Genomic DNA, 115,343 nt, shown 5'->3' with positions numbered 1-115,343 from the left:
GATGACCGAACCAACGGTGGCGCCGAGCCCGAGGTGGGCATCCGGCATCAGCGCGACGTGCGGGTGGATGAACGGCATGGTCGCCGTGGTCACTGCCTGCTCCCGAGTGTTGTCCTCGAGTAGCGAGGCCCAGTTGAACAGCTTGCTGTTGATCTTCTCCATGATGAAATCCCTTGAAGTCTGTGGTGAATCGGCACAAGAGGACCGAACGAGCCGCTGGCACACATGAAAATGCGGCGCCGGTCAAGGACCGACGCCGCAGGTGATGCGTGAGGTCGGTCAGGTGGTCAGCAACTCCGGGCGCGGCTTGCTGAGGTGAGCCATCGGCTGTTCGCCCGGGCAAGGTTTCGGGCCACCGGGCAGCACGAAATTCGTGTCGCGCAGGAGGGCGGCGACACGCGGATTGCTCACGACGTGATGCGATGCGCACTGGGTGTTCATGTCACCAGGATCTGCGCAAACCGCAAGCGGCGCAACTGGTTTCCCGGAGAACCCGTTGCCGATCACTGCTTGACCGCCTGCAGGGTGTAGCTCGCCGCGAGGCGCTCGGGCCGGTCGGTCAGCCGCCACTCGCCTCGGTCGTCCGCGGACATCAAGCCCGGCAGCGCACACCACGGAACGCTGTCGTGCTCCACGAGTCCCGTGAGCTGCATCCCGTGGCGCAGCAGCGCTGTCACCGTTTCGCCGAGACCGTGGTTCCACTCGACGGTCGTGTTGGCGGTGAACTTGTGATCGGTCTCGACATACGTCCCCGGCTCGGTCCACGTGATGCCTTCGGGCTGTTCGAAATAGGGGAACTCCGGGCGGATGTCCTCGTCGAAGGTCCACAGCATGGGGTGGCCTTCCCGGAGGAAGAGGCGCCCGCCCGGCCGGAGCACGGCGGTCACCACCTGCGCCCACCTGTCGATCGACGGCAGCCAGCAGAGGGCGCCGATGCCGGTGTAGACCATGTCGAAGGTGCGTTCGCCGAGAGCCGCGGGCACTCCGTAGACATCCGATTCGACGTAGTCGATCGCAGCGCCGGCGCGCTCCGCGATCGCCCTCGCCTGCGCCAGGGACACGGGCGACAGGTCGACGCCAGTGACCCGGGCGCCGAGGCGGTGCAGGGAAAGGGTGTCGGTGCCGATGTGGCATTGCAGGTGCAGGACGTCGAGGCCGTGCAGGTCACCGAGGCGGTCCTTGTCGAACTCGACGACTCCGCTGAGTTCCGTTGCGTCGCTGACGAGTTCGTCGACGGCGTAATCGGGGCTGGCAGCGTGCGCGGCGGCGCGTTCGTCCCAGTTGGCGCGGTTGAGTGCGAGGTAGTCGGTCACCCGCCAAGCCTGGGGCACCGTCGCGGCCCGGGCAAGGGGTTTGCCTGCCGAGTCGGGGGCGGTGCAGTCGTCAGCTCAGGTCCGTGTGCGCGGCGACCAGCTCGGCGGTGATGACGATGTTGTCGACCGACGGGCCGCCACCGGGCCGCTGCAGACAGGTGATGATCACCAGGCGGCCGGGAGTGTCTCGCCATACCGACCGAGCGCCCGGCAGCTCGGCCTTGCCGATCGCGCGCGTCCCGGTCACGGCATAGGTCGCCGGTCCGACCTCGATCCGTGCACCCTTCGCGACGCGCGCGGTCCCCGCGTCGACGTCGATCAAGTAGTTGCCCGGTCCGACAGCTCCGTCGCGCAGCGAGTGCATGACGACGAAAACCGTTCCACGAGCAGGAGTTTCCGGGGATGCGCCGAGGTTGCGCACCAGATATGCCGAGGTGAACCCGGGTGGCGTGATCGCACGGTCGGCCATCGTCAGGGCGCCGAGTGGGACGTCGAGGTGCACGGACGGCACCCGGAACCGCCGCCCGGTGTCCTCCGTCGCGTGCATCCGGGTGCGCGCCGAGGCGTCAGGCGTCGTCCCCGGATCGAGGGCGACCCGACGGCCGTGCAGGTCGAACGGGGCGGTGGACTGCTTCGCGCGGGCGACCAGGGTGACGCCCGAGGTCACCAGTGCGATCGCGACGAGCGCGAGTGCACTGCGAGCGAAGGTACTCCGCACCCTCCGACTGGCACTTTTCATAAGGTAAGGCTACCCTCGCATAGGTTAGGTTTACCTAAACCATACCCCGTCAGAACACATCCCGCACAACTCACCTAGCTGAAGGAGAACAATCGTGGAGAGCCGCCCTACCGGGTGGTGGAGGAATGTAGCCTGCTGGCTGACGGTCGTCACGCTGTCGGTCGCCGGAGTCGTCCTCTCATCACCACCTGCCCACGCCGCATCGACATCGACGAGTGTGTCGGTGACCGGTGCGAGTGCGCAGGACGGTTTGTCCGTGACCGTGAAAGGCACTGGTTATACGAAGGATTCGGTGCCGGCGCCGTCGATCGGTGGTCAGCCTGCTGGCGTGTATGTCGCGTTGCGTGACACGAAGACCAGTGATGCGCAGATCAATGCCGATCAGAGCCTGGCGCCGGCGGTGGCGTTCCTGCCGTTCGGCTACGGGATTGCTGCGGATGGTTCGTTCTCCAAGGTGCTGAGCGCGCCGGTGAGCAAGCTGAACTCGGACGCATCCTACGAAGTGGTGGTGTGGTCTGCGCACGGCCTGATCCAGGACAGCACCAAGGTCGCGACCGAGCAGGTCACGATCACCGCCGATGAGCACGACAAGCTCTTCCCGGACCCCACGCCCACCCCGACTCCCACACCCACGCCGACTCCGACACCCACGCCGACTCCGACACCCACGCCGACTCCGACACCCACGCCGACTCCGACGCCCACGCCGACTCCCACACCCACGCCGACTCCGACGCCCACGCCGACTCCGACTCCGAGCGCCAAGCAGCAGACCACGGTGTCCGTCGCCTCGGCGAACGCCGCGCACGGGCTGACGCTGCAGGTGCGCGGCACCGGCTACACCAAGACGGCGCTGCCGAAGCCGTCCACCGGCGGCGCGGTCGCCGGTGTGTATGTCGCACTGCGTGACCCGAAGACAATGACGGATGCGCAGATCAACGCCGACCAGGGGCTGCCGCCGGCGGTGACCTTCGTGCCGTTCGGTGGCGGGATCGCCGCGGATGGCACGCTGACGATGACGCTGACCGCACCGGTGTCGAAGCTGAAGGCCACGGCGTCATACGAGGTGATCGTGTGGTCCGCCCACGGCCTGATCCAGGACAGCACCAAGGTTGCGACCGAGAAGGTCACGCTGACCGCGGCGCAGCACGAGGCGCTCTTCGGCGGCGCGAGCAGTGCTCCCGGCGACGGTGGAGACCCCGGCAACAACGGTGGCTCCGGCGACACCGGCTCGGGTGGCTCCGACAACGGTGGCGGTTCGGGTGCCACGAAACCGACGAACGGCGGTTCCGGCAACCCGGGGACCGGTACGTCGTCGGTCATCTGCACTGTGCAGCGGATCCCTGGCACGGCCGGCAGCGTGCAGTTGTCCTGGGGCGTCAAGTCGTCCTTCGTCAGCTACGTCCAAGGAGGGATCGCCAAGGGTTCGGTGAGCACCTCCCACGGGGCGACCCGCACCGGCAACGGTTTCCAGTGGGGTGCCGGGTCGGGGTCCCTGACCGGCGGACAGCTTTCCTTCCCTGGGGCCGTTCACTTCACCGGCCACGGCGGTCTGCTGGACCTCACCATCTCGCAGCTGCGAATCAAGACGACCGGGTCGAATTCCGGTGTGCTCGTTGCGGATGTGGCGTCGCAGGACATGCAGGGCAACACGACGGGTGGTCGGGGGATCGCCGTTGCCAACCTGCGGTTCTCCTCGCTCGGAGCCTCCGGTGGCAGCGCCTCGGTGGCGCTGACGGCGGCCGGTGCGAAGGCCTTCGCCGGCTTCTACAGCGCGGGTCAGAGCATGGATCCGGCGACGGTGTCGATCTCCGGCGGCACCGGTGGGTCGAGCCAGCAGGTGTGCCACGACGCGCAGGGCAACCGGGTCAACGCGGACGGCAGTAGCTACGCCGGCGGAGCCAGCGTCAACACCGGCGGTCACCCGGTGGCGGGCGGCGCCGGTAGCACCACCGGCTGGGCGCTGATCGGCATCGGTTCGCTGCTGGTGCTGCTGCTGACTGTGCGCCGCTTCGCCCGCGAGCGCGACTGACACCGGAGCCCTGACCGGTCCGGCGCTTCGCAGCCCGCACAGATCCGGGGTGGGTCACCTGCTCCCGCAGGTGACCCGCTCCGGATCGGCAGGTGCCGAGGTCTCCCGGCGCGCAGCGCGCAAACCCCGAAAGGCATTGCATGAGAACGTATTCCCTGACCGCGGTGGCCGCCGCGGTTGCCATACTGCTCAGTGGCTGCGCGGCAGCCGGCTCCGGCGGAGCGGCCGGACCGTCCGCGACGGGCAGCACCGTCGGCGCCGCGAGGGCGACCGCGCCGGCGAGTGGCGCCGCACCGACCGCCTCGGCGGCAACTGCGGCCTCCGCCGAGAACGCGCTGACCCTCACCGGTGCCGCAACGGCGCACACGATCCCGGACATGGTGCCCGTCGTCCGTGACGCCCGGCCGGTGCTACCGGCCAGGGTCAAGGATTCGACGGGCAGGACGATCACCGTCAGCAGTGCGAAGCGGATCCTCGCCCTCGACCTCTACGGCACGCTGACCGACACCGTCATCGGGCTGGGGCTGCAACAACGACTCGTCGGGCGGTCCAACTCCGACACCCAGCGGGTGCTGCACGACCGGCCGGTGGTGACCAGCGACGGTCACGACCTGAACGTCGAAGCGGTGCTCAACCTGCGCCCGGACGTGGTGCTGACCAATACCACCATCGGCAACGCGGCCGAATACCGGCGGCTGGAGGCGGCGGGCGTCACTGTCGTCCGCTTCGCCCAGGTGCCGCACCTGTCGGGAATCCGGCCGGCCATCGAGCAGGTCGGCCGGGCGCTGGGTATGTCGCAGGCGGCCGCCCAGCTGGCCGCGCACACCGACGACGAACTGCGCGCGGCGCGTCGGACGATCGCCGCGCTCCGGGCGAAGACGCCGCGCAAGCCTCGCGCTGCCGTGCTCTACGTGCGCGGGACAGCGGGCGTCTTCTTCATCCTCGGCGCGGACTACGGAGCCGGCGACGTGATCGACACGCTCGGGCTGGACGACGTCGCCGCGAAGCACGGCATCACCACCTTGAAGCCGGCGAGCGCCGAGGGCCTGGTGTCCCTCGATCCCGAGATCCTGCTCGCGATGAGCCAGGGCGTCGCCTCGACCGGCGGCGTGAGCGGGCTGCTGAAGCGCCCGGGTGTGTCGGCGACCACCGCGGGCGAGCACCGCCGCATCGTGATGGCTGCCGACAGCCAGCTGCTGTCCTACGGTCCCCGGACTCCTGCGATCCTGGTCGCCCTCGCGCGCGCGATCTACACCGATAACTCGTGACGCAATCGACGATGGACAGCACGGTGTCACCGACGAAGGCGTCCGGGAGAGCACCGCTGCCTGCGCCGGCCGGCCGGCGGGGGCCGTCGCGTGCGTCTCGGGTCGCGCTGGTGACGGTGGTGCTGGTGGTCGCGGTCGTGGTGGTTGCCGTGCTGTCCGCGTCGGTCGGACAGTTCGACGCGACTCCCCGTCAGGTGGTGTCCTCCTTCGGGCGCGGCCTGTTCCACAGTCTCGACGGCCAGCGTTCGCAGGTGGATACGGTCCTGTGGAACATCCGCTTCCCACGGGTGGCCCTCGGCCTGGTCGCGGGCGCGGCCCTCGCCGTCGCCGGTGCCGTCATGCAGGGCGTCTTTGCCAACCCCCTCGCCGAGCCGAGCATCATCGGCGTCAATTCGGGGGCGTCGGTGGGCGCGACTCTCGTTATTGTGACCGGCGCCGCGGTGGACACCCCGTGGCTGCTGCCGGCAGCAGCATTCGCGAGTGCGCTGCTGGTCACGCTCGTGGTCTGGGCGCTGGCCCAGGGTGGCGGCAAGGCGGCGGTGCTCACCCTCGTCCTGACCGGCATCGCCGTCAACGCGATCACCGCGTCCGCGACCAGCTTCCTGATCTTCCTCGGCGACACCTCCGCGCGGGAGGAAGTCATCTTCTGGCAGCTCGGGAGCCTCGCCGACGCGTCCTGGTCAGGAGTCGTGTGGATGTCGGCCGTCTTCGCGGCCGGTTTCGCCGGGTGTATGGCGATCCGGCGCCGCCTGGACGCGCTCGCGCTCGGTGACGCATCCGCCACCGCCAGCGGGGTGAACGTCGAACGCCTGCGCATCGTCGCGATCCTGCTGGCCTGCCTGCTGACCGGTGCCGCCGTCGCGTTCGGCGGGGTCATCGCCTTCGTCGGGCTGATCGTGCCGCACGCGATCCGGCTGCTCGTCGGGCCGTCGCACCGACATCTGGTGCCGCTGTCCGCGCTGGGCGGTGCGGTCCTCCTGGAGGCGGCGGACATCGCGGCGCGCACCGTCATACCGTTCGCGGACATGCCGATCGGGATCTTCACCGCACTGGCCGGCGGACCGGTCTTCCTGTTGTTGCTGCGCCGCACGCTGCGCGGGCACGGGGTGGGGGCGCGATGACGACCGGTCTGACCCTCGCCGCTGTGAGTGTGAGCCGCGGGCATCGCACGATCGTCGACGACGCCTCGGTGTCGTTCGAGGCGGGCACGGTCACGTCCGTGATCGGCCCGAACGGTGCGGGCAAGAGCACCCTGCTCGGCATCGCGGCCGGCACGGTGCGGCCGACCTCCGGCACTGCCCGGCTCGGCGGCCACGACCTGCGGCGGTTGTCGGTCAAGCACGCGGCTCGGCGCCGCGCCGTGATGCCACAGGATGCGACAGTCGCGTTCGCATTCACGGTGCGCGAGGTGGTCGCCATGGGCCGAATCCCTTGGCGCGACTTGAAATCCGACGTCGATCGCGTCGTGTCCGACGCGCTCGCGACCACCGGGCTGACGCACCTGCAGGACCGTGAGGTCACCACGTTGTCCGGTGGGGAGCGGCAGCTGACCGCGTTCGCACGCGTCGTCGCGCAGGCAACACCGGTGACGGAAGAAAGCGTGATCCTGCTGGACGAGCCGACCGCCGCGATGGACATCGCGCACGCCGAGGCCACGCTGGCGCTGGTGCGTGCGCTCGCCCGGCGGGGTGCCGCGGTCGGGCTGGTGCTGCACGACATCGATGCGGCGGCAGCGTATGCCGATCGGGTGGTCCTGCTGCAGCACGGACGGGTGCGGGCCAGCGGTCCGGTCCCGGAGGTCTGCGCGTCCGCCACCCTCTCGGACGTCTACGGCACTCCCATCGAGGTTTTCGATCGCGATGGCCGCTTGCATGTCGGTCCGGTCCGTCGCGACCCGGTCTGCACCGGGTCGTGACGGCTGGCGTCATACGGCCGCCGGGGTCTTCGCGGCTTGCAGATCCTCGAACACCTCGATGTTGAAGCGGTATGCCGAGAGCACCTCGTCGATGACACGTTCGCGCTCGTCCTCGCTCCATGCTGCGGCATCCAGGCGCTCGCGGTAGCCGGCCTTGAAGGCCGCCGGGTCCGGGATCTGGTCGAAGACGTAGAACCGGACGCCGTCCAGGTCGAAGCCGAAGAGCTTGCGCATCCGGCGGTGGATCGCCCGGCCGCCGGACAGGTCCCCGAGGTAGCGCGTGTAGTGGTGCGCGACGAACCCGCCGGGCCAGCCGGTAGCCAGTTCGCGGATGCGCTCGGTGTAGCGGACCGTCGCCGGCAGCGGGCGCACCTGCGATCGCCAGTCCGGCCCGATCAGAAACTCCAGGTCGGCGGTCAGCGGTGGCATGCGGGTCAGCCGGTCGGTCAGAAACTCGCGGGCGATCGGGTCGTTCGCCACGCGGTCGATGTCGTGTTCGAGCGCGTCATAGACGAAATAGTGCTGTGCGGCGAGGGCGACGTAGTCCTCGCGGGTGCCTTCGCCGGTCATCAGGTCGCGCATGAAGCCGGCGCCCTCGCTGTCGCCGTGGCTCGCCCACGTGCGAGCCCGCAAGGACTCCGAGAATGATGGCGCTGCCATGACGCTCCTCCTGGTTAGAAAGGTACGCCTAACCTTATTTGGAAGGAGGGTGTGTCGCAACCGGACGCGGCCCGGGAGCGGGCTCAGTGCTCGCTTGGCAGCCCGAGCTTCGAGCAGGCCTGCTGGTAGAGATCGACGACCGCAGTGCGGATCCGGGGCCGCTCCGTGACGGGTTGCGGCCAGCTGATCCGGACGGGCACGTCGGCGCCCGCGACCGTTGCGGCCCAGTCGCCGCCGCCGGAATCGAGCCCGGTCATCCGGGCCGCCTCGGCGTCCGGAGCGCCGAAGGCCCGGACGATCACCAGGTTGTCGCCGGCGTGATCGGTGTTCATGTGGTGGAGGACGGCGTCGACCACGTCCTGGGGAAACGTCTGCACGGCAGCAGTGTCGCATCGCCCGCCCCGCACCGGCCGGTGCGGGGCGGTCCGTCAGCCGGCCAGCGCGTCGCCCTGCCGGGTCTGCGCGGCCAGGCGTTCGTATGCCGTGAGACACGCGGCGCACGCACAGGTCTGCGATGCGTGCATGGTCCCGGCATTGCGCACGGTGCCCGGCGCAACGAGCGGCTCAACGTGCCACCCCGGGAACGAAAACGTAGGCAGCACAACGGGTTCCGTCGTCGGCTCGCACTGGTCGGTGCGACAGCAGTGGCACGAGGTGTAGCCGGCGCAGCGCGGCGAGTGCCAAGCCTGCTGGTGCCCGCAGGCGCGGCAGAGATGAACCAGGACGGTCATGCACATCCCTCCTTCGTCGGGGTGTGCATTCGCCCTGAGCCGTCTGGTCGCTCGCTGCGCTCGCTCATGACTCAGCGGTGGGGGTCGTCATACCGGCAACTCTGGACCTTCGACCCGCAGGAAGGTCAAGGCCCGGATACGACACAGATCCGCCGGGTGGCGCGAGGCCACCCGGCGGATCCGGTGCGGTGCGGGTTGTTCCGAAGAGGCCTCAGTGTGAGGCCGACTCGGTCGAGGTCACCAGTTCCACTTCAGGTCGGTGATGAGCTGTCCGAGGTTCGGGGTGCCCAGACCTGTCGCGGGGTTGTACTTCGTGCCCGGTGTGCCGGTGTAGTAGAGGTTGTCGTTCGTCGTGCCCGCGCGGTTCAGCGGGAGCATCGGCGACGCGATGCCGGCGGCCAGGCGGTAGAGCGCCGGGTTGAGGAACCCGACCCGGTGCCCGAGCGCGGAGTCGATCACCGCGGCACTACCGTTGAGCTGGGGCGCGACGTAGCTCGTGCCACCCCAGCCGGCCTGCAGTGCGGGCTTGCCCGACGGTGCACTCGGCTCGTAGAGCAGGTAACCGGTGTACGGGTCGGCGTCTGCCGACACGTCCGGCTCGGCGCGGCCGCTGCTGGTGGCCCGGGAAATGACCTTCGGAGAGCCGTTGAAGCGCCAGGTGGTCGGCTCGGTGATGCCGCTGACGGTCTGGTAGCCGGTGGGCGTCAGGTAGGGGACCGCGGACCAGCGGCCTACGAGTGCGCGCTGGTAGGACGGGCGCGGCTCCACCGTGCTGAAGCCGCCGCCGCCACCGGTGTCCAGCTTGTTGGCCGCTGCGGCTTCGGTCGTGCCGTTGATGGTCGCCACGGGCTTCCACAAGTAGTCCCAGGCCCAGGCGCGCTCGTTCGTGACGTCGAACGAGGCCTTGGCCCCGGTCTTCTTGTTGGTCAGTGTCTCCGAGATCGGCAGGGTCGTGCCGCCGGCCGAGGTGATGTACGGGCTGTCGGCCGGCGAGTCGACGGCCAGGTTGGTGGTCTTGAGGTCGGCGGTGGCGTCATACGCACCCTCGTCCCCGGCGGAGGCAAACGCTGACTGCCCCTGGGCGGCCATCTCCAGGAATGCCTCGTCGAATGCCGCCTGGTACGTCGGGGTTTCGACGCCGGTGGCCACCGATGCGTGAATGACCGTCTCGGATTCGCCCCAGCTGCTGGACACCGAGTCGGCCTTGTTCTGGGTTGCCGCGGTGAAGAAGGCGTCGGCGAAGCCGTTGTCGGTGTTGGCGGCCTGGTAGACCACGACGTTCGCGCCGGAGGCGACGCCACCGGACTGCTCGACGTCGAGATCGGTCTCCCCGGTGCCCGCGGCGTCGCTCGGCGCACCCGGGCCGCCGTCGATGTTCTGCACGGTGACCTTCCGCTTCGTCTTCAGGCCCATCACGTGGGACCAGAAGTATTGCGGCGCGCCCTTGTCGAGCGCGGCCAGCGTCACGATGCCGACCGTGCGGCCCTTGCCGATGTCGCCGGCCTTCTCGGCCCTGGCCAGGCCGTAGCGCGCGACGAAGTCGGACGGGGTGTTGCAGCCGTACGGCGACCCACTGAGCTGGACGCAGTTGATGCCCTTGCTGGTCGGGTTCCCCGAGATCCGCGAGCGCGTGCCGGCGATCCCGGACACGTGCGTCGCGTCCGACGTGAACGGGCTGTAGGTCGACAGGCCGAGCACCGCGAGCACGTTGTCGGCGACCTTGGTGGGCAGCTGCGGCCGCTGGGATGTGCCGCGGACGACCTGGGCCGGGATGCGGCCGCTGCCGGCGCGGCCGGCCTGGGCGGGGACGGTGTAGTTCTCCTGGTGCACGCCCAGCGCCTTGTTGAACTCCCCGACCGTGCCGCGGGCGGTGACATCGACATGGTCGCGGTAGACCGAGGTCTTGATGCCGAACGTGGCCAGGTAGTGGGTCAGCTGGTGGATCGACGCGGTGCTCTGGCCGTACCTCGCGGCGAACTTCGCCACGCCGATGTGGTGGTTGAAGCCGCGCTCGACCTGTGCCGCGAGGGAGGCCTTGTTGCGCTCCTTGAGGATGAACGAAACCTGTTCCGGGGCGCGGGAAGCGGCGGTCCCGACCACGCGGGCGCCGGGGATCGCGGCGACATTCGTGCCCGACCCGACGGCGACCCGTCGGTTGGTGTTGCCGGCCGCGTGGGCGGTGCCGGTGCCGAGGCTCGCGGCAAATGCGAGGGCGAGGACGCCCGCACCGGCCACTGTGGCCGCGCGTGCAGAGGAACGGGATCTGGGCATGTGGATGCTCCTAGGGCTCTCAAGAGTGACGTCGGATAGGACGCCGCAGTGAACCTATGACCGGGAGCGACTGTGGCGGTCCCATGCGCCAAAACTCACACGGAACTGCCGGGTAACTGCCAGCCAAAAGGGAGCATCGTTTCGCCTCTGTCAGGACGGCTGCGCACTAAGATCCGTCGCGCTCGGCCGGCTCGTCGATCGGCTGGTTCGCGTCGTCCCGTCCGGGTGGCAGCGGCATGCCTTCCTCGGTCGCCACTTCTTCTTCCTCGAGGTCGTAATCGTCGGGCTGGTTACTCATACCTTCCACTGTCGCGCACTCTCCTGCGCGACGGAACCTCAGCTCGGCAGTTTCAGCCAGCCGCAGCGCTGCCGCAGGTGGCCGCCGCTGCGCCAGTGGTCCAGGACCGCGCGCTCCAGACGGGTCGTGCTCGTGAGATCCGCCGGGTCGGCATACGGCCTCCGGAAGACGAAGTTGCGCACCGACTCGTCACCGTCGGTGGGCTCACCGATCGGGCGCCACCGGGCGCAGAAGCGCGCGATGTTGCTGTCCGGGACCAGGTCGGTCAATTGCTCGTCGAGCAACCAGCTGTGGCACACGGCGGTGGAGGGCGGCGGCAACTCAGGGAAGTGCCGCTCGTAGAACGGGCGGATGCGCGCGAGCGAGTCGTCGACCTCGGCGGGGGCGAGCGGTCCGCGTGCCGGGATGTGTATGCCAGCAACTACTGACCCGCTCACCACCGGCACCCCGGCAGCGCGCACGAATGTCGCTGGAGCGTCGAGCTTTTCGAGATCGGCCTGCAGTCTGCCGAAGTCGTAGATCATGCCGCGCAGGTGCAGCGTGAACCAGTTCTGCACGTGCAGTCCGGTGTGGCCGAACGTCTGCTCGAAGATGCGCAGGTGGGCACCGAGGTCCGCCAGGATCGCGTGGGATGCGCTGTCCGGAATGGCTCGCGAACGGTGGAAGGCGAGGGTGTCCGGCAGGGTCGCGGCGAACGCCACCGGGTAGAAGAACCGTGCCTCGAGCGGCTCGGCCGGGTCCTGCGGGTCGAACGCCGACGGCAGCAGGGCCTGCCGCATGGTGAGGAACCTGCCCATGCCGGCACGCAGCCGGTCCGCCGTGCGGGCCACGCGGGCCAGCCAGATTGTGTCGTGGGCGATTTTCGTTGCGGCGGAAGCGAAGTCGTCGACATCCGGCTGCTGCACCGCGAAGTAGTCGAAGGCGCGGTGCAGCGCCGCCCCGGTGAGACGGGCGCGCACCTGGTCGGTGCCGAGCGCGGAAGTCATCGGCCCATCGTAGGAGTGGGCGGCGCTACTTTGTCACACTGAGCGGTATGCCGAGTCAGCTGCCGATCGTCGCCGTCGTGGGAGCGACCGCGACCGGCAAGTCGGATCTCGGCATCGCCCTCGCGCTGGCACTCGGCGGAGAGATCGTCAACGCCGACGCGTCCCAGTTCTACCGTGGGATGGACATCGGCACTGCCAAGCTGACCGTCGAGGAGCGCCGTGGTGTGCCGCATCACCTGCTTGACGTGCTGGATGTGCGTGATGAGGCGAATGTCGCGGCATACCAACGGGATGCGCGGGAGACGATCGCGCAGATTCGCAGCCGCGGCACCGTGCCGATCCTGGTCGGCGGCAGCGGACTCTACGTGCGCGCCGCACTGGACGATTTGCGGATCCCGCCGACCGACCCGGGCACCCGCGCCCGATGGGAAGCACGCCTGGGCGAGGCCGGCGCAGCGGCGCTGCACGCGCAGCTCGTCGCCGCGGATCCGGCCGCAGCGCAGCAGATCCCGGCGACCAACGGCCGGCGCATCGTGCGAGCGCTCGAGGTGATCGAGCTGACCGGCGAGCCGTTCAGCGCAACTCTGCCGAAACGCGAATTCCTCGAGCCTGCAGTCATGCTCGGGCTGCGCATCGACCGGCCGGTGCTGCACGAGCGCATCGGGATGCGGATCGAGCGGATGTGGCGCGCCGGTTTCCTCGACGAAGTGCGCGAACTCGACCGGCACGGGTTGCGCGAGGGACGCACGGCGAGCCGCGCGATCGGCTACGCACAGGCGCTCCGGCAGCTGGACGGCGAACTTGCCGAGGGTGAAGCGAAAGCCGAAACAGCAACCTTGACAAGGAAGTTCGCTCGCCGACAGGAGTCGTGGTTCGGCCCGGACGAGCGCATCCGCTGGCTGTCGTATGACGCCCCGGACCTGCTCGACCGGGCGCTCGCGGCAGTGCGGACCGCGGACACGCCGTCCGGCGCCTGACACCGGACGGCCCGGGCACGTCCCGATGGTCTTCAATGTCCTGGTGAGGACGATCGAATTCGCCAAAGGACATGGCACCAGGAACGACTTCGTGCTGGTGCCTGCGCTCGACGGTGCGCCGGAGCTGACCGCGGACGAGGTGGTCTTCCTGGCCGACCGGCGCGGCGGCATCGGCGGCGACGGCGTCATCCGCGTCGTGCCGGTGGAGCATGCACCCGAGGAGGTCCGTGCCGGTGCCGGGGATGCGCGCTGGTTCATGGACTACCGCAACCAGGACGGCTCGATCGGCGAGATGTGCGGCAACGGCACCCGGGTCTTTGCTCAGTACCTCGTCGAGCACGGACTGGAGAGTGGCGCCGAATTCGACATCGCCACCCGCGACGGCGTCAAGCGGATGACGGCGGGTGCCGACGGGTTCGAGGTCGACCTGGGCGCCTGGCGCCTCTCCCGCGAGGACGTGGCCGACGAACGCGGCAGCGACAGTGTCGTGCAGGCCGTGGGTGCACCTGAGCCGCTGCCGGCCCTGAGCGTCGACATGGGCAACCCGCACACCGTGGTTGCACTGCCGCCCGAATTCGACCTGAGCACAATCGATCTCACGCTTCCTCCCCGCGTCGACCCGCATCCCGAGCTCGGCTCCAACGTGGAGTTCGTGCGAGCCGTCGGCCCGGGGCACATTGCGATGCGAGTGCACGAGCGCGGCGTCGGTGAGACCCAGAGCTGCGGCACCGGTGCGGCTGCAGCCGTCGTAGCGACCTGGTGGTGGGCCGGTGCGCCCGTCGACCAGCTCGACTGGCGGGTCGACGTCCCGGGAGGTCGCCTCGGCATACGGCTGCACGGCGGCCACGTGCTGCTGTCCGGACCGGCGGAGATCATCGCCCGCGGCCGGGTGGCGCTGCCGGATAGCTGACCGGGCGCCGGCCTCGTCCCGTGCTCGCGACCGTCGCGCCTTCGGGACGCGCAGAGTACGGCTCGCCGCTCAGCCCGGGTTCTCGACGCGCAGGATCCGGAAACCCTTCACGCTCGTGAACCGCGTTGCGGCATAACCCTGTTCGGTCATCCAGCGCTGCAGGGAGTCCGAGCCGAGGTGGCGCTGCACCACCAGGTAGGCGACGCCGTCGGCAGCCAGCCGCGGGAGCCAGGTCAGCAGCAACTCGTGCAGGACCTGTTTGCCGACCCGGATCGGCGGGTTGGACCAGATCAGGTCGAACCGCAGATCTGCCGGCACGGCCTGAGCGCTCACCGCGTGCACGTTCGGCAGGCCGAGCGATCGCGCGTTGTCGCGGGCGAGGCCGAGCGCCCGCTCGTTGACGTCAACACCCCACACCGCTGCGGCGGGCGAGCGCAACCCGAGGGTCAGCGCGATCGGGCCCCACCCGCAGCCCAGGTCCAGGAAGGTGCCGGTATCCGGCGGTGCCGGCGCGTGCTGCAGCAGCACACTCGTCCCCTCGTCGATGCGATCGGCCGAGAAGACACCCGGAGCCACCCGGACCGCGCGAGTGCGCCCGGCCAGCGGCACGTTGATCGTGCGCCGTTCGTCGGCGCTCGCCGGAGCCGCGGAGAAGTAGTGGTCGCTCACCGTCCGGGAGGTTACCCCAGCGCCATACGGCAGGGTGGTGGGCATCGGGATCTTCTGCATCTTCCGCCGCTTGCGCGAGCGGCGCCGTGGATTAATGCGTTCGCCCCGCGTGTTGAACCCTGAGACGATATGGGGAACATGACTGAACGCAACATCGATGGAGGCGCGATGACCGCCCGCTCACACGTGCTCGAGGGTCGCGCCGAAGCTCTCGCCGACGAGGCCGACCTCGGCCCGCGGTATGACGCCGACGGCTTTCTGGTCGAGCAGTCCTATGACGGTGACCAGTTCGACCGTGAGGACCGCGCCGCGCTGTGCCGGGTCGGTGGACTGTCGACCGAACTGCAGGACGTCACCGAGGTCGAATACCGCCAGCTGCGCCTGGAGCGTGTCGTGCTCGCCGGAGTCTGGGGCGAGGGCACGACGCAGGACGCGGAGAACTCGCTGCGTGAACTGTCCGCGCTTGCCGAGACCGCCGGCTCGACGGTGCTCGCCGGAGTGCTGCAGCGCCGGATGAAGCCGGACCCCGGCACCTGGATGGGTTCGGGCAAGGCCGCCCAGTTGCGCGACATCGTCATCGAGGAAGGCGCCGACACGGTCGTGGCCGACACGGAGCTGACCCCCAGTCAGCGCCGCGGGCTGGAGGACGTCGTGAAGGTCAAGGTGATCGATCGCACCGCGCTGATCCTGGACATCTTCGCCCAGCACGCAAAGTCCAAGGAGGGCAAGGCGCAGGTCGAACTCGCCCAGCTGCAATACCTGCTGCCGCGGCTGCGTGGCTGGGGTGAGTCGATGTCCCGGCAGGCCGGTGGCCAGGCCGCCGGCGGTCAGGGCATGGGCTCGCGCGGTCCCGGTGAGACCAAGATCGAGCTCGACCGCCGCCGCATCAACTCGCGCATTGCCAAGTTGCGTCGCGAGCTCGCGGGGATGAAGACGATGCGCGACACCAAACGTGGCTCGCGCCGCGCCGGGCAGGTGCCCTCGGTCGCGATTGCCGGCTACACCAACGCCGGGAAGTCCTCGATCCTCAACCGGCTCACCGGTGCCGGCGTGCTGGTGCAGAACCAGCTGTTCGCGACGCTGGATCCGACCGTGCGCCGTGCCGAGACCACGGACGGGCGCGGCTACACGCTGGTCGACACCGTCGGGTTCGTCCGCGAGCTGCCACATCAATTGGTCGAAGCGTTCCGGTCCACCCTCGAAGAGGTCGGTGACGCCGACCTGGTGCTGCACGTCGTCGACGGATCGCACCCCGATCCGGAGTCGCAGATCACCGCCGTGCGCGCGGTTCTCGCTGACGTCGGGGCGGACGACGTCAAGGAGGTCGTGGTCGTCAACAAGGCCGACCTGGCCGACCCGGAGGTCGTCGAACGCATCCTGCGCGCCGAGAAGCACGCCATCGCGGTCTCGGCGCGCACCGGCGAGGGATTCGAGGCGCTCCTGGAGCTGATTGACCGGGAGCTGCCGCGTCCGCAGATCCGGATGGAGCTGCTGCTGCCCTACAGCCGTGGCGACCTGCTCTCGCGCATCCACGACGACGGCGAGGTGCTCTCCAGCGAGCACACCGCCGACGGCACGCACGTGCATGCGAAGGTCACCCCGACGCTGGAGGCGGAGCTCGCCGACTTCACCGTCACCCCACGAAGTTTCTCCTCCGCTTCGCTCCCCCGAATACTTCGCGGGGACCCCGACCTCAGGTGACGGCACCTGATCCCAGTCGGACCTGGCACCATCGAACCCGTGAGCTCTCGACCGGACGCCGCCGCCACCGCCGAACACGCACGACTCGCCTCGTCGCCCGGAGCCGACGGCCCGTGGCGGCTGTGGGGTCCCTACGTCTCCGCGCGCCAGTGGGGAACTGTGCGCGAGGACTACTCCGCTGACGGAAACGCTTGGGACTACTTGCCGTTCGATGATGCGCACCGCCGCGCCTACCGCTGGGGCGAGGACGGTATGGCGGGGGTATGCGACCGTTTCGGCTTCCTCAACCTCGGCGTCGCGCTCTGGAACCGCGCCGACGACCGCCTCAAGGAGCGGCTCTTCGGGCTGACCAACGCGCAGGGCAACCATGGCGAGGACGTCAAGGAGGTGTGGTGGCCGACCGACGCCACGCCGACGCACTCCTTCGCGACCTGGCTCTACCGCTACCCCCAGGCGGCCTTCCCGTATGACGAACTGCGCCAGGCGAATGCGGCGCGCACCCGCAACGACCCGGAGTTCGAACTGACCGACACGGGCGTGCTCGCCGATGACCGGTTCTTCGACGTCGCGGTCACCTACGCGAAGGCATCACCGACCGACTTGCTGATGTCGGTCGACGTCACCAATCACGGCCCCGACCCGGCGTCGCTCGATCTGATCCCGCAGGCATGGTTCCACAACACCTGGGCCTGGGGCCGTGACGACCGCACCCCCGAGATGCGGCTCGCCGACGGGGTGGTGCAGTTGCGGCACGCCTGGCTCGGCATCTACCGGCTCGAAGCCGACGGAACCCCACGGATTCTCTTCTGCGACAACGAATCCGACAGCAGAACGCTCTGGGGCGTCTCCGACGGGCCGGAGTGCCCGAAGGACGGCCTCGACCGGGCGATCGTGCATGGCGACACCTCGGCAGTGCGCGACGATCATGGGACGAAAGTCGGATTCCATTGGCAATTGGACGATCTCGCGCCGGGGGAGACCCGCACGGTGCGGCTGCGGCTCACCGCGATCGAGCCCGGCAGTGTGCCTGCCTCGGCATACTTCGAAGCGCCGGGGAGCAGCGGGTTCGGCGACTTCGACGCCGTCGTGCAGCAGCGCGGCCAGGAGGCGGACGACTTCTATCGTGAGGTGCTGCCGGTCGGCGTCGACGACGTCGACGCGCACATCGCCCGCCGGGCGTTCGCCGGACTGCTGTGGGGCAAGCAGCTCTTCCGGTATGCCGTGGGCGAATGGCTGGAAGGCGATCCGGCGCAACCCACCCCGCCCGCGTCCCGGCAGCAACGCGGCGCCCGCAACGCCGGCTGGACGCACCTGGACCTGGCCGACGTCATCTCGATGCCGGACGAGTGGGAATATCCGTGGTTCGCGTCCTGGGACCTCGCGTTCCACACGGTGCCGCTGGCACTGATCGACCCGGCGTTCGCCAAGGACCAGATCGACCTGATGATCCGGGAGTGGGCGCAGCGCCCGAACGGCCAGCTGCCGGCATACGAATGGAACTTCGACGACGTCAACCCGCCCGTGCATGCCTGGGCGGCCTGGCTGGTGTATTCCGTTGCGGGAGACGAGGACCGGGAGTTCCTGACGCAGGTTTTCACGAAGCTGCTGCTGAACTTCTCTTGGTGGGTCAACCGCAAGGACGCCGATGGCTCCTATCTCTTCGAGGGCGGCTTCCTCGGCATGGACAACATCGGGCTCTTCGACCGATCCCAGCCGCTGCCGGACGGCCTGCGCCTGGAGCAGTCCGACGCGACCAGCTGGATGGCCTTCTACTCGCTGTCGATGCTGCGCATCGCCGTCGAGTTGTCGCGGCACGACAACAGCTGGGGCGGCACGACGCGGACGTTCTTCGAATACTTCCTGCGGCTGGCGCAGGCAATGGACGACTTCGGCAGCCGCGGCATCTCGCTGTGGGACGAGCAGGACGGCTTCTTCTACGACAGTGTCGTGCGTCCGGACGGCGGCGGCCAGCAGTTGCCGGTGCGTTCGCTGGTAGGCCTCTTGCCTTTGATCGCAGTCGAATCCGTGCATCCGCTGGTCGTCGCGCAACTGCCCGGACTGCTCGATGAGGTGCACTGGCTGGAACGCCGGGACACCACGCTCGCCGAAGTGCTGCGCCATCACGAGCGGCATGACGACCAGCGCATCACCATGGGTCTGGTGCCGCACGACCGGCGTACGCGGCTGTTCACCCGCATGTTCGACAAGGCGGAGTTCTTGTCGCCGCACGGCATACGGTCGCTGTCCGCGGCATACCGGGAGCAGTTCAGCATGGCGGTCGACGGGACGGAGTTCGCCATCCGCTACAACCCGGCCGAGTCCGACAGCGCCCTCTTCGGCGGCAACTCCAACTGGCGCGGCCCGGTGTGGTTCCCGGTCAACTTCCTGCTGGTCGATGCTCTCGGTGTGTATGCCGAGGCCTATCCGGAGTTCCGCGTGGAATATCCGACCGGGTCAGGGCAGCAGCACAGTCTCGCGGAGGTGACGAACGACCTGATGGACCGGATGGTGCAGCTCTTCCGGCCCGCCGCCGGCGGGCGACGCCCCGGGACGCCGAAGTGGTATCCGAGCGGGCCGCTGTGGGACCCGCACCCGACGTTCAGCGAATACTTCGACGGCGACGACGGATCCGGGCTCGGTGCGACCCACCAGACCGGCTGGACCGCCCTCGTCGCCTACCTGATCTGCCGCGGCCTCGCGACCGACTGAGTGCTCCGACCACCCGCGCCCGCTGATCGAGAGGACCCCTTCCGTCACGAGCGGACCCGAAAAATAGTGGTCACAAGGGGTCCGCTCGGTGCATAAGGGGTCCTCTCGATCACGAGGGCTGTGGACGGTGACCACGCCGGGCGCGGACCGCATACGCTGAGGGGATGCCAGCCGACCTCGACGCACTGATGGACGCTGCCGTCGGAGGAGTCGGCGGCACCGACCGGCCCGGGCAGCAGAAGATGGCGCGGGCGGTTGACCAGGCCGCGCGCAGCGGGACCCACCTGCTCGTCCAGGCCGGCACCGGCACCGGCAAGTCGCTCGCCTATCTGGTCCCCGCGATCCGGCACGCGGTCGAGACGCGGCAGCCGGCGATCGTGGCCACCGCGACGCTCGCGCTGCAGGCACAAATCGTCGACCGCGACCTGCCCCGGATCGCCGACGCGGTTGCGCCGCTCATCGGGCGTCGGCCGACCTTCGGCCTGGTCAAGGGCCGCCGGAACTACCTGTGCCTGCACAAGATCGAAGGCGGCTACCCCGACGAGGAAGACGCGCTCCTCGACGTCGGTGAGGTCGACCGGGCAGCGGGCCGGATCGGTGAGGAGGTCGTGCGGCTGCGCGAGTGGGCACAGGAGACCGACACCGGCGAACGCGACGAGCTGGTGCCCGGCGTCAGCGAGCGGGCCTGGCGGCAGGTGTCGGTGTCGGCGCAGGAGTGTCTCGGCTCGAAGTGCCCGATGGTCCAGCAATGCTTCGTCGAGCGCTCGCGTGCCGCCGCCAAGGAGGTCGACGTCGTCGTCACGAACCACAGTTTCATGGCGATCGACTCCTTCGAGGGCCGGCAGATGCTGCCCGAGCACGACTTGCTCATCGTCGACGAGGCGCACGAGCTGGTCGACCGGGTCACGTCGACCATCACCGACGAGGTGACCGGCGGGATGATCTCGACCGCCGCCCGCCGCTGTGGCCGGATGGCGGACGCGTCGGCGATGCGTGAGGCGGGGGAGCTGCTGCAGGAGCTGCTCGGCGGTATGGCGGAGGGGCGCCTGCTCGGGCTCCCGGACAACCTGGCGCTGGCGCTGACCCGGGTCCGCGACGCCGCACGCTCGGTGCAGAGCGAGCTCAAACCGGCGTCGCCCACCGACAACGACGCCTCCCGTCAGGTTGCCCGCGCCGCGATCGACGAGATCTTCGACAACTGCGACCGGATCCTGGAAGGCCGGGAGCTCGACGTCGTGTGGGTGTCCCAGGACCCGCGTCGCGGCGCCGTGCTGCGCGTTGCGCCGATGAGTGTCGCAATGTTGTTGCGGGACAAGGTGTTCGGCGATCGCACGGTGATCATGACATCGGCGACGTTGGAGCTGGGCGGCTCCTTCGACTCAGTGGCCGGCACCCTCGGACTGCGCGGTGAGGGTGGTCCGCAGTGGACCGGCCTGGACGTCGGGTCACCCTTCGACTACCCCCGGCAGGCCATCGCGTACGTCGCCTCTCAACTCCCGCCGCCCGGCCGGGACGGCACCTCGCCGGCGGCGCTGGACGAGATCGAGACCCTGGTGCGCGCTGCCGGCGGCCGCACTCTCGGGTTGTTCTCCTCGACCCGGGCAGCGCGGTCCGCGGCCGAGGAGATGCGGCAGCGCTTCGGGGACGACATACCCGTCCTGTGCCAGGGAGACGACCAGATCCGCACTCTGGTGGGCCAATTCGCTGCTGACCCGCGCACCTGTCTCTTCGGCACGCTGACTCTCTGGCAGGGCGTCGACGTCCCCGGGCCGGCCTGCCAGCTGGTGATCATCGACCGCATCCCGTTCCCGCGACCCGACGACCCGCTCGCTTCCGCGCGCTCGCAGGAGATCGCCCGGCGTGGCGGAAACGGGTTCATGGCGGTGTCGGCGACCCACGCGGCGCTGCGGCTCGCCCAAGGCGCGGGCCGGCTGGTGCGCAGCAGCGCCGACCGGGGCGTGGTGGCGTTCCTCGACACCCGGATGGTTACCGCGCGCTACGCCGGCTTCCTGCAGAAGTCGTTGCCGCCGTTCTGGCCGACCACCGACCGGGCACTCGTGCTGAAGGCGCTCACCCGCCTGGACGAGCTCGCCAGGCAGCAGCCGACTCCGCAGGCCGAGGTCGAGCAGGCCGCCGACGAGGCGCAGCAGGTCGATGACGATGAGCCGTATCACGAGCCGGCCGACGCCACCCCGGAACTCCCGGACACGCCGGTCGCCCCGCGCGCCGTCGATGCGGCCCCGCCTGCCTCCGACGGCTGGAGCGCCGAGGACGACGAGGAACTGCGCGACGGGGCCGACCTCGGGCTGGACCTCGCCGAGCTCGCCGAGCATCTGGACCGGCCGGCGGACGACATACGAAAACGGTTGGTGCAGCTGGGGATCGGCTGATCGTCGGTCGCGGAGAATGAGCCGGGCTCGCATCTCGTATTTGGTAAGGCTAACCTTGCCTGCGGAATCTCGGTGGCCGACCCGGTCGCCGGCGAGTCGGCAATGGAGACCGTGTGACCATCCTGGACAAGGCTGATCCGGCGAATCCGCCATCAGCACAGGCGAGTTCGTCAGTGCCGGGGGTGCGCACGGGCTCGTGGCGCGTCGTCGGCATTTTGGTCGTCGGCGTGCTGGTGTGCGCAGTGCTGAGTCTGATGATCGGCAATGTCGGCATCTCACCGACGACGAGCGTCCGCGCACTGTTCGCTCCGGACAACTCGCAGGCGGCGGCGATCATTCAGCAGCTGCGGCTGCCACGCACCGCGTTGCTGATCGTCGTCGGGCTCGCGCTCGGCCTCTCCGGTGCGCTCATGCAGGGGCAGTCGCGCAACCCGCTGGCCGACCCCGGCCTGCTCGGCATCTCCGAGGGAGCTTCGCTCGCCGTCGTACTCGCCATCTTCTGGCTGCACATCAGCTCGCCGGTCGCCTACGGCTGGTTCGCGTTGCTCGGCGCCGGCCTGACCGCGTGGCTGGTCTTCTCGATCAGCGCGCTGCGCGGCGGCCCATCGCCGCTCACTCTGGTGCTCACCGGCGCTGCGGTCAGCGCGCTCGCGTCGGCGATCATCACCTCGATCATCACGTCGAACGTCTCGACACTGGACCAATACCGTTTCTGGGTGGTCGGTTCCGCGGCCGGCCGTGGTTTGGACGTCTTCTGGCAGGTGCTGCCGTTCCTCGCGCTCGGGGTCGTGCTCACGGTGGTGTGCACCCCGGCGATCAACCTGCTGCAACTCGGCGACGACGCCGCGCGGGCGCTGGGGGTGCGGCCCGGCCTGCACAAGTTCCTCGGCATCTGCGCGGTCATGCTGCTCACCGGCGGCGCCGTCGCCGCGTGCGGGCCGATCGGGTTTCTCGGCCTGGTCGCCCCCCACGTGGCGCGCCTGGTCTGTGGACCCGACTACCGCTGGGTCGTGCCCTATTCGGGCCTGATCGGCGCGATCGTGCTCACCCTCGCCGACATCCTCGGCCGCGTGATCGCCGGTGGCGCCGAGGTGCAGGTCGGCATCGTCATGGCGCTCGTCGGCGGGCCGGTCTTCGTGCTGCTGGTCCGTCGTGCCCGATTGGTTCAGCTATGAGCTACCCCTCGAAGTTCTCCCCCGCTTCGCTCCTCCGATACTTCGAGGGGACCCCGGTATGAGTAGCGCTACCACCACAACCCGGCTGCGACCGGCCCTGCGCGTCGGCCGCGCGTCCTGGCGGGTCCACCCGCGTGCGGTCTGGTGTGCGGCAGTCACGACACTGCTGATGGCCGCGCTGCTCGTCGTCGACCTCGCGTATGGCGACCTGAACATCCCGTTCACCGATGTGGTCCGCGCGCTGCTCGGCGACACCTCCGGGGTGAATGCCTTCATCGTCCGGGATGTCCGGCTGCCCGAGGCGTCGGTCGCGCTGCTCGCCGGTCTGGCACTCGGACTGTCCGGAGCGCTGATCCAGACGATCGCCCGCAACCCGCTCGCGAGCCCCGACGTGATCGGCGTCAACGCCGGCGCTGCCGCCGGCGCGGTCGGCTACATCGTGCTGTTCGCCGCGGCGGACACCGGTGCGCCGTCGGGAGTGGGCGCCGATCTCGCCATACCTCTGGCAGCGTTCGGCGGGGCGCTCGCCGCGACCGCACTGCTGTATGCCGCCGGGTGGCGGGGCGGTCTCGACGGGCGCCGGCTGGTGCTGGTCGGCATCGGGATCGCGGCGGCACTCACGGCATGCACGTCCTGGCTGCTGGTCGCGGCGCGGCTGCAGACCGCGGCGTCCGCGCAGGTCTGGTTGTCCGGGTCGCTGAGCGGGGTCACCAGCGGCAACGCGTGGTGGCTGCTCCTCGTCGTCGCTGTGGTGGCTCCCTGCGCCCTCTGGCAGGGGTCGGCCCTCAACATCGTCGAACTCGGCGACGACACGGCACACGCGCTCGGGGTGCGGCCGAGCCGCGCCCAGGCGATCGCGCTGCTGTGCGCCGTGCTGCTTGCCGCAGTCGCCGTATCCGCTGTAGGGCCAATCGGATTCGTCGCCTTCGTGTGCCCGCAGATCGCCCGGCGCCTGGTCGGCACGTCGCGTCCGCCGTTGCTGACCTCGGCGCTCGCCGGTGCCGTGCTGGTGCTCGCGGCCGACGTCATCACGCGCCTGTGGCTGACCGGTCTGGCGGTTGGCGTCGTCACCTCACTGGTCGGCGCGCCCTACTTCATCTATCTGCTGATCCGCACCCGAAGGACTCAATCATGAGAACCCCACGAAGTTCTCCGCCGCTTCGCTTCCCCGATAGTTCGCGAGGACCCCAATGAGCCAGACGACGACCACGAAGACCGCTCCGGCCACCGACGTGGCAGCCCGCCTCGTCGCCGACGCCGTCACCGTCGGGTATGGCGAGCAGCCCGTCGTTCACGACGTGTCACTGCGCATCCCGGACGGCAAGGTCACGTCCGTCATCGGGCCCAACGGGTGCGGCAAGTCGACCCTGCTGCGCACGCTGTCCCGGCTGCTCACCCCCACCTCGGGCACGGTGCGGCTCGACGATGCCCCGATCGGTGCGCTGTCGGCCAAACAGCTGGCCCGGACGCTGGCGCTGCTGCCACAGAGTCCGATCGCGCCGGAAGGTCTGCTGGTGCGCGACCTGGTCGGCCGGGGGCGGCACCCGCACCAGCGGTGGTTCCAGCAGTGGTCGCACGGCGACGAGGAGGTCGTGACCGACGCGATGCGCTGGACCGGCATCCTCGGCCTCGCCGACCGGCCGGTCGACGCCCTCTCCGGCGGTCAGCGGCAGCGCGTCTGGATCGCGATGACGCTCGCGCAGGACACCGATCTGGTGCTGCTGGACGAGCCGACGACCTATCTCGACCTCGCCCACCAGGTGGACGTGCTGGAGCTGGTATGCCGCCTCAACCGGGAACGCGGCGCAACCGTCGCGATGGTGCTGCACGACCTGAACCTCGCCGTCCGGTTCAGCGACCACCTGGTCGTGATGCGGCAGGGACGCGTTGTGGCGCAAGGGGATCCAGTCGACGTGCTCGACGCGGAGCTGCTGCACGAAGTGTTCGGGCTCACTGCCGACCTGGTCGCAGACCCGCGCACCGGCATACCGCTGGTGGTGCCGCGCGGCCGCAAGAGTGGGAGCGTCCAGGACTGACCCGCTGCGCATCACACCGGGGTCGCCTGGTGGCGTGTCGTGTCCGGCCGAGGTGCCGACCGGCGCAGTGGCCGCACCAGCAGCGTCGTGGCGACGATCGACAGCGCCGCGACCGTGCCCATCGCCGGTCCGGGTGCGCCGAGTTGCCCGAGGACACCGGCCGCCAGCGCACCGAGTGACTGGCCGACCATCAGGCCGGCGCTGAGCAGCCCGAACGCCTGACCTCGGCTGTCGGCGCGGACATGCTGGACCAGCCGGCTCTGCAGCGGCAGCGACGCGGTGTAGCCGAAGGCGCCGATCCCGCCCGCGAGCGCGGCCAGCACGACCGGCGGGTGCGCGAACATGACGAGGAACGGCACCGCCAGGAGCAGCCGCAGCGGCACGACAAGTCGCTGGCGCACGGCTTCGGGGACGAATCTGCCGACCACGACGTCGCCGGCGAGCATGCCAGCCGCGGTCGACGCGAAGAGATATCCCGCGTGCTGCCGGGCATACGGGATGTAGAGCGCTTCGCACCCGACGATCAGGCCGTTCGGGATCCAGCCCATCAGCAGGACCGGGCGCACGACTCGCGAGCCGAGCAGTGCCTTGTTGACGGTGCGCGTGCGGGCCACGACCGGCCCGGTCGCTCGCGGCGGGTGGTCGGCCACTCCGAGCCGGGCGATGACTGCAGCGAACACGGCGGCTGCCGCGGAGACCGCGAAGAGGTGGACCGGCGCGAACGCCAGCAGCAGCACCGCACCCAGGGCGTTGCCCAGCACCTGGATCCCACCCACCGTGAGATTCATCGTGGCTCGCGCGAGCACGAACGATTCCGCCGGCACGATGTCGGCGAGCAGCGACATCACCGTGCCGCTGGTCGCCGAGGTGATGACGTATTCCATTGCCAGCAGAGCAAATCGGACTCCCCACGGCAGATGCGGGATGAGCTGGAGGAGGTCGTCGCCGGCAGCAGCGGCGCCAGTGACCACAAGCGCGGTGCGTGGGCGCAGCAGATCGCTCGAGGCGAGCAGGAAGTGACTGGTGACGAGCGAAACCAGCGGTCCGCCGAACATCGACAGCGCCGTGAGGACGGTGGAGTCGGTGGCGTCATACATCACGGTGCCCAGGGCCAGGGCCCCGACGACGACGCCGACCATGGTGAACAGTCGCGCGACGAACAGCACCCGGAACTCGCGGATGGCGAACAGACTGCGGTAGGTGGTCACGGCGTTCACTGTGCGATGCTGCAAGCCGGCGTTCAAATGATTCGCGAGGAGGCGAAACATGGGCCTCTGGGCGATTCCGAGCGACGTGCTGGCGCGGCTGCGATTTGCGACGTCACCGATGGCGGAAGTCGTGGGTGCGCTGGGAAACTTCACACCGGGTCGCCGCAACGTCGACCAGGTCTTTGCGCTTCGCCACCAGGCGGCATTCCGCGAGATGCTGGCCGAATACCCAGGCCGCCGTGCGGTGTTCGAGCACAGCTCGCGTCCGGGGTGGCTCGCCGACTTCCTGTCGATCCCGCCGCCCGGCACCGCGCCGACGATGGACGAGGAACTGCATCAGCTCAGCGGCTTCGACGAGTCGGAGCTGGTCCGCCAGCTTCGCGAGTCGACGCCCGGGCGCTTGCCGCCGATCTTGCTCGGCGGAGCAGTCCGCACGCACATTCTGGGGTTGCTGGAGTGGACCTGGATCCACACCGTCGCCACCGACTGGCCGCGCCGGGAGCGGATCCTGCGAGCGGACATCGTGACGCGCACCCACCGGCTGGCGGAGCACGGATTCGCCGGCGTGCTGCAGGACCTCGGCAGGCGGCGTGAGTGGTCCGAGGGTCATCTGCGGGTCAACGACCACGACCGCCCGACGCGCCAGCTGGGCGGCTCTGCGCAGTTGCTGCTCGTCCCGGTGCACGCGAACGGAAGCTGGGTGGGGTGGGACGAGCCGCACCGGTATGCCGTCTACTACCCCGTGTCCGGGGCGCTGGCCGACACCGGTCGACGCCGTCCTGGCGGCGTCGACCGGCTCATCGGCACCAATCGGGCCCGGCTGCTGGCCGCGCTCGACGCACCGCAGACGACCTCGAATCTGGCCGCGACCAGTGGGCTGCCGATCGGCGCGGTCGGCAACCATCTCAAGGTGCTGCTCGAGGCGGGAGTCGTCCTGAAGCGCCGATCGGGACGCGAGGTGCTGTATTGGCGTACGGCGGTCGGAGACGAACTGCTCGCCGCATCCCGATGAGGGCTACCGCAACACCACCGTGCTCGACCCGTTGAGGAAGACCCGGTGCTCGGCGTGCCAGGTGACCGCCCGGGCCAGCACCTGCGCCTCCACGTCGCGGCCCGCGACGACCATGTCGGCGGGGGAGAAGCCGTGGTCGATGCGCGCCACGTCCTGCTCGATGATCGGTCCCTCGTCCAGGTCGGCAGTCACGTAATGCGCGGTGGCGCCGATCAGTTTCACGCCGCGCGCGTGCGCCTGGTGGTAGGGCCGCGCGCCGCGGAAGCTGGGCAGGAACGAGTGGTGGATGTTGATCGCGCGACCGGCGAGCCGCTGGCACAACTGCGGCGAGAGCACCTGCATGTAGCGGGCGAGCACCACCAGATCCGCTCCGGTCTGGTCGATCAGCTCCAGCAGCCTGGCCTCGGCGGCCTGCTTGTCCGCGTGGGTCACCGGAATGTGGTGGAACGGGATGTCCTGGCTGCTGACCAGCTTCTGATACTTCAGGTGGTTGGAGCCGACGGCCACGATGTCGATCGGCAGCGCCCCGACCTGCTGGCGGTAGAGCAGGTCGTTGAGACAATGCCCCAGCTTCGAGACCAGCACCAGCGCCCGCGTGCGCTGCCCGGTCGGGAAGAGGCCCCACGTCATACCGAACCGGTCGGCGACCGGAGCCAGCGCCGCGCGCAGGGTGTCCTCGGCTACCGGGCCGTGCACGCGGGCCCGGATGAAGAAGCGTCCGGTCAGCGCGTCGCCGAACTGCTGGCACTCGTCGATGTTCGCGTCATGGCGCACGATCTCGGCGCTGATCGCGGCGATGATGCCCGGGCGATCGTCGCACGAGGCGGTGAAGACGAAGGACGCGCTGTCATCGGTCATAGGCGCACCCTACGGTGAGGGGTATGACGGACGTGCCGCCTCTCGTGCTGATCAGCGGACCCGAGCAGATTCTGGCCGAGCGCGCGGCGGCCAGCACGATCGCGCTGCTGCGCGAGAGCGATCCGGAGGCCGAGCTGATCCGGCTGGAGGCTGCGACCTACGAAGCCGGTGAGTTGCAGCTGCACACCAGCCCGAGCCTGTTCGGCGGCAGCAAGATCCTGCTGGTGCGAGACCTCGACGAGGGCCGCGAGGATCTCATCGCGGACCTGGTCGGGGTGGTGGGTGCCGGCCTCTCCGATGCGACGCTGATCGTCCTGCACAAGGGCGGCGTGCGTGGCAAGAAGGCGCTCGACGCGCTGAAGAAGGCGGGCGCCCGGGTCATCGACGCGCCGGCGATCAAGAGCGATCGCGACAAGTCGGCGTTCGTCACGAACGAGTTCCGCGTCGCCGGGCGCAAGGTCGCACCCGACGCGGTGCGCGCGTTGCTGGAGGCAGTGGGCAAGGACCTGCGTGAGCTTGCAGCGGCCTGCAAGCAGCTCGTCGATGACACCGAGGGACTGGTCACCGCCGAGGTGGTGGCGCGCTATCACGGCGGGAAGGTCGAGGCGACCGGCTTCCGTGTTGCCGACGCAGCCATCGGCGGCAACCTGCCTGAAGCGCTGCGGCTGACACGGCACGCCCTTGCCTCCGGGCTCGACCCGGTGCCGATCGTCGCCGTCCTGGCCAGTCAGTTGCGGCAGATCGCGCGGGTCGCCACCGCCGGTCGTGGCGGGTCTGGCCAGCTGGCCAAGCAACTGGGTATGGCGCCCTGGCAGGTCGATCGCGCGCGCCGTGACGCGCAGGGCTGGAACGGCGAGCGGCTGGGGCGCGCAATACAGGCCGTGGCGGCAGCCGACTTCGAGGTCAAGGGGGGCGGGCGCGATCCGGTCTACGCGCTCGAACGCGCGATCATGACGATCACCGCCGAGCGCAACGGCTGATTCGGCGGCGGATGGGGCTGGCCTACCTCGGCTTGCCGGGCGCGTGCGGCGCGTCCCGAAAGCTCGACGGTCGAGGGTTAGGGACCGAAACCGCAGAGATCCCGTCCCGAAAGCTCGACGGTCGAGGGTTAGGGACCGTAACCGCAGGGATCCCGTCCCGAAAGCTCGACGGTCGAGGGTTAGGGACCGAAACCGCGGGCGAACCCGTCCCGAAAGCTCGACGGTCGAGGGTTAGGGACCGAAACCGCAGAGATCCCGTCCCGAAAGCTCGACGGTCGAGGGTTAGGGACCGAAACCGCAGAGATCCCGTCCCGAAAGCTCGACGGTCGCGAGAACGGGACGGGTGCCGTGCCCGACGGACGCCGATTTGGGCGGAATCCCGCGCCGCTGGTACCTTTAGCCCTTGCGTGCGCGCTTTGGTCGTGCGCGTATGCGAGCACCATCACGCAGGCGGCATCGCCCGGGTGTCCCCACGCCCCATCCGCCCCCTGCGTGCGTCAACCCTCATTGACATCAGACCAATTGACTCGACCAAGGAAGAAACACGTGGCAAACATCAAGTCGCAGATGAAGCGGATCAAGACCAACGCGATCCGCACTGAGCGCAACAAGGCCTACAAGTCGGAGCTGCGCACGTGGATCCGGCACACCCGCGAGGCCGTTGCGGCCGGCGACAAGGCCAAGGCCACCGAGATGCTGGCGACCGCGTCCAAGAAGCTGGACAAGGCCGTGAGCAAGGGCGTCATCCACAAGAACCAGGCCGCCAACAAGAAGTCGGCGCTGGCCAAGGCTGTGAACGGCATCGACGCCTGATTTCGACAGGCCCGCACGACACGAGGTCCGGTTTCGCCCAGCGGGGCGACACCGGACCTTTGTCGTCCCCGGAGTCGCGTGCGGTAACCTGTGCGCCGTGCGGCAGCAGCTTCTTCTTCTTCTTCTTAGTGGGCCGCGTTGAGCCGAGCGGACTTCAACGCGGCTGACCCCTCGATGCGTTCGGAGGGGTTTTTTCATGCGGGTCCGCCGCACCACCTCAGCTTCCCGAAGGACGAACGATGACCGACGAGCAACCCGCGCACCGCTACACGCCTGCCCTGGCGAATCAGATCGAGCGCTCCTGGCAGGACCGCTGGGAAGAGCACGGCACCTTCGAGGCTCCGAACCCGGCCGGTCCATGGGCGGATCCGGCCGCAGACGGTCGCGAGAAGCTGATGGTGCAGGACATGTTCTCCTACCCGAGCGGCGCCGGCCTGCACGTCGGGCATCCGCTTCCCTACATCGCCACCGACGTCTATGCGCGCTTCCAGCGGACGACCGGCAAGAACGTGCTCTTCACGCAGGGCTTCGATGCCTTCGGCCTGCCGGCCGAGCAGTATGCCGTCAAGACCGGTCAGCATCCGCGCAAGACCACCGAGGACAACATCATGGTCTTCAAGCGTCAGCTGCGGCAGCTGGGCCTGTCCTACGACCAGCGGCGCCGGGTGGCGACGATCGATCCCGAGTACTACCGCTGGACCCAGTGGATCTTCCTGCAGATCTACAACGCCTGGTATGACGAACGCGCCGGCAGGGCGCGGCCGGTTGCCGAGCTGGTGGCGGCGTTCGAGAGCGGCGAGGTGCCGACCGCGGACGGTCGCGACTGGGCCGACCTGACCGGCGCCGAGCGACGCGAGGAGATCGACGGGCGGCGACTGGCCTACAAGCGCGAGGTCCCGGTCAACTGGGCGCCCGGCCTGGGCACCGTCGTCGCGAACGAAGAGGTCACCAACGAGGGCCTGACCGAGCGTGGCGACATGCCGGTCTTCCGGCGCAACCTGTCGCAGTGGATGATGCGGATCACCGCCTACGCCGACCGGCTCGCCGACGACCTGGATCACGTGGAGTGGCCGGAGTCGATCAAGCTGATGCAGCGCAACTGGATCGGCCGCTCGCACGGTGCGGCCATCAAGTTCCCCACGGAGATGGGGGCGATCGAGGTCTTCACGACCCGGCCGGACACCATCTTCGGCGCGACCTTCATGGTGCTCGCTCCCGAGCACCCGCTGGTCGACTCCCTGATGCCGGCAGCCTGGCCCGAGGGCACCAAGGACTCGTGGATCAACGGTGCGGCTACCCCGGCGGAAGCGGTTGCGGCATACCGGATCGTGGCGTCGCGCAAGTCAGACCGCGAGCGGCAGGCGGAGGACGCGAAGGCCAAGACCGGCGTCTTCACCGGTGCCTTCGCCACCAATCCCGTCTCGGGAGAACGGGTTCCGGTGTTCATCGCCGACTACGTGCTGATGGGCTATGGCACCGGCGCGATCATGGCCGTGCCGGCCGAGGACCCTCGTGACTGGGACTTCGCCAAGAAGTACGACCTCCCCTACGTTCGCACCGTGCAGCCGTCCGAGGGACACGACGAGGACGCAGCATTCACCGGCCATGGTCCGATGATCAACTCGTCCAACGACCGGATCTCGTTGAACGGCAGGGAGACCGAGGACGCGAAGCAGGTCGTCATCGCGTTCCTCGAAGAGCACGGCGCCGGTCGCGGCACGATCACCTACAAGCTGCGCGACTGGCTCTTCAGCCGGCAGCGCTACTGGGGCGAGCCGTTCCCGATCGTGTATGACGAGGAGGGAGTCGCCCACTCGGTCCCTGACTCGATGCTGCCGGTCGAGCTGCCCGAGGTCGCCGACTACTCCCCGAAGACCTACGATCCCCAGGACGCTGATTCGATGCCGGAGTCGCCGCTGTCCCGGGCAGAGGAGTGGGTCAACGTCGAGCTCGATCTGGGCGACGGCCCGAAGCAATACCGCCGCGAGACCGACACCATGCCCAACTGGGCCGGGTCCTGTTGGTACGAGCTGCGATACACCGATCCGGGCAACCAGGACGCGTTCGTCGACCCGGAGGTCGAGCGCTACTGGATGGGTCCGGGTCGCGGCGACGGAGAGGGCAAGGCCGGCGACCTGGGCGGCGTAGACCTCTACATCGGTGGTGCCGAGCACGCAGTGCTGCACCTGCTCTACTCGCGCTTCTGGCACAAGGTCCTGCACGACCTGGGGCACATCTCCTCGGACGAGCCATTCCGGCGCCTGTTCATCCATGGCTACATCCAGGCTTACGCCTATCGCGATCACCGCGGGCAACCGGTGCCTGCCGCCGAGGTCGAGGAGCGCACGGTCGACGGCGTCACGTCATACAGCTGGAACGGCGGAGCCGTCACCCGCGAGTACGGCAAGATGGGCAAGTCGCTGAAGAACGTCGTGACCCCGGACGAAATGTGCGAGCTGTACGGCGCAGACACCTTCCGCATCTACGAGATGTCCGGCGGGCCGCTGGACCAGTCTCGTGCCTGGGAGACGCGTGCCGTCGTCGGTGCGCAACGATTCCTGCAACGTCTGTGGCGCAACGTGATCGACGAGGAGAGCGGTGCGCTACGCGTGAGCGACACGCGGCCGTCGCGGGAACTGAGCCGTGCGTTGGCCAAGACGATTGACGGTGTGTCGAAGGACTACCACGCACTGCAGTTCAACACCGCGATCGCCAAGCTGATCGAGCTGAACAACGTGCTGACCAAAGAGGCCGCTGAGGCGTCGACGCCGCGTCCGGTGGCCGAGGCGCTGGTGCTGATGACGGCTCCGCTCGCGCCACACATCGCCGAGGAACTGTGGTCGCGGCTCGGCCACGAGGCATCGCTGACCCACGAACCGTTCCCGGTCGCGGACGAGGCACTACTCGTCGAGGAGACGGTCACTTGCGTGGTGCAGGTGCAAGGCAAGGTGCGCGACCGCCTGCAGGTGCCACCCGGCATCAGTGACTCCGACTTGGAGACGTTGGCGCGAGAGAGTGAGAAGATCCGGGCTGCGGTGGGGGACAAACAGATTCGCAAGGTGATCGTCCGCGCACCCAAGCTGGTCAACATCGTCGCGGGCTGACAAATGAGCGTCGCGGTGGTGACCGACTCGACGGCATACCTGCCGCCGGAGGTCGCCGCCGCACATGGCGTCTCGGTGGTGCCGATGCGGCTGGCCGTCGGCGGGGTGTCGTATGACGAGGGCCGTGGCATCACTGCCGACGAAGTCGCCCAGGCACTGCGCGACTTCGTCCCGGTGACGACGTCCCGGCCGTCGCCCGCAGTCTTCGCCGATCTGTATGCCGCGCTCGCCGAGGCCGGATACGACGCGATCGTGTCGGTGCACATATCGTCGTCCATGTCCGCGACCATGTCGTCCGCACAGCTCGCGGCTCGGGACGCGCCGATCCCGGTAGAGGTCATCGACAGCGAAACCATCGGCATGGCAATGGGTTTCGGTGTCATCGCAGCCGCCGAAACTGCTGCCGCCGGTGGTGACACCGAGCAGGTGGCGGACGCCGCGAGGCGCCATACCGGCGCCTCGACCACGGTCTTCTATGTCGACACCCTCGAGCACCTGCGCCGGGGTGGGCGCATCGGACGTGCATCCGCGCTCATGGGGTCGGCACTGGCGATCAAGCCGCTGCTGACGGTCCGCGACGGGCACATCGAGCCGCTCGAACGCGTCCGCACCACGGGGAAAGCGCTCGCGCGGCTCGCGCAACTGGCCGTCGGCACAGTCGAGGCGATGGGTGCGGAGGACGAACTGGACGGCGTCGATATCGCGGTGCACCATCTGGATTCGCGAGAGCGGGCCGAGCGGCTGATCGAACAGCTGGCGGAGCAGATCCCCGAGGCGCGCCGGATACTGCTGGTCGAGCTGGGAGCGGCGGTCGGCGCCCACGTGGGGCCCGGCACCCTCGCAGTCGCCATCGCGCCGCGCTTCGGCGGCCGCATCCGCGTCGTCGGAGCCTCCGATTGAGCGACGACCGTCGTCCACATCCCCGCTGACTTGCCTGGTCGTCCACAGGTGGGGCGTCTGAGGCGCGCACCGATCACGTTGTCGCGCCTAACGTTTCGGGCATGGGACGCTCACGTGGGGAGGAAGGTACACCCGACCGGCTCGCAGCTGTCCTCGAGGAACTCGAGGCGGTCCGCCGCACGCCGGGTTGGATGCCGACCGAGGACAGCGTGCTCGACGAGCCGCGGTCCAAGGTGGCCGATCTGCCCCGGAGGGTCGCTGCGACCCGACGAAGCGAGCGCGATGCGCAGACCCGGCGAGAGGCGCGGCATGCGGCCACGGGCCGCACCGAGGAACTGCGTCCCCGGGAGCCGCTGCTGCGTCCGCCCGAGCCGCTCATCGGGGCGCAGGTCGCGCCGAGCCGGCTGGCGGTCATCGGGGCAGTCGTCCTCGTGCTGGTGGCAGCCCTGGTCTTCGGCGGGCGGGTGCTCTGGGCACGTGCCGCAGCCTCGCCCCAACCGGTCGACAGCGGCCGCGGTAGTGCCGCCTCGAGCCCGCAGAGCACGGTCGGCGGTTCAGGCACGCCGGGTGCGCAGGCCCGGGCGGGTTTCGGCACGGCCGCGTCCACCACTCCCGCAGCGCCGGCGACGCTAGTGGTGCAGGTCGTCGGACAGGTGCACAAACCCGGCGTCGTGCACGTGCGCGCCGGGTCTCGTGTCGAAGACGCTGTCGCGGCCGCGGGCGGATCCCTGCCCGGCGCGGACCTGGCCGCGATCAACTTGGCCCGCGTGCTCACCGACGGCGAGCAGATTGTGGTGCCGAAGCCGGGGGAGCAGCCGACCACCGCACCCGGTCCGGTCGTGAACGCTGCACCCGGAGCGGGCGGCGGCGCAACCGGCGCTGGGTCGACGCAAGCCGTCGTCGATCTCAACACTGCGACCGCCGACCAGCTCGACGGGCTGCCCGGAGTCGGGCCGGTGATGGCGCAGCGCATCCTGCAGTGGCGCACCGAGAACGGCCGGTTCAGCAGTGTCGACGAGCTCGGGGAGGTGAGTGGCATCGGCGACAAAGTGCTCGCCCGGTTGCGTCCGCTCGTGACAGTCAGCTGACCGGCGGTGGACCTGCGCCTGCTGACGGCGGCCGCGGTCGCCTGGTCGGTCACTCTGGTAGCGCTGCGAATTCCGCCGATGTGGTGCTGGGTGCTCGCCGCGGCCGGTCTGCTGGCAGCAGGTGCGCTGGTCACCGAGCGCGTGCGCTCCGGCGAGCGTATGACGCAGGCCCGGTTGCCGGCCACCAGCCGCCGCCGGGTCCTCGACACCGTTGCGCTCGCTGCGGCGGCGGTGTCCCTGGTGGGCGCCGCGACGGGAGGGCACCTGATGAGCCGACAGGCCGGCACGGTCGACCGGTTGGCCGCCCAGCGCGCGACCGTCCGGGTCGAGGCGGTCGTCACCACGGACCCCCGCGTGGTCAGAGCCGGGCTCGCCGGCCGGCAGAGCCTGGTGATCGTCAAGGTGTCCGTGCGGGATATCACCGGGCGCGGCACGCGCAGCACTCCGAGAACGCCGGTGCTCGTCCTGGGCGACGAACGCTGGCTGCAGACACGGTGGCATCAGCGGGTGGCGTTCTCCGGGCGGTTGCAGCCGGCCGAGGCCGGCGACGACGTCGAGGCCGTGCTGATGACACGCGGAGCGCCGCGCGTCATCGGTGACGCCGGACCGCTCTTCGACGCCGTGGAAGTGTTCCGGCGGGACACCCGGGCCGCCACCGACGGACTGCCCGCCGACGCCCGCGGTCTCGTGCCGGCCCTGGTGATGGGCGACACCTCGCGGCTCCCGCAGGACCTCAACGACGACATGCGGGCAACCGGAATGACCCATTTGAACGCGGTATCCGGCTCGAACGTGACTCTCGTCCTGTTGTCGGCGATGTGGCTCGCCGGCTGGCTGCGGATCCGCGGCCGATGGCGCTATGCGGTGGCCGCAGCCGTGCTGGGACTGTTCGTGATGCTGTGCCGGCCGGAGCCGTCGGTGATCCGCGCCGCCGTGATGGGCCTGATCGGCCTGGTCGGCATGTCGGTGTCGCGCCGCACAGCGGGTTCACCGGTGCTCGCGGCCGCGGTGTTGGTGCTGCTCGTCTACGACCCGTGGCTGGCCGCGTCATACGGTTTTGCACTGTCGACGCTGGCGACGGCGGGACTGCTCTTCTTCGCGCGCCCGTGGGCCGACCGGATCGCGCGCCGGCTGCCCCGCTGGGGCAAACCGCTGGGCGAGGCGATCGCAATCCCGATGGCGGCCCAGGCGATGTGTGCTCCGGTCATCGTGTTGTTGCAGGGCTCGGTCAGCCTCATCGGCATACCCGCGAATGTGCTGGCGGCGCCGCTCGTCGCGCCGGCGACGATGTGCGGCGTGCTCACGGTGCTGGTCGCACCGGTGAGCACCTCATGGGCACGAGCTCCGGCCTGGCTGGCGGCGCTGCCCACCGAGGGGATCGCCTGGGTCGCGCACTCGTGCGCGCGGGTGCCGCTCGGCACGCTGCCGTGGCTGCCCGGCGCGGCGGGTGCGCTGCTGCTCGCCGGGCTCACCCTGATCGCGCTGTTCTGCGGGGTGTGGGTGGTGCGGCACCTCTGGGTGCGTCCCTACCTGGCCGGTGCCGGTGCGGTGCTTGCGGCCGCTGCGTGGGCGCCGACGCCGGCCGGTGGCTGGCCTGCGGCCGGCTGGGTCTACGTCGCGTGCGATGTCGGTCAGGGCGACGGCGGGGTGCTCGCGACGTCGCCGGGACATGCACTCGTGGTCGACACCGGCCCCGACCCGGGCCTGATGGACGCATGCCTCGATCGGCTCGGCATCGGTGTCGTCGACGCCGTCGTGCTCACGCACTACCACGCCGATCACGTCGGCGGCCTCGCCGGAGTGCTCGACGGGCGGCGGGTCGGTCCGATCTACGTGACTCCGGTGTCCGGGACGACGTCGTCCGATTCCGACGGCGAGGCGTCTGAAGAGCCGTTGGTGCGCGCACTCGCGGCGCAGCACCGGCTCGAGCTCCGTCCGCTGGTGACCGGAGACGTGCTCGACATCGGTGCGGTGCACGCGCTGGTGGTCGGGCCGACGCGGCTGATCCGGGCCGGCTCGGTCCAGAACAACGCCAGCGTCGTGCTCGACGTGCGCAGCCACGGCATGCGGCTGCTGCTGACCGGCGACATCGAAAGCCAAGCCGCCGCAGCGGTGCTCGGCCAGTTGCGGGCGCTCACGGATGCGCCACCGGTCGACGTGCTGAAGGTGCCGCACCACGGTTCGGCCAACCAGGACCCGCAACTGGAGAAGTTCGTGCGTGCCCCGATCGCGGTGATCAGCGTCGGTGCGCACAACGACTACGGCCACCCGTCGCCGCGCACGCTCGATCTGCTGCGGGAGAGCAATTCGACGGTCGAACGCACCGACCGGGGAGGCGATGTCGCGATCGTTGCGCGAGACGGCACGCTGCTCGTCGCCCGGCCGTGAAGGGGTATGCCGGTGCGGTATGTCGCAGGGTCAGCCGGTGCAGACGCCCTTCGCCGTGGCCGCCTCACACAGCGCGTCCAGCGTGGCGGCCACTGCCGGGACACGCTGCAGGTCCGGGGTGGTGACGGCATACACGGTGCGGCGCGAGGCGGGATCGATCGGCAGGGTGACGACTCCCGGGTTGCCGGCCGACCGTCGGATCAGATCCGGCACCAACGCCACGCCGAGGCCTTCGGCAACCAGCCCGAGGACGGCGACGTAGTCCTCGGTCTCGAACGCCACGTCGGGGTTGAAGCCGGCGCGGTCGGCGAGTGACAGCAGGTGCCCGCGACATCGCGGACATCCGGCGATCCAGGGTTCGTCGGCCATGTCGCTCAGCTTGATCTTCGTGGCCTTCGCACGTGGGTGATTCAGTGGCAGCGCCAGCCGCACCTCGTCCTCCAGCAGCGGGCGGGTCACGAAGGAGTCGAGATCTTCTTCCCCGCGGGCCAGATCGGTGCCCTCGTAGGCGAACGCCACGGCGACATCGCATTCGCCGGAACGCAATGCCGCGAGTGACTCCGGCGGCTCCGCTTCGCTGAACGTCACGTGCACATCGGGGAAGCGCTGCTTGACCAGGGCGAGCGCACGCGGCACGAGCGTGGACGACGACGACGGGAACGCCATCAGCCGGACCCGTCCCGCGCGCAGACCGGCGATCGCGGCGACCTCGGCCTCCGCGGCGTCCAATGCCGCCAGCACCGGGTTGGCGTGTCGGGCGAGAACCTGTCCCGCCTCCGTCAGTCGCACACTGCGGCCAAGGCGCTCGACCAGCACCGTGCCGGTGCGGTCTTCCAGCCGCCGGACCATCTGGGAGATCGCCGGCTGCGAATAGCCGAGAGACGCCGCTGCCGCGGTGAAACTGCCGTGGTCGCTGATGGCCTTGATCACCCGGAGTCCGGCGGCGTCAATCATGGTTGAATTGTAACAATTTGTTATCAAAAATCAACTCGCCATATAGATCGTCAATCGTTCTGACTCACGGTCGGTATGCCGGGCGCACGTGTCCCGGAGTCGCGACGGTCGAGCTTTCGGGACGGGAAACCGCGCTGGGGGTGTCCCGGAGTCGCGACGGTCGAGCTTTCGGGACGGGAATCCGGGGTGGGGGCGTCCCGGAGGCGCGACGGTCGAGCTTTCGGGACGGGAATCCGCGCGGAAGGTGTCCCCAAGGCGCGACGGTCGGGCCTTGGGGACGCTCCAGGAGCAAGCTCCCGTACGGAAGTGGCAACGGTCGCTAGTTGGCGCCGAGGTCGGGTATGCCGAGAGCCCGGCGCGAGAACTCGCTGATCTCGGTCACGGCACGAAGCCCGGGAGGCCGCTGCACGTAGCATCGGGAAATGCTGATCTGCGAGGAGTTGTTGCTCGTCCTGACCAGTCCGGCGGGGAAGGTGCTCGGCGGAAGCACGGAGCGCGGCCTGGCGCTCGCCGGTGCCGCCCTGTGCGAACTGACGGCGGCGGGTCGCGTCACGATCAAGAGCGACCGGCTGGTCGTGCTCGACACGCGTCCCAGCGGTGACGCCCCGATGGATCACGCGCTGGAGATTTTCGCGCGTAAGGCAGGCAAGAAGCCCGAACGGGTGCTCCCGGCGGTCGCGCGCGGAATGACCGGCCGGACCTACCAGAGTCTCGTCGCGCAGGGAGCGGTGCGCGTCGAGCCGGGTGGCTTCCTGCGGTTCACGCGGCATCCGGTGGTGGACGTGACGTCGCGTGACGCGATCATCGCGGCAGGTGCACGGGTGCTTTTCGGCACCGCCGCCCCGGATCTGCACACGCGGGTGATCGTCGGCCTGCTGGGCGCGAGCGATCTGGTGACCAAGGCGTACCGGCCGGCCGATTTCGGCACGTCCGGCCGTCGGCTGAGAAAGCAGGCGAGGGCGATCGGCGCGCAGGACTGGGCCGCCGGCGCCACTGCGGCGGCGATCGAAAGCACCCAGCTCGCGACGAAGGCAGCCATGATCGCCGCGACGACGGCTGCGGCCACCGCTGCCTCGAACAGCAGCTGAGGTGTGAGAGCTTTGGACCGTGGCTGAGAACCTGAGCGCGCTTGCTGACCTCGTCGCCGCGGGAGGGGTGCTCGCGCTCACTGGTGCAGGCCTGTCGACCGAGTCCGGCATACCCGACTATCGCGGCGCCGACGGACTCCGCCGGTTCCAGCCGATGACCGCCCAGGAGTTGCTGGCCGACCGCGAGGCGCGCAGGCGCTACTGGGCGCGGTCGTATGTCGGCTGGCCGCGCTTTGCGGCAGCGTGCCCCAACGCGGGCCACGATGCCGTTGCCACGCTCCAGGCGGCGGGCTTCGTCGGGCCGATCGTGACCCAGAACGTCGACGGGTTGCACCAGCGCGCCGGTGCCGTCGGCGTGACCGAACTGCACGGCAGCCTGGAACTCGTGGTGTGCATGCAGTGCGGCGAACGCTACGCGCGCGACACTGTCGACGAGTGGTTGCAGTTGGCGAACCCGGACTTCGACCGCTCTGCGGACGGGCCGCTGCGTCCGGACGGCGATGTCGCGATCGCCGAGTCGCTGATCACACAGTTCCGGTTGGTCCACTGCGTGGTGTGCGGCTCGGACCTGCTCAAGCCCGACGTGGTGATGTTCGGGGAGTCGGTGCCGAAAACCGTTGTCGCACAGTGCTTCTCCGCCGTGGAGGCTGCTCGGTCGGTGCTGGTGCTCGGCTCGTCGCTCGCGGTCATGTCGGGCTACCGCTTCGTGCGGCGGGCCGCACGCGAGAACATCCCGGTCGCCGTCGTCACCCGCGGCTGGACGCGCGCGACCGACGAGGAGGTGTCGGTGCGCGTCGACGCTCCGCTGGGGACGACACTGACGGCGCTGGTGGACTCGCTCACCGGCTGACGAGTCCGTTCCAGGTATGCCGAGCGCGGAATGTGTGCGCCGGGCATACTGCGGACTAGCAGCCCGTGGCGCGCCGCTAGACCCGGCGCAGGACGGCGGTCACCTTGCCGAGGATGGTCGCGTCGTCACCGTCGATCGGGTCGTAGGCCTCGTTGTGGGGGAGCAGCCAGACCTTGCCGCGGGTGCGCTTGAAGGTCTTGACCGTCGCCTCGTTGTCGAGCATCGCGGCGACGATGTCACCGTTGGTGGCCGTCGGCTGCTGCCGGACGACGACCCAGTCGCCGTCGCAGATCGCCGCGTCGACCATCGAGTCACCGACCACCTTCAGCAGGAAGAGGTCGCCCTCGCCGACGATCTGCCGCGGCAGCGGGAACACGTCCTCGACCGCCTGCTCGGCGAGGATCGGACCGCCTGCTGCGATGCGCCCCACGACCGGGATGTATGACGGCGCAGGCCGCTCGTCGCCCAGGCCGGTCTCGTCGATGCCGGAGTCTTCGGCACCGCGCACACTCGAACCGCCGCGATAGCCGCGCGTGTCGGTGGCGTCGGGATCGATGACTTCCATCGCGCGCGGCCGGTTGGGATCGCGGCGCAGGTAGCCCTTGCGCTCGAGCATGGTCAGCTGATGCGCCACCGAGCTCGGGCTGGTGAGCCCGACGGCCTCGCCGATCTCACGCAGGCTCGGCGGATAGCCCCGCCGGTCCACGGAATTGCGGATCACCTGCAGCACCCTGCGTTGCCGGGTGGTGAGGCTCTCGCCGGCCCGGTCGGGCATTTCGTGCACCTGTGCCATCGCTGTTCTCCTCCTCGCCGGATGTCCTCGGCAGCGCCGGCGACAGGAGTTGCGGACTGTTGTCCGAACGGCTGTCGGTGGTCGGTGCTTGCCTTGGTTTCGTGAAAACAGCCTATGTGTTTCGGACACAAGTTCCAAACATCTGTACGACGCGTGTCTCGACTAGGTCGAACATTCGTGCTATACATCAAACAGGCGTCCGATCGCACACGCGTTCGGCCACAACCCACCGTCTGGGTGGTGCGGCCCTGGCCGCACCGCAGCTTCAGGAGGAAGACATGACTGCCGTCACTCAGTGGGACACCCCGAGCGAACACCGTCCGACCCGCAGGCACCTGCGCGCCGTCCCCACCGGCCATGACGCCATCGGCGGCGGGCGTGCCGTCGGAGTGCGTGTGGAGGCCGCCGGTCTCCGGCTGACCGGCCGTGGCCGCCGGGTGCTCGGGGCCTTGCTCGCCGGTGTGGTGCTGGCGGGCGGGGGAGCTGCAGCACGAGCCTGGGCCGGCACGCCGGCCGCCGCTCCCGCCGTCGTCACTGTTGAGCCGGGGCAGACTCTTTCCGACGTCGCGCACCGTGCCTATCCGTCGATGCCCGTCTCCGATGCCGTCACCAAGGTGGCGCTCGCCAACGACCTGAATGGTCTCTTCGTGACCGCGGGCGAGCGGCTGCAGCTGCCTCGCTGACGGTCGACGTGGCCGCTGCTATGCCGGCCGCTGCGCGCGCCGACTCGCCGGTCGCGAGCGTGTGACCAGGGCATTTCCGTGCTGTGCGGCGTGCCCTTGCGCTGAGGATCGGATCGGCCTAACATCCCTACATCTAGTAGTTACATCGATGGGATTTATCCACATCTAGTCCACATCCACCACGCGGTCATCCCCACTTGGTCCACCGTTTTCCCACAGCTTCATCCACAGGTGGGAGAGGAGTCGCACATGCATTGCCCGTTCTGCCGCCACGACGACAGCCGCGTGGTCGACAGCCGCACCAGCGAGGACGGCACGTGCATCAAGCGGCGGCGTCAGTGCCCCAGTTGCGGCAAGCGGTTCTCGACCATGGAGACCGCGAGCCTGACGGTGGTCAAGCGGTCCGGGGCGAGCGAGCCGTTCAGTCGCCAGAAGGTGCTGATCGGTGTTCGCAAAGCCTGCCAGGGGCGGCCGGTGACCGAGGACCAGCTGGCGCTGCTCGCGCAGGAGGTTGAGGAGTCCATCCGGGCGCAAGGCACGGCCGAGATCGATGCCCACGATGTCGGCCTCGCGATCCTCGGTCCGCTGCGCAGCCTCGACGAGGTCGCCTACCTGCGGTTCGCGAGCGTCTACCAGGCGTTCGAAGGGCTGGAGGATTTCGAGGCCGCCATCGCGCTGCTGCGCGCTGAACGCCCGCCGACCGGAGTGGAGCCCCAGCCGCAGCACACCGGCGACTGAGCGGGACGGCATCGCACCGCGCGCACAACACCACAAGCACGACTCGCTCTCGGCGCCACCAGTCGCGAGCACGCCACGACATACAGCAGCAGAGACCACCTCGGTGGAAAGGAAGTTGGACATGACCGACACGGCAGACGCCGCCCCGCGGGCGCAGCGCGGCAGCACCGCCCACAAGGGGCTGACCGTCGAGCGCATCTTCACCACTCCCGGCGTGCACCCCTACGACGAGGTGACCTGGGAACGCCGCGATGTCGTCCAGCAGAACTGGAAGACCGGAGAGACGATCTTCGAGCAGCGGGGCGTCGAATTCCCCGACAGCTGGTCGCTCAACGCCTCCACCATCGTCACCACCAAGTACTTCCGCGGTGCGCTCGGCACCCCCGAGCGGGAGAACAGCCTGAAACAGCTCATCGACCGTGTGGTGCTCACCTATGCGCGCGCCGGCCGGGAGCACGGCTACTTCGCGACCGACGAGGACGCCGAGATCTTCGAGCACGAGCTGACCTGGTCACTGCTGCACCAGGTGTTCAGCTTCAACTCACCGGTCTGGTTCAACGTGGGCACCAAGTCGCCGCAGCAGGTTTCGGCCTGCTTCATCCTGTCGGTCGACGACTCGATGGACTCGATTCTCAACTGGTACAAGGAAGAGGGTTTCATCTTCAAGGGCGGCTCGGGCGCCGGTCTCAACCTCTCCCGCATCCGTTCCTCCAAGGAGCTGCTGTCCTCCGGGGGCACGGCGTCCGGTCCGGTGTCGTTCATGCGCGGCGCGGACGCATCGGCCGGCACCATCAAGTCCGGTGGTGCAACCCGTCGCGCGGCCAAGATGGTCGTCCTCGACGTCGACCACCCCGACATCGAGGAGTTCGTCGAGACGAAGGCGCGCGAGGAGGACAAGATCCGCGCGCTGCGTGACGCAGGCTTCGACATGGACCTCGGCGGCAAGGACATCACCTCGGTCCAGTACCAGAACGCCAACAACTCGGTGCGGGTGACCGACGCGTTCATGCGCGCGGTCGAGGAGGGCGCCTCGTTCGGGTTGCGGGCTCGTCATACCGGCGAAGTCATCGAAGAGGTCGACGCGCGCACGCTCTTCGACAAGATCAACAAGGCTGCCTGGGAGTGCGCCGACCCCGGCCTGCAGTATGACGACACGATCAACGCCTGGCACACCAACCCGGAGAGCGGCCGCATCACCGCGTCCAACCCGTGCTCCGAATACATGTCGCTGGACAACAGCTCGTGCAACCTGGCGAGCCTCAACCTGCTGAAGTTCCTGCGCGAGGACGACACCTTCGACGCCGCGACCTTCCAAAAGGTGACCGAGCTGGTCATCACCGCGATGGACATCTCGATCTGCTTCGCCGACTTCCCGACCGAGGCGATCGGCCGGACCACGCGTGACTACCGTCAGCTCGGCATCGGCTACGCCAACCTCGGCGCGCTGCTGATGGCGACCGGCCACGGCTACGACTCCGAGGGTGGTCGCGCGCTCGCCGCAGCGATCACCTCGCTGCTGACCGGTGCGGCATACAAGCGCTCCGCCGAGCTCGCCGGCATCGTCGGCCCCTACGCCGGTTACGCCCGCAACTCCGACGCGCACCAGCGCGTCATGCGCAAGCACCAGGCCGCCAACGACGCCGTGCGGACGCTGGATGCGATGGACTCCGAGATTCACCGCTACGCCACCAGGGCCTGGGCCGACGTCGTGGAGACCGGCGCCAAGAACGGCTTCCGCAACGCGCAGGCCTCGGTGCTCGCCCCGACCGGCACCATCGGCTTCATGATGGACTGCGACACCACCGGCATCGAGCCGGACTTCTCCCTGGTGAAGTTCAAGAAGCTCGTCGGTGGCGGCTCGATGCAGATCGTCAACCAGACGATCCCGCGGGCGCTGGCCAAGCTCGGCTACCAGAACGAGCAGATCGAGGCGATCGTCGAGCACATCGCCGAGCACGGTCACGTGATCGACGCACCCGGGCTCAAGCCCGAGCACTACGAGGTCTTCGACTGCGCCATGGGCGAGCGGGCCATCGCACCGATGGGCCACGTGCGGATGATGGCGGCCACCCAGCCGTTCCTGTCCGGTGCGATCTCCAAGACCGTCAACCTGCCCGAGACGGCGACCGTGGAGGACATCGCCGAAGTCCACCTGGAGGGCTGGAAGCTCGGCCTGAAGGCGCTGGCCGTCTATCGCGACAATTGCAAGGTCGGCCAGCCGCTGTCCGACGGCAAGAAGGCGGACAAGGGCACCGATGCTGCCGCAGCGCCAGAGAAGGTCGTCGAATACCGCCCGGTCCGGCGCCGTCTGCCCAAGCGCCGCAAGAGCGAGACGACCTCGTTCGCGGTGGCCGGAGCCGAGGGCTACCTCACCGCCGGCACCTACGAGGACGGCAAGCTGGGCGAGCTCTTCCTGAAGCTGGGCAAGCAGGGTTCGACGCTCGCCGGGATGATGGACGCCTTCTCGATCGCTGTCTCGGTCGGCCTGCAGTATGGCGTGCCGCTCGAGACGTATGTCGAGAAGTTCACCAACTTGCGCTTCGACCCGGCGGGCATGACCGACGACCCGGACGTGCGGATGGCGCAGTCGATCATGGACTACGTCTTCCGCCGGCTGGCGCTGGACCACCTCGACTTCGAGACCCGCTCCTACCTCGGCATCCACACGGCCGCCGAGCGGGCGCGTCAGCTCGAAACCGGTTCCTACGCCGAGGAATCCGACGCGGACGCCGACGAGGTGGCCGAGGAGCTGGAGTCCTACTCGCAGTCGATCGGCACGACGACCAAGCTGGAGGAAAAAGTCGACGGCGCCGCGGATGCACGCGCGGTCTCGGGTGAGATCCACTCATCCCAGGACCTGCTCGAGCGTTTCCAGGGCAAGGCGGCCGACGCGCCGATGTGCATGACCTGTGGCACCAAGATGCGCCCGGCCGGTTCCTGCTATGTGTGCGAGGGTTGCGGCTCGACCAGCGGCTGCAGCTGAAAGCGCACGAGGTGGCGGGGCGGGCCTTCGGAGGCCCGTCCCGCCTCGACCCGGAAATGGACCAGCCAATGAGTGCTCCCGAGACCGCGCACATCGACAGCCTGACAATCGATTGCGCCGACCCGGAGCGCCTCGCGGGGTTCTGGTGCGCGTTACTCGGGTATGAACGGAAGCGAAACTTCACCGCTTCATACCGGATCGGGCCTTCCGAGGACGATCATGGTCCGACTCTGGTGCTCACGCCCCAGGATCCGGGAAGGAAGACAGGCAAGAACCGGCTCCATCTCGATCTGCGTCCTCAGGACCGTGATGCATTCGTGGCCCGCGCTCTGTGCCTTGGGGCATCCCGGGTTGCGTGGGCCGCCGAGATCGAGAAGTGGACCGTGCTTGCCGACCCGGAGGGAAATGAGTTCTGCGTGCTGCAGTCCGCGAAGGACTATGTGGCATTCGTTGCCCAGCGCGACGCCGAGCAGGAGTTCAGAGTCGAGTCCAACGAGGAACCGCACGACTAGGAGGCGGTCAGGATCGGGTGGTCGGCCTGCGCTGCGGCGTACTCAAGACAGGCCCCGAGGTTCATCGCGGCCGTCGTGCGGCGGCCTCAACCGGGGGAATTGCCACAGTATCGAACACGTGCTCTCCGCATGACAGTCAACACGGTGGCTGAGCCTGCCCGAACCCGTTACTGAAGTGGCTCGATCGTGATCGAGTCCGAAAATCTGGCGAAGTGTCGAGTGTTGTCCGTAACGATGGTCCGCGCGCCGTGGGCCAGCGCCACGGCCACGACATTGGCGTCGTGGATCTGCTCGCCGGTCGCAACGTTCTGACCCACCAGTCCGATCACCGTGCGAGAGGTCGCAATGTTCTCCGGGAGAATGTCCATGTCGGCCGCGAACTGCTCCATGTTCGACGCGGCGCCCTCTCCCGGCATACCCAGGCCGTTCGCTTCGACAGGTCTGGTAGCGACCACGAGGTATTCCCGGACGATTTGCGGCGTGAGGGCGAGTCTGCGCTGGTCGTCATTGATAAAATCGAGCGCACGCTGATGGGACGCGCGGCTCCGGTCCGTCGCTGCAAGGAGCACGTTCGTGTCAACGACCACCAGGTCCGGCGGATCAGCGCTCGTCATCGTCATAGAACGTCGCCCGGTCGAAAGGCTCAGCACGCCCGGTCTCCACCGTCATCAGCTGCAGACTGTGTGGGCGAGAACCTTCGACGGGCTCCTCGGCGAGCCGCGCCAATGCCGCACGCAACTCCTGCTGCACCGAGACACCATGCCGCGCGGCGCGGCGCTTGATGGCGGCCACCGTCTCATCCGGGACGTCTCGAATGTGCAGAGCGGGCATAGCGGAACGGTATCACTGTGTGCTAGCTCGGCTCTGGCTCGATGTGCGTCATCTTCCCTGGGTCTAGGGTGACGTCGTGACGGACTCGGCTGCGACAGGTGCCGGGTCGAACCCGGTTGGGCAAGCGGTTCTGGCTGACCTGGAGCGTGGCGAGCGTCTCGTATGCCGGAGGCGGGCCCACCGTGGGTGCGTTGCCGCTGCTGGCCGCATCGATCACCCGCGACCCCCGCCTCGTCTCGCTCAGCGACGCCGTGACGTTCCTCGGCTGGGTGCTGCTCGCGGCAGGGTTCCTGCGGGGGACTGGCAGCAAGCGTTGGTTGGACCTGGTGGATTGAGCAGCTTCAGTTCACGTCGGCGGGATCATCACGATCGGCGGGCCCGAGTTCGGTCGGCAGGTGAAGGGTGCGACTCCAGGCGCTCCAACTGCCCGGATAGAGAGCGCCTCGGCCGAGACCGGCGTACTCCATCGCCAGCAGGTTATGGCAGGCGGTCACGCCCGCTCCGCAGTAGCTGATGACGTTCGTCGCGTCCTGGATGCCGGCGGCGGCGAAGGTCTGGCGTACATGCTCGCGGGGGGCGATCATGCCGCTTTTCTCCAGGTGGTCGCGGCAGGGGACGTTGACCGCTTCGGGGATGTGCCCGCGCCGAGGATCGGCCTCGGGAACCTTTCCAAGCCGGGAGTCGACTTCGGGTTCGTCGCCGCGGAACCGGTTTGCCGGACGGGCATCGACAAGAGTGCCTGCGGTGCGTGTCGCGACGTCGGTCGTGGACCACAACGCCCCGGAGGGCCACGGACGCGGCGTGAAACGGGCCGGCTCCGGCCGGATCACCCTGGTCTCCAGGGCGCCCGGGTACTGGCCGATGCCACCGGAGAGCACGGCGGCAGGAACGTCGAGCAGACGCAGCATCCACACCAGGCGGGCGGCGATGACTCCGCCGGCATCGTCGTAGGCCACCACCGGGCGTGTCCCGTCGATGCCCGAGTCGCTCATCGCGGCGGCGAACTGTTCCGGTTCGGGAAAGGGTTGGCGCCCGGTCGCCTCACCGACGTCTCCGGTCAGATCGGCGTCGAGATCGATGAAGACGGCGCCAGGAATATGACCGGCTCGGTAGGCGTCCGCCCCGGGGCGGTCCCAATACCATCGCGCATCAGCGATAGAGATGCTCGCGCGATGAGTCTCGCACCATCGCCACGTCACAAAGGGGTCCAACTGCGGCACAGCGTCTCCGTTCGTGCGTGCGTGTCCTGGTGGTGTGCAGGCTAGCCTGCGTGTGCCGTCGTGTCCTCGTGCTCGCGTAGCAGTCGGGCTAGCGCCGGCGGCGACTGGGTGTCGACGAGCAAACGCACGGCTATGAGGCGGTCAGGATCGCATGGTCGGCCTGCGCCGCGGCATATTCGCGACAGGCATTGATGTCGTCCGCCGTGAGATATGGGTAGTCCGAGACGATTTCGGCCTCGTCGGCACCTGCGGCGAGCAGGGTGAGCACATCGCCGACGCGCATCCGGGTGCCACGCACCGTCGGCGCTCGTGAGCGATCTCCGGGTTGATGGCGATGCGATCAAGGTGCGGCATGCATCGAGAATGGCCGGATCGGCACCATGTACGCCGTGGCGACCGTCACGCGGGCACTGGTCCCGCGGCACCGCAAGATCGAAAGCGTTCCCCACAATGTCGCCGCAGTGCAATCGCGTGCGGCTGTTCCACCACGATCACCAGACCCGGCCCGGAGCCTACGTTGAGAGAAATCGATTTCTCCCGGTAACCTCCCCTCAGGATGACGTGACCGAGCCGGTCGCATCACGCTCGACCCTGGAGGAGGCTCTGCCATCGTCACCATCAAGGACGTCGCAGCACGTGCCGGTGTCTCGGTGGCGACGGTGTCCAGGACCCTCAACAATCAGGCGACTGTCGACGAGCAGCTCGCCGACCGGGTGCGCGTCGCGGCCGCCGAGCTCGGCTATCGCCGCAATGGCATCGCGCGCAGCCTGCGGCTGCAGCGAGCCGATGTCTGGGCGCTGATCATCTCCGACATCGCCAACCCCTTCTTCACCGCCATCGCCCGTGGCCTGGAGGACCTGGCGCAACGGCAAGGCTTCTCGGTCGTGCTCTGCAACTCCGACGAGGACCCGGCCAAGGAGGCCAACTACCTGGAGGTCGCCGAGCGCGAGCAAGTCAGCGGGGTTGTGCTGTCTCCCAACAGGATCGGCAGCGATATCTCGCCATTGACCCGCCTTGGCGTGCCTGTGGTCGCCGTCGACCGGCCGCTGCGCGCTCCGGTGGACACGGTGCTGGTTCGGTCGGCAGCCGGTGCGCAGGAGGCCACCGAGCACCTGCTGGACGTTGGCTGGCGGCGGCCGGCGTGCATCACCGGCCCGGAGAGTGCGCAGACCGCCATCCAGCGTCTCGCCGGTTATCGCCGCGGTTTGCTCGCGCGCAAGCGCCGCCCCGCCGCCAGCCTCGTGCGGCACGCGGACTATCGCGCGGACCGTGCGGCACTGGCGACGGCCGAGTTGCTGGATGGCCGCAACCCGCCCGACTCCTTCTTCGTCGCCAACTCCGAAATGGCGCTGGGCGTGCTGCAGGAGCTGCGCAGCCGTGGCCTGACGGTCGGGGAAGATGTCGGGCTCGTGGCGTTCGACAACGCGCCGTGGACGGCCTTCACCGACCGGCCGCTGTCGGTGGTTGACCAGCCGGCATACGAAATGGGTGTGCTGGCAGGCAATTTGCTGCTCTCCCGGCTCGGTGTGCCGTTGAGCGATCGACCCGCGCCGCGCGTGCGGCGGCTGCGCACCGAACTCATCGTCCGGGAGAGTTCCCTTCACGGCTGAGGCTGCCGACTGCCCCTCGCTGCGGGTCGCCCATGGGGTCGATCATCCGAGAAATCGATTACCAAAATTCGGTCGACGGTACCCGAAAGGCGGCAACACGCGTGGCCCGGATCACACGAAACGGTTGACGAGAGCACTCCGGCTGGTCAATGCTGTCCGGGTGAGAAATCGTTTTCTCATCCGCGAGTCGGACTCGACGAGCGCTCTGCGACCTCAAAACGGAGATGTCATGACCGAAAACCAGTCCGTGCCGTCGGGCCGTCCCAGCCGACGGTCTGTGCTGCAGTTGCTCGGTGCCGGAGCCGTCGTGCCGGCGCTGTCGTCGCTGGCCGCCTGCAGCAGCGGTTCAAGTGGCGGCCCCTCGAACGCAGCGAAGGGCACCGGCGCCGCCGGAGCGAGCAGCGGCCAGCTCACGCTGGTCTACATGGGCGACGCGACCCAGCAGACGGCGTTCAACCAGTTGTTCGCCGCGTTCAACAAGGTTCACCCGGAGATTAAGATCAAGGCAAACGGCATCGCTGCCGGGGACTGGGGCACCTTCGCCAACACGGTGTCCACCCAGATCGCCGGCGGCAAGATCCCGGACATCGTGGACATCGCGACCGAGGGCCAGCAGCTGTTCGCCTCCAAGGGTCTGCTGGAACCGCTCGACGACTACATCAAGAAGGACAAGGCCGTCACCGACCCGTTCTACGCCGGCATCGACCCGCACCTGAAGGAATGGACGGTGAAGTACGGCTCGCCGGACGGCAAGACCTACTACATCCCCGGCGGTTACAACACGATGGTGATGTACTGCAACAACGCCGTCTTCGCCAAGGCCGGTGTCGCCATGCCGAACCCGAACTGGACGTGGGACGAGTTCGAGGCGGCGGCCAAGCAGATCAAAGCCAAGACCGGCGCCTACATGTGCGGTCTCGGCTACGGCTTCCCGTTCGGCGACATCATGCCGTGGCTGCTGACCAACGGCGCCTCGACCATGGACGCGGACTGGAAGAAGGCGACCTTCAACTCGCCCGCGGCCATCGAGTCCGCGACCTTCGTCAGGAACCTGCTCGCGGCGGGGTATTCACCCAAGCCGGGTGGGGCGTTCGACGCCGACTCGGAGTTCAAGAAGGGCAAGCTGGCCATCATCGGTGCCGGCCGCTGGTCCACCCTCGACATGCGCAACCTGAAGATGGTCGACGACGTCACCATCGTCAACTGGCCGACGAAGACCGGCAACGGGTCGCCGGTCGGCTGGGACGGCTGGCCGATCATGAAGGCGTCGAAGAAGAAGGACATGGCCTGGACCTTCCTGAAGTGGATGATGTCCAAGGATGCCGGCGAGTTCTACGCCACCATCGGCGGGACCAACGTGCCTGCGCTGACCGCTGTGGCGGAGAGCAGCGCCTTCACCAACAACGCCCCGAAGGGTTCGACCCTGCTGGCGAAGGCAGTGTCCTACGGCACGCCGATCCCGAGCCCGGCCAAGGGTGCGCAGGTGCAGACCGCCGTGACTACCGCATGGCAGGCCGCGCTGACGGGGACGTCTTCGGTGAAGGCGGCGCTCGACAAGGCGAACGCCCAGATCCAAGCACTGCTGTGACCGCCGCCCCGAGCCTGGTCTCGTCCGGGTCGAGGGCCAACACGGGTGGTCCCGGGCACCGCAGCTGGGTCGGCTATGCGTTCGTCAGCCCGGCGGTGCTGCTCTTCGTCGTGTTCATCCTTGGCCCGTTCGTGGCTGCGATCATCCTGTCGTTCTACAGCTGGGACATGCTGACCCCGTCGAAGTTTCACGGGATCGGCAACTTCACCAAGATGTTCAGCGACCCGACGCTCTACAAGGCGCTGAGCAACACCTTCATCTTCGCGATCGCGTCGGTGGTCACCCACCTGGTCGGTGGCCTGCTCCTCGCCGTCGGGGTGAACCGCATGACGAACAAAGCGCTCTCGTACTTTGTGCGCACCTCGCTGTTCTTCCCGTTCGTGATCTCCTGGGCCGCGGTGGCGCTGCTGTGGAAGTACGTGCTCGACCCGACCTTCGGGATCGTGACGTACTACCTCGGCCAGATCGGCATCAACTCGCCGAACTGGTTCATCGACCCGCACTGGGCGCTGACGGCAATCATCGGCATCGACTGGTGGCACACGGTCGGCTTCACCTTCATCATCATGCTGGCCGGATTGCAAACAGTGCCCACCGAACTCATCGAGGCCGCGCGCTCCGACGGGTGCAACGGCTGGCAGGTGTTCTGGAACGTCACCATCCCGCTGATGTCGCCGACGATCTTCTTCGCCGGCATCATTACCTTCATCGGGGCGTTCCAGATCTTCGATCCGGTGCAGATCATCACGCCCAACGGAGGTCCGAACAATTCGACCCTGACGATCGTGATGTACCTCTATCAGCAAGGTTTCCAGGCGTTCCAGGTCGGCTATGCCTCGGCGGTGTCGCTGCTGGTGTTCGCGATCATGGCCCTGGTGACGGCCCTGCAGTTCTGGCTGGGCCGCAAGTGGGTGCATAGCGCATGAGCGAGCGCAGCGAGCGACCAGAGGGTACGCGCCGAAGGACCAGGAAGCGGATGCGGCCGGGCCGGCTGGTGCTGGGCGTCGTGCTCTTCATCGTCGGCGTGCTGATGCTGGCACCGCTGGTGTGGCTGATCGTGCAGAGCCTCATGCCGGAAGGTGACGCGTTCAGTCTGCCACCGTCGTGGATTCCCAAGCCGTTCAGCCTGGCCAACTTCAAGGGTATCGACGGACTGATCCCGTTCTGGCAGATGGCGCTCAACAGCGTCATCGTGGCGGTTGTCTCGACCGTCGGGTCGATGGCGGTGAGTGTGCTTGCGGCATACGGCTTTTCGCGGTTGCCGTTCCGCGGGCGCGACCGGCTGTTCGCGCTGATGCTGGCAGCACTGATGGTGCCCGGGCAGATGACCGTGATCCCCGTGTTCATCCTGATGCGCAACCTGCACATGATCGACACGCTGCAGGCGTTGTGGCTGCCGGCTCTGATCAACGTGTTCGCGATCTTCTTCTTCCGGCAGTACTTCAACACGATTCCGCGTGAGCTGGACGAGGCGGCGCGCATTGACGGTGCCAGCCACGGCTGGATCCTCTTCCGGATGATCCTGCCGCTCAGCGGACCAGCACTGGCAGCCATGTCGATCCTCAGCTTCGAGGGCTCGTGGAACAACTACTTCGGGCCGCTGATCTTCCTGTCCAGTCACAACAAGATGACCCTGCCGATCGGGCTGGTGACCTTGCAAGCGGGACAAGGCGGTTCGTCGACAGTGGTGTTCGCGGCGATCACCGCGGTGGTGGTGCCGGTGCTGGTCGTCTTCCTGATCTTCCAGCGCGCGTTCGTCGCGAGCATCGCGTCAGCGGGGATCCGCGGATGAGCGCCGTGCCCAAGGAGACCTCCGCCGATCAGCGGCTGCTGCTGCGCCGCACGATGCGTGGCGTGTGGCCGCAGTTGCCGCTGCTGCTGCTCGGCAGTGTCGTGCTGTGCCTTGCGGCGGTCGTGGTCGCGCTGGTGGCTCCCGGCGCAACGCCGGTCTCGGTGCTGCTGCTCGCCGTCCTTGTCGCCCCACCGGCCGTCGCCCTGGGCGCGGTCACCAATTCTGTGCTGCGGTATGACGATGCGTCGTTTGCGGTATGGCGGCGCGGCTGGCGGGTCGGCATCCGGCGGGGGATCGCGTGCGCCATACCCCAGGCGGTGGCCGGTGCGCTCTTCGTGGTCGCGATCGAGGTATGGCGGCGCACCGGACAGCCCGCGCTGCTGGTGTCGGTGGCAGTGTGCGGTGCGGTGACACTGGCGCTGATCCCGTTCACCGCTGCGATGGTGCAAGTGCTCACCGTGCTGCCCGAACTCACGCTGCGCGACCAGTGGCGGGTCGCGGCCGGCTGGGTGGTGCGCTGGCCGGTGCGCTTCCTCGCGGCACCGATCCTGTTGCTGCTGGGCGTGTGGCTGGCGACACAGCTCAGCGTGTCGCTCCTGCTGCTGGTGCCGGCACCGGTGGCGTTCGTCAGCGCCGCCGCATTGTGGACCAGCGCGGTCGAATCCGGCCGCTGCCTCATGGAAAGGGACCCAGCATGACCTTCGACCTCGCCCGGCTGCGCGACGTGCAGACCTGGTCGATCTCGCCGGAGAACTTCGACGGACGCAAGGGCGGTGGTGCCCGCGCGACCGAAGGCACGGGAGCCGACTGCGCCGCGGATCTCGGTGTCGGCTGGAAGGTTTCGCCGAGCGTGGACATACCCGCCGGCGAGACGTTCGACCTCGCCGCAATCGACACGGCTGCGACGATCACGCACATCTGGTGCACCACCCACCGCGACAACTGGCGCACGCTGATCCTGCGTGCCTACTGGGACGGCGCCGACGAGCCTGCGGTCGAGGTCCCGCTGGGCGACTTCTTCGCCAACGGCTGGGGCCGCTTCGCGCAGGTGTCGTCCAGCATGATCGCCGCCAACCCGAACGGCGGGTTCAACAGCTACTGGCCGATGCCGTTCGCGCGGTCGGCGCGGATCACGATCGAGAACCGCGCCCCGCAGGCGGCGACCGTCTACTACCAGATCACCTACGAAACCGGTCGTGATCAAGGCGGCTCCGGCTATCTGCACGCGCACTTCCGCCGCTCGAACCCGTTGCAGCGCAAGCAGACCCATCCAATCGTCGACGCCGTCGCCGGCCGTGGGCACTATGTCGGCACCTACCTGGCGTGGGGCGTCAACAGCCCCGGCTGGTGGGGGGAGGGCGAGATCAAGTTCTACCTGGACGGCGATCGGGACGACGGCTTCCCGACGATCTGCGGCACCGGCACGGAGGACTACTTCGGCGGCGCCTGGAACTTCGACGTGCCCGGCCGGGGCTACACGGCATACACGACGCCATACCTGGGTATGCCGCAGGTGATCTCGCCGGACGGCCTCTACCACTCCCAGCAGCGCTTCGGGATGTACCGCTGGCACGTCCCGGACCCGATTCACTTCGCACGGGACCTCACGGTCGACATCCAGGCCCTCGGCTGGCGGCCCAACCACCGCTACCGGTCGCTCACCGACGACATCGCATCGACCGCGCTGTTCTACCTCGACAGCCCGAACGGCCAGGCGCCGCAGCTGCCTTCAGTGGAGGACCTGGAGATCGTCGGCCAGCCCATGGAGGCCCTGCGATGAGATCCCGCCTCCTCGGCATCGCGGGCGGCGTCGTGGTTGCGCTGGTGTCGTGCACGGCCTGCGTGGGAGCCTCGGCGCCCGCGCACCGGCAGACCAGCAGCGCCGGGGCGCCGCTGCGGCTGGAGGTCGCGGACGCGCCGACGGTGCGTGCCGGCGCGGACGGCGACCTGTGGCCCAACTGCTGGGCGTCGGACGGCGCCCTCTACGCGGCGTACGGCGACGGGAAGGGCTTCGGCGGCGCACCGTCGGACATCGGAGTCACCCGCATCACCGGCACACCGGAGACGGGGCTGCACGGCACCAACCTCGCGCAGGGAAACGAGCTGGGCCAGGTCTGGTCCGGCGCCGGATACACCCGCAAACCCACGGGTATGGCGTGCGTCGGCAACCGGAAGTACCTCGCCATCGAGGACCTGGCCCCCGACTTCAACAAGGCGCCCGCCTCGACCATCGCCTCGTCCACCGACGGTGTCCACTGGAAGTGGGACACCACGAAGCCGATGTTCTCCGGTGGCGTCTTCACCACGGTGATGTTCCTCGACTACGGCAAAGCCGACCGGGAGGCGCCCGGCGACTACGTCTACGCCTACGGCCTGGACGGCAACTGGCGTGACTCCTACTCCCACGTCGTGCCCGACCCGACCCAGCTCTTCCTCGCGCGGGTGCCCCGCAACGCAGTGCAGGACAGGGCGAAATGGGAGTTCTACCAAGGAAGTTCGCGGGGTAAGCCGGTCTGGGGCTCCGCGATCGCCGACAAGAGACCGGTGCTGACCGACACCCGGCGCAGCCCGCAGGGCAACTCGGTCATCAGCCAGGGCGGCATCGTCTACGTGCCGGCGCTGCGGACCTACGTCTACACGTCCTGGAGCGAGAACACCTTCGAGTTCTACGCCGCCCCGCAGCCGTGGGGCCCCTGGCGGCATACGAACTCCGTTGATTTCGGCGCCTATCCGTGGACGACAGCGAAGTTCGGCGGCTACGGGTTGTCGCTTCCGTCCAAGTTCATCGCGCCGAACGGCCGCACCGCCTGGCTGCAGTCGAACGTGTGCCCGTGCGCTCCGGCGGGTATGTCGGACTATGACTTCTCGTTGCGCACCGTGCGACTCGTCGGCAGCGTGCGCTGATGCAGGTCACGCAGTGGCCGGTCGGTCGCACCTTCCGCGGCGCACAGCGACAACGGATCGCCATGCCCGTCGGAGGCATCGGCACCGGCACCATCAGCCTCGGCGGACGTGGACAGTTGCGAGACTGGGAGTTGTTCAACCGGCCCGCGAAGGGGCACAACCCGGGCGCGTTCCTGACGCTGCGAACCCGTCAGGGTGAGACCGTCGTGCAGCGCGCCCTCGAATCCGATCTGCTGCCAGGCGAATTGGACGGGTCGCTGGGTAGCTCGGCGCAGCTCGGTGGGCTGCCCCGGTTTGCGGAGGGGACGTTCCTCGCGGCATACCCCTTCGGGCGAGTCGAGCTCACCGATCCGGGCGTGCCGCTGGTGGCGACCGTGGGTGCGATGAACCCCCTGGTGCCCGGCGACGCGGACGCGAGCGGGATGCCGCTGGCGCTGCTGCGCGTCGCCCTGCACAACCAGGGCAGCGAGCCGGTCGAGGCGGCCCTCTGCCTCAGCATGCCTAACGTCATCGGCTGGACGCCGGGCGGGAACGTGCCCGCAGGGGGCAGCTTCACGCGCGAATCGCTCGACGGCGCAACGATGCTCGTCGGCCAGAAGCCGCAGGTGCCGGACGATTCGGAAGGCTGGGGCACCCTCGCCCTGGCGACGGTCGGGCGTCCGGCGTCCAGCCTGCGCACCAATTGGGCGCAGCGCTCGTGGGGTGACTCGCTGCTGGATTTCTGGGACGACCTCGCCGCGGACGGGCAACTCGACGAACCGCCGGACCCGGCCCGAGCGCCGACCGCGTCACTGGTCCAGGACGTCGTCGTGGCGCCCGGGGAGACGGCCGAGCTGGCGTTCGCGGTCGCCTGGCACTTCCCGAACCGCCGCGCCTGGTCGCACGCCTTCGCGCCGCCGCCGCGCTTCGGCTACGGCGACCAGCTGGTCGGCAACCACTATGCGACGCGGTATGCCGACGCCGGTGACGTGCTGCGGCAGGAACTGCCGGCGCTCGCCGACAAGGAAGGCCGCACCGCCGAATTCGTCCGGCTGCTGCTGGATTCGGACCTGCCCGCACGAGTGAGCGACGCCGCGCTGTCCACGCTCGCGGTGCTGAAGTCAACGACCTGCTTCCGGATCGCGGACGGCACGTTCCTGGCCTGGGAAGGCAGCAACGACGACCACGGCAGCTGCCACGGCAGCTGCACCCACGTGTGGAACTACCAGTACGCGCTGGAAGCCATCTGGCCTGATCTCGCCTGGACGATGCGTGCGGTCGAACTCGTGCACAGCCTCGACGACCGGGGCATGATGAGCTTCCGCGCCGGGCTGCCGCTGGCCACGGAGGGCACCGGCTGGCGGGTGGCGGCCGCCGACGGCCAGATGGGTGCCCTCGTGCGGCTGCACCGTACGTGGCAGCTGACGGGCGACGACGAGTTGCTGCGCCGGCTGTGGCCAGGAGCTCGTGCTGCGATGGAGTTCGCCTGGATCCCGAACGGCTGGGATGCCGACCAGGACGGCGTGATGGAGGGCTGCCAGCACAACACCATGGATGTGGAGTACTACGGACCGAACGGCGTCGGACAGTCCTGGTATCTCGCGGCCCTCGGTGCCATGGCGGAGCTGGCGGACGTGGTGGGAGATGACGAATTCGCCTCTCGATGCGGGAGTTTGCGTGATGCCGGTGCCACAGCAACGGACGGCCGGCTCTTCAACGGCGAGTTCTACGAGCAGCACGTCATACCGCCCGGGGACTCGTCGCACATTGCGGACGGCCTGCGGATCCGGCACACCGGCGACAACCCGGATATGGGCTCGGACGACCTGGTCGACCCCGATCTGCAGCTCGGCCCCGGACTGGCCGCCGACCAGCTCGCCGGCGTCGCGATGGCCACCGCGGGGGAGGTCGGCCACGGCCTGGCGGCGGCGAACGTTCGACGCGCGCTGCGCTCGATCTGGGAACACAACCACCGCGGCGACTTCACCGGGCACTTCAACCACCTGCGCACCTTCGCCGCGGGCCACGAGGGTGGCGTGCTCAACTGCACCTACCCGCGCGGCGGGCGTCCGGTGCGGCCGTCCCCGTATTGCAATGAGGTGTGGACCGGGATCGAATACACCGCTGCGATCGGGCTCGCGCAGTGCGGCGAGCACGACCTCGCGGCGCAGATCGTGCGTGACGTCCGGGCCCGGTATGACGGCACCGGTCGCAACCCGTTCAACGAGGTCGAGTGCGGCAACCACTATGTGCGCTCGATGGCGGCCTTCGGCCTGGTCTCGGCGTGGCCGCGCGCGACCGTGGACGTGGCACGCGCGCGGATCGTCACCGATCGGGTGCCGGGCACCTGGCCGATCGTCGCCGGCCGGCACCTCGGGACGTTGACGATCACGGACACCGGGGCGAGTTACGCACCACTGCACGGGCCTGCTCTGACGGTCGTGGTCCGGGAGGAGCAGGCATGACACGGGTCTACCTCGGTGTCGACGTCGGCACGTCGAGTAGCAAAGGCGTTCTCGTCGACCCGACCGGTGCCGTGGTCGCGCAGGCGACCCGCGAGCACCGCGTGAGCCGGCCGGCGCCGGGCCAGGTCGAGATGAGTGGCGACGTGTGGTGGGACGAATTCTGCTCGCTCGCAATGGAGTTGACAACTCGGCCGGACATGGAGGTCGTGGCTGTCGGAGTCAGCGGGATGGGTCCGTGCGTGCTGCTCGTCGATGCCGACGACCGTCCGGTGCGGCCGGCCATCCTCTACGGCGTCGACACGCGATCGCAGGAGCAGCAGGACCAGTGCACCGCCCGCTACGGCGCCGACCAGATCTTGCGCCGGTGTGGATCGGCGATGTCCAGTCAGGCGGCCGGCCCCAAGATCGCCTGGGTCGCGCAGCACGAGCCCGATCGCTACGCCCGGGCGAAGCGGCTCTTCATGCCCGCCTCCTGGCTGTCGCACAAACTGACCGGCAGCTATGTCCTGGACCACCATTCGGCGAGCCAGTGCACCCCGATGTATGACGTGCAGGCACACGAGTGGCTGCAGCCCTGGGCGGCGCAGCTCGCTCCCGGGATCGAGCTGCCCGCACTGCGCTGGTCCGACAAGACGGCTGGTTCGATCACCGCGGCAGCCGCTGCGGAAACCGGCCTGCCGCAAGGGATTCCGGTGACGGTCGGGACCATCGACGCATGGTCGGAGGCGATCAGCGTCAACGCTCATTCCGAGGGTGACCTGATGCTGATGTATGGCACCACGATGTTCCTGATCAACACGGTGCGCAACCCGGTGCGCGTGCCGTCGTTGTGGGGCCCGGTCGGTGCGTTCCGGGACACCTACAGCCTCGCCGGAGGTATGGCGACCTCTGGCGCGATCACCGCCTGGTTGCAGGACCTCTGCGGCGGCACCGACTATGCGATCCTCACGGCGGAGGCGGAGCAGACCCCGGCCGGGGCGGACGGGCTGCTCATGCTGCCCTACTTCGCGGGGGAGCGGACCCCGATCATGGACCCGTCGGCACGAGGGGTGCTCGCCGGGCTCACGCTGTCGCACGGGCGCGGTCACCTCTACCGGGCTGCGCTGGAGGCGACCGCATTCGGCGTGCGGCACAACATCGAGACGATGATCGACGCCGGCGCTTCGGTGCGACGGGTCGTCGCCGTCGGCGGCGGGGTGAGCGGGCAGTTGTGGCCGCAGATCGTCACTGACGTCACCGGTGTCGAGCAGGTGATCCCGGAGCGGACGATCGGCGCGTCATACGGCGCGGCATACCTCGCGGCCCGGCAGGTCGACGACGTGGCGATTGCCGGCTGGAACCCCCCACAGCGGGTATGCCGCCCCCAGCCTTCGCTCACGCAGCTCTACGACGACCGCTACCGGATGTACCGGCAGCTCTACACGAGCACGCGAGACCTCGTCCACGAGCTCGCCGCGGCCCAGACGAAGACCACTCAGGCATAAGGAGATTCGAATGACGATGTATGAGATGCCGACACTCCGGCAGGACGCGGTCGCCGCAGACCGGGAAGTCTGGACGGTCGCCAGCGGTGACTTGCGGCCGGCGGCGAACGAGACCTGCTGGCCGGTGCAGGCGCAGCTCGAGGGCGACCTGCGTGCAGCGGTGGAGGCGCTCGGCTGGTCGGTGCACCGGGGACACCCGTACGACGAGGCGAAGAAGCACGGCTTCATCGACAGCCAGCGCGCCGGCATCGAGATCTTCAAGAACATCCCGCCGGACGCGCCGCTGATCGTCGCCGAGGGTGTGTGGCAATACAGCCACCACGTGCTCGCCGGCCTGCGCGACCACCGCGGCCCGATCCTGGTCGTCGCCAACTGGAACGGCCAATTCCCAGGATTGGTAGGCCTGTTGGGACTCACCGCGAGTATGACGAAGGCTGGCATCACGCACTCGGCGCTGTGGAGCAAGGACTTCACCGACGAGTGGGCGATCGACGGGCTGCGGACCTGGCTGGAGACCGGGACACTGACGCACGACCTCAGCCACGTGCACGACCTCGGCGAGCAGCCGGGCAGCCCGGAGAAGGAGCTCGGCATCGGGCTCGCGCGACAGTTGCGGATGGACAAGGCGATCGCCGGGGTCTTCGACGAGGGCTGCATGGGGATGTACAACGGCATCTTCGACGACGAGTTGCTCAACCCGCTCGGCATCTACAAGGAGCGCCTGTCGCAGAGCGCGCTCGTGGCCGAGATGCGCCGGGTGTCCGACGAGGAGGCCGAGGCGGTGCACCAATGGCTGCTCGACCGCGGCATGACCTTCCATCTCGGCACCGATGAGGCGACCGAGCTGACGAAGGCGCAGCTGATCAGCCAGTACAAGATGTACATCGCCGCGTTGCGGATGTCCGATGACTTCGGACTGGACGTCGTCGGGATCCAGTATCAGCAGGGCTTGAAGGACATGGTGCCGGCAAGTGACCTGGCCGAGGGCCTGCTGAACAACGTGGAGCGCCCCCCGGCATACAGTCGCGACGGCTCCCGGGAGCTGTATGCCGGCAAGGCACTGCCGCACTTCAACGAGGTCGACTGGGGTGTCGCGGTGGATTCGCTTGCCACCAACCGGATCTGGACCGCGATGGGCTTCGACCCGGCGACGACGCTGCACGACGTCCGCTGGGGCGAGGAGTATGACGGGCAGTTCGTGTGGGTGCTGGAGATCTCCGGGTCGGTGCCGGCGTCGCACCACGGCGGCTACGACAAGTCCTACTCGATGCGTCAGACGCCAATGTTCTTCCCGCTCGGCGGTGGCACCCTGAGCGGCGTCTCCCGGCCCGGGGAGGTCGTCTGGTCCCGCGTCTTCATCATGGACGGCGTGCTGCACGCCGACCTCGGCAGGCTGACGGCCGTCGAACTGCCCGCCGAGGAGACCCAGCGCCGGCTGGACGCGACCAACCGGGAGTGGCCGATCATGCACGCGGTGCTCCACGGTGTCTCGCGCGACCAGTTCATGGCCCGGCACAAGGCCAACCACCTGTGTGTCGCCTACGCGCCGGACGCCGGCGCCGCGGATCGCGCGGTGGCCGCGAAGGCGGCGATGTTCGCCGAGCTCGGGATCCAGGTGCACCTGATCGGGGACGCCACGGTCTGATCGCCTATCGCCTATCACCGGTGGTCCGGCATGTTCGTATGCCGGACCACCGGCGTCCGCTCCGTGAGCACAATGCGACACTGCAGAGCGTGAAGGCGCTGCTGCTGGAGAGCATCCACCCGTTGGCCGAGTCGATCCTGCGCGAGGCAGGATTCGAGGTCGAGACCCGTTCCGGGGCACTCGACGAACCGGAGCTGATCACCGCGCTGCAGGGAGTCGACCTGGTCGGGCTGCGGTCCAAGACCGAGATCACGCCCGCCGTGCTGGACCAGACCCGGCTGACCGCGATCGGCGCGTTCTGCATCGGCACCAACCAGATCGCGCTCGCCGACGCGGCAGCCCGCGGCATCGCCACCTTCAACGCGCCGTTCTCCAACACCCGCAGCGTGGTCGAGCTCGCGATCGGCGAGATCATCGCCATGGCCCGGCGGCTCACCGAGAAGGACAGCTCGCTACACCGTGGCGTCTGGGACAAGAACGCCAAGGGGGCGCACGAGATCCGCGGCCGCAAGCTCGGGATCGTCGGCTACGGCAACATCGGCTCGCAGCTGTCGGTGGTCGCCGAGATGCTCGGCCTGCAGGTCTTCTTCTACGACACCGACGACAAGCTCGCGCTCGGCAACGCGCAGCGCTGCGACAGCCTGGACGAACTGCTGGAGACGGCAGAGGTCATCACGCTGCACGTTGACGGCCGCCCCGGCAACGGCGGTTTCTTCGGCGCCGAGCAGTTCGCCCGCATGCGCCCGCGCTCGCTCTTCCTCAACCTGTCCCGCGGCTTCGTGGTCGATTACGAAGCACTGCGCGACAGCCTCGTCTCCGGGCACATCGCCGGCGCCGCGGTCGACGTCTTCCCGACCGAGCCCAAGAAGCGGGGCGACGCCTTCGAGTCACCGCTGCAAGGCATCCCCAACGTCATCCTGACCCCGCACGTCGGCGGCTCCACCGAGGAGGCGCAGGAGGACATCGGGCGGTTCGTCGCCAGCAAGCTGCGCGACTACATCGGCCGCGGCACGACAACGCTGAGCGTCAACCTGCCGTCCCTGACCCTGGAGGAGCGCCCCGGCGGCCGGCGCATCACCCACCTGCACCGCAACACCCCCGGCGTGCTGGCGAAGGTCAACAGCATCCTGGCCGAGCACGGCGTCAACATCGAGGGGCAGCTGCTCAACACCCGCGGCGACAACGGCTACGTGGTCACAGACGTCGCGCAGCTGCCGGAGGACGCCGTCACCGCGCTGCGGCAGATGCCGGAGACCATCCGGCTACGTCTGATCTAAAGTCCCGCGATTCGGTCGGCGATCTCGCCGATCACCGCATGCGAGGTGGCCAGCGTCAGGCGCAGCAATCCCGGTGTGCCACACGCGGTTCCGTCGGTGCCGAGCACGCCGGTGCGTTGCGCCACCTCGGCCGGCTCGATCCCGGCGGGCCGCAGGTCGAGCAGGTGGATGTAGGTCGCGGCCGGTGGCGTGTAGCCGATGGCGGGCGCCTGCGCCATACGGGCAGCGAACAGGTCCCGGCCACGCTGCAGGTAATCGATCGACGCATCCAGGTGGGCCACGCCCGCGTCGCTGTATGCCGCGGTGGCCGCGACCGCGCCCAGCGGGGACGTGCCGTGCCGGCTGACGAACGGCGTGGCGTCCCAGCGCTGCCGGTGCTCGGCCGAGGTCAGGATCAGTTGCGCGCAGGTCAGGCCGGGCAGGTTCCAGCCCTTGGACGCGGACACGGCCGTGACCGTATGGGCCGCCGTGCGTTCGTCGAGCGCGGCATACGGCACGTGCTGTGCGCCGGAATAGACCAGAGGAGAATGGATTTCGTCGGAGAACACCGTCGCGCCGGTGCGTTCGACGACGGCGGCGACGGCGAGCAGTTCCTCGCGCGTGGCGACCTGGCCGGTCGGGTTGTGCGGGTTGATCAGCACGAGCAGGCCGCCACCTGCCAGTGCCGTCTCGAGGCGGGCCGGGTCGAGGACGAAGCGCCCGTCGATCAGGTCCATCGGCACGGTCCGCAGCTCGTGCCCCAGTGCGCCGGGCAGCTCCAGGAAGGGCATGTATGCCGGGGTCGGCAGCACCACCGGCGTGGCCGCGCCGACCAGGTGGCTCAGCGTGAAACTGAACGCGCCGAGCACGTCCGGGAGCAACTGCACCTGGCCGGGCTCGACCGCCCAGCCGAATCGCTGCTGCTGGAACGCCGCACACGCCGCGCCCGTGGCGGCGGCCACCGGGGCCGGCAGGTAGCCGGTGAGCCCGTCGGCCACGGCCGCGTGCAGCGCCTCGGTCACCGCCGGAGCAAGCGGCAGGTCGGACTCGGCGATGAACGCGCCCAGCTGGTCGCCGCTCGTCGCCGACCACTTGACCGACCCGCGGGCCCGCAGGCGCTCGATCGTGACCTGCCCCATCAGCTGCTCGATGTCCACGGCGCCCAGGTTATGCGTCACGCATCCGGGAGGTCGACGTAGGGCACGGCGTAGTCGCCGAGCACCTGGATCCGGTGGTCCTCGGAGCCGTCCCACTCGATCCGGAGCCCACGCTCGGTGAACACCCGGGCGATGTGTTCGCCGATGCGGGTGGCGCCGTCGCCGGTCTCGTTGAAGACGCCGAAGCCGACATACAGCCGCTGCTCGAAGATCATTCGTTCGACGTCGGCGATGGTGCTGAAACAATATCCGTCGACCGAGTGCCCTTCCGCCACCAGCGTATTCGCGGCATTCGACACTGCGGTCAATGCCTGCTGGACGTCGGCGCCCTCCCCGAAGCCGAAGACGACGCCCTCCGCGGTCAGCTGCTCCAGCCCGGTGATTAGCCCCAGCGCGGTCTGGCTGGGGAAGGGGACCTGGCGGTTGTGGTCCTGGATCAGCCAGTCCACGACCTCCGGCACGGACTCTGGCGTGATGTCCGCCTGGCGCAGGGCGTCGTCGCGGGCCAGCTCCCAGCGCAGGTCCGCCTCGAGTTGCTCCCGGCTGTCGGTGCCGATGCAGATCCGGGTCATCAGCCGGCCCAGCGCGGTGTCCGGGTCGGGCACGAACTCGCCGGTGAAGTTGACGTCGGTAGGCTGGGTATCTGCTGCCACGGAGTTATCGTGCCAAATCACGCACGGAGCCGAGCAATTCTGTTTCCGCGGTTGCCGGCCGATCGCCGCAAGTCATCCCGTACTCTGGATGGTCGATCCTGGTTCTCCCGCCCCCGCACAACCGGAGTTGTCTGACGCCGTGGCTCTTGCCGACATCACCCGAGATGACGTATTCGCCGCACTCCACGAGTGGCAGTCCCAGGGACGGGAGGCATTCCTCGCGGCATACGGTTTCGAGGCGGACCCCGAGCACGTCCTGCACGCCGACGGGACGGTCTATGACGCCACCGCCATCGCGGCCGCCGCGCACGGTTTCGCCCGCGCCGACTTCGGCCCGCTGACCCCCGTCTCCATGCCGCCCGCCGACGAGATCGGCGGGCATCTCGCCGGGCTCGGCTTCGAGATCAAGCGGTCCCAGCGCACGAGCGGCCCGAGCCCGGTCCGGCAGCGCGACCTGCGTCGCTGGAAGGCGACCTACGAGCTGATCAAGGTCGCCGCGAACAATGACGCGGCCGCGCAAACCCTGTGGCACCAAGTGGATTCGCTACGTGACGTCCGAGTTTCCGAGGCGCGCGAGTTGCTGCGTGCGCTCGCGGTGGGCCGTGACCTGCACGCGTTCGTCGAGGGATTCGCGGTCTGGTCGCGCCGGCCTGGGCCGTTCGCGCAGCACGCGTCCAGCCTGCCGACCTGGCTCGGCCAGTTGCGCAACACGGCAGACGGCTACGAGCGCGACCTGGCCGACCTGCTGGTCGAGACGACTCAGACACCGCGCGACGACGACGAAGCCGCCCTGCGGATCCGGGCCCTGGAGGAATACACCGAGGGCAAACTGGACGCCAGCCGGGTGCCGACGGCACTGTCGGTCTTCTGGTCGACCGACGAGAGTCAGGGCTGGCCGATCCTGTGGCCGGGCGGGTCCGACCCGTTCCAGACGCTTGGCTGGATGGGCCGGCATCTGAGCCACTCCGAGCGCTATGTCGCGTTCGCAGAGTTGTGCCGCAGTTTCGAGCCGGACGACCCACGGCTGGCCGAGCGGCTGGTCGGCTACCTCGGCGCCAAGCGGTCGTTCATCGGCCTCGGCACCACCCTGCCGGACATCTGCGAAGAAGCCGCCGAACTCATCGCTGCCTACAAGCCGGGCCTGGGTTACGCCGACGCCGACGCGGAGGCGCGCGCGGCGAGCCTCGCGCTGCAGCTGCGGGGTGCGGCGACGCTGACCGTCCGCGCGCTGGTGGGGCCGCTGCAGCACGCGACCGGGATGCGCCTGCACGAGACCAACCTGCAGACGCGCACCGGACAGTCCAAGGACGCGCCATACCGCGTCGACGCGCACGCGACCTGGGCGCTCCCCGGTGGCACCGGCGCTCCCGGCTTCCGGCTGTGGGTCACCCGGTCGGGGGTCTCCGTCGGGCTGCACTCCGGCTGGGACGGCCCTGGCTCCGGCGCGCGGCACGAGGAGATCGGCACCTTCGTCCAGCAGCACCTGCCCGAAGGGCTGCGCTTCTTCCACCTGCGCCCGACCAGCAGCCCCGACCGGGTCGAACCGGTGGAGCGCGAATACCCGGGCGGGGAGGTGTATGTCGGTCGCTGGTGGCCGCACCCCGAGGCCCTCGGCCGCGCGGACTTCGCCGACGAGATCGTCGACACCGTCCGCCGGCTCGGCCCGCTGGTCGAGGTCATGTCCGGCAAGGAACCGACGCCGACCGGGCCGGTCGACCTCGACCTGCTGGCGCAACTGGAGCGGTTCATCGCCGAGCGGCCCTACCCGGGCGGCCGGGATGCCTGGCACCAGGAGCAACGGCGGGCGATGGCGCAGGCGCTCGAACCAGCCGGGCTCGACGCCTTCGATCTCGCGGCGTTCCGGCGGCTGCTGAGCGGCCGGGCGTACGGTCACCCGGGCGCGCACTCGGTGCTGCAGGCCGGCCTTGCCACAATGGACGCGGCTGGGCTGGACTCCTTCGCCCGTGCCCTCAAGGAGCTGCTCTGGGGCGACGGCGACGACGTCGCCCGCATCGAGCACATCCTCGGCGACGGTATGCCGGTGCCCGGTCTCGGCGAAGCCGTCGTGATGAAGCTGATGGCCGTCGTACATCCGGGCCGCTACCTGCCGATCCATTCGCTGGGCGGAGCCGACGGCAAGATCGCCGTGGCACGCGCGGTCGGGGTCGAACTGCCGAAGATCGACACGCCCAACCGGGCCCGGCTGCACGTGGTCATCAACGACCGGCTGCGCGCCCGTCTGGAGCCGCTGCTGCCTGGAGACCCTTGGGGCCAGGTGCAATTCGCGCTCTGGCTGCTGCACAAGGGGGAGTCGGTCGCCGACCCCGAGCGGGACCTGATCGCTGAGGCAGCCAGTGAACTGCTGGTCGACGAAGACTTCCTGCGCGAAGTCCACGGCCTGCTGGAGGACAAGAAGCAGGTCATCTTCTACGGCCCGCCCGGCACCGGCAAGACCTACCTCGCACAGCGGCTCGCGGCGGCGCTGCAGCCGGACTCGACCAAGCGGCAGGTTGTCCAGTTCCACCCCTCGACGTCCTACGAGGACTTCTTCGAGGGCTTCCGGCCGCGGCTGGACGCCGACGGGCAGATGGTCTACGAGTTGCGCAAGGGCCCGCTGGCGATGCTCGCCGAAGCGGCCGAGACCGACCCGACGACACCGCACATCATGCTGATCGACGAGATCAACCGCGCCAATCTGCCGCGGGTCTTCGGGGAACTGCTCTACCTGCTCGAATACCGCTCGCAGTCGGTGATGACGTCATACCGGCCGGACGAGGGTTTCGAGCTGCCGCCCAACCTCTACTTCATCGGCACGATGAACACCGCCGACCGGTCGATCGCACTGGTCGACGCCGCACTGCGCCGCCGCTTCCACTTCGTGCCGTTCATGCCGCACGAAGGCCCGATGGAGGGCCTGCTGCGCCGGTGGCTGGAGGCCCACGACGGCCCGGTGTGGGTCGCCGGCATCGTCGACCTGGTCAACGACGAGCTGCGCCGCGCGCTGCGCGGCCCGCACCTGCAGATCGGGCACAGCCACTTCATGGTCGACGGGCTGACCGATGCAGCGCTCGGCCGGATCTGGACCTACAGCATCTATCCCTTCATTGAGGACCAGTTCTACGGCCGCGAGGACGTGCTGCGCACGTTCACCTGGCAGAGCGTCCTCGAGCGGCACGGACCCAAGGCGCGCGCGGCTGCAGGCGACGAGCCGCCACCCGCCGCGACAGCTGTATGACGCCGCGATGACCGCCATACAGCTGCGGGAGCACAGTGAGAGCGCGCCGCTCCGGCTGCCGGCAGCCGCCCGGTCCGCGCTGCTCGAAGCGGCCGCCGACAAGATCACCGTCGTCGCCACGGCCGACCCGCAGAAGGTGATCCTGCGCACCGGGTCCTGGGTCGGTGCGCTCGTCGTGCCGGGCTGCACAATCCGGGTCGAGCCGCGCGCCCCGATGGAGAACCTCTTCACGATGTTCTCCGCGGGCCTGCCGCCGGACGTGTGGGGCGGCGGCACCGTGGGCTGGGATGGCGACAGCGAACTGGTCGACGGCGTGGCCGCCTTCCTGGTGCGCGCGATCGATGCCGCGACGCGCCGCGGCCTGCTACACGGTTACGTCACGATCGAAGAAGACACCAGCGTCATCCGCGGACGGCTGCTGGTCGACCAGATCGCGATCCGGCCGTGGAACGCCGCGACGCCGCCCTGCCGGTATGACGAGTTCACGCCCGACATCGAGGAGAACCGGCTGCTGTTGTGCGCGGTCCGGCAGGTGCTCAGCTGGCCCAACCTGCCGCCGCTGGTACGTCGCGACGGCCTGCGCCTAGTGCAGCGCTTCGAGGGCGTGCGTGCGACCAGCCCCGACGAGCATCGTGCGGAACTACCGATCACCCGGCTCAACGAGCACTACGCTCCGGCCCTGGAGCTGGCACGAAAAGCCTTGGACGGCATCACGATCCGCCATCTCGACGGCGATGAGACCGCGCACGCCTTCATGGTCGACCTGGACGACCTGTTCCGGCGCTGGATCACCGTCGAGCTGGCGAGCCGGCTCTGGCCGGAAGTCAGCCTGGAGGAGCGTCCGCAGTATGCGCTCGACGTTCAGGAGCAATGGCACTTCACACCCGACCTGCTGCTGCGCCGCGATCAGCGGCCGGTGCTCGTTGGCAACGTCACGTATCACCTGGCCGGTGGTCGGCACGACGGGTCCGACTTCTACCCGCTGCTGGCCTACGCGTCGGCGCTCGGCCTGGAGGCCGGCCTGCTGATCTATGCGGGCGCCGACGCACCGCCGGCGCCCGAGGTGGTCGTGCGCAGCATCGGGACCCGGTTGCTGTGCGTGCCGTTGCGGCTCAATGTTCCGGCCGCCCGCCTGGCGGGATCACTGGACACGCTCGCCGAATTGGTGCGAGTCGTGTCCTATCCGCGGCCCGTCGCGGTCCGCTGACCCGATCCGGGCATCGCTGTCGGCATACTGGATCCGTGCTCGCCAAACTCGTCCTGGTGCTCGCGGTCATCATCGTCGGCTCCTTTCTCTGGTATTTCATGAAGTCCAAGGTCTCCGGAGCCCACCAGCAGGTCCGAGACCGGGCGATCGAGGGCAACTTCGGTCGCGCGATCGCGGCCAAACCTGCGACCAAGCACCTGGCGATGATGGGACGCACCCTGACCCTCGGCGCCGACCCGCAGCGGGCGGGGGAACTCATCACGCATGTCGCGTCGTCAGACGACCGGGTCACCGACATTCACCCCGAGCAGGGCGCCGTCGTCATTCAGATCGACGGTTCCTACCCGCGCATCCGGGCGCTGCTGCTGCCGGACCGGACGGTCGTCGGAGTGGAGGCGATGACCTGGGAGATGGGGTTCCCGCAGGGGGCTGCCGTCTGGGACCGGATCGCGACGGCGATCAGCCAGGCGGCAACCCACCAGGGGATCCCTGTCGGCGAGGGCGCGCGTGAGTTCGTCAAGGGCGAAAACGCCTCCGGCAGGCCGGAGATCTGGATTGTGCGCGTAGCCTGAGCCGGCGGCTTCGTGGCACCGGCGGCCCGCCGGTGACGTCCATCGAGAAAGGTACGACCCGACATGTCCACCACTTTGCGCAGGATCACCTTCAGTGTCGTGCCGGTCGTGCTCGCCGTCGGCGCTGTCGCGGGCTGCAGCAACGGCGCGCCGGGAGTCGCGGCTCCGCCGGCCTCCAGCACCCACCCGTCGGCGACCAGCACGCAAAGTAGTGTGCCGACCGTTGCGTCCACACCCTCGACCAGCAGCGGGGTTCCCACTGTCGCGACGGCGCCGGCGACGTCCGGAGGCGGCGACTCGCGCACGATGTGCACCGACCCCAACGGTTTCGGGACGCCTGCGGCGGTCGCACCGAGCACCAAGAAGGCGGCCTGGGGTAAGCCGCTGGCCTTCACGCAGGCGTATGGCGGCACGGCGCGGGTGACGCCTGCGAGTCCGGTCGCCAAGAAGCCGCCGGCGAACGACCTGCTCGGCCCGCCGGCCGGCCAGCAGTACCTACTGATCAAGGTGACGGCGACCTACCAGTCGGGAAACACCGTCATCTTGGGCAGCACCGACTTCACGCTGCGTGATGCGAAAGGCAATGTGTGCGACTCCGACAGCTTGAGCGGCGCGGTGCCGACGCAAGAGCAGTTCAACATCGCGAGCCTGAGCGGCACCTCGAAGACCTACACCGGGACGCTCGTGTTCGATGTGCCGATCGGCCAGGACTACACCAAGTACACGCTGCTGTACCTGAACGGCATGACCACCGGAGCCCACGCACAGATTGCCTGGACGAAGTGACTACGTGGAGCGTATGACGCTCAGCCCGGCGGATCTGGAGCGCCGCAGCCGACTGCGCCGGATGCGGCTCATCGCGACGTCGCTGCTGGCGATCGCGGCGGTCATCTTCGTGGTGACGCACGGGCACGGCGGCCTGTGGGGGTATGTCAACGCGGCGGCCGAGGCGGCGATGGTCGGCGCGGTCGCCGACTGGTTCGCGGTCACGGCGCTGTTCCGGCATCCGCTCGGGCTGAAGGTGCCGCACACGGCGATCATCCCGGAGCGCAAAGACAGCATCGGGCACAGTCTCGAGGATTTCGTCACCGACAACTTCCTCACCGCGGAGAACGTGCAGCAGCGGCTGGCCACCGCCCAGGTGCCGATGCGCGTGGGGCGGTGGCTCTCCGAGCCGGAGAACGCCGACCGGGTGGTGACGCAGTCGGCTCCCGCGCTGGCGAAGGGGATTGAGTCGATCAGTGACGCCGAGGTCGGGGATTTCCTGCGCCGGGTGATGCTGCCGCGGCTGGCCAAGGAGCCGGTCTCGCCGATGCTCGGCCACTTGCTGGAGGGCATCGTGGAGGACGGCTCGCACCGGCAGGTCGTCGACCTGGTCGTGCGCGAGTTGCACGGCTGGGTGCGCGACAACGAGCAGGCGGTCACCTCGATCCTCGGCGCGCGTGCACCGTGGTGGTCGCCGAAGTGGCTGGACGATACGGTGACTGCCCGGCTGCACGTCGAGTTGGTGCGCTGGCTGGCCGACGTGCGCGATAACCCGGACCACGACATGCGCAAAGCGGTCGACAATCTGCTCGCCAAGCTCGCCGACAACCTGCAGAACGACCCGGCGACGATGCAGCGCACCGAGGAACTCAAGATCCGGGTGCTGTCCCATCCGTCGGTGGCGACCTCGCTGGTGGGCATGTGGCAATCGCTCAAACGTGTGGTCGTGGAGTCCCTGGATGATCCGGAGAGCGAGCTGCGCGCGCGAATCTCGCGTGGGCTCAGCGATTTCGGCTCTCGGATCGTGGCCGACGACGAGCTGCGGGCGAGCATGGATCGGCGACTCGGGGAGGTGGCAGGTCACGTGGTGACGACATACGGGAGGGAGATCTCGACGGTCATCTCCCAGACGATCGAGCGCTGGGACGGCGACGAGGCGTCCAAGCGCATCGAACTGCACGTCGGCCGCGACCTGCAGTTCATCCGGATCAACGGCACCGTCGTCGGCGGTCTGGTCGGGCTGATAATCCATACGCTCGCCCAGTTCCTCTGACGCGTCGGGCCGCGGGACGGCGGTCGCGCTGTGTCGAGACGGGCTACCTGCGCAGGGTCACGGCATGTGGTCTCGCGGTCGTAAGCGCGGACCTGGCCTGAGTCGTGCCGATTGAGTGCGTCGGCCAGGTGACGCCTGTCTCTGGCTCTGGTTCTGTGCCTGGTTCCGAGTCTGGTCCTCCACGGCTGGGCTACTACGGGCACCCGGACGTGGCGTGTTGCGGTGACTGGCCGGGCCTCGTTCCCGTGACGCGTTGAAGGGGGAGTGCGTGCGGTATACCCCTCCGCGAGGCGCGCCTGGCGCGGCGTCGGCGATCTGGCGCGCTGGCGCAGCGCCCGGGGAACCGGTCATGCGGAGGATGTGTCCGGGCAGGTGCGGGGTGGTGCGTTCGCCGGTCGCGGGTCGAATTGCACCAGCGCGAGGTGGAGCTTGTCGTTCGTCGGCCCCTGGTATGGCGCGAACGGCAGCTTCGTTCTCTCTGGATTCTCCCGAACGCCAGCGTGATTCGAGGCGTCTGGCGTTCTGGGAGGTGTCGGTTCGTAAGGTCGGAACTCCGGTCGTATTGGTGTGCCGTCCCGTGCAGTGAAGACAACTCCGTCCGGCCGGCTCGGGTCGCCGACCATGACGAACGCACCCCGATGGTGCTCGTCGTGATGGAAGGGGCACAGCATGATGAGCCGGTCGGCGTCGGTCTGTCCGCCGTCGATCCAGTGGTCGAGGTGATGGCATTCCAGATGATGCATGGCGAGGCAGCCGGGATAGCGACAGCCGCGGTCGCGGTCTTCCAGCAGGTGCCGGGTCCGATGCGGCACGATGCGCTGGGTGCGGCCGACGCTGACCGGTTTTCCCTCGGTCTCCCAGACCGGCCGGATGGCTCCGTCGCAGAGAATCCTGGCCCGCAGGGCCGGCGGCAGCGCGCCCCGCTTGTTCAACCAGCCGCTGCCAGAGGTGTCCAGGTGCAGGTAGACGCGGTAGCGACTGGCTCGGGAATGTCCGATCGGCGCGCCGGTGCCGAGGGAACGCTGGGCCAGCAGCCCCATTGCTTCGCCGAACGACGCGCCCTTGTGCGACTTTGCTGCGTCGACCGTGCCGATCCCGCAGGTGCCAGCTGCAGGACGGGCGTCGGAGTCGGAGTCCGGCGTGGTCAGACGGAACAGGGTGTCCTTGGCTTCCAGCAGTGCCTGCTCGACCAGCGCGCCGATGTCGGCGGGCGCGTCATACGACAGCACGAATCGCCCTGCGGCATAACGCATGTCGAGCCGCGGTGCGGCTGTGGCCGGGTCGAAGGAGTCCGGTGCGCGCCCGACGGCACTGTCGGTCGCGAGCTCCACCAGCTCCTCGTCGGCGGCGGCATCGCCGGGCAGCACAGCGCTCTGCTCGACAGGTGTGTCCACGGTTGCGCCCACCTTGTCGGCGTTGAATTCGTAGCGGCAGAGCGCACGTCGCAGCTGCGTCACGGTCGTGTATGACGCGAACTGCGCGACGTCCGCGTCATACGCTGCGGGAGTGTATTTGGCGACGACGGCGGCCTGGCCGAGCGTCAGCCGTCCGTCGTCGAGCAGGCGTTGCATGGTGGGCAGGTCGGGCGCGCGCTGCGCGATGCGAACGATGTCGTGTGCGCTGGACCAGGTGAGCCCGGCGTACGCCGTGAGCCATTGCTCCGGGGAGCGAAACCCGGCGCCGCACCAGAGTTCCTCGGCGAGCACTCGGCGCATCAGCGCGACCAGTCGCGTGTGACCGTCGTTGAGTTGGGCACTGATCAGTGCCAACTCGTCGCGGGCTGCGGACATGGCGTGATCGCGGGCGGAGGTCTCCCAGCCGCTGCTGCCGACGGCTGCCACGGAGGGCACCACCACCTGTTCTTCGATCATGCGTACAGCTAATCATCGACCACTGACAAGGCAGCTCACAGTGAAAGATCAGTGGCCTCGAAGCCGAGGGGGGCCGCTCCGTCGCTCGACCTGCCCGGCCATTTACCCACGTGCTCCGGGCTGCCAGGCTCGGTGTATGACGTACCCGGTCCTCATGCATACCGCCATCGACGCCCGCGACTGCCGTGGGCTCGCGGAGTTCTATCGGCGGTTACTCGGTGTGCGATACCGGCCCGGCGACGAACCGGCTGCCGGTGATGCCGCTCCCGACGACGCGGACTGGCTCGTCCTGGTCGACGACGACGGCCGGCGGGTGATGGCGATCCAAGCGAAGGCGGACACGACGGCGCCGACCTGGCCGTCGGAGGCGGTCCCCATGCAGATGCACCTGGACTTCTCGGTGGCCACGGTCGAGGAACTGCATCGGCATCGTGACCGCGCGGAGCAACTCGGTGCTCGCCTGCTCCACGATCGGTCGCAGGACGACGACGAGCCGCTCTACGTGCTCGCCGACCCCGCCGGGCACCCGTTCTGTCTGCTGGTGCGTTAGGCGCGGCAGTTCTGCCAGGCTCGGAGGATGTTCGTCATACGACCGATTGAGCCGGACGACCGCGGCGAGATCCTCGCGCTTGCGGACCGATTGACCGTCGGGGTCGCCGAGTGGCGCCCGCCGGAATTGGTCCTTCGCGCAGTGCGCGGATGGGTGTCGGCTGCCGTCGAGCACGCCGCGAGCGGGGCGGCGGATGCCACGGTCCTGGTCGCCGTCGAAGACGCCCGCGTCGCCGGATTCGTGTCGGTTGGCGAGGACCGGCACTGGTCCGGCGAGACCGACGCCTATATCGGCGAGCTCGTCGTACACCCGGATCGCGAAGGGCGGGGCGTGGGCAGCGCACTCGTTCGCGCAGCCGAACGCTGGGCTGCAGCAAGGGGATTGGCCCGGGTCCGGTTGTCAACCGGCGCCGCCAACGTCGCCGCGCTGCGCCTGTATGACGACCTCGGCTATCGACGCGAAGACGTCACGCTGAGTCGCGGCCTGGAGCGGTTGTAGCTGGGGTCAGCCGCGGTGCCCCGGAGAGCGTTCAGCAGTGCGTTGCGCATGACCGGGTGGGCGGGTGAGGGCAAGTCGTCGAGTGCGAACCAGCCGATGCCGACGTGTTCGTCGGGCGCGATGTTCGCCGGCACTCCCTGCCAGCGACTGACCATCCAGGCGCTCACCAGCGCGGGCTCATCCGCCGGTCCGGCAGTCAGCCGATAGAGGTGCGACACCGCGTCACGGCTGATGCGTACGCCGAGTTCTTCACGAAGCTCCCGCTCCAGCGTGTCGACTTCCGACTCGCCGTCCTCGACGCAGCCACCGGGCAGATCCCAGACGTCCGGGTGGGCTCGCTTGTGGGGACTGCGGTGCACGAGGAGGACCCGGCCCTCTTCGACAAGTGCGCCCAGCACGACGTCGGCGACCACCGCATTCACAGGGGATATCGAAGCAGGGGCCGCCGACATCGGAGCTGTGGCCCGGCTGGGGTCAGCCGGCTACTCCTGTCATCACGGCGCGGTGTGCGGCTACCGCCGACAGCGCGAGCGCGCCCGCGAGCAGCAGATAGGCCACAAGGAATCGACTGGTGCCGTTGCCGCTGACCAAGACACCCCCGACTGCGCCACCCAGCAGGCTCCCGAACGACTCGGTGGAGATGGTGGCCGCGGCGGCGCGTTCCTCGGTGAAGCCGTCGACCGGCTTGCTGGCGACCAGGTAGGTCGATGGATAGAAGATGCCGACACCGACGCCTGTCACCACCCAGCACAGCGCACCGAACTGCCATGGCAATCCCGCTGCTGCACCGATGCCGGTCGCGCCGGTGCAGACGGACACGACCGGGATCGCCAGACCGGGGGAAATATTGCCCAGCAACGGAATTCGCGCCGTCGCCACACTCGCGGCTCCCCAGGCCGCCGAGGCCGACCCGAGCACGACCCCGGCGACCGCGAGCGATGTGCCATATCGGTCGGTGTGCCCGGGGGGATCAGCGACCGGAAGCCGGCGCAGGCGACCAGCAGGCAGAGCAGGCCGATGAGCCCCGTGCCGGCGGTGAGGAAGCCGGCCACCCCTGCGGGCACGAGCAGGGTCACCGGTCGAAATCGGCCGGCGGCGTTGCGCGGGCGCTGCGGCACGACGTGGAAGATGACGACCTGCACCAGGACGACGAACGGCACCGGCAACAGCAGCGTCCAGCGCCAGCCGATGAGGTGCTCCGCCGCCACGATCAGTGGTGGGGCTACCAGGCCGGGCAGGATCCACATCGCCGACGAGATGGCCACGACCGTGCGGCGGATGGCGTCATCCAAGTGGCGCACGGCGGCGCCGACTCCGAAGACCGCGAGCAGCCCGCCTGCAAAGCCTGCCACCAACCGACCGCCGGCAAATGTCCATGGATCAGCCGCGACCGCGGAGGTAATGCCGCCTGCGATCACAAGTGCGACGCCGGCTAGCAGTGCCACCGCGGTCCCGAGAGCACCGATCAGCTGATCCGCCACGGGCATCGCCAAGAACAAGCCGATGGCGCTGCCGCTCACAAGCAGCCCCACCCGATCGCTCGCGTGCACGGAGCCGACGACGACCGGCAGGACGGTGGAGGCAACGAACGTGGTGACCGCCGCCATGAATTCCAGCAGCACAATGCTCGCCCCCAGCACGGTGGCAGCGCGACCGGTGAGCCGTATATCGGCCGATGCGCTCACGCCGGCGCGGCGTGCACCAGGACCGGCTGGCCGTCCGGGTCGGTGATCGACACGTGGTCGCCCCACGGGGACTCGTGCAGGGTCGCAGCAGTCCCGACAGCGGTCACCCGCTCGATGACTTCGGCCAGGGGAGTGGCCGTCTCGAAGGATAGCTGCACCGCAAACGGCCCCGGTATGACGCGAGCTTCGTCGCTCGTGGGGTGCAAGCCAACCGATCCGCCGACTCCGGGAAGAGCGAGTCCGGTGAAGTGCTCGCTCGCCTTGCCGACCACCCGGAAGCCGAGCGCCTCCAGCAGCCGCCGGTCGGGCCCTTGGTCGTCGACGAACCGGATCGGGCTAACTCGCAGGTCGCCCACCCCGGGCTCCACGCCGGTGCTGGTGTAGCCGTAGAGATCGTCCGACTGACCGTTGACGACCAGCTCTTCGCCGCCGAGCGTGATGCTGATGGCGCGGCCGTAGGCCTCGTCATACACCATCGATTCGCCGGGGTGACCCGCGTCGCCGAAGCCGGTGGCGACGAGCCGCCGCGCGAGCTCGTCCAGCGCGGTCTCCTCGAAGGAGAGGCTGGTCGAGCCCGGTTTCGCCTCGGACGTGGCGTCGGCCGCGCTGTGCAGCGCGACCGTGCCGGTGGCGCCGGCGAGCACCGTCCAGCCTCCTTTGTCGCTGGTAAGACTGACCGAAAGACCGAGCGCCGCAAGGAATTTCGCCATAGTGTCCACGTTGTCGGTGAAGCGGATGGGTTGCACGAAGAGAGTCACTTGTCGGCTCCTGGGTCGAGGTAGGTGCGCAGCGCCTGCTCGACGAGCGCCGAGAGGCTGAGGCCGTCGTCGATCGCGCGGTGCTTGACCTCGCGAATCAGGTCGGGTGGCAGATAGACGTTGAACTGCTGCTTCTCGCTTGCTGTCATGCTAGCAACCTAAAACGCGCTCGTGGATCCGTCAACCGCCGGGTATGGCGAGTGCTCGTTATCCGCGCAGGTCCTGCACGTGCAGCACCATGTCCAGTCGCCGGCCGGCATCGGGTGCGACGAAACCCCGCAGCAGGCCGTACTCCCGGAACCCCTCGGACAGGTAGAGCCGCTCAGCGCGCTCGTTGTCACCCCGAAAGTCGAGCGTCAATTGCTCGACGCCCGCTTCGCGCGCGGCTGCGACGAGTTCGCGCAGTATGGCGCGGCCGACTCCCAGACCAGCGAAAGGCGCTGCAACCGCGAGCTTTTCGAGATCCGCATGCGGCCGGTGAGTCGGTCACGCATGGCGCCGCCAGTAGCCGAATCCGGCCACCGCACCGGTGTGCCGGGCAACCACCACGCACGCATCTGCCGGGCCCGTAGCCACCAGGGACTCGAGCAAGCCGCGCAGGTCCGATGCGCTCGGCGGCGCCGTCCAGCCGAGGGCGGCGTCAGCGCGCACCAGAGCGCCAAGCAGGTCGGTCAGCTCGGCGACATCAGCGGCCCGGACCACAGTGAGCCGCTCGATGCCGCGCGCAGGATCGGACGTCTGGTCATTGTGCCGGGCCACGGCGACACTCCGACCGGATGCGCGCCCGCTATACATAACGCAGCGACGCGTCCATAGTTAGAGATGATTATGGATGTGCGACGCCGGGACGGTATCCTTCCGACCAGGTCATGAGCGTCAGCGCCAAGCCCCGGCTCGCTGACCGGCAACCCTCCTCCGCGGTGGGGTGCCCCGGGTGAGGACCAGGCCAGCGGTGCAGATCGCCGCGCGGCAAGCGCGGGCATCACGAACGTGGGTCCGCCGCCGAGGCGGCAACAGCCGTCGCCGGCGATTCGAGCACGGAAGGTCATGATGAGCGAGCGATCCAACAAGCACAGGGCGATTGCCGAGCGCCGAGGGACGAGGCGGTCGGCATGAGCGACGCAACCCCCAACTGGTCCTTCGAGACCCGGCAGATTCATGCCGGCCAGAGCGCTGACCCGACGACAGGGTCGCTGGCGCTGCCGATCTACCAGACCACGTCATACCAGTTCCGGGACACTGAGCATGCCGCAAACCTCTTCGGGCTCAAGGAATTCGGCAACATCTACACCCGTCTGATGAACCCGACCACGGACGTCGTGGAGCAGCGGATCGCCAGCCTCGAAGGTGGCGTCGGCGCTCTCCTCGTAGCGTCCGGCCAAGCCGCCGAGACGCTCGCGTTCCTCAACATCGCCGAGGCCGGCGACCACATTGTCGCCAGCCCGAGCCTGTATGGCGGGACGTTCAATCTGCTGAAGCACACGCTGCCCAAGCTCGGCATCCAGGCCACCTTCGTCGCGGACACCAGTGACCCGGCGAGCTGGGAGGCGGCGTTCCAGCCGAACACCAAGCTGGTCTTCGCCGAGACGATCGCCAACCCCAAGCAGGAGATCCTCGACATCGAGACAGTTGCGGGCATCGCGCATGCGCACGGCGTGCCGCTGATCGTCGACAACACGGTGGCGACGCCATACCTGTTGCGCCCGATCGAGCACGGCGCCGACATCGTCGTGCATTCCGCGACGAAGTATCTCGGTGGCCACGGCACCTCGATCGGCGGTGTCATCGTCGACAGCGGCAACTTCGATTTCGGCAAGGAGCCGGAGAAGTTCCCCGGCTTCAACACGCCGGAGGAGGCCTACCACGGACTGGTTTACGCGCGTGACCTCGGCGTCGGCAGCCCGCTCGGCGCGAACCTGTCCTTCATCCTCAAGGCACGGGTGCAGTTGCTGCGTGACCTCGGCGCGGCGATCTCGCCGTTCAACGCGTTCCTGATCGAGCAGGGCATCGAGACCCTCAGCCTGCGGATCGAGCGGCACGTCGCGAACGCGCGCAAGGGCGCCGAGTGGCTGCAGGCACACGACCAGGTCGAGTCGGTGGCGTGGGCGTCGCTGCCGGGCAGCGAATACTTCGAGCTGGCGCAGAAATACACGCCGCTCGGCTCCGGCGCGGTGCTGGCGTTCGAGATCCAGGGCGGTGTCGAGGCGGGCAAGAAGTTCGTCGAGGCGCTGACGCTGCACTCGCACGTCGCGAACATCGGCGACGTGCGGTCGCTGGCGATCCACCCGGCGTCGACCACCCACTCGCAGGGTCCGGACGAGGACCGCCTAGCCGCGGGCGTGACACCCGGCCTGGTGCGCCTGTCGGTGGGCATCGAGCACATCGACGACATCATCGCCGACCTCGAGCAGGGGTTCGCCGCGGCGAAGGTCTGACGCGGTCTGAGGCGCGGACCCGTTCGGGTCCTCTCGATCAGAGAAATTCGGTTGACGGGGTCTCGCACCACCCGGCACAGTGACGTCCGCGCCACTGTGCGCCCGTGTTGTCACGCTGTCAGCGGCAGGTCCGCCGACCGATCGAAAGGAGGCTGTCATGGCCGAAGTCTGGGTCAGCATGCCCGTTTCCATGCACTTCCTCGATCGGAGTCACCCGTATGACGCACCACCCGGAGACACCCTCCTCCGCTGAATTCGCCCACGAGAGCGGCACGAGCCGTATGGCGGGCGCGTTTGCCACCGAATCACCCGACCGCCGCTTCGTTTTCGACTACCGGCAGGTCGGTGATCTCGAACCCGGCCAGCGCTGGTCCACCTGGGGTTCCTGTGAGCCGCTGAGCCGTGGGCCGCAGCCCTGGCCGGACTGGATCATCACCGACGACGCCGCGATCGACACCGAGCTCGGCGTGCTCAAGACCGGCAAGGAGGCCGACGTCTTCCTGCTGGAGCGGGCCGCGCCGCTGGACGAGCGCGCGGTGGTGCTGGCCGCCAAGCGATATCGCGACAGCGCGCACCGCTCGTTCCATCGCACGACCGACTACACCGACGGCCGCAAGCTGCCCCGGAAGGGCGGCCGGGAGGCGCGCGCCATGGCCAAGGGGACCAGCTTCGGCAAGTCGGCCGCAGCGGGCATGTGGGCGCGGGCCGAGTGGGAGTCGCTGGTGCGGTTCCATCGGGCCGGCCTGCCGGTCCCCTATCCGGTGCAGATCGACGGCACCGAGATCCTGATGGAACTCGTGACGGATGCCGAAGGTATGCCGGCGCCGCGCCTGGCGGCCACCCGCCCGGATCCGGATTTGTTGCAATCGTTGTGGATTCAGTTGTCCGACGCGATTGCCGGGCTCGCCGGGCTGAGCTGCGTGCACGGCGACCTGTCGGCATACAACCTCCTCGTCGCCGGCGAGCAGCTGGTGCTGATCGACCTGCCGCAGACGGTGGATCTGTTTGGCAACCCGCATGGCATGGACATGCTCCAGCGCGACTGCCTGAACGTCGCGACCTGGTTCCGTGCCCGCGGGCTGGATGTCGACGGGGAGGAGCTCTTCGGCGAGGTGGTCGCCCGGGCGCTCTGAGCCGTATGCCGACGGCGGAAACTCGTGCGACGAGCCGTGCTGCCGTTTGCGACAATGGCCGGGATCACCATGACTTCTCCTGACCCGACCGCGTCCGCAGCTCGCCGGTCCCGTGGCCGACGCGGGCGGGGCCGCACACCCGCGGGCGGACGCCGGCCTCCGGAGACCGCGGAGCAGCTGGCCGCTCGGCGCGAGCACCGGCGCTCGCTCGTCCCGCCGATCAGCTATCCGCCGCAACTGCCGGTCAGCGCCGCCAGGGACGAGATCGCCGCCGCGATCCGCGATCACCAGGTCGTCGTGATCGCCGGAGAGACCGGCTCGGGCAAGACGACGCAGCTGCCCAAGATCCTGCTCGAGCTCGGCCGGGGCCTCGACGGCATGATCGGTCACACCCAGCCGCGGCGGATCGCCGCGCGCTCGGTCGCCGAGCGCATCGCCGAGGAACTCGACGTCACGCTCGGTGAAACCATCGGCTATCAGGTGCGATTCGCCGATCACAGCACCAAGGACTCACTGGTGAAGGTGATGACCGACGGGGTGCTGCTCTCGGAGCTGCAGCGCGACCGGGACCTGCGCCGCTACGACACGATCATCATCGACGAAGCGCACGAGCGCTCGCTCAACATCGACTTCATCCTGGGCTACTTACGGCAGCTGCTGCCTCGCCGACCGGACCTGAAGGTGGTCATCACCTCCGCCACGATCGATCCCCAGCGGTTCGCCGACCACTTCAGCATCGACGGCCACCCGCCGGTGCCGGTGATCGAGGTGTCCGGGCGCACCTACCCGGTCGAGGTGCGCTACCGGCCGCTGGTGCGCACCGAGGGCGAGCAGGAGGTGGACGTCGACCAGGTGACCGGCATCGCCGATGCGGTCACGGAGTTGTGGACCGAGTCGAGAGGCGACGGTGGTCCGCAGGATGTGCTCGTCTTCTGCTCGGGGGAGCGCGAAATCCGTGACGCCGCAGACGCATTGACGGCGCTGCAGCTGCCGGCGACGGAGATTCTGCCGCTCTATGCCCGGCTGTCCGCGGCCGAGCAGCACCGCGTCTTCAGTCGCTCGACGCGGCGGCGGGTCATCCTGGCCACCAACGTCGCCGAGACCTCGCTGACCGTCCCCGGCATCCGGTATGTCGTCGACACGGGCACCGCCCGCATCTCCCGCTTCAGCCAGCGCACCAAGGTGCAGCGGCTGCCGATCGAGCCCATCTCGAAGGCGTCGGCGCGCCAGCGATCCGGCCGCTGCGGCCGGCTCGCCGACGGCGTGTGCATCCGGCTCTACGCCGAGGCCGACTTCGACGCCCGGCCCGACTTCACCGAGCCGGAGATCCTGCGCACCAACCTGGCCTCGGTGATCTTGCAGATGACCTCGCTCGGGCTCGGTGATGTCGGCCGGTTCCCGTTCATCGAGCCGCCGGATCCGCGCCAGGTCACCGACGGTGTGCGGCTGCTACAGGAGCTGGGTGCGGTCGAGGACCGTGGGACGCACCACCGGCGCACGCTGACCAGGACTGGCCGGGCACTCGCAGCACTGCCTGTCGACCCGCGGATGGCGCGCATGCTGGTCGCCGCTGCTGAGAACGGCTCGCTGCGTGAGGTGCTGGTCATCGTCGCGGCGCTGTCGATCCAGGACCCGCGTGAGCGGCCCGCCGAAGCCCAGGCCCAAGCGGACCAGGCGCACGCCCGCTTCAAGCATGAGACCAGCGATTTCCTGACCTACCTGAACCTCTGGCGCCATCTCAAGGAACAGCGGAAGTCGTTGTCCAGCAGTGCGTTCCGGCGCATGTGCAAGCGCGAATACCTGCACTACCTGCGCATCCGCGAATGGCAGGACCTGCTCGCGCAGCTGAAGCAGATCGCGCGGCAGCAGGGCTTGACGGCGAGCGACAACCCAGCCGGCGAGGACGCCATCCACCAGGCGCTGCTCGCGGGTCTCCTCTCCCAGATCGGGCTGCGCGACCCCGACAAGCGTGACTACCTGGGGTCGCGCGGCGCGCGATTCTCGATCCAGCCGGGGTCGACGCTCTTCCGGCGGCAGCCGGACTACCTCATGTCCGCCGAGCTGGTCGAGACGACCCGGTTGTGGGCGCGCACCAACGCCCGGATCGACCCCGCCTGGGCGGAGCGCCTCGGCGACCACCTGGTGAAACGTCAATACGCAGAACCACATTGGTCCCGCAAGCGAGGCGCCGTGCTGGCCGCCGAGCGGGTCACCCTGTATGGCGTGCCGCTCGTCGCGGGCCGGCAGGTCTCCTACGCCGCGGTCGATCCCGAGTTGTGCCGGGAGCTGTTCATCCGCAACGCGCTCGTCGAAGGCGACTGGGAGACGCGGCACGCGTTCTTCCGGGACAACCGGCAATTGGTCGCTCGCATCGCCGACCTGGAGGCTCGCGCCCGCCGGCGTGACCTGCTCGTGGGCGATGAGGAGCTCTTCGATTTCTATGATTCGCGCATCCCCGAATCCGTTGTGTCCGCAGCGCATTTCGACTCCTGGTGGAAGACCGCTGGCCGGTCCGACCCGAAGCGCCTGACCCTCACCGAAGACGTCCTGCTGCGCGACGAGGCCGACACGGTCGACGCGGCGGACTACCCGAAGACGTGGCGGCAGGGCGACCTGCGGCTGCGGCTGACCTATCAGTTCGAGCCGGGCGCCGACGCGGACGGTGTCACGGTGCACCTGCCGCTCGACCAGCTCAACCAGGTGACACCGGACGGTTTCGACTGGCTGGTGCCCGGCCTGCGCGAGGAACTCGTCACGGCCCTGATCCGCTCGCTGCCCAAGGCGACCCGGCGCAATTTCGTCCCCGCGCCGGACTACGCGCGCCGGGTGCTGCCGCAACTGGACCCGGCTGCCGGGCCGATCACCGAGGAACTCGGCGTGCTGCTGCGCGGGCAGACCGGCATCGGCATATCGCCGGGGGAGTGGGACTGGCCGCGCGTGCCGGACCATCTGCGCATCACGTTCCGCGTCGAGGACTCGCGCGGCCGGAAGCTGGCTGAGGGCAAGGACCTGGAAGCGTTGCAGGAGCAGCTTGCTGGCAAGGTGCGCGGCGCGGTCGCGCGCGCAGCGGCCGGCATCGAGCGGACCGGGCTGACCGGCTGGGGCGACCTGGGCACGCTGCCGGCGAGCTATGAGCAACGCCACGGAAGGCGGACCGTTCAGGGCTTCCCGGCGCTGGTCGACCACGGCGACACCGTGTCGCTGGAAGTGCTGCCGACGGCATCCGAGCAGGCGCACGAGACCCGGCTCGGCATCCGGCGGCTGATCCTGCTGAACGTCGACGTCCCGTGGAAGCGCATCGAGGGGCTGTTCACCACTCGCCAGCGCCTCGCGCTCGGCAATAACCCGCACGGCAGCATGCCGGCGCTGATGGACGACGTGCTCGCCGCCGCTGTCGACGACATCGTCACCCGCGACCTGCCGGACGGCACCGTGCGCGACACGGCGCAGTTCGACGAAGCGTTACGGGTCGTGCGGCAGCAACTTGCCCCGCGGGTCGTTGCCGTCGTCGAGAATCTCGCGCCCGTGCTCGACCACGCCCGCGAAGTGCGGCTGGCGCTGGATGCGATGACCCAGCAGTCACTGGCGCAGCTGCGCGCGGATCTGGAGTCCCAACTGGCCGCGCTCATTCATCCTGGTTTCGTCGCCGAGACCGGCGCCGGCCGGCTGCGCGACCTGGACCGCTACCTGCGTGCGATGCTGGAGCGCATCGACAAGGCACCCGCTGATCCGACGCGCGACAGGCAGCGTGCCGACGAAGTGGCGGTCGTGGAGGAGGAGCGCCGCAAGGTGCTCGCGGGACTGCCCCGCGCGCGCCATACCGACGCCGACGTCGTCGACCTGCGCTGGCAGATCGAGGAATTGCGGGTCAGTCTCTTCGCGCAGCGGCTCGGCACGCCGCGCTCCGTCTCGGCCAAGCGGATATTCAAGGCGATGGACGCCGTCGAGGACGCGATCGCGCGCTGAGCAGCGGATCCCGAGCCAGGGAATCCCGCGGCGTCCCAGGGCGTTCAACGACACGAAGACCCCGATCCCAGGAGTATGCCGTGCAGGACCCCCGAGAGCTCTACCAGCTCGAGACCGACACCCACGCCAGCGCGCTCGGCGCGCACACGCTGGTGGTGTCGCTCGGCGGGCTCATCGACGCCGGCAACACCCAGCAGCTGCTGACCGGGCACCTGCTCGGCACGCTCGAGCACACCGTGGTCGCGTCCTTCGACATCGACCAGTTGCTCGACTACCGCGGCCGCCGCCCCGTCATGACCTTCGATCGCGACCGTTTCACCGACTATGCGGACCCGGCGCTGCTGCTCTATCGCATGCGCGATGCCGAGGGCACCCCGTTCTACCTGCTGGCCGGTCCCGAGCCCGACTACCAGTGGGAGCGGATGATCGAGGCGACCCGGCAGCTGATCCGCCGCCTCGGCGTGCAGCTCGTTGTCAGCGCGCAGGGCATCCCGATGGGCGTCCCGCACACCCGCCCGGTCGGTATGACGAAGTTCGCGAGCAACCCCTCGCTCATCCCGGAGAACGAACCGCTCTTCGGCGCGATTCAGATCCCCGGTTCGCTGGACAGCCTGATGCACCTGCGACTCGGCGAATCCGGCGTCGACACAGTCGGTTTCGCCGTGCACGTGCCGCACTACCTGGCGCAGATGGACTTCGGCGATGCATCTGTCGCAGCCCTGCGCGCGATCATCGGCCTGACCGGTCTCGACATACCCGTGCAGGAGCTGGCGGCGATCGCGGGGCTCAACCGGGCCGAGATCGACAAGCAGGTCGCCGAGAGCGACGAGGTGGGTAACGTCGTGCACGGCTTGGAGGAGCAGTACGACGCCTTCGCCGAAGGCCTCAAGCGGCAGAACCTGCTCGCCACCGAGATGGCCCAGCTGCCGAGTGCGGACGAGATCGGCGCCGAGCTGGAGAAATTCCTCCAGGCAGCCGACGACACCCCGGCGCCGGACGACAACTCCGATGAGTCCAGCAAGGGTTCGGACGGTCCGGACTTCCTGCGGTAGCAGCGGTTTTCACCGTTCCTTGGGCGGCCGGCCGCGACCCCGCGGTGCCTGCGCTTCCTTCGGCAGCCAGCCGTGTCGCCGCAGCGCTTCCCGGATGAGCAACTCCACCTGGGCGTTGGTGCTGCGCAGTTCGTCGGCCGCCCAGCGGGTCAGCGCTTCGTGCAGCGCGGGATCCAGCCGCAGCAGCACCGCCTTGCGGTCGGGGCCCGTGGGGCGGGCGGGTTCGTCGGGCACGTGCTCAGTTGTAGAGCGTGCCCGTGTTGACCACGGGCGTCGCGCGCTGGTCGCCGCACAGCACCACCAGCAGGTTGGACACCATCGCCGCCTTGCGTTCTTCATCGAGGTCGACGATCGACTCGTTCTCCAGCCGCTGGATCGCCATCTCGACCATCGAGACCGCGCCTTCGACGATGCGCTCGCGCGCTGCGATGACGGCACCCGCCTGCTGGGGTTGCAGCATCGCCTGGGCGATCTCCTGCGCATAGGCCAGGTGGCTGATGCGCACTTCGAGGATCTCGATGCCGGCCACCACGACACGCGCCGCGACCTCCTGCGCAAGTTCCGCGGACACCTGGTCGGTCGAGCCGCGCAGCGAGGTCGTGTCGGGCAAGTTGGTGTCGTAGGGGTGCGAGGTCGCCACGTGCCGCAACGCCGCCTCAGACTGCACTTGCACGAAGTCGAAGTAGGACTCGACCGCGAAGGTCGCCCGGGCGGTGTCGGTCACCTGCCACACGACGATCGCCGCGATCTCCACCGGGTTGCCGTCGGCGTCGTTGACCTTCAGCGCGTTGGTCTCGAAGTTGTTGACCCGGATCGAGACATTGCGGCGGGTGCTGAACGGCAGCACCCAGACCAGTCCCGTGCGGCGCGTCGTCCCGGCATACCGGCCGAAGTACTGCACGACCCTGGTCTGGCCCGGCTGGATTACCGCCAGGGGAGTGAGCAGGAACGCGCCGATCACGAGCAGCACCACACCGACCGGCGGGGTGCTGACAATGACCAGCACGACGCCGACGACGAGGAACACCAGCGCGACGAACTAGCGGCCGAGACCGCTCAGTCCTTGGCCTCCGACCAGCGCTGCACGATCTTCAGGTCGGCGACGAATCGCACCGGCGCGCCGCCCGTCCAGCGGCGCGCGGCATCCTGCAGCGCGCCCTGGACCGCGTCGGCCGTCTCCTGCGCGTATGCCGAGGGCGCACGCACCAGCAGTTCGTCGTGCAGGCAGAGCACGATCCGGCCGCCGACGGGGCGCACCGCGTCGCGGACGGTGAGCGCCCACGCCTTGAAGAACTCGGCCGCGGCCCCCTGCACGACGGCATTGCGGGTGAACCGCCCCATCGCGCGGCGGCCCGCCTGGTCCTCGGCCAGCCGACTGCGGACCAGCCGGCCGCCATACGTCAGCACGGGCTCGCCGCGTTCGCCCCGCTCCGCGGCGGCCCGCAGGTAGCGCAACGCGCGTGGGTAGGTGCGTTCCATCCGCTGCAGCGCATCGGCCGCCGGGCCGGACGTCTGGCCGTACATCGCGGCGAGCACCGCGATCTTGGCGGTAGGCCGGTCGAGGTGCAGTTGCTGCGCCACCGTCGCATAGAGATCGTCCTGGGCGGTCGCCGCAGCGAAGTCTGGATCGGCGGAAACGACTGCAAGCACACGGGGTTCGACCTGGCCGAGGTCGGCGCGCACCAGCACGTGCCCGGCTCCGGCGGCGACGGCTTCCCGCAGGGGGGTGGGCAGGCTGTGCAAGCCCGCGCTGGCCGTCATCCGGCCGGCGCCGCCGTCGCACGCCGTCCACGCACCGCGCAACCGATCGTCGCTGCCGACATATCCGTCGAGCCAGGACCAGCCGTAGGTGGTCGCGACGCGCTCGGCTTTGCGCCAGTTGAGCAGCGCGCCGATGACCGGGTGCACGTCGCGATAGGGCTCCAGGTGCCACGCGCGGGTGTCGTCCACCTGAACGCCCAACGACCGCAACAGATCCCGCACATGCGCGGGGTTGCGCAGGTCGGTCGTCGCCCGGCCCGGGACGTGCCGCAGCACCAGCTCGTCACGGGCCTGGCGGATGCGCGCGGCGTCTTCGTCGTCGCGCGGGCGCGGCCCCGCGACCTCGGTGATGAGGGCCTCCAGCACCGGCCGGTCGATCGGCAGGCCGTGCCCGGCCAGCTCTACGCACAGCAGCGCCGCGCCCGACTCACTGGTCGCCGTGCTCGCGGCGTGCGGTCGAGCCGAGAGCAGCTCGCGCTGCCGTCCGGCCGCGGTGAGCGCGAGCCGCGCCAGGTCGGGCAGGTGCTGGAGGCGCCAATCCGATTGCAAGCAGGAAGGATTGAGATATCCGGCTGTCGTCGTCAGGGAGTCGTCCGGTGTCAGGTCGAAAAGGTCGCCCGACGCGGGCGCCGGACGGCCGTCCGGGTCGAGCTGCGCACTCACCGCCCAGATCTCGTCGGCGGTCGCGCTGAAGCCGCCCACCAGCAGACGGTGTGCTTCGGTTAGATCCCAGCAGCGGCGCAGGTGCAGCCCGGCGCGCACGAGAGGGACCGCGGCCTCACCGGCGGACCACCAGACCCAGCGGGGGGCGGGACTGCCGGCAGACTCGGCGGACCGGACAAATGCGGCGAGGCCGGTGACGGTGCCGTCGAAGCACACCCCGCCGGCGTCCGCGCACGCGGCCCGGTCGCCCTGCACCGCCACCGCGATGAGCGGATCGCGCATGGACGTCTCGGTGGTGCCGGGTCAGCCCTGGTTGCCCTGCTGATCGTTGTCTTGCTGGCCATTGTTCTGTTCGCCGTTGCCCTGCGAACTGCCGTGCCGTGGCACCCACGGGTTCTCGTGCTGGTCGTCGACCGCCGGGACGGCCGTCGTGGGCTGAGCGTGCACGTCACCGTCACCGGGCGTGGTGCCGGTCGCGAACGGCAGTCCGGAGATCGCCTCGGTCGGTTCGTCGGAGCGGTCGCCGCCATACGACGGCGTCGACTGGCCACCGCCGGAGGACGGGGCCGGGGAGCTGCTCTGGTACCCCGGTTGCTCGTAGGCCGGGGTGGACGCCTGGCCGTAGGAGAGACGATTGACATCGTCGCTGGACACCGTCTGCGTCGGTGCCTCGGAGCTGTCCGGCCCGTGTCCGCCGCTGGGCTGCTGCGCGGGCGGCTGGGACTGGCCCAGCTGCGCGTTCACCTGGTCCGCCGAGACGGCCTGGGTCGGAGCATCGGAGATGTTCTGCTGCGGCGCCTGCGGGCTGCTCGGCAGCGACGGCGCGGGCTGGCCGTATGCCGGCTGGCCGCTCTGGCCGTAGTTCTGGGGCTGGCCGTAGCCGGGCTGCGGCGGCGGGGCTTGCTGCCCGTAGCCGCCCTGATAACCCTGGACCGGAGCGGCGGGCTGCCCGTAGGACGGAGTCTGCGGACCCTGCTGGCCCTGCTGGCCGTATGCCGGTGCCTGCGGCTGGCCGTACCCCTGCTGCTGACCGTATCTCTGCTGACCATAGGGCTGCTGCTGTTGCGGCTGGCCGTAACCCGGCTGCTGGCCGTAACCGCCCTGCCCGGCCGGCTGCTGGCCGTAACCCTGGGCGGGCGGAGCGCCATACCCCTGGCCCTGCTGACCGTACGGCTGCTGCTGGCCCTGGGGCTGGCCGTAGCCGGTCTGCTGACCGTAGCCGCTCGGTACGCCGGCAGCTGCCGGCTTCGGGCCACGCTTGCCGAGGAGGAGGAACAGCAGCGCGCCGATGATGCCGATGACCAGCAGGATGGCGCCGAGCACGAGACCCGTGGTGTGGAAGCCACCGCCGAGCTTGTCGGCGCGGGTGCCGGCATACAGCTGGCCGGAGGCGCCGTTGCAGGTGACCGCACCCTTGCTCGAACTGCTGCGGGCGACCTCGTAGTACTTGGTGCCACTGGAGGTGACCGAGAAGTCCTTGGTCGGCCGGCCCATCGTGGTGGTGCCCACCTGGCAGGTCGTTGCGGTCCGGTCGGCGGCGGTCTTGCTGTAGACCGAGAAGCCGCCACTCATCGAGATCGTGCTGCCGCTGCTGAACGCGGTCGGCTTGAAGCTCGAACCGCTGAGCAGGCCGACGATCAGCAGGATCAGGCCCACGACGGCGACAACCGCCGAGCCGGCCACGAGCTTCTTGTTCGAGTTCATATGGCGCAACCTAACCCATTCGTCCGGAATGTCGCAGGCTCAGCCGACGTCGCGTCCTTCGGCCGAAACACGGATCTGCCGTTTGATCCTAGACAGCATCGCGACCATTCCCCGCATCCGCAACGGCGACACGGCCTCGGCCAGACCGAACCGGAACGGGATGTCGTCCGGCACGTCGAGCACCGCCTGCGGCGACTGGCCGTTCAGGCCGGTGTGCAGGATGCCCGCGAAACCGCGCGTCGTCGGGGCCTCCTTCGGCGCGCTGAAGAACAGCCGGACCGTGTCGTCCACGATCTCCACCGCGAGAAACAGCGGCGACTGGCACTCGTGGACCTGCTCCAGCTGGTCGGGGTGGTCGGCATACCGCTCGGGCAGATCCGGCAACTCCTCGCTCAGTTCCAGCAGCAACTGCAGGCGGTCTTTCGGACCCACCGAGCCGAAATCGTCGATCAGCTCGGCCAGCGGCGCCGGGACGTCACTCACTCGGCGCTCCGTGCTCGCTCGGCGCTCCCTGCTCCACCGGAACCCGCACCGCATTGCCCCACTCGGTCCACGAGCCGTCGTAGTTGCGCACCTCGTCGAAGCCGAGCAGGTGGGTGAGTACGAACCAGGTGTGCGAGGAGCGCTCCCCGATGCGGCAGTAGACGATGACGTCCTCGTTCGGGGCCAGCCCCTGGTCCTCCTGGTAGAGAGCCTCCAGGTCGGCGCGGCTCTTGAACCGTCCGTCCTCGCGCGCGGCGCGCGCCCACGGCACCGAACGAGCGCCGGGGATGTGGCCTCCACGCAGGGATCCCTCCTGCGGGTAGTCGGGCATGTGCAGCAACTCGCCGCTGAACTCACCGGGGGAGCGCACGTCGACCAGGGCGCCGCCGAGATGGGCGAGCACATCGTCCTTGAACGCGCGGACCGGCGCATCGTCGCGCTCGATCACCGGGTAGTGGGCGGTCTCGGCACTCGGCACCTCACGGGTCAGCGGCCGGTCCTCGGCCATCCACGCGGAGCGCCCGCCGTCCAGCAGCCGCACGTCTGGGTGACCGAAGAGCGTCATCACCCAGAGCGCGTATGCCGCCCACCAGTTCGACTTGTCGCCATAGATGACGACCGTCGTGTCGCGGTCGATGCCGCGCTCGGACATGACCCGGGCGAACGCCTCGCCATCGACGAAGTCCCGGGTCACCGGGTCGTTCAGATCGGTGTGCCAGTCGAGCTTGAGGGCGCCGGGGATGTGGCCGGTCTCGTAGAGCAGCACGTCCTCGTCTGACTCCAGGACGACCAGGCCCGGGTGGTCGCTCGCCAGGTGCTCGGCCAGCCAGCCGGTGGTTACGAGGCGCTCGGGGTGCGCGTAGTCAGCCAGCTCAGGGCTCGGATCCGTGGGGTAGGGCATAACGCCACGTTACGCGCCCGGGATGCACGGCCGAACTGCGCGTATGCCGCCCTGGACGCCGACGACTGGCAGGATGGGGGAATGTTCGGTGCCACGAAGAGCAAGGCCAAGGGCAAGGAGCCAGCCCGTCTCGACAAGGGCCCGCTCGGCGGCACGGCGCTGAGCCTGGCGCAGAAGCTGATCGCGATCGGCATCGACGGCAAGGCCGGATTCGACAGTGCCCGGGAGGTCGCCGAGGCGGCGCTCGCCGCGCAGCCGTTCGACCCGGAGCGCGCCATCGACAAGATCGTCGCCCAGCACCGCAGGCTGGCGGCGAGTTCGGGTTTCGTCACCAACCTCGGCGGCTTCGTCGCGATGGCCGTCGCGTTGCCAGTGAACCTGGCCGGTTTCTACCTCATCAACACCCGGATGGTCGCGGCCATTGCGCACGTGCGCGGCTACGATCTCGCCGACCCCGGGACGCGCACCGCCATACTCCTGGCGCTGGTCGGTGGCGACGCCGACGACGTGCTGAAGCAGGCGGGGGTCGTCAGCACCGGGCGACTGGCCAGCCTCGCGAGCAGTCAGCTCCCGCCGCCGGCGGTCATGGTCGTCAACAAGGCGGTCGGCTTCCGGCTGATCACCGAGGTGGGCAACAAGCTGTTCACCAAGCTGGGCAAGGGCATCCCGGTCGCCGGTGGCGTGCTCGGGGCTGGTCTGGACGCCTTTCTGCTGTCGCGCATCGCCCGGATCGCGCGGGAGGAGTTCCCGCCCAGCGAGCGCCTGCTGCGGGCGCCGTGGGGTCGCTGACGATGGTCCGACTGCCGAACGTGCGCTGGGCGGCGATGCGGCGCATCTCCGCCGCGCTGCAGGAGGTTGCCGAGCCGGGCGGGCCGCCGATCGCCACCCGGATCGCCTGCCTGCCGCGGATGTCGAAAGCCGTCGCCCGGGGCGACTACACCGGGGTCAGCGCCGGCCATCTCGCGTTGCTGGCAGGTGCCGCCGCGTATGTCGTGTCGCCGGTCGACCTGCTGCCCGAGGCGCTCGTGGGAGTCATCGGACTGGCCGACGACGCGGTGGTGCTGGCCTGGCTGGCCACCGCCCTCGCGGCGGACACCGAGCAGTTCCTGGCGTGGGAGAAGCGCCGCCGCGACACCATCAAGGGCGAGCGGCTGTCCTGAGCGGCCCGCCGGGCGTTCATCCACATCCGTCCGGCGCCGCGTGCGCTATACACCGGCGGGTCCGGGCGGTCTCGTCCCGCCCCGCGGTTTCGGGCGAGCCTGCAGTGCATGAATCCCACGCTGCACGGCATCGGCGACGTTGTTGCCTACGTCCCCTACTCACTTGGCTACGTCCCTGACGGACTGGTTCTCGTCGGGATGTGTGACTGCCGGGTCGGAGTCATCGCCCGGCTGGACCGGCCCCCGCCGACCGAGGCTGCCGACGCTGCGCGGTGCATCGCCGAGAAGGTGAGCCGCTCGAGCCCGGACGATGTCATCGTGTTGTGTTATGACGACTTCGGCCCGGTCGGCCGACTGTTCTGCGGCGAGCTCCGGGCACGTCTGCGCGTCTGCGGCGCCGACGTGTCTCACCTAGTGGACATCCGAAGCGGCGCGTGCTGGCGGGCCGAGCAGTGTGGCTGCGGCAACTGCCCTCGCGAGTGGGCGCCGGTGCCGCCCGCAGCGGGGGTGGCGCCCGTCGCCGAGCGCGTCCTGCGCGGCGTGGCGCCGGTCGCACACAGGTCGGACCTCGAGCACCGCTTCGAGTTGCGGCACCCCGAGGTTGCTGCCGCAGTGGAAGCGTGCATCGGCAGCAGCCCGGGGCTCGGGGAGGGCACCGCGTTCGTGCTGCCGAGAGTGCTGCTGGACACCGTCGCGGTGCACACGCTGCCGGTCACGGTGCTCGCGGGCGCGACTGTGGCCGTCTCGTCGGTGCAGGTCCGCGACGAGATCCTGTCCTGGCTGATGCCGGATTTCATGTCCGGGGAGCTGGGGCCGGTCAGCGGCCCGGTGGATCCGCACCATCTCGGGCTGCCGCCGGTGCGGCTGCGGGAGCTCGAGCCGTTCACCGATCCGGTCGAACTCGTGACCGGCCGTCTCGAGGAATGGATCGGCTGCATTCCGACCGCGCGCAGCGTGCCGGTGCTCGTGCTGCTGGCGGGCATCTCGTGGACGGTCGGCAGCGGGGTGATCGCCTCCATGGCACTCGATCACGCGCTGCGGCTGGAGCCGGGCTACCGGCTCGCCAGGCTGATGGCCACCGCCGTCGCCGCCGGGCTACGACCGGTGCGACCCGAGGGGCGTCCGGCATGAGACAGCAGCCGTAGCCCTTCGACGCGGACGCCTCGGTTTGCTACCGTCATACCTGTCATGAGTCCCAGCGGTTCGCGGACTCCTTCGCACGCACGACGCGAAGCAACGCGAACACAGCCCCGGCTGGCTGGGCGGCAACCCTCCACCGCGGTGGGGTGCCCCGGGTGAAGACAAGGCCGGCCGCAGCGTGCGCGCCGGCAAGCGCGGGGCCGCCGGGCCCCCTTGGGGCGAAGGAGCGGCCGGTGACCGTCATACATCCCGCGACCAGGTGGTGCGCTCCGCCGCCCGGCGCCAACCCGGACGCACGAGCGATCAGCCTGGTCGACGTCGAGCTCGAAAGCGGGGCAGTTCTCCCGGAAGTCGTGGTCAGCTTCCAGACGTGGGGACGGCTCGCGCCGCGCGCCGACAACGCGGTGCTGGTCGAGCACGCGCTCACGGGCGACTCGCACGTCGTCGGCGACGCCGGCCCGGGTCAGCCGACGCCCGGCTGGTGGCCGGGGCTGATCGGACCGGGTGCGCCGCTGGACTCCGATGAGCTGTATGTCGTGGCGATCAACGTGCTCGGTGGCTGCCGTGGGACCACCGGCCCGGGCTCGATCGCTCCCGACGGCCAGGCCTGGGGCTCGCGTTTCCCGCGGACGACGATCCGTGACCAGGTCGCGGTCGAGGCAGCGGTCGCGGACGCGCTCGGCATCGACGCATGGTCCCTGGTGCTGGGCGGCTCGATGGGCGGCATGCGGGCGATCGAGTGGGTCGCCGGCCGGCCCGGCCGCACCCGCGCGGCGCTCGTCCTGGCCAGTGCCGCGCATGCGACGGCCGATCAGATCGCGTGGGGGCAGGCGCAACAGCTCGCGATTGCCGCCGACCCCGACTATTGCGGTGGTGACTACTACGGCACCGGCCGGATCCCGGAGACCGGGCTCGGGATCGCCCGCCGGATCGCGCACACGACCTATCGCTGCGCCGACGAGCTGAACGACCGGTTCGGCACTCGTGCGCAGGGCTCGGAGGATCCGCTCGGCGACGGCCGGTTCGCGGTCGAGAGCTACCTGGACCACCAGGCCGGAAAGCTGGTCGGGCGGTTCGACGCCGGCTCCTACATGCACCTGACCGGGGCGATGGCGACGCACGACGTGGCGCGCGGGCGGGGGAGCCTCGCCGAGGTGCTGGGGTCCTACCCGGGACTGCTGCGGGTCGCCGCGGTCGACAGCGACCGGCTCTTCCCGGTCGCGCTGTCGGAAGAGATGGTCACGGCATACGGACGCGGGTGCGTGCGGCTGATGCGCTCAGCCCACGGGCACGACGGTTTCCTCATCGAGACCGGGCAGGTGGGCGCGATCGTCCGGGAGACCGTTGCCGACGCCCGCCGGCACCGATCCGCGGTGCTTGCGGCCGGCTGAGTACGTGCCACCTGCCCGCGCAGGCGCGACGTCCGGTAGCGTCGCCGGTGAGTCCGGGACCGGGAGAGGTGATCGTGCAGTGGCCGTCGTCGTGGGGTTCGTGCCGACCAAAGAAGGCGCCGCCGCATTGCATCGCGCGGCCGTGGAGGCGGCGGGGAGAGGCACTCCGCTGGTCGTGGTCGATTCCGTGCACGACAGCGACGGCGAACAGACGCCCGATGTGCGCGCCGCACTGGAGGAACTCGCGGGACGCGACGTCAGCTACGAAGTGCGCTCCGTGCCCGCCGGGCAGGACGTCACCGACGAGCTCCTGCGCATCGCCGAGGAGGAGAGCGCCGACCTTCTGGTGATCGGCCTGCGCCGCCGGTCACCGGTCGGCAAGCTGATCCTGGGCGCAAATGCGCAACGGATCCTGCTGGACGCGGCCTGCCCAGTGCTTGCGGTGAAGCCGGCAGAATAGCCACTGGCAGCCTAAAACTCTTTGATTCCAGTACTTTTCGCCGTATGGCGAATGCCACACTGAGGTGTTCGGGCGGGGCAATGGAATGATCCACGCCCGGAGTCGTTTTATAATGGTGAAGAAGCGTTCGCAGCCGGGTCGGACCAGCCCGGTTCAGCGGACGCATCGCAACCCAACCTCGGTCAGCCGTCGTCCCCGGACGGCAACGTAGTGGTGTCCGTGAACCCTGCGGGCCGACAGTTTTGGAAGGTAGTTGGTGGACTCAGTGTCGAAAACCCCCGGAGCCCCGGCCCTGCCGGCGGAGTTCGCCCATCCTGCCCTGCAGGAGCTCATGGCCGCGGGCCTCACGAACGGCTCGATCGACAGCTCACAGCTCAAGTCGGCTCTGGAAGCTGGCCAGATCGCACCGCAGCGGATGAAGACCGTGCTGCGGGCACTTGACGAGCGTGGCATCGCGGTGACCCTGGACACCGAACACGCCGCCCGCGCCGTGGCGACCACCACGACTCGCCGGGGCACCGCGACCAAGGCAGCGGCCAAGAAGACGGCCGCCAAGAAGGCGGAGGCCGCGAAGACCGAGGCCGACGCCGACGCGCCCGCGGCGAAGAAGACTGCCGCGAAGAAGACCGCAGCCAAGAAGGCCGAGCCCGAGGCGGCTGCTGCCGCCCCGGCCGCGAAGAAGACCGCAGCCAGGAAGACCGCAGCGGCCAAGAAGACGGCGGCGTCCGCAAGCCCGAAGGCGGACGAGGAAGAGCCGGCACCGGCACCGGAGGACGAGGCGACCGAGTCCGGCGGTTTCGTGCTGCGCCAGGACGACGAGGACGACGCGCCCGCGCAGCAGGTCGTCACCGCCGGTGCGACCGCCGACCCGGTCAAGGACTACCTCAAGCAGATCGGCAAGGTGGCCCTGCTCAACGCCGAGCAGGAAGTCGAACTCGCCAAGCGCATCGAGGCGGGCCTCTTCGCCGAGGAGAAGCTCAACTCGGGCGAGAAGATCGAGATGAAGCTCAAGCGCGAGCTGTGGTGGATCGCGCAGGACGGCAAGAAGGCCAAGAACCACCTGCTCGAGGCCAACCTGCGGCTGGTCGTGTCGCTGGCGAAGCGCTATACCGGCCGCGGCATGCTCTTCCTCGACCTGATCCAGGAGGGCAACCTCGGTCTGATCCGTGCGGTCGAGAAGTTCGACTACACCAAGGGTTACAAGTTCTCGACCTATGCCACCTGGTGGATCCGTCAGGCCATCACCCGCGCAATGGCCGACCAGGCCCGCACCATCCGCATCCCGGTGCACATGGTCGAGGTCATCAACAAGCTGGCCCGCGTCCAGCGGCAGATGCTGCAGGATCTCGGTCGCGAACCCACCCCGGAGGAGCTCGCCAAGGAGCTCGACATGACTCCGGAGAAGGTGGTCGAGGTCCAGAAGTACGGGCGTGAGCCGATCTCGCTGCACACCCCCCTCGGTGAGGACGGCGACAGCGAATTCGGTGACCTGATCGAGGATTCCGAAGCCGTGGTGCCGGCCGATGCGGTCAGCTTCACCCTGCTGCAGGAGCAGTTGCACTCGGTGCTCGACACGCTCTCCGAGCGGGAAGCCGGCGTCGTGTCGATGCGCTTCGGCCTGACCGACGGCCAGCCGAAGACTTTAGACGAGATCGGCAAGGTGTATGGCGTGACGCGTGAGCGGATCCGCCAGATCGAGTCCAAGACCATGAGCAAGCTGCGGCACCCATCGCGCTCGCAGGTCCTGCGCGACTACCTGGACTGAGTCTTCGTGCTGCGACTCCTCGCGGCATCGGAAAGGCCTGCGACGAACAGTTCGTCGCGGGCCTTTTCTGTCGCGGGCCTTTCCACTGCCCGTCGTCCTCTCCGCGTCAGCGGGGTGGGTGGGGTTTGTCGCGGGCGGCCAGTTCGGTGTTCCTAAGTCGCGACGGTCGAGGGTTTGGGACGGGAATCTGGGCTTGGGGTGTTCCTAAGTCGCGACGGTCGAGGGTTTGGGACGGGAATCTGGGCTTGGGGTGTCCCTAAGTCGCGACGGTCGAGGGTTCGGGACGGGAATCTGGGCTTGGAGTGTCCCGAAGTCGCGACGGTCGAGGGTTCGGGACGGGAATCCGGGCTGACGGTGCGTAACCGGCAACGGTCGCTGGTTGGGCGGGGCTTTCGGGGCGGGATACGCGAGAAGTGGCCCGAGTGGGCAGTTACTGGTGGGTATTTCGTCATACTCGCCAGTGACTGCCCACTGGAGCATCAAACTCGCGAGCGCGCCGATTCGCGGGCGGAAATCCAGTGCCGGGGGTGTCCCGGAGTCGCGACGGTCGAGGGTTCGGGACGGGAATCCGGGCAGGGGGCGTCCCGGAGTCGCGACGGTCGAGCTTTCGGGACGGCCGACCCCACCTGATCGCTCACCCACCGCGTGTTGTTGCCGGCTCGCCGCCGGGCTCTCCTACCGATCGCCGTCGCGCGGCTGCCGGAAGATGACCTGGAACGGCCAGTCGATCGCCCGCCGGAAGCCGCGGCCGAACGCGGCGCGGCCGGTGCCGGGCAGGATGGTCGACCCGAAGCGCTGCACCCACGACTGCTGCCGCCGGATGTCGCGCAGCACCTGCTGTGCCTGCCGGTCGATCGTCACCTCGGCGGTGCCGGGCGCGGCATACCGCTCGTCCTCCAGGGACTGGATGACCGAGTGCAGGGCAGCGGCGCCCTCGTCGGGCAGCACGGCGCGCGACCGGTAGTGGCGTTCGATGGCGCGTGGCGAACCCTCCGACTCGGGAGGCGGTATGCCGAGGTCGTGCAGCTGCGTCTGCAGCACCTGCCACTGCGCCTCGACCGGCTGGTGTTCGCGCAGGCGGGCGCTGATCGCGGAACGCTGGCGGCGAGCCAGCAGCGGCAGCACCAGCGCGCCGAGCAGGCCGACGAGCAGCACAGCGAGCACGATCAGCAGGTCGCGCAGCAGGTGCGGGTACCGCGGCCCGCCGGTCGAATGCTGCGGCGAGGTCACGATCGGTGCCGGGTGGGACGAGACGGACGGCCGCTGGGACGGTGCGGTCGTGCTGGAGCGCTGCCCCGGGACGTGACCGCCGCCATGGCCCGCGTCCACGGTGGTGGTGTATGACGGGGGGACTCCCGACCGGTCGCCGGGTGTCGGTTCGAACCGCGTCCACCCCATGCCGTCCAGGTAGAGCTCCGGCCAGGCGTGCGCGTTGGACTGGGTCACCGTGTAGAGGCCGTTTGGCGCGGGGACACCGGGCAGGAAACCCAGCGCCATCCGGGCCGGTATGCCGTCGGCACGCGCCAGCATGATCATCGCCGTGGCGAACTGCGTGCAGTATCCCTGCCGGGTGACCAGGAAGTTGGACAGCGGGTCCAGCTTCCTGCCGTCGACCGTCCGGCGCGGGGCGAGCGTCAGCGAATAGGTGAACAGGTCCGAGCGCAAGTAGTTCTGGATCCGCACTGCCTCGTCGAACGAGTTGCCGCCGCCCAGTTTCCGGGCGAGCGCACGCACGCGGCCCGCCGAGCTGGGGTCGAGCTCCAGCTCGTTGCCGAAACTGCCCGTGGACACCTGCACGCCCGCCCGGTATGCGGAGCGCTGCGGGATGTAGTAGCTGACCGAATAGTCCTTGACCGTCTTGGCGACGTAGGGCTGTCCGGTCTGTGCCGAGACGCCCCACTGCGTCGCGCCGAAATTGCCGAGCGAGATCGGGTATGGCGCGGGCACGTCCGGGGCCCGCATGGTGTTGTTCGTGATCTGCATGCTCTCGGTCGTCTCGGTGCGGCTCGTGGCCACGCCGTCGGACCGGGGGATCACCGCACCGTTCCGCTCCTGGGTGAGGTTTCCCGAGCTGGGGAACCCGGACCACTCGCCGTCGGAGTAGGTGCCGCCCGCGGTGACCCGCAGCGGTGGCGGCGACAGGTCGCTGGTCCGGAAGTTCAGCACCGGCGTGCCGTTGGTGCTGCGCAGGTCTTTCGCGAGGCTGACGGTCGTGCTGAAGGCGACGACGCCGGTGCCGTTGCCGTGCCCGCCGTGTCCCAGGCCCTTGGCGAAGTAGTGCGGAGCGGACCGGGGGATCAGCACCGGCACGATCAGCGCGAGCACGATCGTGACGATGCCGAGCACGCGCGCCGCGGACGCCATACCGCCGATGCCCAGCTGGTCCTCGTGCAGCGTCGGTGTCAGGGCGCGAGCGCGCACCGACGACCAGGTCCGGACGAGCAGCCCGCCGCCGTGCGCGATCAGGATCAGCCAGGACGCCGCGAGCAGGATGAAGAAGACGGGGTTGAGTGCGTCGCCGCTGTTGGAGGTGGACAGCAGGTAGATGACCATCATCGGGACCCCGGCGAGCGCCGGCTGCCGGCACGTCACGGCGAGGAAGTCCACCCCGATCGCCAGCCCGGGCACGATGACTTCGAGCATCATGAGTAGGCCGGGCGTCACGGGCGCGGGCGCGCGCGACTCGCGCACGGTGTCGTCGGCCTGGCGGACCAGATCGCCGACGGCCTGCAGGAAGCCGGAGTCCAGGTGATCGTGGACGTTGAGGAGTATGACGACGACGATCAGCGCGACCAGCTGCGCCGACAGGATCGCCCCCGCCGAGGCCCTCGTCATCCGCACCCCGGCACCGACTAGGCCGACGAACACGACGAGCAGTATCAACGCCCACAGCCAGCCGCCGCCCTGCAGCAGCGTCGTGAGCGGCCACGTCGCCACGATCGAGGCGATGACCGCCAGACCGGCTTCGCTGAGCCGGGCGCGGGCGATCACAGCGAACCCACTTGCACCAGCGCCTTGTTCGTGACGGTCGTCCAGGCGTCCAGGACCGGCAGCTTGGCGTGGACGATGACCACCCGCCAGCCCGCGGCGGCCAGCTGGTCGCGCACCCGGCGGGCGGCCTCACTCGGTGCGGCGTCCACCGCGTCGTCCCGTCTGGCGTGGGCGAAGGTCGCCGGGTCGAGCACGAAGCCGAGTGCTGCGGCGCCGGGCTGACGCAGTCCGGCGAGTTCGATCGCGGTGTCCTGGTCGCCCGCGGCGACGACAGCGACGGCGAGGCCGCCGGCTGCGACCTGGTCGAGCGCGGCGGACAGCACCTGGGTGAAGTCTTCGTCGGCGCCGAGTTCGGCGGATGCCAGGTCCTCGATCATCTGGGGCGTGGAGCGCTCGATGAGGTCGGTGTGGCTGGCGCGCAACGCTTCCCGGGTGATCAGCTGGGATCGGTAGCCGAGTTCGTCCAGCCGGACGAGCACGGAGGCGACGGCGCTGACCGCCCACTCGAACGAGCTGGCCGCGCCGGTGCCGGCGTGCGCGGAGGTACGCGAGTCCAGCAGCACGAGCGCCGACCTGCGGGCCGGCCGGTCCTCCTGCCGCACCATCAGCTGGCCGCGGTGCGCGGTGGCCGGCCAGTGCACCTTCCGCAGGTCGTCGCCGTCGTGGTAGTTGCGGATCGACACATCTTCTTCGCCGTGCAGCGCGATCATCTGCGGGGTCTCGCCGTCGTTGCCGACACCGGATCCGGGCGGGTGGCTGGCACCGAGCGGTATGACGCGCGGCAGCACCAGCAACTCGTCGGTGCTGGTCAGTGCCCGGGTCACGTGGGTCAGGCCGAACGGGTCGCGCTGGGTGAGGGTGACCGGCCCCAGCTGGTAGCGGCCGCGCAGGTGGCTGCGTACGACATACCGCACCTGCCGGGCGGCACCGGGCTCCAGCCGGGCGACGACGAAACGTGGCCGGTCGCCGAGCACGTAGTCGATGCGTTCCTCCGCCAGGTAGAGGCGGCTGGAGCGGGTGTCGACGTTGGTGAAGGTGACCTCGACCTCGGCGCGTTCGTCGGGTGTGGCGGTCGGAGGTGTCACCACCCGGCGCACGTCCAGGCGTGGCGCCGGCCGCCGCGCGAAGAGCAGCGCCCCGATCGCCAGCGCGAGCAACAGCACTCCGACCCGCACGATGTCCTCGAAACCCAGCACCTGACCGGTGATCGCCAGGACGACACCGGCGGCGAGGAATCCGCGTCCCAGGCCGGTGAAGGTGTGTGGCCGCTCCTGCACCATCAGCGTGCGCCGGAGGGCACCGCCACGTGTCGCACGATCTCGGTGAGCACACCGCCGACCCCACGATGCAGGTGCTGGTTGTCGCTCGACAGGATCACCCGATGGGCCAGCACCGGCTCGATGAGCCGCTGCACGTCCTCGGGTATGACGTGATCGCGCCCGTCCAGTGCGGCACCCGCGCGGGCCGCACGCAGCAGGTGCAACGACGCGCGCGGTGATGCGCCCAGTCGCAGCGCACTGCTGCCGCGGGTGGCGCCGACGAGGTCCACGATGTACTGGCGCAGCGCCGGGCTGGCGTGGACGGCCGACACCCGGGCCGCCATCCGGGCGACGGTCGCGCCGTCGGTCACCGGCTGCAGCCGCTCCAGCGGCGAGATCCCGCCGTGCACGTCGAGCATCTCCAGTTCCGCGGCCGGCGTGGGGTAGCCCATCGAGATGCGGGTCATGAAGCGGTCGCGCTGCGCCTCCGGGAGCGGGTAGGTGCCTTCCATCTCGATCGGGTTCTGGGTGGCCATCACGAGGAACGGCGCCTGCAGCCGGTAGGTGTCGCCGTCGACGGTGACCTGGCCCTCCTCCATGCACTCCAGCAGCGCCGACTGGGTCTTCGGCGACGCCCGGTTGATCTCGTCGCCGACGACGATGTTGGCGAAGATCGCGCCGCGGCGGAACTCGAAGGTGCGGCTGTCCTGGTTGAAGACGCTCACGCCGGTGACGTCGCTGGGCAGCAGGTCGGGCGTGAACTGGATGCGGCGCATCGGGCAGTCGATCGACCGAGCGAGCGCCTTGGCCAGCATGGTCTTGCCGACGCCGGGCACGTCCTCCAGCAGCAGGTGGCCGCCCGCGAGCAGCACGACGACCGCGGTGCGGATGACATCCGACTTGCCCTCGATGACCGAGGACACCGCCTGGTGGATGGCGCCCGCGACCTGCCGCACCTCGTCGATGCTGGTCCGGTCCCCGGGGTTGTCGGCGGCCGCGGCGTGCGGCGCCGAGCCGGTGTCGGTGGTGAAGGACATGTGTCGATCCTGCCTGATGTGTGCCGCTGGGTCACCTCATTCCGGCAACGACCGCAACCCAATCGTTGTCTGTGTCGTGCCGGCCGCTGCAGCCTGCCATCCGTTGCTCCACTTCGCTCCACCGGGTGGTCCCCAGGGGCTCCCGGTGGCGGGATGGGCGCCGTCATACGGCCGAGAGAGCGGTCCGGGACGCCATACCGGGCCGATCCGGACCCGCACCTGGGGGAATCGCTTCGGCTGCTCGCTCCACTCCGCTCCACGGCGCTGACCTGCGCAAACGAACGGCAACGGCACGCGTCACGGCGGGCGAGGGGCGACAGGTGGGGGAAAGTGGAGTACGGTGGGGCCAGTTGGTGAGCTGCGGCGCGCGGGTCAGGGATCGAGGAGGAGGTGGCGTGCATGTTTCTCGGCACACACACCCCCCGGCTTGACGAGAAGGGCCGCCTCTTCCTGCCCGCCAAGTTCCGCGACAAGCTCGCCGGCGGGCTGGTCATCACCCGGGGGCAGGAACGCTGCCTCTACGTCTTCGCGATGGCCGACTTCGAGCGCCTCGCCGCCGAGATGAACAACACCCCGGTCACCAACCGGGCCGTGCGCAACTTCCAGCGTGTGCTGCTGTCCGCCGCATCCGACGAGATCCCGGACAAGCAGGGCCGCGTGACCATCCCGGCCGTGCTGCGCGAATACGCCGGCCTCACCAAGGACTGCACGGTCATCGGCACCGGCAACCGGGTCGAGGTCTGGGACACCACGGCTTGGAACGACTTCCTCGCGGCAACCGAGGACGACTTCGCCGACCAGGGCGAGGAGGTGATTCCTGGCGGGCTGTTCTGACCCCCGGCCTCCATCCGCTCGGCACTCCCGACGTCCTCCGGCACACCTTCCCCGGTGCCGGAACCGGCGAGAGAGCTGGGAGCGGCTGGGGACCAGGGTTCAGAAAGAGCCAGGGATCACCGCGGAGCACGACGCATGACGATCGACACTCGCATCGCGAACAAGGAGCAGGGTGTGACCGCAGGAGGCGCCGCCGACCGGCACGTCCCGGTGCTCGCCGCCCGCATCACCGCGCTGCTCGCTCCCGCGCTCGAGGCGCCCGGCGCGGTCTTCCTCGACGGCACGCTCGGCATGGGCGGACACACGGAGGCGATCCTCGCGGCCTGCCCGCAGGCCACCGTGTATGGCGTCGACCGCGACACCCAGGCGCTGGACCTGGCGGGGGAGCGACTCGCGGCATACGGCTCGCGCTTCCAGCCGGTGCATGCCGTCTATGACGAGGCGATTCCCGTGCTCGCCGAACGCGGCGTGACGTCGATCGACGCCGCCCTCTTCGACCTCGGCGTCTCCTCCCTGCAACTGGACGAGACCGGGCGCGGGTTCGCCTACAGCGTGGACGCACCGCTGGACATGCGGATGGACCAGACCACCGGGCCGACCGCCGCCGACGTCCTCAACACGTACGCCGCGGCCGACCTCGAACGCATCCTGCGCACGTATGGCGAGGAGCGTTTCGCCCGCAAGATCGCCGGAGCCGTCGTGCGCGAGCGCGAACGGGCCCCGTTCACCGACTCGGCCCGGCTGGTCGAGTTGCTGCGTCGCGCCATACCGGCGGCATCGCAGCGCAGTGGGGGTCACCCGGGCAAGCGCACGTTCCAGGCGCTGCGCATCGAGGTCAACGGCGAGCTCGCGGCCTGGGAGGCAGCACTGCCGGCGGCGATCGACGCGCTCGCGGTCGGCGGCCGGGTCGCGGTCCTCTCCTATCACTCGCTCGAGGACCGGATCACCAAGCGCACGCTAGCGGCCGGTGCTACCAGCACCGCGCCGCCCGGGCTGCCGGTCGAGTTGCCGGAGCACGCGCCATACCTGCGGTTGCTGACCCGTGGCGCCGAACAGCCGACCGACCACGAAATCTCCGGCAACCCCCGCGCGGCGTCCGCGCGGCTGCGTGCCGCCGAACGTATCCTCCCCACAAGCCGTGGGGTTCAGCAGTCCAGACTGAAGGGACTCCGGTAGTCATGAGCGAGCGATCAGAGGGCTCGGGGCGAATGCACACACCGACGAAGGAGGGGTGTGCATGAGTCAGTTGACAGCACTGCCGCGTCCGGCGAGCCGGGCCGATCGACCGACCCGTCCCGCGCGCCCGGCCGCGCAGCCACCGCGGTTGCGCGTGGTCGAGGCCAAGGATGCCGCCGAGCACACCGGCGTGGGTTTCGTGCTGTTGTGCGTGCTGCTGCTCGTCGGTGGCCTGATCGGCCTGCTGCTGCTGAACACCGACCGGGCGCAGGAGTCCTTCGCGGCGCAGAACCTGCAGTCGCAGTCGTCGTCGCTGACCGACCAGCAGCAGGCGCTGTCCGGCGACATCGACGCGATGTCTGCTCCGCAACAGCTGGCTTTGCAGGCGCAGCGGATGGGGCTCGTCCAGGCGACGACGACCCGGTTCGTCCGCGCGTCCGACGGCAAGCTCCTCGGCGTGGCGAAACGGTCGGCGAAGGATTCGGCACTTACGGTGGAGACGCTTCCGACGACACCCGCCTCGCAGGTTGCGGCGGAGGCTGTCAGCGCCGCGTCGTCCGGCCTGCTGGTGACCAAGCCGAAGCCGGCCTCGAAGCACCACCCGGCCGCGGCGAAGTCGAAGGCAGGCACAGCGTCCGGCAAGGCTGCGAAGAAGTCCGAAAAGCACGGCACCGCAACTACATCCGCGAAGGACCGCAAAGCCGAGAAGCCGACGACCGGCACGCCGACGGCCACGAGCAGTCCCTCGCTCACCACGCCCGCCAACTAACCGACCGTGAGGTAACCCGTGACCACGTCCCGCCGGCCCGGTGCGCAGCCGCCACGTTCGAGCGGCGCGACCCGGGAGGCAGCCAAGGGCCGCGGCCGCCAGCGCGGCACGGCGCAGCGCCCGGGCCGCCCGTCCGCGGCCCAGTCCCAGCGGCCGCCACGGCCGAAGGCCGACACCCCGCCACCGCGTCAGCCGCGTCGTCCGGTGTCGCTCGGCGTGGGGCACCCGCGTCGCCGCGCCCGGGGGATCATGGTGGTCACGCTTATCGTGTTCAGCCTGTTCGCCGCGCAGTTGCTGCGCATCCAGGGCCTGAACGCCAAGGGCATGGCGTCGAAGGCGCTCGACTCGCGGTTGCGGTCGACCGTCATACCCGCCCAGCGCGGTTCGATCGTCGACTCGAACGGGGTCGTGCTGGCGTCGAGCGTGGACCGGGTCGACGTCACCGACGACCCCACCGCGACAGTCACCTACCGCAAGCAGATCAAGGACCAGGTCGTGCAGGTCGGCCTCGCCGGCGCGGCCACCGATATCGCCGACATCCTCGGTGTTCAGCCGCAGCCGCTGCTGGCGGCGATGCAGGCTGCCGACAAGCGCAAGTCGCGTTTCCTCTACCTGGCCAAGAGCATCACGCCCCAGCAGTGGAAGCAGATCGCCGCGCTCGGCATACCCGGCGTCATCCCCGTCGCGAGCACGCAGCGCAACTACCCGCAGGGCACCGCGCTCGCACCGCTGCTCGGCTGGGTCAACGGCAGCGGCCAGGGTGCCGGCGGGGTGGAGCTGATGGAGCAGACGGCGCTCAACGGCACGCCCGGCAAGCACGTCTACGAGCAGGCGCCCGACGGCACGGCGATCGCGACCGGCGACAACCAGGACACTCCTGCGGTCAACGGCGACAACGTGAAGCTGACCATCGACAACGACCTGCAGTGGTATGCCCAGAATGCGCTTACTGCCGCGGTGAAGCAGACCGACTCGCTGTCCGGCGAGGTCGTGATCATGGACACCCAGCAGAACCTCAAGGCGGTCGCGAGCTACCCGAGCTTCGACAACAGCGACGTGGCGGCGGCAAGGCCGAACGAGCTGCTGTCCGCCCCGTTCACCCAGGCGTACGAGCCCGGCTCCACCAGCAAGATCATCACCATGTCGGCCCTGCTCAACGAGGGCAAGGCCACTCCGACGACGCCGGTCGTCGTGCCGCCGAGGCTGATGCGCGCAGGCACCAGCTTCCACGACGCGGAGCCGCACGGCACCGAATACCTCACGCTGTCAGGGGTTCTCGCGCAGTCGAGCAACATCGGGACGATGATCGAGGGTGGCAAACTGCCGGCCGCGACCCTCTACAAGTACATGCGGGCGTTCGGCCTCGGGCAGACCACCGGGCTCGGCTACCCGGGTGAGTCCAGCGGGGTGCTGGCGCCATACAAGGACTGGAACGCGACCCAGCGCTTCACCGTCATGTTCGGCCAGGGCCTGGCCAGCACCGCCGTGCAGGAGGCGTCCGTCTTCGCCACGGTCGCCAACGGCGGCGTGAAGGAGCCGGTCAAGCTGATCGCCGGCATCGGCCAGGGCAACGACTACAAGGCGCCGGTCGACCACCGCAAGGCCACCCGCGTCATCTCCGCATCGACCGCCTCGCTGATGACCAAGATGATGGAAGGCATCGTGTCCAAGACCGGTACGGCGCCGATGGCCGCGGTCCCCGGGTATGCCGTGGCGGGCAAGACGGGCACCGCGAACCGCTATGACGCCGCCGTCGGCCACTACGACGGGGTGACCGCGTCGTTCATCGGGTTCGCGCCCGCCGACCACCCGCGCTACATCGTGTCGGTGGTGCTGCAACGGCCGGAGAACGGCACCTTCGGCGGGAACATCGCGGGGCCGGTGTTCGCCAAGATCATGAGCTACGCGTTGCAGCACGGCCGGGTTCCTGCCGGTCAGAAGCAGCCCGCGCCATACCCGCTGACGTGGGACCCGTCGAGCACGCGCAAGCCCTGACCAGACCATGATCGCGTTCACACTTCACGACATCGCCGCAGTCACCGGCGGCACGCTGCACGGTGACGACCGGCTGGTCGACGGACCCGTCGTCACCGACTCGCGTGAGGCCGCGCCCGGCAGCCTGTATGTCGCACGCGCCGGCGAGCACGCCGACGGGCACGATTACGCGCCGGCCGCGGTCACGGCGGGCGCCGTCGGGGTGCTGGGGTCGCGGGAGCTGGCCGGCATACCCACCGTCGTCGTGGCCGACGTGCAGGAAGCATTCGGCGCGCTGGCACGCGCGGTGGTCGACCGCAACCCGGCGCTGCGCATCGTCGGCATCACCGGCAGCTCCGGCAAGACCTCGACCAAGGACTTGCTGGCGCAGGTGCTCGCGCCGCTCGGCGAGACGGTCGCGCCGGTGGGTTCCTACAACTCCGAGGTCGGCGTGCCGCTGACCGTATGCCGGATCACCCCCACCACGCGTTTCCTGGTCGCCGAGATGGGCGCCACCCATCTCGGCAACATCGCCTACCTGACGCAGATCGTGCCACCGTCGATCGGCATCGTGCTGAACGTCGGCACCGCGCACGTCGGCGAGTTCGGGTCGGTCGAGGCGATCGCGCAGACCAAGGGCGAGCTGGTCGAGGCGCTCCCGGACTCCGGCGTCGCGGTGCTCAACGCCGACGACCCGCGCGTTGCCGCGATGGCCGCGCGCACCAGTGCCCGCGTGGTCACGGTCGGGCTGGGCGCGGATGCGCAGGTGCGTGCCGCCGATGTCAGCCTGGACGAGCAGGACCGGCCGTCGTTCACGATCCTCGGCCTGGACGGCAGCGAGCCGCTGCCGGTGCGGCTCGGGCTGCACGGTGAGCACCAGGTCGGCAACGCCCTGGCGGTCGCGGTGGCGGCGCGCGAGCTGGGCGCCGCCCCCGAGCAGATCGCGGCCGGGCTGGCGGGCGCTCAGCCGGTGAGCCGGTGGCGCATGGAGGTGCACCAGCTGCCCGGCGGAGTGACCTTGATCAACGACGCCTACAACGCCAACCTCGACTCGATGCTCGCCGCGCTGCGTGCGCTGCAGCGCATCGGGCGCGGGCGTCGCACCATCGCGGTGCTAGGCGAGATGCGCGAGCTGGGCAACTTCAGTGAGCAGGCGCACCGCGAGGTCGGGGTGGCTGCGGCGCAGACCGGAGCCGGCGTCGTGATCGCGGTCGGTGCCGGAGCCGAACCGATCGCGGCGGCCGCCGAGGCCGGTGGCGTGAGCGTGCGCCGTGTCGCAGACGTCGAGGAAGCTCACGGCGCGGTGATGCAACTTCTCGCGTCGTCAGACGTCATACTCTTCAAGTCCAGTCGCGACTCCGGGCTGCGTTTCCTGGGCGACCGGATCACTCTCGAGCAAGGTGGGTACCTCCAAGACAATGGACCGACGCATGCGTAGGCCCGGCACGCCGCCCGTCCCGACCGCTCTGCTCCCGCACGGGGGTGAGCGGTGAAGCTGGTTCTCATCGGCGCACTGGTCGCGCTGATCGTCGGGCTGGTCGGCACTCGTTATTTCATCTCCCTGGCGAGGGCGAAGGGCTGGGGGCAGTTCGTCCGCGACGACGGCCCGACCAGCCACCACACCAAGCGCGGCACCCCCCAGATGGGCGGTGTCGTCATCATCGCCGGGAGCGTGCTCGGCTACGTGCTGGCACACCTGTTCACCTGGGATCCGCCCACCGCGTCGGGCATGCTGGTGCTGTTCCTGATGGTCGGCCTCGGCTTCGTGGGCTGGCTGGACGACTGGCTGAAGATCTCCCACCAGCGCTCGCTCGGGCTGACCTCCGTGCAGAAGCTGGGTGGTCAGACGGTGGTCGCGGTCATCTTCGCGATCCTGGCCACCAAGTTCTCCCGCGGCGGCGTCTCCCCGGCCAGCTATCGCATCTCGTTCGTGCGCGACACCTGGATCAACCTCGCCTTCCACGGCACCGTGCTCGGCGTGATCCTCTTCGTCATCTGGGCCAACATCATGATCGCCGGCACCAGCAACGGGGTGAACCTCACCGACGGGCTGGACGGTCAGGCGACCGGTGCCTCGGTGATGGTGTTCGGCGCCTACGTGCTGATCAGCGTGTGGCAGTTCAACCAGAACTGTCAGTTCCACCATGTCGCGAAGTGCTACAACGTGCGCGATCCGCTGGACCTGGCCGTGGTCGCGGCGTGCGTCATGGGTGCCTGTTTCGGCTTCCTGTGGTGGAACGCCTCCCCGGCGAAGATCTTCATGGGTGACACCGGCTCGCTCGGGCTCGGCGGAGCCCTGGCCGGCCTCGCAATCACCACCCGCACCGAGCTGCTCGTGGTCATCATCGGCGGGCTGTTCGTGCTGGAGACCGTGTCGGTGATGCTGCAGGTGAGCTACTTCAAGCTCACCAAGCGCAGCAACGGCGGCGTCGGGAAGCGGCTGTTCCGGATGACGCCGATCCACCACCACTTCGAGATGCTCGGCTGGGAACAGGTCACCGTGACGATCCGCTTCTGGATCATCTGCGGGTTGTGCGTCGCCGCCGGCCTCGCGATCTTCTACGCCGAGTGGGTCGTGGGCGGAGTTGTCTGAGACCGGGGTGGACGGCCGTGACTTGTCCCACGGTGGGGGCGACTGGCCGGGGCTGCGGGTGGTCGTCGTCGGCCTGGGTGTGTCGGGGTTTGCCGCCGCGGATGCGCTGCTCGAACGCGACGCGGTCGTGACCGTGGTCAGCCGCGACCGTTCCCCGGTGATGGAGGAGCGCGCGCGGGTCCTGGACATTCTCGGCGCCACCGTGCTGTTCGGCGACGACGTGCCGGCGGTGCCGCCAGAGGGCACCCAGCTGGTCGTCACGTCGCCGGGTGTGCCGCCGTCGAATCCGTTCCTGCGGGCGGCGGCCGCGGGCGGCATACCCGTGTGGGGCGAGGTGGAGCTCGCCTGGCGGATGCGCCCCGCCGAGGGTGCGGCGCCGTGGCTGACCATCACCGGCACCAACGGCAAGACGACCGCCGTCACCATGCTGGAGTCGATCCTGCGCGCCGCCGGGTTGCGCGCGGTCGCGGCCGGCAACGTCGGCACCCCGATCCTCGAGGCGGTGCTGCACCCCGAGCCGTATGACGTTCTGGCCGTTGAGCTTTCGAGTTTCCAGATCCACTGGTCGAGCAGCGTCTCGCCATACTCCTCGTGCCTGCTCAACGTGGCGCCGGACCATCTCGACTGGCACGGGTCGTATGACGAATACCGTCGCGTGAAGGGCCGTGTTTTCGAGCGCACCCAGGTCGCCGCCGTCTACAACGTGCAGGATCCGACGACCGAGCAACTGCTGATGGAGGCCGAGGTCGTGGAGGGCTGCCGGGCGATCGGCTTCACCACCGGCATGCCAGAGATCTCGATGGTCGGGCTGGTCGGCGACGTGCTCGCGGACCGGGCGTTCGTCGACGACCGGCGCACCAGCGCCGCCGAACTCGGCACGCTCGACGACCTGTCCATCGGGGGAGTGCCCCCCGCACCGCACTACGTCGCCGACGCCCTCGCGGCCGCGGCGCTGGCCCGCTCCTTCGGCGTCGCGCCGGCCGCCGTGCAGGCGGGGCTGCGCGCCTATACCCCGCAACCGCACCGGGTGCAGACCGTCGGCACGGTCGACGACGTGCGCTACGTCGACGACTCGAAGGCGACCAACACCGACGCGGCACGCGGTTCGGTGACCGCGTTCGAGCACGTGGTGTGGATCGCCGGTGGCCTGCTCAAGGGCGCCGACGTCGATGACCTGGTGCGGGCCGCGGCGCCGCATCTGCGGGGAGTCGTGCTGCTCGGCCGGGACCGCGAGCAACTGGCGGAGGCATTGCGCCGACACGCGCCGGATGTCCCGGTGGTCGAGGTCGCCAGCACCGACACTGGAGCCATGCCCGAAGTTGTCCGTGCAGCGCGCGCGCTCGCTCAGCCTCGTGACGTGGTCCTGCTGGCGCCCGCTGCCGCGTCGATGGACATGTTCGACAACTACGGCGCCCGCGGCGACGCGTTCGCCGCCGCCGTGCGCGAACTCGGGCGCGCATGACAGCGCCCAGCCAGCCGGCTTCCCTCGACCTGTCGCGCTTCCAGCCGAAGGCGCTGCTGCGGCGCCTGGAGTCCCCGGTCGCGCCCTATTACCTGCTGCTCGGCGCCACCGGCATGCTGCTGCTTTTCGGCCTGGTGATGGTGTTGTCGGCGTCGAGTGTCACGTCATACCAGGCGAGCGGTTCGTCATACACCGTCTTCAAGAACCAGGCGATGTATGCCGTGATCGGCGTCATCGCGGCCGGCGCCGCGACACGCGTGTCGGTGCGCTGGTGGCGGCTGCTCGCCCTGCCGGCGTATGCCGGGGCGGTCCTGCTGCAGATGGCGGTCTTCTCCCCGATCGGCCGCACCGTGCAGGGCAACCGCAACTGGATCGGTCTTGGCGGTTTCACGGTCCAGCCGTCGGAGGCCGGCAAGATCGCGATCATTCTGGTCGGGGCGATGATCCTGACCCGCAAGCGCAAGGTGCTCGGCGAGTGGCGGCACGTGCTGATCCCGTTCGTCTTCCCGCTGGCGATTGTGCTGCTCGGGCTGGTGCTGCTGGGTCACGACCTGGGCACGACGATGGTGCTGGCCGCGATCGCCGGCGCGATCCTCTTCGTGGCCGGGGTGCGGCTGCGCGTGTTCGCGTTCTTCGGCGCTCTCACGGCGGCCGTCGCGCTGGCCTTCGTCGCGACCAACAGCAACCGCAGCGGGCGCCTCGACGCCTGGCTCGGGACCTGCATCAACGCACAGTCGGACGGCTGCTACCAGAAGGTCCACGGCCTCTACGCGATGGCCGACGGCGGCTGGTGGGGCGTCGGCCTGGGGGCCAGCCGCGAGAAGTGGTCGTGGCTGCCGGAGGCGCACAACGACTTCATCTTCGCCATCATCGGCGAGGAGCTCGGGCTGCCAGGCACCCTCGCGGTGATCGCCCTGTATGTCGCACTCGGTTATGCCTGCTACCGGCTGATCGTCACGAGCAAGGACTTCTTCGTCCGGATCGCCACGGCCGGTGTGATGGCCTGGATCCTGGTGCAGGCGATGATCAACGTCGGGTCGGTGACCGGCCTGCTGCCGATCATCGGTGTCCCGCTGCCGCTGGTGTCCTCCGGTGGGTCGGCGCTGGTCACCACGTTGTTCGCGCTCGGCATGGTGATCTCGTTCGCGCGCAACGAGCCCGCCTGCAAGGCCGCTCTCGCGGCCCGGCCGAGCGCGGTCAAGCGCACGCTGGCGGTGCTCCCGCTCGGCCGTCGCTGAGCGCGCCCGGCACAATACGTCCATGACTGCCGCTTCCCGATCGCTGAAGTCCGTCGTGCTGGCCGGTGGCGGCACCGCCGGACACATCTCCCCGCTGCTGGCGACAGCGGACGCCTTGCGGCGGCGCCACCCCGACGTGCAAATCACCGTGCTCGGCTCGCACGGCGGCATGGAGGAGACCCTGGTGCCGGAGCGTGGCTACGACCTGCGGCTGATCGACAAGGCCGCCTTCCCGCGCCGCCCGAATGCCGAGGCCGTGCACTTCCCCGCGAAGCTGCGCGGTGCCCGGCGGGACACGGCGGCGCTGATCCAGGAGGTCGACGCGGACGCGGTTGTCGGGTTCGGCGGCTACGTCAGCCCGCCGGCCTTCCTGGCCGCGCGCAAGCTGCGCGTGCCGATCGTCGTCCACGACGGCAACGCGCTGGCCGGGATGGCCACCAAACTCGGCGCACGCTTCACCCCGTATGTCGCGACCGCGTTCTCGGTCACCAAACTGCCCGGTGCGCAGGTGCTCGGCATGCCGCTGCGTCGCGAGATCACCCGCCTCGATCGGCGGGCGATCCGCCGGGAGGCGCTGGAGGCGTTTGGCCTGAACGGTGACCTGCCGACGGTCCTGGTGACCGGTGGGTCCAGCGGCGCGGTGCGCGTCAACGAGCCGGTCGCTGCGGCGGCCGGTGCCTTCCGGTCTGCCGGGGTGCAGGTGCTGCATGTCACCGGCAAGGGCAAGGAGGTGGACGTCGTGACCACCTTGGATAGGGGCGGGGTCCCCGCGAAGTATTCGGGGGAGCGAAGCGGAGGAGAAACTTCGCGGGGTATCGATCCGGCGTATGTCGTGCTGCCGTATGCCGATCGGATGGACCTCGCGTATGCCGCCGCCGACCTGGTGGTCGCGCGGTCCGGCGGCAACATGGTCTGCGAGACCTCGACGATCGGCCTGCCTGCGGTGTTCGTGCCGCTGCCGGTCGGCAACGGCGAGCAGCGGCTCAATGCGGCGGATGTCGTCGCCGCGGGGGGAGCGCTGCTGGTGGACAACGACGACTTCACCCCCGACTACATCGAGCAGCAGGTCGTGCCGCTTGCGAAGGACCCGGCTCGCCTGGCGCGTATGGCGGAGGCGGCCCGGGCACAGGGCCACGGTGACGCCGACGAGCGGCTGGTCGACATGATCGAGCAGGCCGCGAGCGCACCCGCCCGCTGACGGTGTTTTCCGCCATTGACCCCGCAAACCGTCATTGACGGCGCAGCAGCGGCGTCACCGGCCGGTTCAGCCGTCAATCGTGAAGGAAGGATCGAGCACATGCCGGACAATGAGCCCGACGGCGTCAATCGCCGCTTCGATTTCGCAGCACCGGTGCCGCGCCTGGCCGACATCCGCGCGGCGCACCTGATCGCCATCGGTGGATCAGGTATGTCGGGGGTCGCCCGGCTGCTGCTCGCCGCGGGGGTGCAGGTGTCCGGGTCCGACCGCGCGCACAGCGCGGTGCTGGACGAGCTGGCCGCTGCCGGTGCGCAGGTGTGGGTCGGGCAGACCGCCGAGAACGCGCAGCGGATCCCGGACGACGCCGTGGTCGTGGTGTCCTCGGCGATCGCGGAGGACAACCCGGAGCTGTCCGCTGTGCGGGCCCGCGGGCTGCGAGTGCTGCATCGGGCGCAGGCCCTCGGCATACTGCTGGCCGGCCGGGCCGCGCTCGCGGTGGCGGGCGCGAACGGCAAGACGACGACGAGCGCGATGGCCGTGGTGGCACTGCGTGCGGTGGGCGCCGACCCGTCGTTCGCGATGGGTGCCCCGATCGCCGGCATCGGGGCCAATTCCGGTGTGGGACAGGGAGATTCGTTCGTCGTAGAAGCCGATGAGAGCGACGGGTCGTTCGTCGTCTACCACCCGCAGGTCGCCATCGTGACCAGCGTGCGGGACGACCACCTCGACTTCTACGGCACGTCGGAGCGGCTGCGGGAGGCGTATGCCGACTTCGCGGACACGATCCGCGAGGGAGGCCTGCTCGTGGCGTGCGCGGATGACCCGGGCGCGTCCGCGCTTGCCCAGCGGCACCGGGCGCTGGGCCGTCGGGTGGTCACGTACGGCCGCAGTTCTGACGCCGGCCTGCGCATGGTGGACGAGTCCGGTTCCGGCTTCGACTGGTCGGCGACCTTGCTGCCGGCTACCGGCGGCCGGATCCCCTTGCGGCTCAAGGTGCCTGGCGCGCACAACCTGCAGAACGCCACCGGCGTGGCCCTCGCGTTGACCGAGGGATTCGGGCTCGACCTGGAGCAGGTCGTTGCCGGGCTCGGCGAGTTCGCCGGCTCGGCCCGGCGGCTGGAGCCGCGCGGCGGGGCGGGTGGCGTGCGGGTGATCGACGACTATGCGCACAACCCGGACAAGCTGGACGCCGCGGTGCGTGCCGGGCTCGGATTGCGTGACGGCGGAAGGCTTTTCGTGGTCTTCCAACCACACCTCTTCTCTCGTACCCAGCATGCCGCGACCGGGCTGGCGGCGGCGCTGTCGCTGGCCGACGTCGCCGTCGTGCTGGACGTCTACCCGGCCCGCGAGGCGCCCGTGCCAGGCGTGACCGGCGCGCTCGTTGCCGACCAGGTGACGGCGTCCGAGATCGTCTATGCACCGACGCTCGACGAGGCGCTGCAGGCGACGCTCGACCGGGTGCGCCCCGGCGATCTGGTGCTCACCGTCGGTGCGGGTGACATCACCACCCTCGGCCCGCGGTTGCTTGCGGCGCTGGGGTGACGGCCGGGGGCGCCCTCGGCCGTGCCCTGAGTAGCGGGGAGCGCTATGCAAACGGTCGGCTGGCCGAGTAGCGGGGGAGCGTATCGAGGTCAGCCGGGGCGGAGGAGCGTGTCGAAGGTGTGGCTGACCTCGATACGGGCTCGCCTAGCGGCTCGCCCTACTCGGCCAGTCAGCACAGGGGCATGCCGGCCAGGATCTGTGCACAACCCGCCCGGAACTGGCGGGATGTGGACAACAAATTGCCGCGAAAAGTGGTGCATCCGAATAGGATTCGGGTATACTCGAACACATGGACGACACCACGAAAACCAGTGCGGGAGACGGCGTGACCGTTTTCGGTGTTGCTGTGGTGTCCGCGTTCCGCGACCAGCTGACCGCACCCATCAGTGCGGATGCTGACACCGACCTGCTGGCCGAACTACGGGCGTTGGAGGAACTGAAAAACGCGATCACCGCCCGGCAAGCCCGGATCACCGTCCACCTGCACGAGCAGCAAACCTCCCGGGATGTTCCGCGCGGGATCGAC

101 protein-coding genes, 2 pseudogenes and 2 riboswitches (1 of these 105 running past the window's edge) are annotated in these 115,343 nt (G+C 69.2%); of the genes and pseudogenes, 65 read left to right on the top strand and 38 right to left on the bottom strand.

The window, feature by feature from the left end; all coding sequences use genetic code 11:
* The 4 genes from EFY87_RS15410 to EFY87_RS15400 form a co-directional block, all read right to left on the bottom strand.
* Positions 1-162, bottom strand: the 5' end (the start) of a protein-coding gene (locus EFY87_RS15410; protein WP_123272370.1) for an RtcB family protein. The gene continues 1,008 nt to the left of window position 1, outside the view; 162 of the gene's 1,170 nt are visible here — the first part of the coding sequence; it begins with the start codon at positions 160-162; its stop codon lies beyond the left edge, outside the window.
* Between the two features lie 117 nt (positions 163-279).
* On the bottom strand, positions 280-441 hold the full coding sequence (locus EFY87_RS20375) for a hypothetical protein (RefSeq protein WP_158607665.1): 162 nt from the start codon (positions 439-441) through the stop codon (positions 280-282).
* A 62-nt stretch (positions 442-503) separates the two neighbouring features.
* Complete coding sequence (locus EFY87_RS15405; RefSeq protein WP_123272369.1) at positions 504-1,313, bottom strand: class I SAM-dependent methyltransferase; 810 nt, start codon at positions 1,311-1,313, stop codon at positions 504-506.
* 70 nt (positions 1,314-1,383) lie between these two features.
* Positions 1,384-2,031, bottom strand: a complete 648-nt coding sequence (locus tag EFY87_RS15400) for a class F sortase (protein ID WP_245988684.1) — start codon at positions 2,029-2,031, stop codon at positions 1,384-1,386.
* Between the two features lie 115 nt (positions 2,032-2,146).
* Here EFY87_RS15400 and EFY87_RS21200 point away from each other — a divergent pair, with 115 nt between their 5' ends.
* The 4 genes from EFY87_RS21200 to EFY87_RS15380 all read left to right on the top strand — a co-directional run bounded on the left by EFY87_RS21200 (position 2,147) and on the right by EFY87_RS15380 (position 7,267).
* On the top strand, positions 2,147-4,084 hold the full coding sequence (locus EFY87_RS21200; RefSeq protein WP_148043363.1) for an HtaA domain-containing protein: 1,938 nt from the start codon (positions 2,147-2,149) through the stop codon (positions 4,082-4,084).
* A gap of 140 nt (positions 4,085-4,224) precedes the next feature.
* A complete protein-coding gene (locus tag EFY87_RS15390) occupies positions 4,225-5,352 on the top strand; it encodes a heme/hemin ABC transporter substrate-binding protein (protein ID WP_123272366.1) in 1,128 nt (375 codons plus the stop codon).
* Positions 5,349-6,473: a FecCD family ABC transporter permease gene (locus EFY87_RS15385; protein ID WP_245988683.1), complete on the top strand. Its 1,125-nt coding sequence runs from the start codon at positions 5,349-5,351 to the stop codon at positions 6,471-6,473. The genes EFY87_RS15390 and EFY87_RS15385 overlap by 4 nt, the downstream gene beginning before the upstream one ends.
* Complete coding sequence (locus tag EFY87_RS15380) at positions 6,470-7,267, top strand: heme ABC transporter ATP-binding protein (RefSeq protein WP_123272364.1); 798 nt, start codon at positions 6,470-6,472, stop codon at positions 7,265-7,267. Before EFY87_RS15385 ends, EFY87_RS15380 begins: the two co-directional genes overlap by 4 nt.
* A gap of 9 nt (positions 7,268-7,276) precedes the next feature.
* Here the strand turns inward: EFY87_RS15380 and EFY87_RS15375 are convergent, their stop codons facing one another.
* The 6 genes from EFY87_RS15375 to EFY87_RS15355 all read right to left on the bottom strand — a co-directional run bounded on the left by EFY87_RS15375 (position 7,277) and on the right by EFY87_RS15355 (position 12,213).
* Positions 7,277-7,927, bottom strand: coding sequence for a biliverdin-producing heme oxygenase (locus EFY87_RS15375; RefSeq protein WP_123272363.1), 651 nt, complete (start codon positions 7,925-7,927; stop codon positions 7,277-7,279).
* Between the two features lie 83 nt (positions 7,928-8,010).
* Positions 8,011-8,304 (bottom strand): DUF2470 domain-containing protein, encoded by a 294-nt coding sequence (locus EFY87_RS15370; RefSeq protein ID WP_245988682.1) that lies wholly within the window; start codon positions 8,302-8,304, stop codon positions 8,011-8,013.
* A gap of 51 nt (positions 8,305-8,355) precedes the next feature.
* The gene (locus EFY87_RS15365) at positions 8,356-8,658 is read right to left on the bottom strand and encodes a hypothetical protein (protein WP_148043362.1); all 303 of its coding nucleotides are present in this window, start codon (positions 8,656-8,658) and stop codon (positions 8,356-8,358) included.
* A gap of 237 nt (positions 8,659-8,895) precedes the next feature.
* The gene (locus tag EFY87_RS15360; RefSeq protein WP_123272361.1) at positions 8,896-10,929 is read right to left on the bottom strand and encodes a S53 family peptidase; all 2,034 of its coding nucleotides are present in this window, start codon (positions 10,927-10,929) and stop codon (positions 8,896-8,898) included.
* Positions 10,930-11,095: 166 nt separating this feature from the next.
* Positions 11,096-11,227: a hypothetical protein gene (locus EFY87_RS21195; RefSeq protein ID WP_281276211.1), complete on the bottom strand. Its 132-nt coding sequence runs from the start codon at positions 11,225-11,227 to the stop codon at positions 11,096-11,098.
* Between the two features lie 38 nt (positions 11,228-11,265).
* Entirely contained in the window at positions 11,266-12,213 is a 948-nt protein-coding gene (locus EFY87_RS15355) for an acyltransferase domain-containing protein (RefSeq protein WP_123272360.1), read from the bottom strand.
* 47 nt (positions 12,214-12,260) lie between these two features.
* Here EFY87_RS15355 and miaA point away from each other — a divergent pair, with 47 nt between their 5' ends.
* Positions 12,261-13,190, top strand: a complete 930-nt coding sequence (miaA, locus tag EFY87_RS15350; RefSeq protein WP_123272359.1) for a tRNA (adenosine(37)-N6)-dimethylallyltransferase MiaA — start codon at positions 12,261-12,263, stop codon at positions 13,188-13,190.
* 25 nt (positions 13,191-13,215) lie between these two features.
* On the top strand, positions 13,216-14,100 hold the full coding sequence (gene dapF / locus EFY87_RS15345) for a diaminopimelate epimerase (RefSeq protein ID WP_123272358.1): 885 nt from the start codon (positions 13,216-13,218) through the stop codon (positions 14,098-14,100).
* Between the two features lie 69 nt (positions 14,101-14,169).
* Here dapF and EFY87_RS15340 read toward each other — a convergent pair whose 3' ends face one another.
* On the bottom strand, positions 14,170-14,814 hold the full coding sequence (locus EFY87_RS15340; RefSeq protein WP_181445500.1) for a class I SAM-dependent methyltransferase: 645 nt from the start codon (positions 14,812-14,814) through the stop codon (positions 14,170-14,172).
* Between the two features lie 93 nt (positions 14,815-14,907).
* Between EFY87_RS15340 and hflX the strand changes: the two genes are divergently transcribed.
* From hflX to EFY87_RS15310, 6 genes are all read left to right on the top strand, one after another.
* Positions 14,908-16,470, top strand: a complete 1,563-nt coding sequence (gene hflX / locus EFY87_RS15335) for a GTPase HflX (RefSeq protein ID WP_245988680.1) — start codon at positions 14,908-14,910, stop codon at positions 16,468-16,470.
* 39 nt (positions 16,471-16,509) lie between these two features.
* Complete coding sequence (locus EFY87_RS15330; protein WP_342769128.1) at positions 16,510-19,179, top strand: MGH1-like glycoside hydrolase domain-containing protein; 2,670 nt, start codon at positions 16,510-16,512, stop codon at positions 19,177-19,179.
* 164 nt (positions 19,180-19,343) lie between these two features.
* Positions 19,344-21,569, top strand: a complete 2,226-nt coding sequence (locus EFY87_RS15325; RefSeq protein ID WP_123272355.1) for an ATP-dependent DNA helicase — start codon at positions 19,344-19,346, stop codon at positions 21,567-21,569.
* A 113-nt stretch (positions 21,570-21,682) separates the two neighbouring features.
* Positions 21,683-22,744 (top strand): FecCD family ABC transporter permease, encoded by a 1,062-nt coding sequence (locus EFY87_RS15320; protein ID WP_123272354.1) that lies wholly within the window; start codon positions 21,683-21,685, stop codon positions 22,742-22,744.
* Between the two features lie 58 nt (positions 22,745-22,802).
* Positions 22,803-23,879, top strand: a complete 1,077-nt coding sequence (locus EFY87_RS15315; RefSeq protein ID WP_123272353.1) for a FecCD family ABC transporter permease — start codon at positions 22,803-22,805, stop codon at positions 23,877-23,879.
* A gap of 55 nt (positions 23,880-23,934) precedes the next feature.
* The gene (locus EFY87_RS15310; RefSeq protein WP_123272352.1) at positions 23,935-24,780 is read left to right on the top strand and encodes an ABC transporter ATP-binding protein; all 846 of its coding nucleotides are present in this window, start codon (positions 23,935-23,937) and stop codon (positions 24,778-24,780) included.
* Between the two features lie 11 nt (positions 24,781-24,791).
* On the opposite strand, the gene EFY87_RS15305 is transcribed toward EFY87_RS15310, so the two are convergent.
* Positions 24,792-25,997: an MFS transporter gene (locus EFY87_RS15305; protein WP_245988679.1), complete on the bottom strand. Its 1,206-nt coding sequence runs from the start codon at positions 25,995-25,997 to the stop codon at positions 24,792-24,794.
* A 49-nt stretch (positions 25,998-26,046) separates the two neighbouring features.
* Between EFY87_RS15305 and EFY87_RS15300 the strand changes: the two genes are divergently transcribed.
* Positions 26,047-27,000 carry an ArsR/SmtB family transcription factor gene (locus EFY87_RS15300; protein WP_123272351.1) on the top strand — a complete coding sequence of 318 codons (954 nt, stop codon included), beginning with the start codon at positions 26,047-26,049 and terminating at the stop codon, positions 26,998-27,000.
* Between the two features lie 3 nt (positions 27,001-27,003).
* Here the strand turns inward: EFY87_RS15300 and purU are convergent, their stop codons facing one another.
* Complete coding sequence (gene purU, locus EFY87_RS15295; RefSeq protein WP_123272350.1) at positions 27,004-27,858, bottom strand: formyltetrahydrofolate deformylase; 855 nt, start codon at positions 27,856-27,858, stop codon at positions 27,004-27,006.
* Positions 27,859-27,881: 23 nt separating this feature from the next.
* Here purU and holA point away from each other — a divergent pair, with 23 nt between their 5' ends.
* The 6 genes from holA to EFY87_RS15265 all read left to right on the top strand — a co-directional run bounded on the left by holA (position 27,882) and on the right by EFY87_RS15265 (position 37,131).
* Entirely contained in the window at positions 27,882-28,838 is a 957-nt protein-coding gene (holA, locus tag EFY87_RS15290) for a DNA polymerase III subunit delta (RefSeq protein WP_123272349.1), read from the top strand.
* A gap of 546 nt (positions 28,839-29,384) precedes the next feature.
* The gene (gene rpsT / locus EFY87_RS15285; protein WP_123272348.1) at positions 29,385-29,651 is read left to right on the top strand and encodes a 30S ribosomal protein S20; all 267 of its coding nucleotides are present in this window, start codon (positions 29,385-29,387) and stop codon (positions 29,649-29,651) included.
* Positions 29,652-29,890: 239 nt separating this feature from the next.
* Positions 29,891-32,755 carry a leucine--tRNA ligase gene (leuS, locus tag EFY87_RS15280; protein WP_123272347.1) on the top strand — a complete coding sequence of 955 codons (2,865 nt, stop codon included), beginning with the start codon at positions 29,891-29,893 and terminating at the stop codon, positions 32,753-32,755.
* A gap of 15 nt (positions 32,756-32,770) precedes the next feature.
* Positions 32,771-33,655 carry a DegV family protein gene (locus EFY87_RS15275; protein WP_245988678.1) on the top strand — a complete coding sequence of 295 codons (885 nt, stop codon included), beginning with the start codon at positions 32,771-32,773 and terminating at the stop codon, positions 33,653-33,655.
* 101 nt (positions 33,656-33,756) lie between these two features.
* On the top strand, positions 33,757-34,743 hold the full coding sequence (locus EFY87_RS15270) for a helix-hairpin-helix domain-containing protein (RefSeq protein WP_123272345.1): 987 nt from the start codon (positions 33,757-33,759) through the stop codon (positions 34,741-34,743).
* A 6-nt stretch (positions 34,744-34,749) separates the two neighbouring features.
* Positions 34,750-37,131 (top strand): ComEC/Rec2 family competence protein, encoded by a 2,382-nt coding sequence (locus EFY87_RS15265; protein WP_245988677.1) that lies wholly within the window; start codon positions 34,750-34,752, stop codon positions 37,129-37,131.
* 30 nt (positions 37,132-37,161) lie between these two features.
* Here the strand turns inward: EFY87_RS15265 and EFY87_RS15260 are convergent, their stop codons facing one another.
* Positions 37,162-38,085, bottom strand: a complete 924-nt coding sequence (locus EFY87_RS15260; protein ID WP_123272344.1) for a LysR family transcriptional regulator — start codon at positions 38,083-38,085, stop codon at positions 37,162-37,164.
* 422 nt (positions 38,086-38,507) lie between these two features.
* Between EFY87_RS15260 and EFY87_RS15255 the strand changes: the two genes are divergently transcribed.
* Positions 38,508-39,173: a GOLPH3/VPS74 family protein gene (locus EFY87_RS15255; protein ID WP_123272343.1), complete on the top strand. Its 666-nt coding sequence runs from the start codon at positions 38,508-38,510 to the stop codon at positions 39,171-39,173.
* Between the two features lie 19 nt (positions 39,174-39,192).
* Positions 39,193-40,023, top strand: coding sequence for an NAD-dependent protein deacetylase (locus EFY87_RS15250; RefSeq protein ID WP_123272342.1), 831 nt, complete (start codon positions 39,193-39,195; stop codon positions 40,021-40,023).
* A gap of 76 nt (positions 40,024-40,099) precedes the next feature.
* On the opposite strand, the gene lexA is transcribed toward EFY87_RS15250, so the two are convergent.
* Positions 40,100-40,816, bottom strand: coding sequence for a transcriptional repressor LexA (gene lexA, locus EFY87_RS15245; RefSeq protein ID WP_123272341.1), 717 nt, complete (start codon positions 40,814-40,816; stop codon positions 40,100-40,102).
* Positions 40,817-41,094: 278 nt separating this feature from the next.
* Here lexA and EFY87_RS15240 point away from each other — a divergent pair, with 278 nt between their 5' ends.
* From EFY87_RS15240 to EFY87_RS15225, 4 genes are all read left to right on the top strand, one after another.
* Complete coding sequence (locus tag EFY87_RS15240; protein ID WP_123272340.1) at positions 41,095-41,499, top strand: hypothetical protein; 405 nt, start codon at positions 41,095-41,097, stop codon at positions 41,497-41,499.
* 249 nt (positions 41,500-41,748) lie between these two features.
* Positions 41,749-42,237, top strand: coding sequence for a transcriptional regulator NrdR (gene nrdR, locus EFY87_RS15235; RefSeq protein ID WP_123272391.1), 489 nt, complete (start codon positions 41,749-41,751; stop codon positions 42,235-42,237).
* A gap of 121 nt (positions 42,238-42,358) precedes the next feature.
* The gene (locus tag EFY87_RS15230) at positions 42,359-45,220 is read left to right on the top strand and encodes a vitamin B12-dependent ribonucleotide reductase (protein ID WP_123272339.1); all 2,862 of its coding nucleotides are present in this window, start codon (positions 42,359-42,361) and stop codon (positions 45,218-45,220) included.
* Positions 45,193-45,732, top strand: coding sequence for a VOC family protein (locus tag EFY87_RS15225; protein ID WP_245988676.1), 540 nt, complete (start codon positions 45,193-45,195; stop codon positions 45,730-45,732). The genes EFY87_RS15230 and EFY87_RS15225 overlap by 28 nt, the downstream gene beginning before the upstream one ends.
* A gap of 167 nt (positions 45,733-45,899) precedes the next feature.
* Here the strand turns inward: EFY87_RS15225 and EFY87_RS15220 are convergent, their stop codons facing one another.
* Together EFY87_RS15220 and EFY87_RS15215 are read right to left on the bottom strand one after the other, a co-directional pair.
* On the bottom strand, positions 45,900-46,346 hold the full coding sequence (locus EFY87_RS15220; RefSeq protein WP_158607664.1) for a type II toxin-antitoxin system VapC family toxin: 447 nt from the start codon (positions 46,344-46,346) through the stop codon (positions 45,900-45,902).
* Positions 46,333-46,563 carry a FitA-like ribbon-helix-helix domain-containing protein gene (locus EFY87_RS15215; protein ID WP_123272337.1) on the bottom strand — a complete coding sequence of 77 codons (231 nt, stop codon included), beginning with the start codon at positions 46,561-46,563 and terminating at the stop codon, positions 46,333-46,335. The genes EFY87_RS15220 and EFY87_RS15215 overlap by 14 nt, the downstream gene beginning before the upstream one ends.
* Positions 46,564-46,661: 98 nt before the next feature.
* Between EFY87_RS15215 and EFY87_RS15210 the strand changes: the two genes are divergently transcribed.
* A complete protein-coding gene (locus tag EFY87_RS15210) occupies positions 46,662-46,898 on the top strand; it encodes a hypothetical protein (protein ID WP_148043361.1) in 237 nt (78 codons plus the stop codon).
* A gap of 6 nt (positions 46,899-46,904) precedes the next feature.
* Here EFY87_RS15210 and EFY87_RS15205 read toward each other — a convergent pair whose 3' ends face one another.
* Positions 46,905-47,783 carry a sulfurtransferase gene (locus EFY87_RS15205; protein WP_245988675.1) on the bottom strand — a complete coding sequence of 293 codons (879 nt, stop codon included), beginning with the start codon at positions 47,781-47,783 and terminating at the stop codon, positions 46,905-46,907.
* 130 nt (positions 47,784-47,913) lie between these two features.
* Positions 47,914-48,096 (bottom strand): annotated as a pseudogene (locus EFY87_RS15200) (DUF433 domain-containing protein); the annotation flags it as partial.
* A 265-nt stretch (positions 48,097-48,361) separates the two neighbouring features.
* Between EFY87_RS15200 and EFY87_RS15195 the strand changes: the two are divergent.
* The 11 genes from EFY87_RS15195 (at position 48,362) to serA (ending at position 62,527) form a co-directional block, all read left to right on the top strand.
* Positions 48,362-49,393, top strand: coding sequence for a LacI family DNA-binding transcriptional regulator (locus tag EFY87_RS15195; protein WP_342769129.1), 1,032 nt, complete (start codon positions 48,362-48,364; stop codon positions 49,391-49,393).
* A gap of 229 nt (positions 49,394-49,622) precedes the next feature.
* Positions 49,623-50,981: an ABC transporter substrate-binding protein gene (locus EFY87_RS15190; protein ID WP_123272333.1), complete on the top strand. Its 1,359-nt coding sequence runs from the start codon at positions 49,623-49,625 to the stop codon at positions 50,979-50,981.
* Positions 50,978-51,907 (top strand): carbohydrate ABC transporter permease, encoded by a 930-nt coding sequence (locus tag EFY87_RS15185; RefSeq protein ID WP_220093655.1) that lies wholly within the window; start codon positions 50,978-50,980, stop codon positions 51,905-51,907. Before EFY87_RS15190 ends, EFY87_RS15185 begins: the two co-directional genes overlap by 4 nt.
* Positions 51,904-52,773 carry a carbohydrate ABC transporter permease gene (locus EFY87_RS15180; protein ID WP_123272331.1) on the top strand — a complete coding sequence of 290 codons (870 nt, stop codon included), beginning with the start codon at positions 51,904-51,906 and terminating at the stop codon, positions 52,771-52,773. Before EFY87_RS15185 ends, EFY87_RS15180 begins: the two co-directional genes overlap by 4 nt.
* Positions 52,770-53,471: a hypothetical protein gene (locus tag EFY87_RS15175; protein ID WP_123272330.1), complete on the top strand. Its 702-nt coding sequence runs from the start codon at positions 52,770-52,772 to the stop codon at positions 53,469-53,471. Before EFY87_RS15180 ends, EFY87_RS15175 begins: the two co-directional genes overlap by 4 nt.
* A complete protein-coding gene (locus EFY87_RS15170; protein WP_123272329.1) occupies positions 53,468-54,553 on the top strand; it encodes a glycoside hydrolase family 172 protein in 1,086 nt (361 codons plus the stop codon). Before EFY87_RS15175 ends, EFY87_RS15170 begins: the two co-directional genes overlap by 4 nt.
* The gene (locus tag EFY87_RS15165) at positions 54,550-55,677 is read left to right on the top strand and encodes a DUF4185 domain-containing protein (RefSeq protein WP_123272328.1); all 1,128 of its coding nucleotides are present in this window, start codon (positions 54,550-54,552) and stop codon (positions 55,675-55,677) included. Before EFY87_RS15170 ends, EFY87_RS15165 begins: the two co-directional genes overlap by 4 nt.
* On the top strand, positions 55,677-58,121 hold the full coding sequence (locus EFY87_RS15160; protein ID WP_123272327.1) for a GH116 family glycosyl-hydrolase: 2,445 nt from the start codon (positions 55,677-55,679) through the stop codon (positions 58,119-58,121). Before EFY87_RS15165 ends, EFY87_RS15160 begins: the two co-directional genes overlap by 1 nt.
* Positions 58,118-59,605 (top strand): FGGY-family carbohydrate kinase, encoded by a 1,488-nt coding sequence (locus tag EFY87_RS15155; protein WP_123272326.1) that lies wholly within the window; start codon positions 58,118-58,120, stop codon positions 59,603-59,605. Before EFY87_RS15160 ends, EFY87_RS15155 begins: the two co-directional genes overlap by 4 nt.
* A gap of 10 nt (positions 59,606-59,615) precedes the next feature.
* Positions 59,616-61,250, top strand: coding sequence for a fucose isomerase (locus tag EFY87_RS15150; RefSeq protein ID WP_123272325.1), 1,635 nt, complete (start codon positions 59,616-59,618; stop codon positions 61,248-61,250).
* Between the two features lie 89 nt (positions 61,251-61,339).
* The gene (gene serA / locus EFY87_RS15145; RefSeq protein ID WP_123272389.1) at positions 61,340-62,527 is read left to right on the top strand and encodes a phosphoglycerate dehydrogenase; all 1,188 of its coding nucleotides are present in this window, start codon (positions 61,340-61,342) and stop codon (positions 62,525-62,527) included.
* On the opposite strand, the gene EFY87_RS15140 is transcribed toward serA, so the two are convergent.
* Both EFY87_RS15140 and EFY87_RS15135 read right to left on the bottom strand, forming a co-directional pair.
* Positions 62,524-63,663, bottom strand: a complete 1,140-nt coding sequence (locus EFY87_RS15140; protein WP_245988673.1) for a MalY/PatB family protein — start codon at positions 63,661-63,663, stop codon at positions 62,524-62,526. The genes serA and EFY87_RS15140 overlap by 4 nt on opposite strands.
* 17 nt (positions 63,664-63,680) lie before the next feature.
* The gene (locus EFY87_RS15135) at positions 63,681-64,316 is read right to left on the bottom strand and encodes a DUF6891 domain-containing protein (protein ID WP_123272324.1); all 636 of its coding nucleotides are present in this window, start codon (positions 64,314-64,316) and stop codon (positions 63,681-63,683) included.
* A 139-nt stretch (positions 64,317-64,455) separates the two neighbouring features.
* Between EFY87_RS15135 and EFY87_RS20700 the strand changes: the two genes are divergently transcribed.
* From EFY87_RS20700 to EFY87_RS15110, 5 genes are all read left to right on the top strand, one after another.
* Entirely contained in the window at positions 64,456-67,551 is a 3,096-nt protein-coding gene (locus EFY87_RS20700; RefSeq protein ID WP_220093654.1) for an AAA family ATPase, read from the top strand.
* Between the two features lie 7 nt (positions 67,552-67,558).
* The gene (locus EFY87_RS15125; protein WP_158607663.1) at positions 67,559-68,758 is read left to right on the top strand and encodes an McrC family protein; all 1,200 of its coding nucleotides are present in this window, start codon (positions 67,559-67,561) and stop codon (positions 68,756-68,758) included.
* A 35-nt stretch (positions 68,759-68,793) separates the two neighbouring features.
* Positions 68,794-69,330 carry a hypothetical protein gene (locus EFY87_RS15120; protein WP_123272322.1) on the top strand — a complete coding sequence of 179 codons (537 nt, stop codon included), beginning with the start codon at positions 68,794-68,796 and terminating at the stop codon, positions 69,328-69,330.
* Positions 69,331-69,393: 63 nt separating this feature from the next.
* Positions 69,394-70,116 (top strand): DUF4352 domain-containing protein, encoded by a 723-nt coding sequence (locus EFY87_RS15115; protein WP_123272321.1) that lies wholly within the window; start codon positions 69,394-69,396, stop codon positions 70,114-70,116.
* A gap of 13 nt (positions 70,117-70,129) precedes the next feature.
* Positions 70,130-71,368: a DUF445 domain-containing protein gene (locus EFY87_RS15110; RefSeq protein WP_245988672.1), complete on the top strand. Its 1,239-nt coding sequence runs from the start codon at positions 70,130-70,132 to the stop codon at positions 71,366-71,368.
* Between the two features lie 347 nt (positions 71,369-71,715).
* Here EFY87_RS15110 and EFY87_RS15105 read toward each other — a convergent pair whose 3' ends face one another.
* Complete coding sequence (locus EFY87_RS15105) at positions 71,716-73,239, bottom strand: HNH endonuclease signature motif containing protein (protein ID WP_123272320.1); 1,524 nt, start codon at positions 73,237-73,239, stop codon at positions 71,716-71,718.
* 136 nt (positions 73,240-73,375) lie between these two features.
* On the opposite strand from EFY87_RS15105, the gene EFY87_RS15100 reads away from it, so the two are divergent.
* Both EFY87_RS15100 and EFY87_RS15095 read left to right on the top strand, forming a co-directional pair.
* Positions 73,376-73,789, top strand: a complete 414-nt coding sequence (locus tag EFY87_RS15100) for a VOC family protein (protein WP_123272319.1) — start codon at positions 73,376-73,378, stop codon at positions 73,787-73,789.
* A 27-nt stretch (positions 73,790-73,816) separates the two neighbouring features.
* The gene (locus EFY87_RS15095) at positions 73,817-74,287 is read left to right on the top strand and encodes a GNAT family N-acetyltransferase (protein WP_123272318.1); all 471 of its coding nucleotides are present in this window, start codon (positions 73,817-73,819) and stop codon (positions 74,285-74,287) included.
* On the opposite strand, the gene EFY87_RS15090 is transcribed toward EFY87_RS15095, so the two are convergent.
* The 7 genes and pseudogenes from EFY87_RS15090 to EFY87_RS15060 form a co-directional block, all read right to left on the bottom strand.
* The gene (locus EFY87_RS15090) at positions 74,239-74,709 is read right to left on the bottom strand and encodes an NUDIX hydrolase (protein WP_245988671.1); all 471 of its coding nucleotides are present in this window, start codon (positions 74,707-74,709) and stop codon (positions 74,239-74,241) included. The genes EFY87_RS15095 and EFY87_RS15090 overlap by 49 nt on opposite strands.
* 52 nt (positions 74,710-74,761) lie before the next feature.
* The gene (locus tag EFY87_RS15085; RefSeq protein ID WP_123272316.1) at positions 74,762-75,031 is read right to left on the bottom strand and encodes a hypothetical protein; all 270 of its coding nucleotides are present in this window, start codon (positions 75,029-75,031) and stop codon (positions 74,762-74,764) included.
* Positions 75,025-75,972 carry an MFS transporter gene (locus EFY87_RS15080; RefSeq protein WP_123272315.1) on the bottom strand — a complete coding sequence of 316 codons (948 nt, stop codon included), beginning with the start codon at positions 75,970-75,972 and terminating at the stop codon, positions 75,025-75,027. The genes EFY87_RS15085 and EFY87_RS15080 overlap by 7 nt, the downstream gene beginning before the upstream one ends.
* Positions 75,969-76,730 carry a VOC family protein gene (locus tag EFY87_RS15075; protein ID WP_123272314.1) on the bottom strand — a complete coding sequence of 254 codons (762 nt, stop codon included), beginning with the start codon at positions 76,728-76,730 and terminating at the stop codon, positions 75,969-75,971. Before EFY87_RS15075 ends, EFY87_RS15080 begins: the two co-directional genes overlap by 4 nt.
* Complete coding sequence (locus tag EFY87_RS15070; protein WP_123272313.1) at positions 76,727-76,879, bottom strand: ribbon-helix-helix domain-containing protein; 153 nt, start codon at positions 76,877-76,879, stop codon at positions 76,727-76,729. The genes EFY87_RS15075 and EFY87_RS15070 overlap by 4 nt, the downstream gene beginning before the upstream one ends.
* Positions 76,880-76,937: 58 nt before the next feature.
* A pseudogene (locus tag EFY87_RS20370) lies at positions 76,938-77,195 on the bottom strand (GNAT family N-acetyltransferase); the annotation flags it as partial.
* A 21-nt stretch (positions 77,196-77,216) separates the two neighbouring features.
* Complete coding sequence (locus EFY87_RS15060; protein WP_123272311.1) at positions 77,217-77,489, bottom strand: GNAT family N-acetyltransferase; 273 nt, start codon at positions 77,487-77,489, stop codon at positions 77,217-77,219.
* A gap of 106 nt (positions 77,490-77,595) precedes the next feature.
* A riboswitch (SAM riboswitch) is annotated at positions 77,596-77,712 on the top strand.
* Between the two features lie 130 nt (positions 77,713-77,842).
* Between EFY87_RS15060 and EFY87_RS15055 the strand changes: the two genes are divergently transcribed.
* From EFY87_RS15055 to EFY87_RS15040, 4 genes are all read left to right on the top strand, one after another.
* Complete coding sequence (locus tag EFY87_RS15055; protein WP_123272310.1) at positions 77,843-79,165, top strand: bifunctional o-acetylhomoserine/o-acetylserine sulfhydrylase; 1,323 nt, start codon at positions 77,843-77,845, stop codon at positions 79,163-79,165.
* A 218-nt stretch (positions 79,166-79,383) separates the two neighbouring features.
* Positions 79,384-80,298 (top strand): serine protein kinase RIO, encoded by a 915-nt coding sequence (locus EFY87_RS15050; protein WP_245988670.1) that lies wholly within the window; start codon positions 79,384-79,386, stop codon positions 80,296-80,298.
* Between the two features lie 69 nt (positions 80,299-80,367).
* Positions 80,368-84,264: an ATP-dependent RNA helicase HrpA gene (gene hrpA, locus EFY87_RS15045; protein ID WP_245988669.1), complete on the top strand. Its 3,897-nt coding sequence runs from the start codon at positions 80,368-80,370 to the stop codon at positions 84,262-84,264.
* A gap of 80 nt (positions 84,265-84,344) precedes the next feature.
* Positions 84,345-85,316, top strand: coding sequence for a PAC2 family protein (locus tag EFY87_RS15040; protein WP_123272308.1), 972 nt, complete (start codon positions 84,345-84,347; stop codon positions 85,314-85,316).
* 9 nt (positions 85,317-85,325) lie between these two features.
* On the opposite strand, the gene EFY87_RS15035 is transcribed toward EFY87_RS15040, so the two are convergent.
* From EFY87_RS15035 to EFY87_RS15010, 6 genes are read right to left on the bottom strand one after another with little or no spacing between them, the layout of a single operon-like run.
* Positions 85,326-85,550: a type II toxin-antitoxin system antitoxin gene (locus tag EFY87_RS15035; RefSeq protein WP_123272307.1), complete on the bottom strand. Its 225-nt coding sequence runs from the start codon at positions 85,548-85,550 to the stop codon at positions 85,326-85,328.
* A 4-nt stretch (positions 85,551-85,554) separates the two neighbouring features.
* Positions 85,555-86,343: an SPFH domain-containing protein gene (locus EFY87_RS15030; RefSeq protein ID WP_245988668.1), complete on the bottom strand. Its 789-nt coding sequence runs from the start codon at positions 86,341-86,343 to the stop codon at positions 85,555-85,557.
* A 29-nt stretch (positions 86,344-86,372) separates the two neighbouring features.
* Positions 86,373-88,022, bottom strand: a complete 1,650-nt coding sequence (locus EFY87_RS15025; protein WP_123272305.1) for a DNA polymerase — start codon at positions 88,020-88,022, stop codon at positions 86,373-86,375.
* 21 nt (positions 88,023-88,043) lie between these two features.
* Entirely contained in the window at positions 88,044-89,444 is a 1,401-nt protein-coding gene (locus EFY87_RS20545) for a polyadenylate binding domain-containing protein (RefSeq protein WP_181445498.1), read from the bottom strand.
* A gap of 39 nt (positions 89,445-89,483) precedes the next feature.
* Complete coding sequence (locus EFY87_RS15015) at positions 89,484-89,927, bottom strand: SufE family protein (protein WP_245988667.1); 444 nt, start codon at positions 89,925-89,927, stop codon at positions 89,484-89,486.
* Positions 89,920-90,828 (bottom strand): sulfurtransferase, encoded by a 909-nt coding sequence (locus EFY87_RS15010; protein ID WP_123272304.1) that lies wholly within the window; start codon positions 90,826-90,828, stop codon positions 89,920-89,922. Before EFY87_RS15010 ends, EFY87_RS15015 begins: the two co-directional genes overlap by 8 nt.
* Before the next feature lie 81 nt (positions 90,829-90,909).
* On the opposite strand from EFY87_RS15010, the gene EFY87_RS15005 reads away from it, so the two are divergent.
* The 6 genes from EFY87_RS15005 to EFY87_RS14980 all read left to right on the top strand — a co-directional run bounded on the left by EFY87_RS15005 (position 90,910) and on the right by EFY87_RS14980 (position 96,744).
* The gene (locus EFY87_RS15005) at positions 90,910-91,617 is read left to right on the top strand and encodes an EcsC family protein (protein WP_123272303.1); all 708 of its coding nucleotides are present in this window, start codon (positions 90,910-90,912) and stop codon (positions 91,615-91,617) included.
* A gap of 2 nt (positions 91,618-91,619) precedes the next feature.
* Positions 91,620-91,988, top strand: a complete 369-nt coding sequence (locus EFY87_RS15000) for a DUF1232 domain-containing protein (RefSeq protein ID WP_123272302.1) — start codon at positions 91,620-91,622, stop codon at positions 91,986-91,988.
* Positions 91,989-92,096: 108 nt separating this feature from the next.
* Entirely contained in the window at positions 92,097-93,119 is a 1,023-nt protein-coding gene (locus EFY87_RS14995; protein ID WP_123272301.1) for a DUF4192 domain-containing protein, read from the top strand.
* A gap of 53 nt (positions 93,120-93,172) precedes the next feature.
* Positions 93,173-93,329, top strand: a riboswitch (SAM riboswitch).
* A 32-nt stretch (positions 93,330-93,361) separates the two neighbouring features.
* Positions 93,362-94,519 (top strand): homoserine O-acetyltransferase MetX, encoded by a 1,158-nt coding sequence (gene metX, locus EFY87_RS14990; protein ID WP_220093653.1) that lies wholly within the window; start codon positions 93,362-93,364, stop codon positions 94,517-94,519.
* 79 nt (positions 94,520-94,598) lie between these two features.
* Positions 94,599-94,979: a universal stress protein gene (locus tag EFY87_RS14985; RefSeq protein ID WP_123272300.1), complete on the top strand. Its 381-nt coding sequence runs from the start codon at positions 94,599-94,601 to the stop codon at positions 94,977-94,979.
* Between the two features lie 331 nt (positions 94,980-95,310).
* Complete coding sequence (locus EFY87_RS14980; protein ID WP_123272382.1) at positions 95,311-96,744, top strand: RNA polymerase sigma factor; 1,434 nt, start codon at positions 95,311-95,313, stop codon at positions 96,742-96,744.
* Positions 96,745-97,419: 675 nt separating this feature from the next.
* Here the strand turns inward: EFY87_RS14980 and EFY87_RS14975 are convergent.
* Genes EFY87_RS14975 through EFY87_RS14965 form a run of 3 tightly spaced genes read right to left on the bottom strand, consistent with a single transcriptional unit; the run spans position 97,420 to position 102,031 of the window.
* The gene (locus EFY87_RS14975) at positions 97,420-99,735 is read right to left on the bottom strand and encodes a transglutaminase TgpA family protein (protein ID WP_123272299.1); all 2,316 of its coding nucleotides are present in this window, start codon (positions 99,733-99,735) and stop codon (positions 97,420-97,422) included.
* Entirely contained in the window at positions 99,732-101,015 is a 1,284-nt protein-coding gene (locus EFY87_RS14970) for a DUF58 domain-containing protein (protein ID WP_123272298.1), read from the bottom strand. The genes EFY87_RS14975 and EFY87_RS14970 overlap by 4 nt, the downstream gene beginning before the upstream one ends.
* A complete protein-coding gene (locus EFY87_RS14965) occupies positions 101,015-102,031 on the bottom strand; it encodes an AAA family ATPase (RefSeq protein ID WP_123272297.1) in 1,017 nt (338 codons plus the stop codon). The genes EFY87_RS14970 and EFY87_RS14965 overlap by 1 nt, the downstream gene beginning before the upstream one ends.
* Positions 102,032-102,430: 399 nt before the next feature.
* Here EFY87_RS14965 and mraZ point away from each other — a divergent pair, with 399 nt between their 5' ends.
* The 11 genes from mraZ to EFY87_RS14910 all read left to right on the top strand — a co-directional run.
* Positions 102,431-102,865, top strand: coding sequence for a division/cell wall cluster transcriptional repressor MraZ (mraZ, locus tag EFY87_RS14960; RefSeq protein ID WP_123272296.1), 435 nt, complete (start codon positions 102,431-102,433; stop codon positions 102,863-102,865).
* Between the two features lie 135 nt (positions 102,866-103,000).
* A complete protein-coding gene (rsmH, locus tag EFY87_RS14955) occupies positions 103,001-104,041 on the top strand; it encodes a 16S rRNA (cytosine(1402)-N(4))-methyltransferase RsmH (RefSeq protein WP_123272295.1) in 1,041 nt (346 codons plus the stop codon).
* Positions 104,042-104,102: 61 nt separating this feature from the next.
* The gene (gene ftsL, locus EFY87_RS14950) at positions 104,103-104,810 is read left to right on the top strand and encodes a cell division protein FtsL (protein WP_123272294.1); all 708 of its coding nucleotides are present in this window, start codon (positions 104,103-104,105) and stop codon (positions 104,808-104,810) included.
* 18 nt (positions 104,811-104,828) lie between these two features.
* Entirely contained in the window at positions 104,829-106,805 is a 1,977-nt protein-coding gene (locus tag EFY87_RS14945; RefSeq protein WP_245988666.1) for a peptidoglycan D,D-transpeptidase FtsI family protein, read from the top strand.
* A 7-nt stretch (positions 106,806-106,812) separates the two neighbouring features.
* Complete coding sequence (locus EFY87_RS14940) at positions 106,813-108,222, top strand: UDP-N-acetylmuramoyl-tripeptide--D-alanyl-D-alanine ligase (RefSeq protein WP_123272292.1); 1,410 nt, start codon at positions 106,813-106,815, stop codon at positions 108,220-108,222.
* Between the two features lie 51 nt (positions 108,223-108,273).
* Positions 108,274-109,377 (top strand): phospho-N-acetylmuramoyl-pentapeptide-transferase, encoded by a 1,104-nt coding sequence (gene mraY / locus EFY87_RS14935; RefSeq protein ID WP_123272291.1) that lies wholly within the window; start codon positions 108,274-108,276, stop codon positions 109,375-109,377.
* The gene (gene murD, locus EFY87_RS14930) at positions 109,370-110,839 is read left to right on the top strand and encodes a UDP-N-acetylmuramoyl-L-alanine--D-glutamate ligase (protein ID WP_123272290.1); all 1,470 of its coding nucleotides are present in this window, start codon (positions 109,370-109,372) and stop codon (positions 110,837-110,839) included. Before mraY ends, murD begins: the two co-directional genes overlap by 8 nt.
* Positions 110,836-112,077 (top strand): putative lipid II flippase FtsW, encoded by a 1,242-nt coding sequence (gene ftsW / locus EFY87_RS14925; RefSeq protein ID WP_123272289.1) that lies wholly within the window; start codon positions 110,836-110,838, stop codon positions 112,075-112,077. Before murD ends, ftsW begins: the two co-directional genes overlap by 4 nt.
* A 22-nt stretch (positions 112,078-112,099) precedes the next feature.
* Positions 112,100-113,275 carry a UDP-N-acetylglucosamine--N-acetylmuramyl-(pentapeptide) pyrophosphoryl-undecaprenol N-acetylglucosamine transferase gene (locus EFY87_RS14920; RefSeq protein WP_123272288.1) on the top strand — a complete coding sequence of 392 codons (1,176 nt, stop codon included), beginning with the start codon at positions 112,100-112,102 and terminating at the stop codon, positions 113,273-113,275.
* A gap of 99 nt (positions 113,276-113,374) precedes the next feature.
* A complete protein-coding gene (gene murC / locus EFY87_RS14915; protein ID WP_123272287.1) occupies positions 113,375-114,817 on the top strand; it encodes a UDP-N-acetylmuramate--L-alanine ligase in 1,443 nt (480 codons plus the stop codon).
* A gap of 289 nt (positions 114,818-115,106) precedes the next feature.
* Positions 115,107-115,343: hypothetical protein (locus EFY87_RS14910; RefSeq protein WP_148043360.1), on the top strand; the 237-nt coding region annotated here is incomplete at its 3' end.

Origin of the sequence: Flexivirga caeni (genome assembly GCF_003724155.1) — a bacterium.
Taxonomy (GTDB): Bacteria; Actinomycetota; Actinomycetes; order Actinomycetales; family Dermatophilaceae; genus Flexivirga; species Flexivirga caeni.
The sequence above is the reverse complement of the archived record's forward strand: the minus strand, read 5'-3'. Positions and strand labels throughout refer to the sequence as shown.

Excerpts from the sequence above, each read along its gene's own strand:
- EFY87_RS20375 (WP_158607665.1), bottom strand. The coding sequence starts at position 441 with ATGAACACCCAGTGCGCATCGCATCACGTCGTGAGCAATCCGCGTGTC.
- EFY87_RS15390 (WP_123272366.1), top strand. The coding sequence starts at position 4,225 with ATGAGAACGTATTCCCTGACCGCGGTGGCCGCCGCGGTTGCCATACTG.
- EFY87_RS15380 (WP_123272364.1), top strand. The coding sequence starts at position 6,470 with ATGACGACCGGTCTGACCCTCGCCGCTGTGAGTGTGAGCCGCGGGCAT.
- EFY87_RS15375 (WP_123272363.1), bottom strand. The coding sequence starts at position 7,927 with ATGGCAGCGCCATCATTCTCGGAGTCCTTGCGGGCTCGCACGTGGGCG.
- EFY87_RS15365 (WP_148043362.1), bottom strand. The coding sequence starts at position 8,658 with ATGACCGTCCTGGTTCATCTCTGCCGCGCCTGCGGGCACCAGCAGGCT.
- EFY87_RS15360 (WP_123272361.1), bottom strand. The coding sequence starts at position 10,929 with ATGCCCAGATCCCGTTCCTCTGCACGCGCGGCCACAGTGGCCGGTGCG.
- EFY87_RS21195 (WP_281276211.1), bottom strand. The coding sequence starts at position 11,227 with ATGAGTAACCAGCCCGACGATTACGACCTCGAGGAAGAAGAAGTGGCG.
- EFY87_RS15355 (WP_123272360.1), bottom strand. The coding sequence starts at position 12,213 with ATGACTTCCGCGCTCGGCACCGACCAGGTGCGCGCCCGTCTCACCGGG.
- miaA (WP_123272359.1), top strand. The coding sequence starts at position 12,261 with ATGCCGAGTCAGCTGCCGATCGTCGCCGTCGTGGGAGCGACCGCGACC.
- dapF (WP_123272358.1), top strand. The coding sequence starts at position 13,216 with ATGGTCTTCAATGTCCTGGTGAGGACGATCGAATTCGCCAAAGGACAT.
- EFY87_RS15340 (WP_181445500.1), bottom strand. The coding sequence starts at position 14,814 with ATGCCCACCACCCTGCCGTATGGCGCTGGGGTAACCTCCCGGACGGTG.
- hflX (WP_245988680.1), top strand. The coding sequence starts at position 14,908 with ATGACTGAACGCAACATCGATGGAGGCGCGATGACCGCCCGCTCACAC.
- EFY87_RS15325 (WP_123272355.1), top strand. The coding sequence starts at position 19,344 with ATGCCAGCCGACCTCGACGCACTGATGGACGCTGCCGTCGGAGGAGTC.
- EFY87_RS15315 (WP_123272353.1), top strand. The coding sequence starts at position 22,803 with ATGAGTAGCGCTACCACCACAACCCGGCTGCGACCGGCCCTGCGCGTC.
- EFY87_RS15310 (WP_123272352.1), top strand. The coding sequence starts at position 23,935 with ATGAGCCAGACGACGACCACGAAGACCGCTCCGGCCACCGACGTGGCA.
- EFY87_RS15300 (WP_123272351.1), top strand. The coding sequence starts at position 26,047 with ATGGGCCTCTGGGCGATTCCGAGCGACGTGCTGGCGCGGCTGCGATTT.
- purU (WP_123272350.1), bottom strand. The coding sequence starts at position 27,858 with ATGACCGATGACAGCGCGTCCTTCGTCTTCACCGCCTCGTGCGACGAT.
- holA (WP_123272349.1), top strand. The coding sequence starts at position 27,882 with ATGACGGACGTGCCGCCTCTCGTGCTGATCAGCGGACCCGAGCAGATT.
- leuS (WP_123272347.1), top strand. The coding sequence starts at position 29,891 with ATGACCGACGAGCAACCCGCGCACCGCTACACGCCTGCCCTGGCGAAT.
- EFY87_RS15270 (WP_123272345.1), top strand. The coding sequence starts at position 33,757 with ATGGGACGCTCACGTGGGGAGGAAGGTACACCCGACCGGCTCGCAGCT.
- EFY87_RS15260 (WP_123272344.1), bottom strand. The coding sequence starts at position 38,085 with ATGATTGACGCCGCCGGACTCCGGGTGATCAAGGCCATCAGCGACCAC.
- EFY87_RS15255 (WP_123272343.1), top strand. The coding sequence starts at position 38,508 with ATGCTGATCTGCGAGGAGTTGTTGCTCGTCCTGACCAGTCCGGCGGGG.
- lexA (WP_123272341.1), bottom strand. The coding sequence starts at position 40,816 with ATGGCACAGGTGCACGAAATGCCCGACCGGGCCGGCGAGAGCCTCACC.
- EFY87_RS15240 (WP_123272340.1), top strand. The coding sequence starts at position 41,095 with ATGACTGCCGTCACTCAGTGGGACACCCCGAGCGAACACCGTCCGACC.
- nrdR (WP_123272391.1), top strand. The coding sequence starts at position 41,749 with ATGCATTGCCCGTTCTGCCGCCACGACGACAGCCGCGTGGTCGACAGC.
- EFY87_RS15230 (WP_123272339.1), top strand. The coding sequence starts at position 42,359 with ATGACCGACACGGCAGACGCCGCCCCGCGGGCGCAGCGCGGCAGCACC.
- EFY87_RS15220 (WP_158607664.1), bottom strand. The coding sequence starts at position 46,346 with ATGACGAGCGCTGATCCGCCGGACCTGGTGGTCGTTGACACGAACGTG.
- EFY87_RS15215 (WP_123272337.1), bottom strand. The coding sequence starts at position 46,563 with ATGCCCGCTCTGCACATTCGAGACGTCCCGGATGAGACGGTGGCCGCC.
- EFY87_RS15190 (WP_123272333.1), top strand. The coding sequence starts at position 49,623 with ATGACCGAAAACCAGTCCGTGCCGTCGGGCCGTCCCAGCCGACGGTCT.
- EFY87_RS15180 (WP_123272331.1), top strand. The coding sequence starts at position 51,904 with ATGAGCGAGCGCAGCGAGCGACCAGAGGGTACGCGCCGAAGGACCAGG.
- EFY87_RS15175 (WP_123272330.1), top strand. The coding sequence starts at position 52,770 with ATGAGCGCCGTGCCCAAGGAGACCTCCGCCGATCAGCGGCTGCTGCTG.
- EFY87_RS15170 (WP_123272329.1), top strand. The coding sequence starts at position 53,468 with ATGACCTTCGACCTCGCCCGGCTGCGCGACGTGCAGACCTGGTCGATC.
- EFY87_RS15165 (WP_123272328.1), top strand. The coding sequence starts at position 54,550 with ATGAGATCCCGCCTCCTCGGCATCGCGGGCGGCGTCGTGGTTGCGCTG.
- EFY87_RS15160 (WP_123272327.1), top strand. The coding sequence starts at position 55,677 with ATGCAGGTCACGCAGTGGCCGGTCGGTCGCACCTTCCGCGGCGCACAG.
- EFY87_RS15155 (WP_123272326.1), top strand. The coding sequence starts at position 58,118 with ATGACACGGGTCTACCTCGGTGTCGACGTCGGCACGTCGAGTAGCAAA.
- EFY87_RS15150 (WP_123272325.1), top strand. The coding sequence starts at position 59,616 with ATGACGATGTATGAGATGCCGACACTCCGGCAGGACGCGGTCGCCGCA.
- EFY87_RS15125 (WP_158607663.1), top strand. The coding sequence starts at position 67,559 with ATGACCGCCATACAGCTGCGGGAGCACAGTGAGAGCGCGCCGCTCCGG.
- EFY87_RS15115 (WP_123272321.1), top strand. The coding sequence starts at position 69,394 with ATGTCCACCACTTTGCGCAGGATCACCTTCAGTGTCGTGCCGGTCGTG.
- EFY87_RS15110 (WP_245988672.1), top strand. The coding sequence starts at position 70,130 with ATGACGCTCAGCCCGGCGGATCTGGAGCGCCGCAGCCGACTGCGCCGG.
- EFY87_RS15105 (WP_123272320.1), bottom strand. The coding sequence starts at position 73,239 with ATGATCGAAGAACAGGTGGTGGTGCCCTCCGTGGCAGCCGTCGGCAGC.
- EFY87_RS15100 (WP_123272319.1), top strand. The coding sequence starts at position 73,376 with ATGACGTACCCGGTCCTCATGCATACCGCCATCGACGCCCGCGACTGC.
- EFY87_RS15095 (WP_123272318.1), top strand. The coding sequence starts at position 73,817 with ATGTTCGTCATACGACCGATTGAGCCGGACGACCGCGGCGAGATCCTC.
- EFY87_RS15070 (WP_123272313.1), bottom strand. The coding sequence starts at position 76,879 with ATGACAGCAAGCGAGAAGCAGCAGTTCAACGTCTATCTGCCACCCGAC.
- EFY87_RS15055 (WP_123272310.1), top strand. The coding sequence starts at position 77,843 with ATGAGCGACGCAACCCCCAACTGGTCCTTCGAGACCCGGCAGATTCAT.
- EFY87_RS15050 (WP_245988670.1), top strand. The coding sequence starts at position 79,384 with ATGACGCACCACCCGGAGACACCCTCCTCCGCTGAATTCGCCCACGAG.
- hrpA (WP_245988669.1), top strand. The coding sequence starts at position 80,368 with ATGACTTCTCCTGACCCGACCGCGTCCGCAGCTCGCCGGTCCCGTGGC.
- EFY87_RS15025 (WP_123272305.1), bottom strand. The coding sequence starts at position 88,022 with ATGCGCGATCCGCTCATCGCGGTGGCGGTGCAGGGCGACCGGGCCGCG.
- EFY87_RS20545 (WP_181445498.1), bottom strand. The coding sequence starts at position 89,444 with ATGAACTCGAACAAGAAGCTCGTGGCCGGCTCGGCGGTTGTCGCCGTC.
- EFY87_RS15010 (WP_123272304.1), bottom strand. The coding sequence starts at position 90,828 with ATGCCCTACCCCACGGATCCGAGCCCTGAGCTGGCTGACTACGCGCAC.
- EFY87_RS15005 (WP_123272303.1), top strand. The coding sequence starts at position 90,910 with ATGTTCGGTGCCACGAAGAGCAAGGCCAAGGGCAAGGAGCCAGCCCGT.
- EFY87_RS15000 (WP_123272302.1), top strand. The coding sequence starts at position 91,620 with ATGGTCCGACTGCCGAACGTGCGCTGGGCGGCGATGCGGCGCATCTCC.
- EFY87_RS14995 (WP_123272301.1), top strand. The coding sequence starts at position 92,097 with ATGAATCCCACGCTGCACGGCATCGGCGACGTTGTTGCCTACGTCCCC.
- EFY87_RS14980 (WP_123272382.1), top strand. The coding sequence starts at position 95,311 with ATGGCCGCGGGCCTCACGAACGGCTCGATCGACAGCTCACAGCTCAAG.
- EFY87_RS14970 (WP_123272298.1), bottom strand. The coding sequence starts at position 101,015 with ATGGTGCAGGAGCGGCCACACACCTTCACCGGCCTGGGACGCGGATTC.
- EFY87_RS14965 (WP_123272297.1), bottom strand. The coding sequence starts at position 102,031 with ATGTCCTTCACCACCGACACCGGCTCGGCGCCGCACGCCGCGGCCGCC.
- mraZ (WP_123272296.1), top strand. The coding sequence starts at position 102,431 with ATGTTTCTCGGCACACACACCCCCCGGCTTGACGAGAAGGGCCGCCTC.
- rsmH (WP_123272295.1), top strand. The coding sequence starts at position 103,001 with ATGACGATCGACACTCGCATCGCGAACAAGGAGCAGGGTGTGACCGCA.
- ftsL (WP_123272294.1), top strand. The coding sequence starts at position 104,103 with ATGAGTCAGTTGACAGCACTGCCGCGTCCGGCGAGCCGGGCCGATCGA.
- EFY87_RS14940 (WP_123272292.1), top strand. The coding sequence starts at position 106,813 with ATGATCGCGTTCACACTTCACGACATCGCCGCAGTCACCGGCGGCACG.
- ftsW (WP_123272289.1), top strand. The coding sequence starts at position 110,836 with ATGACAGCGCCCAGCCAGCCGGCTTCCCTCGACCTGTCGCGCTTCCAG.
- EFY87_RS14920 (WP_123272288.1), top strand. The coding sequence starts at position 112,100 with ATGACTGCCGCTTCCCGATCGCTGAAGTCCGTCGTGCTGGCCGGTGGC.
- murC (WP_123272287.1), top strand. The coding sequence starts at position 113,375 with ATGCCGGACAATGAGCCCGACGGCGTCAATCGCCGCTTCGATTTCGCA.